Source organism: Paenibacillus sp. GCM10028914 (genome assembly GCF_042666275.1).
GTDB lineage: Bacteria > Bacillota > Bacilli > Paenibacillales > Paenibacillaceae > Paenibacillus_AQ.
Genome location: NZ_JBHTFO010000006.1, coordinates 1 through 115343, shown reverse-complemented (window position 1 = coordinate 115343; position 115343 = coordinate 1). Strand labels below are relative to the sequence as shown.

Genomic DNA, 115343 nt, shown 5'->3' with positions numbered 1-115343 from the left:
CTTACCTCCAATTCGGTTCATGGCGATCGCCAGACTTTCATGGGCTTCTTTACTAATAGAGCCGAATGACATTGCCCCGGTCTTGAAACGGCGCAGTATATTCTCAATAGGTTCGACTTCTTCAATCGAAATAGGTTCGCCTGCTGGCTTGATCTTAAGAAGTGAACGAATAGTCAAATGCTGTTCACTCTCACCTTGTACAAGCTTGGCATATTCTTTATATAATTTATAGTCGTTCGTGCGGACTGCCTGCTGGAGGAGATGAATCGTTCTTGGGTTAAATAAATGCTCTTCCCCACCATTTCTCCACTGATATTCACCAGCTGAATCAAGCACCTTATCATTCCCATCCTTGTCGGTAAAAGCACGCTCGTGATGAACCAGTGCTTCGATCGCAACTTCTTCAAGTCCTATACCGCCAATTCGAGATGGCGTCCATGTAAAATAACTGTCCACGAACTCCGATTTAAGACCAACAGCTTCAAAAATCTGTGCCCCTCGGTAAGATTGAATCGTGGAAATACCCATTTTGGATAATACTTTTACAACACCCTTACTAGCTGCCTTAATGAAGTTTTTAACCGCTTTTTCATGGGAAATGCCACGAAGCATTTTCTCTTCAATCATGTCGTCAAGCGTTTCAAATGCTAGATACGGATTCACTGCACTAACTCCATATCCAAGCAATAGCGCAAAGTGATGCACTTCACGAGGCTCGCCTGATTCCAGCAAAATACTGACCTTCGTCCGCGTACCTTGACGGATTAAATGATGATGAAGCGTTGATACAGCAAGTAGCGATGGAATTGCTGCATTCTCTTTATCCACCCCACGGTCGGATAGAATTAGAATGTTATGTCCTTTTGAGATAACGCGATCTGCAGCTTCACAGAGACCGGCTAATGCTTCTCGAAGTCCCTCTGCCCCTTTCTCAGCTGTGAAGAAAATAGGGATGGTCATCGATTTAAAGCCCGGACGATGCACATGGCGGATTTTTGCAAAATCTTCATTGGAGAGCACAGGAGAGTCCAGTCGAATATGCCTGCAGCTCTCCGGCTCCGGATTCAGCAGATTTCGCTCTGGGCCAATCGTTGTAAAAGTAGAGGTGATGAGCTCCTCACGAATCGCATCAATCGGCGGATTCGTCACTTGGGCGAACATTTGCTTGAAATAGTTAAAGAGTCGTTGTGGACGTTCCGATAACACAGCAAGCGGAGCATCATATCCCATGGACGCTAGCGCTTCCGCTCCTGTTAAAGCCATAGGCTCAATCACTTTGCGCAGTTCCTCGTACGTATAACCAAATGCCTGCTGAAGCTGACGCACGTTTTCATGTTTCGGATTGGGCAGTTCCGGCGCTTCCGGAAGATCCTCCAGGTTAACAAGATGCTCATCGAGCCAATCTCGATAAGGCAGTTCAGAAGCGATTCTCGCTTTTACTTCCTCGTCCGAAATGATGCGCCCTTCCTTAGTATCGACAAGCAACATCCGCCCCGGACGCAGACGGTCTTTATAAAGTACATTCTCTTCTGGAATATTAAGAACCCCTACTTCAGAGGACAACACAATGAGATCGTCCTTTGTGACACAGTAGCGAGATGGACGAAGGCCATTACGGTCCAGTGTAGCTGCGATCTGAATACCATCTGTAAAAGCCATTGCAGCAGGTCCGTCCCATGGCTCCATTAATGTACTGTGATATTCATAAAACGATTTTTTCGTTTCATCCATACTTTCGTGGTTATTCCAGGGCTCTGGAACCATCATCATCGCAACATGCGGTAAGGAGCGTCCGCATAAATACAAGAACTCAAATGTATTATCAAACATACCTGTGTCAGAGCCGTCCGGATTAATAACCGGCTTCACTTTTTCCAAGTCACTTCCGAATAGCTCATTCTGGAAAAGAGACTGACGGGCATGCATCCAGTTCACATTCCCTCGAAGTGTGTTAATCTCGCCGTTATGAATCATAAAGCGGTAAGGGTGAGCACGTTCCCAGCTCGGGAAAGTATTCGTACTGAATCTCGAATGAAGAAGCGCAATGGCGGTTTCAACACGTGAATCCTGAAGATCGAGATAAAACTGTCCTACCTGGACGGTTGTCAGCATGCCTTTATATACTATTTTGCGGCAAGAAAGACTGGATACATAGAAGGTATCGCCTTCCTGTGCACCACCGTAACGTATAGCTAACTCGGCTCGTCTACGGATGATATAGAGCTTACGTTCAAAGCTAAGATCGTCTTGTATATCCCCATTCCGTCCTATAAACACTTGGCGTACATACGGTTTAGCAGCTTTTGCTGATTTACCTAACATTTCATCGTTCGTTGGTACATCACGGAAGCCCAGCAAAGTCTGTCCTTCCTCAGCAATAATCGAAGCAAGCTGTGCCTCATGGTCTGCACGTACATTCGGGTCATGGGAGAGAAACAACATCCCTACTCCATAGCTGCCCTGTTCTGGCAAAGTAAAGCCTAGGCGCTCAGCCTCTTCTACAAAAAAAGCGTGCGGGATTTGTATCAAAACCCCAGCTCCATCACCAGAGTTCGGTTCACTTCCCTGACCTCCGCGATGCTCCATATTACTAAGCATCGTCAGTGCCTGACTAACAATTTCATGAGATGGCTTACCCTTGATATGAGCAACAAATCCCATCCCACATGCGTCTTTCTCGAACTGAGGGTCATAAAGTCCTTGTTTTCTTGGGAAATCGGTATGTTTCATAATATGCAACCTTTCCTATTACAGAGTGGTACTGCAAAATATCAAATCATATGATCGCAGATGAGTATTTGCTCCAGCCAACGGAGAGGATATACATGCAAATAAAATGCAGTTTAGTGCAAAAAGAATACAAAAGAATTAGCAAATGTTTACGCGATAAGTTAGATTGGTGTCATTATTTTAGCACCGCGATAATATCAGCGCAATTCAAATCTTTTTATCCATATGATAAGAATTGTTTTTATGTATAGCTGGTCAATTCTAGAAATAAAATTATGTATTATAATGCAAAAAAAAGAACAAAAAAGACATTCCGAATGAATCGGAATGTCTTTTTGTTACACGGCAGGAGTTGCTGCCACTGCTTGGTCTTCTGTTTTCACTTTCTTCTTATAACGATTCGTTAAGAAATATACTGAAGTAAGAATCAGGAACACAGCTCCAAAGGCTCCAAGCACTCCTGCATCTCTCCACATATCGCTCATGTTTCCTGTGGAAACAACCGCCTTGAATCCTGAAACGCTATACGTCATCGGTAAGAATGGATTCAATGCTTTCATCCAATTTGGAATCAGTTCCAGTGGGAACGTACCTGCACTCGTCGTCAATTGTAGAATTAGAATAACAATTGCTATGAAACGGCCAGGCAAGTCGAGCCATGTTACCAATACCTGAATCAGGAACATGTAGGACAGACTTGTGATGAATGCAAACAGATAGAACATCGGAACATTTTGCACATCAAGCTTCAGACCATACAGCATGAGCACAACAGCTAATAGTGCCTGAAGAAGTCCCATGCCCGCAAACGACAACGTGCGGCTTACAAACCGGTTAAATCCGCTTGCGCCAGGAACAGATGTATCATAAACCGGCATTACAATCGAAGTGATCAATGCACCAACAAACAATCCCAGAGACAGGAAGTATGGAGCAAATCCTGTACCATAGTTAGGAACTTCATTCACTTTATGTTCTTCCACTTGGATTGGCTCTGCAAACATGTTAACCGTCTCGTCAGATGCTTTCACTCCACTTGTCTTATCAGCTGCTTCGCTCAGCTTGTCTGCGAGTTCACTGGAACCTTCTTTCAAAGTACCCATGCCGCTTAAGAGTTCACCGGCACCAGCATCGAGCTGCTTGGAACCGTCAGCCAGTGTGCTTACACCTGCGCCTAATTTATCAGCGCCACTTGCAAGCGTCTGTATGCCTTGGTTCAAAGTAGATGCGCCGCTTGCAAGATCTTTACCACCTGCAGCAGCTTCACCAAGCTTCGTTCCAAACAATTTCATGCCCTCTGAAAGTTTACCTTGGCCGGCAGTAAGTTCTTCCGCACCTTGCAGCAGCTGCTGACTGCCTGAATTCAGCTGTTTACCACCTTGGGCAAGCTTCTCAGAACCGCTACTTAGCTTACCAGCTCCAGCGCTTAGTTCAGTAAGTCCTTGCTGTAACTGGGAAGCACCTGCAGCGAGCTGTTGTTGTCCTGCGTTTAACTCACTGCTTCCGGTAGCTACAGCCTGACTCGCTGCCAACAGCTGTTGAACTTCGGGCACAGCAGCCAGTTCAGGATTACTTGCCGCCAATTGTTTGAGGCCTTCTGCCACAGCTTTTGAACCTTGCTCAAGGGATGCTGTTCCTTCAAGCGATTGTTTCAGTCCAGCTTGCAGTTGTCCAGCTCCCTCTGCGGAACGCTCTGCACCAGCTTGCAAGGCTTCAGCGCCGCTTTTGTTCGCCTGAAGTCCATCAGACAACTCACTTATACCAGAAGCAGCGGATTCGAGACCTGCTTTAAGCTTCAGACCGCCATTATAGGCATCCTCAGCACCCGTCTGGAGTTGTTTATGTCCATCCTGCAATTGAGTAAGGCCAGAAGCAAGTGTGCCTGCTCCATCACTCAGCTTTCCTGCTCCTGTATTCAAGTCTTTAACGCCCTGCGTTAATGGTGCAATACCTGATTGCAGTTCTTCTGTACCGCTGACCAGCTTGGAAAGGTTTTGTTTCAATGTTAACGTGCCCTCATCCAGCTTTTCAGCACCTTCAGATATTTTATGAGCTCCGTCGCCTGCATCTTGCAGACCACCGGATATTACCTCTACTTGATCAAACAGCGTTTCAGTATAAGCTTCCGTTACCTTTGCCGATACTTTAGATTGAATTTCCTTCACTGCTGTTCCGCCGATTTGAGAAGCCAAGAAGTTGTAACCTTCATTCGGTTCAAACAAGAGTTTGGCTGGCTGTGGTTCATCGTCCAATACAGTTGTAGCCTGCTCCGAGAAATTTTCAGGAATTGTAATGGTCATATAATATTTATTGTTTGCCATTCCTTCTTCCGCTTCTGCACGGTCTACGAACTCCCAATTAAAATCCTTGCCCTTTTTAAGCTCGGCAACAAGGTCCTCACCTGCCGTAAGCGTTGTGCCTTCAAACACTGCCCCTTTGTCATTGTTAACAACGGCAACAGGAAGTTCATCCATCTTACCGTACGGATCCCAAAAAGCTCCGAGAAACATGCCGCTGTACATGACCGGAATGAACAACACCGCAATGATCGGAATCAGAAGCTTCGGATTCCGCGCCGCAGCGGCAATGTCTTTAAAAAATACTGATAGTGACTTCATCCAGTCTCTCTCCTTTTATTTGTAAATACAGCAACTTTGTGCCGACATTCTTGTCCTCATAGGGACTCTCTTTGTAATGACTGTCTCACCCGAAATACCGACTGACCATTTCGACCATTCGGTCATTCGCAGCGAAAAAAAAACGTCATCATGACGTTACTAACTCAAACTAGATTAAAGCTTATAAGCCCAGAATCCCGGAGACAAGATGGTATCGATCACGGAACTCCGTATTATCCATCTTGCCTCTTGTATGTGAACTCAAAAAACTCATCGTGGTAAATCTGACACTGCACATACAGTCTGCTTTACTCGCTGGATTTAGTTCCCGCTGAGGATCTTAACCCATCTGCCAAAAAAAGCATCATATATTCTTTGATTTGATCTTTATGAAGCGGTTCTCGCAAATTGTTAAAATCCGCAGTCAACGCTGCATAAAGCTTTAACATCACAAAGGCTACCACCTGGGAATCGCATGGCTTGATCTCACCCTTACGAATGAAATTGTCCACCACTTTCTGCACATACCCTACAATAACGTTCTCTACCTTAGTCAGACTATCGTTTGCCTTAGGCGTACCAAATTCGCGCTGTTCCTGCGAAAGCTTAATAAAAAGCGCATGCTCATCCCGGAATTCCAATAAAGCGTCGAGCACACGATACAAATTATCGAAGAAATCCTGGTCTTCACGAAGGATATGTTCAGCTATTCGCTTCATCTCCAATATGGCCGCGTGCAAGATCTCATCAAATAGTTCTTCCTTGTTCGTAAAAAACGTATAGATGGTCCCTTTCCCTACGTTCGCTATCTTCGCCACCTGATCCATCGTCGTCGCCTTATAGCCAAATAACGCAAACGATTTTGCGGCAGCTTCCAGCACTTGCTTCCGACGATCAACGGCTGGCATGCTTAACCCCTCCTTGAAAAATTCCAACTGTCTCACATAAAATGACCAAAATACATTTTCGGTCATTCGGTCATTGATTACTTTATCAAAATATCTTTTGCATTGCAATACATGTTTTAAAAAAATAATTATTTTTATTTGCAGGGGTAACAACAGATGGATACGTTTAAATAAGTAGAAGAAAATTGAAATGCTTCGAGATTTAGAGCGTATATTAACTTACATGCTAAATATTTTTTTGCGCCGCTCTTCAAAAAACGATTCCTGTTTTGTAAGATAGAGGGAGAAAGATGCAGGTGAAATATATGCGAAAAATTAAAGTGCTCCTATTTTCGGAGGGATTCGGCACAGGCCATACGCAAGCGGCGTACGCTTTGGCTGAAGGATTGAAGAGGAAGAACCCGAACATCCAGTGCCGCGTCATTGAGCTCGGTAATTTTTTGAATCCGACCGTCGGACCGCTAATCTTATCAGCGTACCGTAAAACGGTCAGTGTACGTCCACGTCTTGTGGGCATGCTCTACCGTTCTCAATATAAAAAGTCGCTGAATCGAATTACACGTTTGGCCCTTCACCGGATCTTTTATACTCAAGCTGCGCAGGTCATTAACCAGTTGAATCCAGATGTAATCATTTGTACACATCCATTTCCTAATGCGGTAGTATCCCGCTTGAAGCGTCAAGGAATGAACGTTCCACTATTCACACTTATAACAGACTACGATGCTCACGGCACATGGGTCAATCCTGAGGTAGACGAATATCTTGTCTCAACCCCTCAGGTTAAGGAGCTGTTGCTACGCCGTGATATTTCGCCTGAGTACATACATGTAACTGGAATACCCGTTCATCCAAAATTCTGGGACCAGGAGAACAAGGACATGATCCGTGCTGAATTAAAGCTCCGCAACATCCCCACCATTCTTATTATGGGTGGCGGATGGGGAATCGTGTTTAACAAAGACCTCCTCCGGAAGCTTGCAGCTCAAGCGAATGACATTCAGCTTGTATTCTGCATGGGGCAAAATGAAAAGCTGATTTCCAAAATGAAAGAGTCCCCACTCTTTCAGCACCCTAACATTCATATTTTAGGCTATCGACAAGATATTCATAAGCTAATGGATGTTTCAGATTTACTCATCACGAAGCCAGGAGGAATGACCTGTACCGAAGGCGCTGCGAAAGCAATCCCAATGCTCTTCTATGAGCCGATCCCCGGTCAAGAGGAAGAGAACTGTCTCTTCTTCGTAAAGGAAGGATTCGGAGAAGTGCTTGACTCTCCTGAGGTTATGGACAAATGGCTTGATCTTCTGTCGAATCGTTATGATACTGTTGTCGAATACCGGCGGCAAATATTACAGCGTAGACTTCCTCATTTAGATCCGGACAACTGTGCCATTCAGGTGCTCGGGATGTTGTCTCAAGATGAGGCGGAAGCTTACCCACCAATCGTCCAAATGCATGTATAAAATCAGAAAAAAGACTGTTCTGCCAGCATGATGATCTCAGCAGCGGAACAGTCTTTTCTATTATATAGAAGAGATCATATTTCAATACTCTCCCCAGGCTTAAGCGGATAACCCTCTACTCCTGTTTGTTTTAAACGATCACAGAATAATCCTGGGTCTTGTTCAATATCCGGGAAGGTGTCATAATGCACCGGAATCACTATCTTCGTTCGGATCCACTGAGCAGCCAGTAAAGCATCATCTGGCCCCATCGTCAGCACATCTCCAATTGGAAGTGCCGCACAATCAATACTGTTCATTTCACCAAGAAGGCGCATGTCTCCGAACAGGCACGTATCACCTGCATGATAGAATGTCTTGTCACCCATAGTTAGAAGAATACCTGCTGGCTGTCCGGCATAAATCCACGTATCCCCTACGGAAATCGAAGAAGAGTGAAAGGCTTGTGTGAATTTCACCTTGAAACCATCAAAGGATAGACTTCCGCCAATGTTCATTCCTTGGGATTTAACGCCCTGATTAGCACAGTATACTGCCAGTTCATAAACAGCAATAACAGGACAATCATTGTTCTTCGCGATTTGAATTGTATCCCCAAAATGATCGGAGTGCCCATGAGTAAGAACGACAGCATCCACCTGAATGTCTTCCGGAGAGATTCCTGAATTGGAATTGCCTGATAGAAACGGATCAATAATGATGCGCACTCCATTTTGCTCCACTAACACACATGAATGACCATAATACGTAATTTTCATAGATCGACAACACCTCCTAACTATAGTTTACCCAAATTCGGGTCTACTTGTAAAAGGAATGGTTACCTATCTTCTTCGAAAATGTTCTTGAATGGTGTACTGTAAGGTCTTCAGCCAGCTTTAAAGACAGAAAGAAATAGGTATCATCACTTACTGCTTTATGACCATTTAGCGCAGCAGTAACAGCCTTTATCGTTTCTTCATTGGGCTTCACACGATCAATACGCCCGTTTCCTACCGGACTAAATTGATATTTTTGATATATAACGTCTCTTATAGTATTGGGGAAATTAGCTGACCGCAGCCGGTTTAAGACAACATTGGCAACTGCCACTTTGCCTTCGTACGGTTCGCCTTCCGCTTCTGCCATAACAATCTTATGGAGTAGAAGCAGTTCTTCAGCCGACAGAGTATATTCCCAGGTCGCTTTTTCTTTCTGATCCTGAGTTAATGTCTCTGTTCTCGTGAAGTATAGTTTAGCGGGGGGTTGTTGGCTCTTGGCCTGAGTTTTTACGGCATTTGTCCCCTCTTGTTTCTTTGTCTTTGTCTGGCTTGCAGTTTCAGATTTCACTGCAGCTTCAGACTTATTCTCAGAAATTCGATTCGCGGTGTCAATAGCGAAATTATTCACCTTCTGCCCTGACTCCGACAAGGACAATACTACATCATTCGCCTTCCATTCCTGGAATTTTTTTGAAGTTAAAGCGTCTGTTAGTACCCTATCGCTTTGTTCTGCAGAATCTTTTTCTGCGATATGTTGATTCTCATCAGAGATCAAAACCGCACCATTTTTTTGCGGATTTGGTTGTAGGTTCTCCCCTTCTCTAGCATTGGTCTGCATCCCCAGCAGACTTATTAAAGACAAACTCACAAAAAGTACTCCAACAAGCAGAGCTACCCAGCGGTTTTGTCGTAATATTTTGCTATCCATACTCGTCCTCCTATACATCGGCACATTCCTTCACTATGTAACCAAAAATTCAGGAGTTGAAAACTTGCAGTAGTTTGAACGTCAAAAAAATTCAACTTTCAAACTTTAGTTCTCCTAGAACTTCGTACATAGGACTGGAATGCATGTTAGTGCGGAACAGCACCAGTCTGTCTGCTTTCCAGATCACTGATTCTGGCCCGGTATTTAATAAAACGGTTGATATATTACCACCAGTAAACTTCCTAGCAACGGTAATATGTGGTCTATAAGGCCTGTCCTCTGGTATAAATCCTAAAGGTTCCATAGCCATCACTACGCGTTGTTGCAGATTCTCAAGCTCCTCCCTTTCCCCTGCAATCCCTGCCCATAAAATGCGTGGAGAAGAAGAAAGACCGAATACTCCAGCACCTTGAAGGATTAATTCGATCGGCTTTTGTTCTGCAGCCACCGCTTGAAGCGACGATAAGACCGTTTCGACACTTCCCGCTTGTGTATCACCAAGAAACTGGACTGTAATATGATAATCCTGTGGATGTACCCATTTTCGAAAAGACATTTGTTCTCCAAGTTCTTTTCTCCACCGGATAATTGAATTTGATACCACTTCCGGCAAAGGAACGGCTATGAATAAACGCATAACCGGCTCAAAATCGGCAGCATTCATGATGTAACCTTCTTCCTGTTTGCGATGGATTTCAACCTACAGTCTTAAAAATACCCCACTGAGTTTAACATAATACCAATAAAATCGACAAAAGTGAATGCAAGAAAATGACATTGACTAAATTATAAATTTATGCATTAAGATATTAAATGTATGATCTACTATATTTTTCAAGTTAATACACACCGACTTTTAGCCGATTTCAGCCGACATTCCCCTAAGTTATTCAATTGTTTCTGAACATGCGTATATGGTTTTATTTTGATAAGATGATCATAACTACTTGTCATTATTTTCAAAATTACTTAGGAGGTTTGTTTCCATGCCAACGATTGTTGCCCTTCACGAACTTACGACAGAACAAAAGCAAATCATAAAAGATACCGCTCCGGATTATGAACTCATTGTAGGTAAATACAAAGAACTCCCATCTGGTACCGTCGCACAGGCGGATATCTTGCTCGGATGGTCCAGCGCTGTCAAAGAAGAAGCTTTAAATGGCAACAGCCGAGTTCGCTGGATTCAGGTCTGGTCCGCCGGTGTCGATCGGATGCCGCTTCAAGAGTTGAAACAAAATCATGTAATCCTAACCAATGCCAGTGGTGTTCATGGAATTCCAATAACAGAGCAAATATTCTCTATGCTGCTAGCTTACACACGCAATCTTCATTATGCCGTTCGATATCAAACGGAAAATCGCTGGGACAAATCCGGTACCTTTCGCGAATTGCATGGAAAAACCATTGTCATCGTAGGTGTAGGACAAATCGGCAGCACCACAGCTAAAGTGGCACAAGCCTTCGGAATGAAAACAATTGGAGTTCGAAGATCCGGAAAGTCTGACCCTCATATCGATGTGATGTATACAACGGAACAGCTGGACCAAGCTTTGGCCGAAGGTGATTTTATTATTAACATTTTGCCACTTACAGATGAAACGAAAGGATTGTATGATACCGGAAGGTTTGATGCAATGAAAGAGGGGGCTTTTTTCGTTAACGTAGGAAGAGGGCCTAGCGTGGATACAGAAGCGCTGTTAGTCGCTTTAAAATCGGGTAAACTGTCCGGTGCCGGACTCGATGTATATGAACAAGAGCCTCTGCCAAGCGATCATCCCCTCTGGGATATGGACAATGTGATTATGACACCACACACGGCTGGTGATACCGTACACTACAATGATCGTGTACTCGATATTTTCATCGAAAATTTGAAAGCTTATCGACAAGGCGTGGATTTACCGCGTAATGTGATAGATTATGAGAAATCATACTAATTTAAATAATTATAAAAAATTACGCAAAAAAACCGCTAAGCTTAATCATCCAGCGGTTTTTTTGCATTTTTTTATCCCATACATATTACGAGTTTATGAGCACAGCCATATATCACGCACGAATGTGCCTTTACTTGCTTGGATCTTTCCAAGGACTTGCCACCCCGTATCACCTAGTAAGCCTTCAAGCGGCTCCGTACTTACAATAACCGCACGATCAGCCAATCTCCGCAGACTGGTTAACATCCGCAGCTTGTCCTCATGTGGCAAAACGGAACAGACGTTATAAGGCATATCCAAAATAGCAGCATTATAATGCCCGTCTAAATCGTTCATATCCCGGAGGGAAACATGCTTATCTGAATATCCGTAGTGCTGCAGATTCACTCTTGCTCCGCGGACGGCGAGCGGATTGATGTCACAACCTTCGATGCTCAGTCCCATGGACAAAGCCTCAATCAATACATTTCCCATACCGCAGCAAGGATCCAGCAGTCGGATACCTTCTATATTCGGTGCTGCAATGTTCACAAGTGCGCGTGCAACCCGGGAGCTAAGTCCTGTCGAATAATTTTGCGGCTTTTGCTTGTGGGACAGCCACGCACGCTCTGGATAATGGCAAACCCCTAACATCCACCTGCCCTTTTGGGACAGGAGGCTAAAAGTTATATCCGGTGATTTCATATCAGCCTTGCCGATAATCTGACCACCTACCAGACGTTCTACGGCCCGCTGCTCTTCATAGCTGCGCTTGTCCCCTGCTTTCATATAGACGACTTTGAAAGTGGAATCGGCTAGCTGAATGAGAGAGGCTTGTGCCGCAAGCTCCTCGATCGTATCTTCTTCTAGTAGGACGTCCATTCTTGCGGATATAAAGGGGCTTCGATCCGGACTGATCTTCCGCTCACTCTGAACCCACGATCTTCCTGCTTCTGGTTCATGCCCAATTAGCTCGCGCAGTTCCATCATACACAACTCTTGCTCCGACTCATGGCAGGCAAATGTGTAAATATATTTCATATCCTCACTACGAGGAATGAGGGGATACTGATTAACCAGTTTATTTATGTTGTCAGATTGCATCATGCCTGTCATCATTCTTTCATTCATTAATTGGTTCTAGCATAACACCAGCCAGTAGCCGAAGGGACTCTAAGCGTTCCTCATAACTGTTGATAGGCGTAAACACCAGAAACTCATCGCATTGCACCTGCACTGAAATGTCCAGCAGCTTGTTCCGCACTTGTTCTGGTGTGCCGATGAGGAGACGATTATCGTTGTCATTCTCGAATTGGCCCTCTTGTCGCTCAGTTCCAGGCATAACCGCCTGTTCAGCAAACCTTATCGCTTCTTCCTCGGTCTGAGCACAAATAATCCCGATGGCCAGCATACTTCTTGGTTGCTTCTGAAGGGACGAAGGCTGGAACGCTTGCCGGTAGGCGGTCAGAACCTCTGCTCCGTTCGTATCACTCATGAACTGCCCAAACACATACCCCGCTCCATACTCCGCGGCCATCGCTGCGCTTTTTACATTCGTGCCAAGCAGCCATAGCTGTGGGGGAATTCGAGGAACCGGCTTGGCTGTAACCGGTACATCTTCATAAGTGTAGGAATCCTTCAATAATGCCTTGAGGGCTTGTACACGATTAGGCATATCGGCAACATTAGCCAAAAAATTACCACTCAGCGCCATCGATGTGTGTGCTGAGCCGCCGGGTGCACGACCGACACCAAGATCAATCCGATTCGGATACAGAGCCGCAAGCATGCGGAAATTCTCTGCTACCTTTAACGGACTGTAATGCGGGAGGAGAACGGCGCCGGAACCTAGCCGAATGGTACGGGTCCGGGCACCAATATGGGACAGCAGCACCTCTGGCGAGGCGCAGGCAAGGCCATCCATATCATGATGCTCAGCTGCCCAGTAACGCTTGTAGCCCCATTTTTCCGCATGAATAGCCAGGTTTGTAGCTTGCTCTAACGCTTCCTCAAAGGAATGGTCTCTCAGTCGCGGAACCAAATCAAGCACACTTAAGGTTATCCCGCTCATGCTATATCACCACCCATCCGAGATACTCTAATCGAGATCATAGATTGAGCCCACTTTAAGACCATATAGTTCATTATAGATCTTCTCTGCAAAAGCATCGGTCATCCCAGCGATATAATCGATCACCATATGCTCCCATGTCCAGATCGGATGTGCTCTCTTCTGATCTGCTTCATACCGATTAAGCCAATCGGAAGGAATAATCGATTTCGAAGCAACTGGATCATTAAAGGCATCCCACAGACGCTTAATGACCCATTCGCTGCGTTTTTGCAGACGTTGCACGCGCAGATCGCGAATCATAGTTACCCAGGCAAAGCTTTTCAGTACACTCACGGTACGCAGCATATCCTCATCCTCTACGCCATCCTTCACAAAGGTGACCTTCTTCCAGTTCCCATCGGGAATAACGCCCAAGCTGCTGACAAACAAGCTAACCCAGTACGCCTTTACTTCACGGCGAGTGCGGGAATAATCGTTCTCGCATACTGGCATTTTCTCTTTCCAAATACGTAGAAAATAATCCAGCACCTGTACCACTTTGGGCTCAATTTGCTCTTTCGTCCAGCCCTTCCACACCTCGTCCTCCAAGGTCATAATCTTATCCACAATTAGCTTATTCAAATGGCTGTCACGGAGAAAATGCTCATGCACCTCAATTTTCCCAGCCTTAATTCCGTCTTCTAGATCATGTGCAGAATATGCAATGTCATCGCAGAGATCCATCAGCTGAGCTTCTAGCGTTCTCTTGTCACCTGGAATCTCCCACGCCTTACGAATCTGAGAGATGTAATTCCATTCATGACGATACATGCCCTTCGGATTATCAAGACCGGAAAAAGGATATTTATTAATGCCCAGCAATACTGCGTCGGAAAGATTAAGCCCGTTGACGTCTTCTCTTTTTTCCAGAAACATGATCAAACGAAAGTTATGTGCATTTCCTTCAAAATGCTCATACTTCCGTCGTAAAGACTGCCGTATAAGAACCGCTTGATCCGGTGTCGGCATACCTGAAAGATTTAATAGTTCCTCTTCAGTCTGCTGGTCGATCAACCGCTCCAGAATACCTTGCAGTACTTCTTCTCCCTTATGCCCAAATGGAGGATGGCCGAAGTCATGCGCAATCGCCGCGCACTCCACCACTTCTGAATCAATGATAAGTCCCGCATTCTCAGCCGCTTCTGGCAGCACTTCCGGATATGAACGGGCAAGACTGCGAGCCGCTTCCCGGGCAATTTGGGCAACTTCAAGAGAGTGCGTCAAGCGAGTACGGTAGTAATCTCCAGTTCCAGCACCAAACACCTGAGATTTGCCTTGCAAACGCCGAAATGTTGGGGAATGAATCAGGCGGGAATAATCCCGTTCATATGCAGCCCGGGAAGCATCCCCTTTAGTCTGCTCCGGGTATTGGCGATGTTCTCTTAGCTCCTTCAGTTTGGTTGTATTCATAGCGCTCCAACTCCTGTTTATCTGTTTATCTGGTAAAATCATTTCTATTATTATATGTTATCGACGATAAGAATAAAAAAAGATGTCAGGTATTTTTTCGTGTGCCGAAGTGGTTTGAGTTATTTCGTTGAAGTTCAATCTGGAGATTTCAGTCTGAGGGTCGTGATTCTAGATTTTCGCATATCATGGATTCCTTTTCTAAGGGTTAGAGTGGTGACTCAAACTTCTCATTGAATAAGTAGTGTTTGATTGCGATGAGGGTGAGGGTACTAAGTGTTTATTACTCTTCAATTATGTTCGCTTCCATGCAGCTTCAACTTGTTTTGCTCCATTATAAGTCATGACAGCATGGAAACGAACAGAGGGTGAGTTCTTGTCGAGATTTTTTTTATTTCGAGGCATTAAACAATCCAAGACGATAAAGAACGGTCATCATCCGGTAGAAATCATAACTTCCCTGCTTGTCTTGAATAACCCCAGCTGCTATGGCTGCCTGTAGTGGCGGATCTGCCCAGGTTGGCACAGCAGGTTGGGTATGGAGTCTTTGCAATGACTGCAAAGTGTTCTGCATCAGGTTAATTTGAGACTCTTGCTTAGTTAAAAGTTGTTTCTGTACAGCTTCATTCTCAGTCAACTGGTGAACCTGCTTCTGTAGTCTCTGTACTTCCGCAGACAGCGCTTCGAGTTTCACAATATCCTCCTCCTTCACTTCTCCCTGCAAGTCGTATTGCTGGAGGTCATACGTTTCAATAATAGAAATAAGCTTTTGCGGATATTTGGGATCCGTTGCATATCCGCCCTTCCATATCGCCGTAGCCGCTGTTTTGTAATCTTCCCATAACACGCCATGGTACCGTGTAGGCTTGTCTTTCGTTCCGTTCAGAATTAGACGTGTATGATCTGCAACGGATTCACTCCAATTGTTATATTTTCGAAACTGGGCAGTCGTGGCGTAACGGTCTTGTCCCCGATACTCCGTAGTAGGCATCCATACACTCCCTGCAGGTCCGCTACCTTTGATGCCGAATAAATTGTTAGCTTTTTGTGTGAGACCACTCTCTCCCCAATTTGATTCTAGTATGGCTTGAGCAATCGTCAGTGAAGCTGGAATGCCATATCGACGCATGTCCTCTACCGCAATCGGAGCCAGCTTTCCTATGAATTCAAGAGACTTCATCCTTCTTCTCCTCCTTTCTCTTCGCTGTGTTCTCTTCCTCTGATTTGGATTGGAAGACTCTTACCACATTACGCAGCGATTGCGGGATCGGAACCCCCATTCGCCCGATGTTCTCAATAATAGACAAGAGTTCATTGGCTAAATAGAAGAAAATGACCGTATTTTGAAAATAATTCATCTCTCCAAGCACCTGATCTACGAGATGTGTGATCGCGATAATTAGAAAGATCGTCATCTTTCTAGCAATGCCAATATAGCCAATGCGGCTCCGCAGTTCGCCGTTCATCCACGCGGCCGCCCATCCAGTCAGCCAGTCTATAATGACGAAGCACAGCAGCAGGTGTAGCAGCATCGACCAACCGCCCCAGAGGCTATTAGAAACATACTTCGCAAATACGAGTATCTCTTGAATGAAAATTCCGAATGCGTCTTCCATTACTTTTCCTCCTTTGATGTGGAATTGGTAACTGATGTTAGTTGATTCCTCCTTAGGGACAGGTTACAAATCAAATAGATTTACAAATCCGTCTGTCTCCCATTTTTCAATCCAACCTTCATCTAAAGAGAACTCTTGTTCCCTTTAGATTGAAATATACCACTATTTGGTCATTTTAGTAAAAGTCCAAAATAGGTCATTTATCCGGATGAACACAAATTTATCTCGCGTTTCATTGCCTTTTGGCAACGATACCTCTTTTTTCTTTTACCTGTTGGCAAAACCATCCAACATGTTTATACTATTAAAGTGAGAAGCTACATATGGAACTAAGGTAAGGAGTGTCCGGAAAGTGGAGCAAACATTTGGTTCGTACTTAAAACAGTTAAGGGAAGAACGCGGCTGGAGCATGAATCAGTTGGCACATGCTGCAGAGATCAGCGGATCACAGATATCAAGAATCGAGAATGGTCTAAGAGGTGTTCCTAAACCCCAAACGCTTCGCAAAATTGCCGATGCATTGGATGGCTCTTATGAGGAATTGATGAAACAGGCAGGTTATCTGGAGACGGAGCAATCCCTTCAGCAACCCCCAGCGGACATGGCGATTCCAGAGTGGGCAACCTCCAAGGACAAGCGAGATTTCAAGAAAATGCTGGAGGACGACGGTGAACTGATGTTTGATGGAATTCCACTCGATCAGGAGGACAAACAGCGCATCAAGGATGTGCTAACAGGCTTGTTCTGGGAAGCGAAACAGATGAACAAACGCAACAAGAAGCGCTAGACTAAAGTGGATACATGAACAACACACACTACAATTTTGCAGGTGAAACGGCATGGATGATCTTGTACAACCTATAATCCGCAAACTAATCAAAAAACATCACACGAACTGTCCTTTTCAATTGGCCGCGGCGCTTGGAATTCATGTTAGGTATGCCGATCTTGGCCAATCGACCAAGGGGCTTTATTTCCGCAAGCTCAGAAGAAGGTTTATTGTTATACATGCTCATCTTCCTATCGAATGGCAGCGCTTTGTCTGCGCTCACGAGCTGGGACACGACCGTCTTCATAAGGGGATTAGCCGCTTGTTCTTGGAGGAACATTCGTACTTCTGCCCCGGCAAACTGGAAAGACAAGCAAACCGATTTGCGGTTGCTTTGTTAACAGCCGATATCCCCCCTGTGCCTGAAGAAAGCCTGCAGGAATATTACCTGCGAGCTGGTATTCCACAAGAAATGCTATATTTTTTTGATGTTTAATCGAACTAACGTTCTTGTTCAGGGTGTCATTTCCATCTAAATCAAAAAGGACTGGACGCTTATGCGCCCAGCCTCTATCAAGTTTATCTGGTTATTTTTCTATACGGTCTCTCTTCTGTAAAAAATAATAAAGCGGTAGTCCGATTAACGTCACCCCGATTGCCCACAAGCTGTCGACAGGTTGTTTTAGAAGCGTACTGATCACCACAAACAGCGAACCAACAATGGCTGCCAGTGGGACCAAAGGATACAGCGGCACACTATATTCCCGCTTCAATTCACCCCGACGTTTCCGCAAAATAAATACCGCGATAAAGGCCATAATGTAGAACATGTAAATCGCAAAAATCGCAAGCTCCGACAAATAATCCGGATTACTAAGCACCATCAAGAACACAGCTAGAACAACCTGCATAACAATGGCCGCTACAGGCGTCCCCCATTTCGGGTGTACTTTACAGATCAGGCGTGAGAATGGAAGCTGACGACGTTCCGCCATAGCAAAAGGCACCCGTGGAAACGTTAGAATTTTTCCGTTCAGGCAGCCGAATATGGAGATCAAAATACCTACGCTAATGATTTTGGCTCCTAATCCACCCATTAAGATCTCTGCTACCTTGCCCGCCGAAGCTGTCCCTAGTGAGACGATTTCGTCAGCAGGAAGCACCTTTAACATCGCCACATTGACGAGTAAATACACGATCGTTACAACCGTTAAACCACCAACAATCGCAAGTGGCAGATGTTTCGCCGGATTTTTCATCTCCCCAGCTACAAAACCAAGCAGCATCCATCCATCATAAGCAAATAATGTCGTAAGTATGGCTGCACCCATTCCTAACTGATCCATTACAGGACTGCCGCTGCTGAATACCTGCTCATTTCCTTTCCAGATTCCAAGCACGCCAATAAGTAAAATCGGCGCAAATTTAGCAATTGTAGTGATCGTCTGAATGGAGCCACCATATTTAGTTCCAAAACTGTTTACTACGGCCAAGAATATAACAGCACCTATGCCAAGAGGAAGATACCAGGCTTCTGACAAGGAAAATATATTAGCGAGAAGCAGTCCAAAATACAGACCCAGCGCTCCAATAATGGCTGGACCATAAATGATCGTCTGCATCCACCCGCACAGATACCCCCAGACCTTTCCATAAACCTCTTCCATATAAACGTACAATCCACCGGTTTTCGGAATCTGCACGCCGACTTCCGCAATCGTAAGACCGCCCGCAATTGTAATGATTCCGCCAAGGAGCCAAGCTATAAGCGCTAGATTGGAACTACCCGCATATTGGATAACAACCCCAGGCTTCATAAATATCCCTGAGCCTATAACGGTACCAATAACAAGAGACATGGCGACCGATAATCCGATATCTTTTTTTAATTGTCCTTCCGTTTCCATACCATTCCTCCCAGATGCACTCTCGTCGATGTAGAAGGTACATTATAACTTTTTTGCTCTAAAAACATCGTTCTTATTCTAATCAAAGAAGAAACAAAAATCCAGACGCTCAAGGCGCCCGGACTATGAATCTGATCTAAAAATCATGGGTGAAATCATCCTAATGTGGTACTTGTGAAGTGAAGTCACTCTTGCTGGATTGATCCGCATGATAGAATACCGTATCTCCATCCGTCAGTGCAAACCTGTATCCGTACGGATTCGTATAAGAATTAGTATAACCCTCAAGCTTCCATTGATTCATCAAAGGAGCGTGGATGTATTGAAGATGGGGCTGATTCAGATTGCCACCTTGAATTGTTTCAATATTAAAATTCACTACAATAAAACCTTTTTTCAGAAAAACATCCGATTTCTCATCAAGCCCCTTGGCACGTCCATATGCAGCAAGATCCGTTCCTTTTTTGACGACATAAACGTCCGACGGAATACTATATTCCCCATACCAACGCTGGACAGCCGCATTCGCCCGTTCAACATCTACCGTGGCAGGAAGTCCTGATTTGGGTCCGATGAATGTACGTATTTCGGGTGGCAATAACATCCAGTCATAACGTCCAACCCAAGTTTTATTCTTCGTAAGTTTATCGATGTAATGTGTCGTGAAAGCCTGTCTCGATACTCCACTGGATGCTCCACCATGATTGTACAAATACGATGCCGTATCCTGAAGTTCAGTCTGTGGTACATTCCGAAGTCTTTCGTTCAAAATCACATACCTTTTCTCCTGATCCTGCGGTGATCCAATTCGAATAAATTTCCGACTTCCGCTGTGGTAGTAGAGATCTACAGCCTGCCTGCCGCTTCCGTCCTTGTTTACGAAATAAAAGCTTGGAGTTATAGCGATTCCATCCTTGGAACTGAACATATTCCCTTTGGTTTTGAGATCAAATTTGAAATGATAGCCTGTTTTCACAGAAACGTTCTTATACCCTTGCTCTGGATGCTTACCGGGTGCAATAGGCAGTGTATAAGGCAGCTGATTGCCTCTAACTCCTCCGTCAATATCACGCTGGCCGATCCAATAAGAGGTACCTCGGGGTGTAGAACTTCCCTTTTGCGTACGAAACACACTCTCCCAGTTATAATCTGCAATGTCCGTAACTCGAAAATCAAATACCCGTCCAATCACTTCCACCTGCTCAATATCCGTTGCCACATGATGGCTTAAATCCCGGTTAGCGCTGGCTTGGGTTGAAAAATCCACAGGTGCATTCTCGGCGATCGTTCGGAAATACACTTCATAATCCCCTTCATCAACCCAAACGGGTAGGAAAAATTCTGTATCGATCTGATACGTAGGGATAGTAATCCAGGTGTTTTTCGGGTAAAAGATTGTCCGGTCACGATTGTATACATCGAATGGAAAATATACCTGTTTCGTTCGGATATACTTCGCATAATCCCGGTTGCCGTAGCCCGGATAACTGACATGCTGACCAGAGGTAGGAATCCGCACTGTGAATGGCCGATCCAGTATAAAGGCTGCACGATTGGCATTCGGTTTACTCTTCTGATTATGTGCCTGATCATCCGTAACGGAGGAGTAATTCACAACGGGGGTATGTACAGTTACCGTGTTAATGCCGTAGATCGAAAATTCTTGATCGCTACCTCCATTAATGTTCCCCGGTAGCAGTGCATAAGAAATCGTGCCACTACTGGTTGTGTTAGCCCGGTTGACCTTATCTCTGCTGATCAAGTTGTTAGGACTATATAGCACATCCTGTCCTATGTGGGTTGGAGCTGGAATTACGCCCGGTGTAGGTCCGGTTTCATCGACTCGTCCTCCGTTAATGATCGTCTGGTTATTAAAACTTAACGTATCATTAGTAACTTGGACTTTCCCAACGGCTTTATCGGCGTAATTTTTTAAGTTTTCGTTGTCTGGTGAGGGTCTTGTCTTCCCTCCATTCTTGCTTCCGCCTGGCGCTGTGACCGTGCCTGGACTGGAGGGCGGATAATAGTTGCCGGTTTGCGAAGCCGCATATTGGGGTTCGCGGTAGCCTTGTGGGGAGATTGAAATTTTGCCTCCCGGTAAAGCATAGTTGGATAGAGTAGCTTGGTTGATCTTATAGACTTCCAAATTATCAATCACCCAAAAAGAATACTTCCGCTCAATCGTATACGTTTGTGTTACAGTTTCTTGATCAGATTGAGGATCCGGTACCTCTGTCTCTTTCCCGTCAGCACCTGTAACCTTTTTTCCAGGGTCCCATGTAAGTGACCATGTCTTTTCAACATTCACCGTAAATTTGCAGGAACCCGCCATGTTCACAAATTTATTTTGGTAGAGATAGTTTCTAGCTAAAATATTGCCATATAAGCTTTCAGATGTCGGTATTCCCTGTAAAACATCAAACTGTTCTCCGCCCCGGCGATCGGCCAAGATTTTAGCTGTAACTACAGGATCCATATAACGACCCGAGATGGGAGCGCCACTAGGTGCTGGATCTGTACACTCTCCCTCTGTTGGAGGAGGTGGAGTTTCGTCACAACCCGGCTCTCCAGCTTTGCAGGGGGGTGGAACTTCATCACCAACAGTAATCGTTACATAATCATAAATGTAGTAAGGGCCACTCTTCCATTTAGCTGTAATTCTAGTAGTACCCTCGCCTTCAGCTTTGACTAATCCAGTCCTAGGATCTACAGAAGCAACCGATGCTTTGTCCGTGATCCATTCGGTTTGGTCTCTCCTAGAAACGTCCACATAATCAGTAAAACCATTCATGTCATATTCCTGAGTTCGCACTTCAGCTTTTAGCTGCTTGGTTTGTCCTTTTTTCAAGGTGGTATTTTCTGAGACCTTCAGTTCTTTCGTTTCGGTGACGTAGCCTTTATAATCAATTTCAAGTGGGATATGGTAATGTGCGTTGTATTTTGGTGCACCATCTGCTCTTTCACCATATTTAATCTTATGGGTGTAAGCTAACGGATGACCAGTCCATGTCCACAAATTAGCGTATATATCACCCTTAGTAAAATCTGGTTTATCCCCTTGTCTTTCATAAGATAATGCGTCAACATATCTCACATCTTCAATACCCAATTTTTTCACAAATTCTCTTTTGAAAGGATTACGACTATTATCTCTTAATGATTCAGGAGCATAATCAAGAGTATTTATTCTATTTTTCACCATAGCTCTTGTTGGTTGGGCACTTTCCCCTCTACCATATGTTCCAGTTCTTACTTCTTCTGTTCCTCCATCATCAGAATTTCTAGTGGCTACCCAAATATCTGTATCCGTTTGAGTCCAAATGATGTTACCATTTGGTTTGGCTTCTCCTTGGACATCTACTTGTATTTTTTGTGTTTTATAAGCTAAATTTTCAGGAATAACTTTAATATCACCAGTTGGATATCCATTTAAAAATTTAGCTTCAGCAATATTAGCAATAGGAAAAACATTTAAAATACTCAAAAGAAAAATAACAGCTATTAATAGTAATGAGATATGTTTTTCATTCAATAGTTCTATCCTCCTCTAACTACTTTTGACTGAAATAAACAACTGAACCATCATCCATATCAATTTGACTATTAAATTGACCATCTTTTAAATAGTGTGTCACCCAAAGAGTTACCCCTTTGGATTTATCAGCAAAAAACTCTTTAGTATCCATTCGTGGCAAAGTATTATATCCAAATTTATTCGGCAAATCATTTATAATAGGTCCACCATTTGTAAAATCAATCGTACCATTGTAGTAATGACTTACATCAAAGTTTTTGGATTTAGGATAAATAGTAATCTGCAAAAAGGATGGAAAAACCTTGCGTTGATTAATAAAATCTTTATCACTATCAGCCACAAAGAATGGAGCGTACACACTTTTCTTTGCATTCCATTTTTGTGTATCTACAGCTATGAAGCGATGAACTTCTAAGGTACCCGCCCCATTCCTAAACGTCTTTTTCTTCCCCGATATATCTGAAAAAGAAGTATTACCCGTCGTAAACGGAGTAACTAACTCCAAATTCGTTTTCTTTGTTCCCACCATACGCAGCTCATTCAGATCCGTAAAAGAATCCGCTGATTGATTATTCACCTTCTCTAATCTCAAAAGAATAGCCGAGGTTTCTGCTCTTGTTGTCGTATTCTTTAGACCGAACGATCCATCGGGATAACCACTCATGAGATTGGTTCCCATAGCCACAGCAATATAAGGAATACTAGCTTGCGATATTCCTGGCTTGAACGCCTCTTTAACCGGTATTAGCGTGGTTTTCGTGTCTTCAAGAGCCTGCTTGAATTCTTTGTCCTTAGCTGCTAACCCAGAGCTTAACCATTTGGCCATCTCTTCCCGGGTCAAGGCTGTATTCGGTTTAAAACCATTAGGATAATCTTTGGGATTAATGAAACCTAGAGATACGGCACGATCTACCTCTTTGCTACTCCAATGATTTTTCAGATCATTAAATACATTCGTCTTCTCTTCAGTAGGCGTCAATTTGGAGACGCGTGCCATTAACGCCGCAAATTCATCTCTTGTAACGGTAGCATTAGGTTTAAAAACACCTTTACCATATCCCTTGAAATATCCTTTCTTCACAGCAGCTTCAATAGAAGAGCTGGCCCAATGACTTGCCGGTACGTCCTTAAATTTTGAAGTAGCTGCCGATACAGTCTCTGCACCTGCAAATCCGAACACCGCAGTACTCATTAACACTCCCGAAAGAACCCCTTTAAAGATCGTTAACAATGTCATTTCCACACTCCTTAAAATATTGGTTTGCCTATTTATGCATCTCTCTAACGCTGCAATCTAGCTATTTCATTTACTCAAACCGCACAAATTATCCCAGCAGTAAAATCGCAACTATATTATCATAAATTTTAATAATTTGGTATTATATTCCTATCACTCCTTCTAGTAAAATAGACATATTCCCCACTATTTCGCACCATAGATACAAAAAAAAGCGGAGCCCACCGAGATCTCGGTAAGCTCCGCTTTATACGGTAGCAGGAAAGTATTTACAAGCAGTTTAGCATCATCTGTTCCTAAAATCAATCAAATCGCACATCCCCAATCCCAAACCAAGGGTATAGGATCGCAATTACATAAGCTGCAGCAGCCGCTCCTGCCAGCAGAACAACAATCAGAACATCATATATGGTGAAACGTGACTTATAATAGTAGGTTCTCGTCTTGCCAGACTCTCCATTAAACTGTTTTGCTTCCATGGCGGCCGCTACCCGGTGGGCCCTTCGGATACTCTGTGCAAGCAATGGAACAGCATACATTCCGGCACGGTTCACAACACCTTTAACGCCACGTATTGGGCGAACTCCACGAACCTTAAGGGCCTGCCGCCGAACCAGATATTCCTCCCACACCATCGGTAATAATCGAATCGAAGCCATAAAGCTGTAGGCATACTTAGGAGCAAGCTTTAGTTTTTGCATCAATCCATAGAATAGATCCACCGAGGACGTTGTGGTAACAAACAGAAGACCTTCAGCTGCAAATGTAATTCCCTTAAATCCAAGATGCAATCCTCGATAAAAACTTTCTTCCGACACACGAAACAAGCCCCATTCCCACCATATGGCCTCCCCCCGCCCAAACAGCATCATCGAAGAGGAGGATGAGATAAACGCAATCAAGAACGGAAGAGAGAATAGCAACATTCTCCACGGTTTAATACCGCTTAATACCAACAAACACACGGTGAAGATTACAGCTTGGTACATGACAAAATCAATATCATGCGTGAGGACCGTCATTAAGAATAATCCCATTAGAACCCCTAGCTTTACGACAGGATTCGCACGATGTAGCCAGGTTAACCGCTCAGGCTTCCAAAAGTTCATCGACTCACCCCCGGAAGAATCAACTGGCGTTTATCTTGTGTCTCATCACTACGATTCCCGGCAAAGCCGGTCGTCAGTCTGGATGAAGTCTGCTGCGAAACGACGCAGCCAGACCGGACTTCCCATATATGCGTAGCCGCAGCTTCCGCAATATTCATTTCATGAGTCACCATCAAGATGGCTGTCCCTGCCTGCCGCAGTTCTTCACACATTTCCAAAATCGCAAACGTATTCCGAGCATCCTGTCCAAACGTAGGCTCATCGAGTAACAGAACCTCCGGCTGACGCGCCATGGCGGTCGCTACGCTTAATCTGCGTTTTTGCCCAGTGGACAGTTGATAAGGATGACGATACTCTAGCCCACCGAGTCCAAAACGCTTAAGCGATTCACGCGCAGCCTGTTCTGCCTGCTCCTGAATTACTCCATCCACGAGAAGCGAATAGGCCACTTCATCTAATGCACGCTCTGTAACGAATTGCAGTTCAGGGTTTTGGAACACAAAACCGATTCGGCGCAGCATCTGCTCCCTAAGCTTCCGCTCTTTCCTCTTCTTCCCTGAATAGACAAGATCACCACCAAGACGGTATTCACCTTCGATCGGAAGTAATCCCATCAAGCCAAGCAGCAAAGTGCTTTTTCCCGCTCCATTTGGACCGGTTACTGCAATGAATTCCCCTGGATACACAGCAGCTTGAGCTAGCTCTACAGTAGCCCTCTGTTTTCTAAGCACGGTAACACCATTTAGTTCTATGATCGGGCCAGAACCTTCAGATTCCGGAGAAACCATTCTTTTACCTTCATTTAAAGACCCCGTTTTCCCAGCAAGATCCGCATAACTATACACTCCATTTACTTTACCGAACGCTTCTGGAGCAAGCATACGAAATGTCTCTCTTCCATTTGTTGATCTGGCATAGTCATCCCACACACCCGGATACCAAATGCCGTATTCCTTCAGTTCCCTCTGGAATGCCGTAAACACGAATTCAGGATTCCCCTCACCCAAAATCACACCATCCGGTCCGAACAGCACGACCCGATCAACATAGTCCGCCATTTCCTCAATCCGGTGCTCCACAATGATTAACGTTCGCCCATCCGATACAGACTTCACTGTCTCCCATATCTGTTCCCGTCCTTCTGGATCCAGCAGCGCCGAAGGTTCATCCAGAAACAACACCTCCGGCTGAAGAAGTAGGGCAGAAGCAAGTGCTAGTCTTTGTTTCATCCCTTGAGAAAGATGACTGATTGGCATATGTATATCCTGAAGTGCCAGCCCAACTGACTGCAACGCTTCAGTCATTCGGTCTACCATATCGGCTTGTGGAACCCCCAAGTTTTCTAACACAAAGGCCAATTCTTCATCCACATAAGGCATACAAAACTGGGTATCCGGATCTTGAAAGACATACGCCCATGACGATGGGATTCGCTGGTCTGAGCATTTCATCGGCACTTCTATAGCGTTCGGAATCATACCGCTGAGCACCTGGAGAAGGGTTGATTTACCGCATCCGCTTGGGCCGAGAAGAAGAACCTTCTCTCCTTTTTTCGCAGAAAACGATATGTCCTTGAACATCAGCTTGTCTTCTCCCGGAAATTTCAATCGTAAGTCTTCCACAAACAGTGCATATGACATCTCGCTACCGGACGCCTTATGCTGATCAGCTATATTCTCACACATGTTTAGGATCGTCCAAAGCTTCATAATCCTTAGCTGAAGCAGGACGGAGCAGTGAAGTGACCCCTGTCCGTTCTAAGGCCTTAGCCAAGGCGAACATTAAGAAACCTGCAATTACAGCACCACTCAGTACACGCATGCTATACTTTGCAACAAACAGCCACCATGCATAATCGTCCGTATAAGCTAAATAAAAATCCATCAGCATGGAACCAACCGCAGACATTGCACCAGCTAGAGCAACGATCGATACCGTATACTTTCTATACCGGAAAGCTGCAAATACGAGCTCTGCTCCAAGACCTTGAATAATTCCGTACAATAGCAGGTTCAGTCCCCATCCACTGCCGAATAATACCTCCACATGAGCCGCTGCAAGCTCTGCTATAAGCGCAACCCCCGGCTTTCGAATGAGGAGAAATGCGAGCGTAGCTGCTGCAAACCACATACCGTACAACAACTCATCTGCTTCAAAAAACAATGGCTTAAACAGGTTATATACCGATCCCCAGAAATGGTACACCACACCTAATACGAGTGAGACCAGAACCGTAACCAAAATATCACTAAGCCGCAGTCCCTTACTAACAGGTCTCTTCACCTTACCTTGAATACTTGATTCCATCATAATTTCCCCTCTCCTATCTAAAATACGATTGATAAACACGACAAAAAACCGTCTGGAAATATGCGCAGACGGAAAACAAGCCCTTAGTCAGGGTCGGATATTCTCTACGCTGGCATTACCCAGTTCAGATTAACGGTCAGCAGCGGGATGATATCTGCAGTCTCAGCCTGATTCACTCAAGCCCCCGTATTCCATATTCGGTTTTAAGCTGACTTTAAAATACACCAAGTAATCCAGAATTTGCAAGACCCTATTTTTCAATAATCCCCTTTATATTGATTTACCCCTTGTTCTATGTCAATATAATGCAGAGTGCGGATGCATTTAATTCCGCCTATTGTTAGGCAAGGCAAAGGAGAATCACATGGCTAAACAATTACTTAGATTAATGACAGAACTCTCTTCCCGCAAGTGGATATCCCATATAATGGGACGTTTTTCCCATAGCCGATTGAGCCGTTATCTCATACCAACGTTTACACGAATATATCAAATCCCTGTACATGAAGCGGAAAAAGAAATAAACGAATACCGTTCACTGAACGAATTTTTTTCCCGTCGTTTAAAGATGGGCATGCGGCCGATCGACGAAACAGCAAGTGCCATGACCAGCCCTGTTGATGGTGTTATAACCGGTATGGGGCCTATTCATGCGGGTACCATTCTGAACGTCAAGAATCAGGATTACACGATTGCTGATCTGCTCGCTAACTCCCCGCGCATGCAGAATTACATTCACGGGTATGTATTTGTACTCTATCTTAGTCCAACCGATTACCACCGGATTCATTCTCCTGTAACTGGAAAGAAAGCAGAAAGTGAGCATCTTCGTGGCAAGGTATATCCGGTAAATGATTTTGCCATGACCCATATTCGCTCCGTACTTAGCCGTAACGAAAGACTCATCACCTACATCACACATGAACATGGTGAAGTAGCCGTCGTTAAAGTTGGTGCTATGAATGTCAGCAGCATTAAATATGTTGACGAGACCGTAACTGAGTGGCGGAACGGCGATGATCTTGCTTACTTCGAGTTCGGTTCTACCGTCGTCTTGCTCACGGAGAACGGAACCTTCACTCCACGCGGTGATCTAAAGATCGGAGACAAGGTAAAGATGGGTGAACTTCTCGGACTACTGCATGAATCATCAGATCATCGCTCCTAGCATCAGGGATTCTTACTTAACGTATTTAAAACAATGCGACGAAAGAAGCGGTAAGGTAGCATCATCTTGGCTGCAATCGTCATTCGGGTGCCAAAAGGTAGTCTGTATCTGAACTTGGGGGAAGCGCTTCTAGCGATTTCCCCTACCAGTCGTGCAACTTCTCTAGGATCTCCACTTTTTTCAGCCGTTTTTTGAGAGAACCGGAGGACACGGTTTAACATCGAATAATAAGGAGATCCCTCCTTGGCTTTAATATCACTGAACCCTTTGCTCCAAATCGGCGTGCCATATGCACCTGGTTCAATGAGCACCACATCCATTCCGAGCGGCTGAAGCTCAAGCGAAAGACATTCTGCGAGACCCTCAATGGCAAACTTAGAAGAAGCGTATGGTCCGTACCCCGGAAACCCGACTACGCCGCTAATGCTGCTCATAAATATGATTTTGGATTTCGGAGTTTTACGCATGATTGGCAAGGCAAGCTGTGTGACAGCTACCGTTCCGAAAAAATTCACATCCATCTGCTTCCTCCATGCCTCAAGCGGGACCTCTTCCACGAATCCCCCCACGGCTTCACCTGCATTGTTTACAAGCAGATCCAGTCTACCCCAGCGATGATCAATCTCAAGCATGGCGTTCTTAATAAGCTCGTGCTCGCATACATCCACCTTCATAATATGAATCCGAGATTCCAATCCCGCTTCCTTGGCAGAACTCAGCAGTTCTCCCGCAGCCTCAGGTCTTCGCATTGCTGCTGCCACGTTATACCCCTTGGCCGCAAGTTCCAGACAGATCAGTAGTCCAAAACCACTTGAAGCTCCAGTCACAAGCGCTAGTTCACCTGTTAATTTCTTAAACGTTTCCAATTCTGTTCTCCCTTTCATCCCTGGATCAATCGATATGCTATATGCTAAAAAGCACCCCGCCATTTCGCCGGTTTGTTCCTTCCGGGAAATAACGAAGGTGCTGTTATGTGTATGATTTATTAGAACCACAAATTCTGTTCGGGATTGGCACTCTTAAACCGACGTAACCGATTTCTAAAAATGCCGCAACCACCACGACTGCAAATCAAGCTGCGCATTCTTCTTCTTTGGCTCATTGCCGGCACCCCCCTCTCTATTTTTATTTATCACCATCATTACCCTATCTAGTTTACCATGAATCACCTTACTAGATTACTTTAACGAACCTCAGAAGGACTCTTCCCGGTATACTGCTTGAATTGCCGGCTGAAAAAGAAAATATCTCTGTATCCGAGCGCATCAGCAACCTCCGTAACATTCATCCCTTGGTGCAGTAAAAGATGCTGTGCTCGCTCAATCCTCATCTTAATTATGTACGACTGAACCGGTGTACCGATCAGTTCCTTGAACTTGATCGAAAAATAACGAGAAGACAAGCCTGCTCTAGCAGCTAGATCCTCAACCCGATGCGGCAGCCCTGGGTGCAGGCGCACATAATTCGCAATCTCATGGATAGCCTCTGTCAGTTGGTTACTGGTCTTCTTGTTTACGGGCATATCCTTATCATCCCTGAGCAAATAAATCATCAGCTGCTTTAAAATCATCTTTCCTTCTTCTTCCGCCCCATAAGGCTGGTCCAGATACAGCCGAACGTATTTAGCAAGCAAATATTCAAAATCCATCGTCTCGTTCAGCTTCCGATAAGGAGCTGGCACCTCGCTGACAGGATCAGTCACATCAAAATGCAGGTAAGTTAGAACAAGCGGCTTTTGCGGGTTATGTGTTGCACTTGTATGATCGCCAGGAGAGAATAAAAAGCAACTTCCTTTTTCCACCTCATAAGGCACATCATTAAGCACCACAGTTCCTTCACCACTCCATACGTAAAACAGGTCATAATTTTGCATCGGTTTCTCACGCTTTTGCCATTTCCATCCTGGTTCACATACGATTTTAGCTAAAGCGGGTTTGATTACAAAAGAAGACGGCGATGCATTCAGCATCACGTCATTCCCCCTTGTCTCTCGAAAATATTAATCTATGTCTACCTCCATGATACTCTTTTTTGAGATGTTTTGCATATCCTCCCAAGCTAAAGCCATTTGAGAGATTCCCTTCTCGATTTGCTCATGATTCAGATGAGAGAATACGAAGCATGCAGCAGAAGTATTCGGCGTAAGATGATATACTTCAGCATCTCGAAACTCAACACCTCTATGTCGGCAAACCTTTTTAAAAATCTCGTACTGGTCCGGTCCATGCAGCCAATGAGCGTATACATGTAATCCAGCATCTCCCCCATTCAGACGGAATAGATGCGCTGCCTTCTCTTCCATTTGGTTAACAAAAAACGCATGCAGTCCTCTGTAAATCCGAGTCATTCGCCGGAGGTGCTTGCCATATCCACCTCTCGCCATAAAATGAGAGAGCGCACACTGCTCCAGCAGAGCGGGTGACACTGGCTCATACAAAGCCTTAGCAGCAACGACTGACTTTACCATAGATTTAGGGAGAACAGCGTATCCTAGACGAAGGCCTGGAAACATTGTCTTAGAGAAAGAACCTATGTAAATGACACGTCCTGATTCATCCAAAGCCTTAAGCGGTTCCATCGGTCGCCTGCCAAATCGGAATTCACTGTCATAATCATCCTCAACAATGATCGCTTGATGAGACTCAGCCCATCTCAGTAATTCCCTTCTCCGTTCAATCGGCATCACCGCCCCTGTTGGAAATTGGCGGCTAGGGGTGACGAATAATAATCTTGCATTCCAATTTTCCGGAATAAGACCGAATTGATCCACTTCCCCGGCAATCATCTTTCCACCGCAAGATTGCACCGCACTCCGTATTCCATGATAACCTGGGCTCTCAAGCACAACAGGATCACCCGGGTTTATTAATAATTGCGAGAGCAGAACAATACCTTGCATAGATCCGCTGAAAATGACGATATGCTCAGCCTCTGCATGGATGCCTCGGGTAAATTTTAAATGTCCAGCAATGGCCTGACGGAGTTCAAGATGCCCGGCACAAGGCAGCTGTTGTTGGTATTCTTTTCTCGCTTCGCTGGCGGCATGATTTATCGCACTTTTCCATTCCACATAAGGGAAATGGTTGGATTCTGCCTTATCACCAACAAATGAAATACACTCATCATCATACAACTGTTCAAATCCCACTCTGGAATCCTTTGAAGACATCATATCTACCACATTTTGTCCCCAAACCGATAACGCAAGATCACAATGGGTGTCATCATGGACATTCTCCTCTAGAGAAACGCCCTTTGCCACATAAGTCCCCCTGCCAATCATGGCTTCCACATACCCTTCAGCAAGAAGCATGTCATAACTTTGCGCGGCAGAGCCACGGGACATTCCATACAGACGGGCAAGCTCACGTGTCGCAGGAAGACGCGTCCCACTTGGCAGCATTCCGTTTATAATGGCATCCCGCAGCGCGTGATATAGAGCTAAATATTTATAATGGTATTTCTTCATATATGTATCAACTGATAATCCAAGCTCCACCGCATTTCCTCCTGTCTAATATTGGACCATTAAAATCAATCTAAATTGGATCTTTTTTCTTGTCAATATGAACATTATGCTGATTAAAAATGAATTGAAGGGAATGCAATCAGAATGCGAAGAAGTGAATTCATGATAGAAAATCAAGAGGAAGTGGAACAATTTTTAGCAGAAATGAGCTTCGGGTTTCTCGGAACTGTTGATGAATCTGGTTGTCCACGCGTAACCCCCTTAAATTTCGTGTTTTTAGAGAATGCTTTTTATTTTCACGGAAGCCGGTTTGGAGAAAAAATGGATCACCTGTTTCGTAATCCAAAGGTCAGCTTCACCGTAGCAGATGAATATGCTCTGATTCCGTCTTATTTTTCCGATCCTGTAATGGCCTGCCCGGCTACAGCATTTTTTAAAAGTGTAACCGCAAGCGGAGACGCTGTCATTGTTCAGGACATCGAAGAAAAGGCTAAAGTTCTCGGCGGATTTATGCTTAAGCTTCAACCGGAAGGTGGATATGATCCGATCGATGCCAATGATCCACGGTATTCCCCTCAACTGAAAGGAGTTGCACTAATTAAGCTGGTCCCGCATCATATGTCAGCAAAATTTAAATTTGGACAAAACTTAAAAAAACGAAGATTGGATAACGTACTGGATGGTCTAAAAAACCGCAACGAGAGCCGTGATGCTGTTACAGCAGAACATATATGCAAGTACCATCCATCCTCTCCCTAAACAAGGTTCATTTTCCGTGACGCTTTGACGGTCAGGTGCTATAATATTAGTCAATGAAATCGTAGATGAGAGATACAACACCTTAACCTAAAGTACTCGGAAGGATGGAATCAACTCATGAACCCATTGGCTGGTCAATTGAACGAAAACATCAAGACAGGAAGTCCTCATGTGTATGAAATGCTATCAACCCTCGGTAAAGAAATTTATTTTCCTAAAGAAGGCATTCTGAGCCAATCAGCGGAAGCAACAAGCCATGCAAAAAAATACAACGCTACCATCGGCATTGCAACTGAAGGTGGAATTCCGATGCACCTCAGCGTGATTCAAGATAAGCTTTCAGCCTATCAGCCGAAGGACCTGTACAGCTATGCACCACCAGCTGGTAAACCAGAACTTCGTTCTGCTTGGCGGAACAAGATGATCCAGGAGAACCCTTCTCTTGAAGGTAAAAGTATCAGCAATCCGATTGCTACCAACGCACTAACACACGGACTGAGCATTGTTGCGGATCTGTTTGTCGATGAAGGAGATGCTGTGGTTTATCCAGATAAGAACTGGGAGAACTATGAGCTAACTTTCGGTATCCGTCGTCATGGTGTTACCGTGAACTACCCGCTCTTTACCGATGACATGAAGTTTAATGCTGCTGGACTTCGTGAAGCACTTCTGAGCCAGAAAGATAAGGGTAAGGCCGTTGTGCTCCTGAACTTCCCGAATAATCCAACAGGTTATACACCTGGGGTAGAGGAAGGAAAAGCGATCGTAGCCGCTATCCAGGAAGCTGCTGAAGCTGGTATTAACGTCGTTGCTGTAACGGATGATGCATACTTCGGTCTGTTCTTTGAAGATTCACTTAAAGAATCCCTCTTCGGACAGTTGGCTGATCTTCATCCCCGTGTATTAGCGGTTAAAATTGATGGAGCTACAAAAGAAGAATTCGTGTGGGGATTCCGTGTCGGGTTCATCACCTACGCTTCCGAGAATAAGGATGTACTGTATGCTCTGGAACAGAAAACACTAGGTATTATCCGGGCAACAATTTCAAGCGGCGCTCATCCTTCTCAGACATTCGTACTGGATGCGCTGAAATCACCGGAATTTGAACAACAGAAATTAGAGAAGTTCAATATTATGAAAGGCCGCGCTAACAAGGTTAAGGAACTATTAGACAGCGGTAAATACGGAGATGTGTGGGAATACTACCCGTTCAACTCTGGATATTTCATGTGTCTTAAACTTAAGGGCATTTCTGCCGAAGCGCTTCGTACACATCTCATTCATGAATATGGTGTGGGAACGATCGCGCTTGGAGAATATGATCTTCGAATCGCATTCTCCTGTATTGAAGAAGAACATCTTGAGGATCTGTTCGATCTTGTATATAAAGGCATCCAAGATCTGAAGCAGGCATAACTTAATACAGAATACACTGATAAGATCGGGCTGATGTCCGATCTTATTTCTTTTAATGAATAAACACTCGCCCATACCCTTGGCCAATCGTCTACATACTATACTGTGTACTAACAAAAACAACAACGAATTGAAAGGGGAATGAACATGGGTGCAGTAGAAGAAACAAGATGTGGTGGATACGGTGGATGTGGCGGAGGATACGGAAGCGGCGTAGGAGCCATTCTGGTACTTTTCATCCTTCTCGTTATCATCACTCGTGCTTTCTGGATTTAATCGATTAATACTTTAAATAAACAACTGACTCACTAACATGATAAACCCCTCATAGATAAAACATCATAAAAGGGGCATCCCGCGCCGGTTCTTGACCTGCGGGGATGCCCCTCTATCCGTTATATAATAGTAGTTAGATTATAGATCGTCTTCGTCTTCATCTTCTTTACGTCCCCGCTTCAGAGCCGCAAACCGGAATAATATGACGAGGACAACTCCACTCGCTCCAGTACCAAGTACGAATACTGGATCATTGGCAAAAGAAGCTAGCAGCGGAAGCCACATGAGAATCGCCCATAACAGCTGCACTTGAAATACAAGTTTAACTTCATTCTCTCGCCGTGTTCCAACAGGTAACGGGTACACATGCAACCAGAACGATTCCTGATGAAGCTTACGCAGAGATGAAAGCTGCAATCCAGCGATCAGCAAGCTAACCAGGTATATTACACTTGACATGAGACTGTCTCGCGTTAACCAAACAAGGAGTGCACCAAGAACCCCTACTCGTACCAAAATGCCAAAAATGTCACTCCGGACTAGGCTTTTGACCAATAAGTAACGATAGGCCGTCTCTTTACGCCAAGGAATCCCACTTCCCCACCGGGACAGCCATCTCCGCGCATATACTCGCTGTTCTCGTTGCGGAACATTGACGAACCAACTCAGCACCATCATCACTCGGCTAGCCTGTCTTTTCTCTACCTGAATCAACCGCTCCCAAGCGACAGCATGCTTAGCGGGAATGGCCAAGGATGCAATGTAGGTAGCGCCAATGAGAACGATAAATATAAGGCTATGAAGACTTGGATACCATAACCACGATGCGATGGTTAACGCAACAACCGTCCAGCGCAGTACTCGATAAGCCGCAGCTGCACCCCGGGAGATCATTCCAAGCTCTTTCCAGCTTCCATAACTGGATAGCAACTTTAACAGGATCAATATCAGAATACTTGCGAATAGAGGCTTTGGATCCTGATCACTCCGTATGTACAACGGCCACAAAGTGATCACTACAATGATCAGACCCACAATTTTATAAATGGTACCGCCTACCCAGCCTTTTGAAAAATATTGCTTCATTCTTGATTCCTGAGGCAATAGAAATACGGTATCTGCTTGTTGAAGATAAGTCCGAACACTGCTATTTACCGTTAACGGTAAAAGAATAATTAGCATTATCCATCTTATTGGCAAATTCGGCGGGACATTCTGAACGACCGAGGTGTACCATGCCGAGAAAGCGATCAGCAGAAATAAAAAGACAACCGCTACACCGCTTTGAATCACATACCCGAGGTAAGGCAAAACCTCTCCCCAGAATTGACTTTTTCTTTTGGCAAACAACTCCCGCAGGTTCATCCGCCATTCCCACCTTGAATGAGAGCATAGAACAACTCTTCAAGAGGAAGTCCCGGTTTGCCAGCCTGCTCCGCGACCTCTTGCAGCGTGCCTTGGGCGATGATCTTTCCTTGATGAAGTACGATAAATCGGTCACAATAATTCTCAATTGTCGATAGAATATGTGAACTGAGAAGTACCGAAGAACCAGCTGCCTTCAACTCAAGCATAAAGTCCAGCAATGAGCGGATACCTAGTGGATCCAGTCCTAAAAACGGTTCATCGATAACATAAAGGGACGGTCTTGCAACAAAAGCGCACATAATCATAACCTTCTGCCGCATCCCTTTGGACAAGTGTGCGGACAGGCTGTCCATTTTATCTTCCATACGGAACATGCTGGACAGCTGTGCTGCACGACGCTCATAATCTTCACGGGAAACCCCATAAGATCTCGCCGTAAATTCGAGATGCTCTCTCACGGTCATTTCCTCATAGAGCAGTGGGGATTCCGGGACAAAAGCCAGCGCACTATGATATGCTTCCGAATTCTCATCCCGTGTCTGATTCTGAACCCGGACCTCCCCTTTTTGCGGCTTCATAAGCCCGAGTATATGCTTCATCGTGGTGCTCTTGCCCGCTCCATTTAGTCCGATTAGACCGACCATTTCTCCTGGCTGGACGCTAAAAGAGACCTCATGCAGAACAGGGCGGTTCAGACTGTATCCTCCGCTTAAGTTTTGGACGGACAATACTGGATTCTCTTTCATTCCTGTTCACCCCATTTTAGCAGTGTCCCACTCTACGAAGTGAAAGACGCTGCATGATCACAACTCATTTTTTTCTTAACCACTTAGGTGCTCCCTTATTCTTGCGGTCACGTTCCCGTTCACTTTGTCGTTCCTGTGAAACCTTACCCGAAGAGTTCCGTGTATCACCCTTCGCTGATACCTTAGCTTGTTTCCCTTGGCTCTGACCGGCAGTTATTCTAGCTGGTGATGAGGAACCGACACGAGGTGCACGTGCATTCGTAGATGTTGCTTCCCTTGGAGATCTTACTTTACCGCCGAACATCGCTTTTTCCTCAATCGAAATACCAAGCTCCCGATTGAATTTACGCATAATAAATGTCTGACGATCGGTTACGATTGAGATGACCATACCGCTGCGTCCCATACGTCCAGTTCGCCCAGCACGGTGTGTGTAAAATTCGGCATTGATCGGAGGATCATAGTTAATGACCATGCCAAGTCCCTCGATATCCAGTCCTCGTGCAGCTACATCACTTGCTACCAGCAACTGTGTTTTACCTTCGCGGAAAGCATTCAATACTTTACTACGTGTCATTTTATCCGCATCACCATATAAAGCAGCCGCGCTTAGTCCCGAATAATTAAGCTTCGCTTCAACCTCAGCCAGATCTGCTGTTGCATTCACAAATACAATCGCCCGGTCAGGCTTATAGTGACGAACAATTCGCCGTACGGTGTCAATCCGATCCCGATCCTCACTCACAAAATAGTAATGCTCGAGTGCAGATGGTGTTCTCATTTCAGGATCAATGCCGATCTCAACTGGACGATCCATCTCCCGCTTCACTAGTTCAGCTGTCTGCGGGCTAACGGTAGCCGATAAAAAGACAAGCTGACGATCACGCAGCGCACTTCGCAGAATTCTCTCCACATCGCTTGCCGCTCCCAGATTAAATACCTGATCCACTTCATCGATAACGATGGTGGTAACGGCATGCATTTTAAGCTTTTTGATTTCGATCATTTCACGTACTCGGCCAGGCGTACCAACGATCAACTGAGGATGTTGCTTCAGCTTTTCAAGCTGCCTTTTCGCCGATGCGCCACCGATAAGTCCAAGGACTCTGATTCCTTTTGCGGCGCCGTAACGCTCACCTTCACGCACAATCTGGATTGCCAGCTCTTGCGTCGGTGCTAAAATCACTTTCTGAACCGCTTTACTCTCGATATCAATCGTCTGTAATACAGGCAGTAAATACGCTAAAGTTTTGCCGGTTCCTGTCTGGGAAGTTGCTAATACATCCTTGCCTTCCAGCACTTGTGGAATTGCCTCAGCCTGTACCGGAGAAGGCGTATGTATTCCAAACTCACCCAAGCGGGTGGCTAAATCCTCGGATATACCGAGTGTCATAAATGTTGTAGTAGAAGTCATAGATTCGTCCATCCTTTATCTTTGAGTATTGTTCACTCATGTTTCATTATATGCTAAAACAGAAGTTCCCACCAAATGAAGCTTTAATGTTATTTCCTTTGTCCCATAAAACTTGAAAAAACCGGCTCTCGAGGAGCCGGCTCATTCGCTTATGTAATGATACCTCTGTTTATTTTTTGTTCATCCAACGATAAGACAGCCGGTCAGCAAGACGCGGAAACAGATGATAAAGCCTTATTCCAGCCCCAGCCAGACGTGGTAAATCGATCTCTTCCTTGCGTTTACGAATTAGTTTGACGATCCGCCCCGAAACATATTCAGGTTTCATCATAAACCAGCTTATATTCTTCACATAACCGCCTGAAGGATCTGCAAGTGAAAAGAATGGTGTATCGATGGGACCTGGATTAACCGCTGATACGGTGATACCTGTTCCACGGAGCTCCTGTCGTAATGAATTCGTCAGTCCTAAAACAGCGTGCTTCGTAGCTGAATAAGCGGTTGATTTAGCCGATCCAATCTTTCCAGCCATCGATGCTACATTGACGATTTGACCGCTCTTCCGCCGAAGCATACCAGGAAGAACTGCTTGAGTGCAGCGAACAATTCCCATGTAATTCACATTCATCATATCTTCGAATTGATCCTGCGGCATATCGATGAAAGTTTCAAATATTCCATATCCCGCATTATTCAGAAGCACATCAATTTTACCGTGCTTGCGCTCGATCTGATCAAATACTCCCTTTACCTGCTCCGCATCACGTACATCAAGCAAGACAATTTCATAAGGACCTTTCATTCGGCTACCAACCTGTTTCAAACGCTCTTCCGAACGGCCTGCAAGAATTACGTAAGCCTCTTCACTCGACAGCATCTCGGCAGTCATAGCACCGATACCGCTTGATGCCCCCGTCACAACAATCACTTTATTCTTAAGCATGATTTCTTCATCCTCTCTACAGTCCGGCGGTCTACTGCTAGCAAACGCACCTGCTCTTCGAAGGACTGCTTTACTCTCTCTATTCTAAGAAATCATGACTTGAATATCCAGTTCTCCAATTCCATCCATCGTAAGCGGAATGCTCAAAGCCTTTTTCTTTGCAAATTCAGTTATATTCACCGACCTAATGACCTTCGGCGGGGTGATATCTACGATTACCCCTTGATTAGACAAGATCGTGCTTGCATTGCCGCTGATCATATTACCAAGTTCCGATATAGCACTTTGTCCCATCTCATCCATTTCTGTCAGTACATACCCACCCATCATGATGGAAACCATACGCAGTGCTACTTGTTCTTGAATTCCAAATACGATATTACCGCACATCTGTCCCGTCATACCGATCTGTATCCATATATGGTTCTCAATTAAAGAAATCTCTTTGACCCCGAGATTGCCCGTGGAGGGTGAGACTTGTATAACTTGCTCAATGACGAGTCTTGCGGATTCTAAAAAAGGATTTATAACTTCCGCTTTCATTCCCGATTAATCCCCTTTCACTGGGTTTGTGGTCAGGGTCCCAAAGTCCCAATCATTAGTTAAAGTAATTATAATGTATACCTTATAATAAATCATTATAAATTAACGTCCACTGACCATTAGCCCACCTATAAGTCATATATATTCGTGTGTACAAACAGCATAATTATTGGGGCTTTAGTCGTAGTTCAAAAATATCGACCTTACTTATTATCGGTTATTAACCTCCATCAATTAATAATGATTTCTGAAAAATGAAATTAAATTACCTGACAAGATCTTTCAGGGAAGGTTCACATTGCCCCGATGTACTTAATCACCTATAATTTAAATAATAGATTATAGCGTATGACAGACACGGAACACATGAAATCATGTTAGGAGGAAGGCCATGAACATCAGCCAACTGGAGACGCTCATCACCATTTCCAAAACGATGAGCTTTCGCAAAGCGGGAGAATTACTAAATTTGACCCAGCCGGCCGTGTCGGCCCAAATCAAGAGCCTCGAAGATGAATTCAAAACCGTGCTTGTGGATCGAAGTCAGCCTGTAACACTAACTGACCGGGGTCAGGTATTCGTCGAACATGCTGATCACATCCTAAGAATTGTTGACGAGTTGAAACAGAGGTTATCCGATTTAGATCAGACTCCTCAGGGACATATTCGGCTCGGTACGACCACTTCGATTGCGATTCAAATTTTGCCGCGCGTGCTGTCTTATTTCCAAGATCAATTTCCACATATCAAAACGACGATCCAATCCATGGCTTCATCGCAAATTTACCACAGCGTTGAGAACAACCTCATCGATATTGGAATTGGATACTTGATTGAACGGAATCCTAACGTAAGCTCCTCTATTCTGTTCTATGACTCCTTTGAGCTTGTTGTCTCTCCACAGCATCCTCTAGCCAAAACTACAAAAGCGGGTATTGAAGTACTTGGACAGACACCGTTAATCCTGTTAACCCAGGATACCGTAGGCCGGAGATTTGCTGATGAAGTGATGAGATCACACGGTATTCAGCCCCAGGTTGTCATGGAGCTGTCTAGTAGTGAGGAGATTAAACGGATGGTGGAGATCAATCTCGGAGCAGCCATCATATCCAAGCAGTCGGTTTCTTCCGAACTTCGACACGGAACGCTGAAAATCGTTCCTCTTACCGAGCTTGAAGTAAGCCACCCTGTCGGTGTTATTTATAAAAGCGGACGTTATGTTAGTTCAGCAATGCGCCAGTTTATAAGTGATTTGAAGGGAATGCCGGAAACCCAGTTCATCAGCAGCGAATAAACATTCTTCATCTTTTTAAGGAGGACATCATGAAATTTGATCTGCACACTCATCATTTCCGCTGCGGGCATGCTGACGGAAACATCCGGGAATATGTTGAAGCCGCGATAAGAGCCGATCTTAAAGTTATTGGCATATCTGATCACACCCCTTATTTCGGGAGTCCTGAGGAACAGCCTTTTCCTTACATCGCTATGGGAAAGAGTGATCTAGCTAATTATGTGAATGAAGTTCTTCAATTAAAGAAAGAGTATGAAGGAAAGATCGATGTACTGCTTGGCATTGAATCTGATTTTTTTCCGGAACATTTTGAAGCTTACCGTCAAGCTCTTTCTCCCTACCCGTTTGACTACATCATCGGTTCCGTACATCAGGTAAGCGGAGTGAGTATTTTCAACAAAAACCGTTGGAAAGATCTTACCCCTAAGCAGAAAATAGCCGAGAAAGAGAATTACTTTTCTCTCATACGTCAATCGGCCCAGAGCGGCATGTTCCAAATCCTTGGACACATCGATGCCATGAAAGGCAACTATCCTTCTTTCTCAGACATTGCAACCGAAGATGCTCTTGAAGAGACGCTAAAAGTGATCGCGGAATGCGGTGTTGCCATAGAAATTAACACCTCAGGCAAAACAAAATTATCCGGTGGTTGGTATCCGTCCAACGCCATCTTGGAACGGGCGCATTTTTACGGTGTTGATGTTACGTTCGGATCGGATGCTCATAAACCGTCACGTGTCGGAGATGAATTCGAAGAAGTTGCTGCGGTGCTCAGAGATATAGGGTTTAAAGAGTGGGTATATTTCAAACAGAAACAAAAGGTGACCGTGCCTCTATAATTAGAGGCTGCGGTTTCTTTTTTTATATAGACAAAAAAAAGAGGACCCAGAAAATCCAGGTCCCAACAAAATATATATTCTCAAAAGGGGGTCATGTGATAAGTTTACCCTGTCGCTGTTAGAGTTTGATAACAGATATATTTCATTTGTGTTACAAAAGTACAAACCGCTGATTTATAGTATTTTCAATGATTGAATTCACTATTATATGTGATTATTACGCTTGTCTTAAAGTTAGAATCGTCAGCTCCGGCTTGCACAGAAACCGTAACGGTAATCGTGTTGTTCCGATTCCCCGATTTACATAGAGCGGCATTCCAGGGTTTCCGATCTTATATAACCCACTGATGTATTTTTTGGAGCCTGGTGGTGTAATCACAGCACCTATCCACGGTAATCGGATTTGTCCGCCATGACTATGACCAGACAGTTGAAGATCGAATGGGTACTCTGCTGCAATATCAGCATAATCGGGCTCATGCATCAGAAGCAAGGTATACATTCTCTCCGGAATCCCTTTAAGTGCTCTATTTAAATTCGGATTTCCTAGCAACAGGTCGTCCAAACCAACAACAGCTATGCCTCTTCCTTTCCGTTCCAAAAGTATGTGTTCATTACGAAGAAGCTTAAATCCAGCTTTCTCCTGCAGCGTTATCAACTCTCTTATATTATCAAAATCATGATTTCCAACGATGGAGAGTACACCCAAGGGCGCTTTTAACCCAGATAACGTTTCTACAGCTTCACTCATGGCCTCAGCAGAACTATCAACCATATCCCCAGTAAAGCAGATCAGATCAGGTTGTTCCTGATTAATTGCACCAACAATGCGCTGAACGTCCTTTACATCGGTATGAAAGCCTATATGAAGATCACTGAAATGCGCAATCTTAATTCCGTCAAAAGCTTTTGGTAGCCGTCTTTGATGAAGTGTGACCCTTGTAATCTCTAGCATGTTGGGCTCGAAAAGTGAGGCATACCCTCCAGTAACAAGTCCTGCTCCAAGCAAGGCAGAAGTGCCAAGCTTTAAAAATTGCCGCCGCGTCAAGGAAAATAGAGGCTTATCCAAAGCCTTTTGATCGGAATCTTCATTTAGGCTAGGATGGTTTTTCATTTTCTAGCAGCCTCCTTTATAATCAATAAGAGAGCAACATTGTCCTAAGTTTTATAAATCGGGCAGAGAGGAGTGTTCACCTATGATCATTAACGATTCGATTGAGGAATTAGTTTTAAACCAGCGTCGTTTTTTCAAGACCGGTGGACCCAGAGATGTGAGTTTTCGAATCGAACAGTTGAATAAATTGCGGAATGCATTGATTGCAAAAGAAGCTGAGGTTATAAATGCGCTGCGAAAAGACTTAAATAAGAGTGAACAGGAGTCTTTTACGACCGAGGTTGGAATTGTGTATAAAGAGCTGTCTTACGTTATAAAAAACATCCATAAATGGACTAAACCCCGCAAGGTTAAAACGGCAGTGACTCATTTCGGGAGCCGTGGGGAGATTCATCCGGAACCGTATGGTACCGTGCTCATTATTGCGCCTTGGAATTATCCTTGGCAGCTGGCCATTTCCCCTCTAATTGGCGCACTGGCGGCAGGGAATACGGCTATTATAAAACCGTCTGAGCTGACTCCCCATGTAGCTGGTGTCATCTCATCTCTTATTCAAGATACGTTTCCCACTCAATATGTGGCGGTGGTAGAAGGTGGCCCAGATACGAGCACACGTCTGTTGAAACAGCCCGTGGACTATATTTTTTTCACAGGAAGTACGAATATCGGAAAAGTTGTCATGCAAGCTGCGGCAAAAAATCTCATTCCAGTCACACTCGAACTTGGCGGGAAAAGCCCCTGCATCGTGCATAAGGATGCTCCAATAAAGCTGACCGCAAGACGAATTATTTTCGGTAAATTTACCAATGCAGGTCAGACGTGTGTCGCCCCAGATTACCTGCTCGTGCATCAAAGTGTTAAGGAAGAACTCATTAAACATATGAAGGAAGCCATCTCAGAGTTTTACAGCGATTCGCCTCTCTCCAACCCGGATTACGGACGGATCGTGTCTGAGAAACATTTTTTACGGTTATCTAATTTCCTAAGTAATGGCTCCATTCGGCATGGCGGCAAATGTGATGCTAGCAAGCTGCTAATCGAACCCACACTACTTGATGATATCACATGGGAAATGCCTGTTATGGAAGAGGAAATTTTCGGGCCTATTTTCCCGATTCTTACATACGATCATTTGGATGAAATTATTGACATGGTAAATGCTAAACCTAAGCCGCTTGCACTTTACTTGTTTACGAAAGATAATGATATTCAGAATAAAATACTATCGAGCATTTCATTTGGTGGCGGATGCGTCAATGATACACTCATGCATCTAGCCACCCCTCATCTTCCATTCGGAGGTGTGGGCGAGAGCGGCATGGGCGCCTATCACGGTGAACACAGTTTCGAAACCTTTTCCCATAAAAAAAGCGTCCTGCGGCAGACGAACAAGTTCGACTTCAGTTTCCGCTATCCTGGTAAAGGCGGGCTTAAACTGCTTCGCAAACTGATGAAGCCTTAAAATCATAACAATTCAGTGAAAATGCTAATACCATGGAAGCAGTCCATCCGAGAATATTCTTTCTAGGGTGGACTGCTTTTTAGTATTTGTACATCACTACGTATGCGTATCAATCTTCCGATCACTGTACTCAACAGAAGTCAGCTTGTTTAACTTGTTAGTTACATTAGCTCTTGCGGTTCGTCTCCATCCATTTCACTGCATAGTCAACCATTAGCCGCTGCGGCGCTAACACACATCTGCTATTCTGCACATTTCCTCGAATATAGCCATCCGGATAATTACGTTCATATTCGATTCCGATCTGCTCAAAATCATCCGAAGTAAAATTCACATCCTCGAACTCTTCCCAAATTGATCGGTTTCCTTCTCTCCGGGTGGGGGCATATATTGTTTCTTTCTTCTTCCCTTCCCAATCTGCTCGGTATTCTGACAAATGAAAAGATGTATTATTCTCATAACCTGTTCCGAGCATCAATACATATGCCCCCAAATCATAAAGCTTAGCGAGTGGAGATTCCTCACCTAGGCTATAAGACAACGGATGAGAACCAGTTATCCATTCAGCATGAGGACCTCTTGCCGCAAACGAAACATGTGGATGGCCACTGCGAAGAACTCCAGTCTGCCGCCGAAACACTTCAGGAATTTTCCCCACATAAGATGAGACCGTAAAATCCTTATCAAAAGGGGGCATTGAATCCCGAATCAATTGCCACCACTTAGGATCGGCCGGAGGGTTCTTCCATGTTGATGGATCAGTCAAATCGGCTGAGTGAGTCGGCATAACCAATGTCCCTTCGGCACCTAGTACATCTTCAATTGCCATAATAACCGCTTCGGCACCACCAACGATCCAGCCACCCACACTTTTCAAGGAAGAGTGAACAAGGAGTGTCATGCCTGGTTTTAGTCCAAGCTGGATTAAATCAGCACGGATATCTTCAATTGTTATTGGTTTTTCAGTAATCATGTGCTCTAATCCCCTTCATTTCCAATCAAATATTTCCAAATCAACTACTACTTACTATTCTATACGTAAAAAGAGCACTTGTCCCGTTTACACTGAGACAAATGCTCTTCATGATTTCAAAGGTTCTTACACACTTAACCAGCGTTTGAATAAATGTTTAGTCGTGTCCTTATTCATCTCAGCAATGGATGTTGTCAGCGGAATCCCTTTAGGGCAGGAGCGCACACAGTTTTGTGAGTTACCGCAGCCTTCAATTCCTCCGTCTTCCATCAATGCTTCCAAACGCTCTTCCTTATTCATCTCACCTGTTGGATGAGCGTTAAAGAGACGAACCTGGGAGATCGCCGCAGGACCGATGAAATCTGTCTTCTCGTTGACGTTCGGGCAAGCCTCAAGGCAAACACCGCAAGTCATACATTTGGACAACTCATAAGCCCACTGGCGCTTCTTCTCAGGCATCCGCGGGCCAGGACCGAGATCATAGGTGCCATCAATTGGAATCCATGCTTTAACCTTCTTCAGAGCCGTGAACATACGAGTGCGATCAATAACCAAATCGCGTACAACCGGAAAAGTCTTCATAGGCTGAATACGAATTGGCTGCTCCAGCTTATCAATCAGCGCTGCACATGCCTGACGCGGCTTACCGTTAATAACCATGGAACAGGCGCCGCAAACTTCCTCAAGGCAGTTGGAATCCCAGCAAACAGGAGTTGTAGACTGACCTTGAGCATTCTTCGGATTACGCTGAATTTCCATCAATGCGCTAATTACGTTCATGCCGGGGCGGTACGGAAGTTCGAATTCCTCATTGTAGGTTTTCGATTCCGGGCTGTCCTGGCGGGTAATTATAAATTTGACGCTCTTCGAGGCTGCTGTGGTTTGAGCCATGTCAAATCCCCCTTCTTACTTTTCTTTCGAATAGTCGCGAATACGCGGCGGGATCAAGGAAACATCCACATCATCATACGAGATCTGTGGTCCGTCCGGTGTCCAGGTCGCTTTCGTAGTCTTCAAGAACTCTTCGTCATTACGATCCGGGAACTCAGGCTTGTAGTGAGCTCCGCGGCTTTCGTTACGCAGTAGTGCTCCTAGAGTCATCGCCTCAGCGAGCTCAAGCATGTTCCAGAGCTGGCGGGTAAACGCCACGCCTTGGTTATTCCAACGTGATGTATCGGTCATATTAATGTTTTTATAACGTTGTTTCAGTTCTTTAATCTTGCCGATCGTTGCTTCAAGTTTGTCGTTATAACGAACAACGGTCATGTTGTTTGTCATCCACTCACCAAGTTCCTTATGTAGTACATAAGCATTCTCAGTGCCCTGCATCTTCAGGAGACCTTCATACTTAGCTGTATGTTCTTTCGCAGCCCGATCATAGACGCTAGACGAAATATCTTGAGACGATTTCTTCAGTCCCTTAACATATTCGATGGCTTTCGGACCCGCTACCATACCGCCATAAATGGCTGAGACCAGAGAGTTTGCACCTAAACGGTTAGCACCATGGTATTGATACTCACATTCTCCGGCAGCAAACAAACCTGGAATATTGGTCATCTGATTGTAGTCAACCCACATGCCACCCATCGAATAATGGACAGCCGGGAAAATTTTCATCGGGATTTTACGTGGATCATCTCCCATGAACTTCTCATAAATCTCGATGATACCTCCGAGTTTTACGTCGAGCTCTTTAGGGTCTTTGTGCGAGAGATCTAGGTAAACCATGTTCTCACCATTGATCCCAAGGCCTTCATCAACGCATACATGGAAAATTTCACGTGTAGCAATATCACGCGGAACCAAGTTTCCGTAAGCAGGATACTTTTCCTCTAGGAAATACCATGGTTTTCCGTCCTTGTATGTCCAGATTCGGCCACCCTCTCCACGCGCAGACTCAGACATCAGACGAAGCTTATCATCACCTGGAATCGCCGTTGGATGGATCTGAATAAATTCTCCGTTCGCATAATGCACACCTTGTTGGTATACAGCACTCGCTGCTGTCCCTGTGTTAATAACGGAGTTTGTCGTTTTACCGAAAATAATACCTGGTCCACCACTTGCCAGAATAACTGCGTCACCCGGGAATGTACGGATTTCCATGGAACGCAGATCCTGTGCGGAAATACCACGGCATATGCCTTCATCATCGATCACTGCATTCAGGAATTCCCAGTTCTCGTACTTCGTTACAAGACCCGCTGTTTCCCAGCGGCGAACCTGTTCATCCAGTGCATACAGAAGCTGCTGACCTGTTGTCGCACCTGCATATGCCGTACGGTGATGCTTCGTGCCTCCAAAACGACGGAAATCCAGCAATCCTTCCGGCGTCCGGTTGAACATAACACCCATCCGGTCCATCAGGTGAATGATGCCCGGTGCTGCGTCACACATTGCTTTAACTGGTGGCTGGTTCGCCAAAAAGTCGCCGCCGTACACTGTATCGTCAAAATGCTCCCAAGGAGAGTCGCCCTCCCCTTTCGTATTAACGGCTCCGTTAATGCCGCCCTGCGCACACACGGAGTGTGAACGTTTTACAGGTACCAGTGAGAATAGATGAACGTGAGCTCCAGCTTCAGCTGCTTTGATTGTTGCCATCAAGCCAGCTAGTCCGCCGCCCACCACAATAATGTTAGATGCCATTTCTGTTCACTCCCCTTAGCTCAAGACTGTTTTGCACACATCAATTAAAGCAGTAGCTGCAAATTCCGAATCACGGAAAGCAGTCAGTGCCAATATAAACAACACGCTCGTAAGGACGAAAAGCCCCATACAAATATAAGAAGATACACGCTGCGCACGTGGTCCTACCGTAATGCCCCAGCTTACGAGGAAAGCCCATAAACCGTTAGCAAAGTGGAATGTTGCACAGACAATTCCAATCACATACAGAATGAACAGAATCGGATTGTTCACAATTCCATGAATCGTAGCTCCTAGTTCATCATGTGTGATCTTGCCAATAGCGATCATAAAACGAGTATCGTACATATGCCAGATAATAAATACGAATGTGATGACGCCAGTTATACGCTGCAAGGTAAAGCGAATGTTGCGTTCATAATTGTAGTTGCCAACGTTGTTATTTGCTTGATATGCAATATACAAACCGTATACGCCATGGTACAGCAGCGGCAGCCAAATCAGAAACAGCTCAAGGAAAAAGATGAGCGGCAAGCCGTTAATAAACTCGACACCCTTAGCAAAGCCTTCCTTTCCACCATCGAAAGCCTTAAAGTTGGTAATCATATGAGTAAGCAAAAAGGCTCCTAGCGGTATGATACCAAGCAAAGAATGCAGCTTTCTGGAATAATACCCTTTCATCAGTCGACGTTCCCCTTTCCGATTGTACAGCGTTTTCATTTAGCCTCATCTTAATCTATTACACTAAATACTACCTATGCGTCACACGCATACAACGACAAAATATACCACAATTCGGTTATTGTGTGAACATCTTGTGTCATGTTTCATGTTACTCCTTTTTTTCTTATAATGGAATTGCAATATAATTATTAATCGTTATAATCAATACGCATAAGCAAAATATACTGAGGAAGTGAAAATGATGTTCGAGGAATTGGACGTTTTTGCCATAGTTGTAGAGCAGTCCAGCTTGAATAAAGCTTCCAAACTGCTTAACCTGTCACAACCCGCCCTATCCCGTAAAATCGCCAAGCTTGAAGACGAGCTAGGTGTACAACTATTTAATCGACGAGGAAAGCGCCTGGAACTTACTTCTATCGGGCAGCTTGCTTATACATATGCACTCGAGCAGCGTCAGCAGCAATTAAAGTTCATGCAGACCCTTGCCCATTATCGCGTGGAAGAACAAATTACAATCACGTTAGGAGCTAGCCTAACCACGCTCCAAACGACGCTCCCTCCACTCGTCAATGCATTCATGGAAAGACATCCGACTGCTGAAATCAAACTAATTACAGGCAAGACGCATGAAATTGTATCCTCCGTACGTGATAAAAAAGTCGATGTTGGTATTGTTGCTTCTTCCATTAACCAGCCCGGCTTAAATTGCATCCCTCTATTCGATGACCATCTTGAACTTGTACTGCCAACCACACATCCACTAGCTGATAGCACTGATGTCGGGATTGAACAACTCCAAGGTCTACCTATGATTATCTTCTCAACGGGTACCTGGTATAGAAAACTAACAGACGATCTTTTTCACCGCTGGGGCATCATGCCTGATATCCGCATGGAGATTGACTCATTCGAAGCGATCGTGCGCTTGATACCAACCTGTAAAGCGGCTGCCCTACTCCCTAAATCATACCTGCGTCCACAACTTCTTTCCGATAACGGGCTTATTGATATCCATATTCCCGCTTTGATAGAGACGAGAAGAACTACGAGCCTCATTTACGGAGATGCTTCTGAGCTAAGTAATGCTGCTACAAGGTGGATTGCTGAGACCGAGATGTTATTTCGAAAGCTTCAGGAGGACGGACAACAAACAACCTGACGCAAGAATACGTCAGGTTGTTTAGTTCATTTTTATAATCCAGCGGTTTCACAAGGGTTTTCGTACTTTATTGCATATTAACAACTTCACCTTCGAAGCGGTCAATGTTCTCTTTCGCTCCGATAACAACCATAATATCGCCTGCACGTAACACGTCCATTGCGGTTGGGGCTACAATAACTCCAGAACGCTGATTAAGTGCTACGACACTGATACCGTAACGAACACGGGTATTCAGCTCATTTAATGTTTTTCCGTCCATACATTCTGTCACCGTCATCTCGACTATCCGATATTCCTTGGACAATTCGATGTAATCCAGAAGGTTTGGAGTAACGAGCTGATGCGCAACACGTATTCCCATGTCTCTCTCAGGGAATATCACCCGGTCTACTCCGAGTTTCTCCAAGGCTCTACCATGAAGTACTGAAACCGCCTTGGCAACGACCGTATTAACGCCTAGCTCTTTCAGGAGAATAGCTGCGAGAATACTCGTCTGGATCTCATCTCCAATGGCCACAATCCCACAGTCAAAATTCCTGATCCCAAGCGACTTCAGCACTTCTTCATCCGTAGCATCTGCTACAACGGTATGGGTAAGGAATTCACTCATATCCTCGACCACTTCTTCATCTCGATCGATCCCGAGTACCTCATAACCTAAGTCCATCAGTTCAAGTGCAAGACTTGATCCGAATCTCCCAAGCCCAATAACCGCAAATTGCTTTGATTTCATTTCTAGCCAATCTCCTTATCCAATAATCATTTTTCCTTCTGGATGACGATACAACTCTTTACTCTTTTTAGGACCTAATGCATAAGCAAGTGTTAATGGACCAAGACGACCTGCAAACATCGTAATGCTAATGAGCAGCTTACCGAACAACGATAGTTCGGGGGTTAGTCCCATAGACAGCCCCACCGTACCAAAGGCAGACGTAGCTTCAAATATTATGGAGAGGAAGCTGCTGTCTTCTGTTGTCGAAAGAATCATCGATACTGTAATGACCAATAACAAAGCAAGCAGTGTAATAGTCAGTGCTTTTAGAATCCGTTCCTGAACCAAGCGATACCTGAACAACACAATATCATCTCGACCACGCATCATAGCGATAACAGCAGCAATCATCATCGTAAATGTCGTGGTTTTGATCCCCCCTCCTGTAGAACCTGGGGAAGCCCCGATAAACATCAGAATTACGATGAAGAACTGTGTAGCTTGACGAAGCTCGGTAATGTCTAATGTGTTAGCCCCCGCCGTTCTTGGTGTTACCGATTGAAAAAAGGAGCCCAGAACTTTACCGCCCCAGTTCAATGATCCAAGTGTCTCGGGATTCGTAAATTCAAAAATAAATATTACAATCGCCCCTATAACAATAAGAGAACCTGTCATGGACAATACCACTTTTGAATGTAACGATAATCTGCGTCTTTTCCGATAATCAACCAGATCAGCCATAACGATAAAGCCGATGCCGCCTGATACAATCAGGAACATAACCACAAAATTGACGATTGGATCATACACATATCCGGTCAAACTTCTAAAATCACCAAACAGATCAAATCCCGCATTATTGAACATGGATATCGCATGAAAAACACCGAAGTACAATGCCTTCCCGATTGGCATATCAAAAGCCCAGCGAATGGTCAGCAGCGTAGCTCCACAAGCCTCGATCACCAAAGAGTACAGCAGAACCCGGCGGATCAGACGAACGATCCCCTCCATTGAGGATTGATTCATCGCTTCTTGCAGAACCAAACGGTCTTTCAATGAAATACGTTGTTTCAGAACAAGTGCAAACAGCGTGGCCATGGTCATGAAGCCAAGTCCACCAATTTGTATCAATAACATGATGACAACCTGTCCAAAAGAACTAAAGAATGTCCCTGTATCCACTACTACAAGCCCCGTCACACAAGTTGCGGATGTTGCAGTAAATAAGGCATCCATAAAGTTCAGCGGTTCCCCTGTCGTATTGGCTATCGGAAGCATAAGAAGCATCGTTCCAATCAGAATAATAGCCCCAAATCCGAAAACAAGAATTTGAGGTGGCGACAAGCGAAGCCATTTTAATTTCGAAGTCAACATGCTCACCTCTTCAAAAAAATCAAACAAAAAAGACACTGGAAATCCAATGCCTTAAGCGTTTGGGTTCCTGTGCTACAGCCTACGAGGTTAGCTGACGGATTCGGGCATATCACAGGTCGCCCTATTCGCTACCTTTTCGGAAGCGAAATTCACCCCAATTAAATGGTTCCCCCATGTTCATTACGAAATTCGGCTGATCTATTCAATTAACATGATGTGATTATAACGCAATCCTTAAAGGATACCAAAACCGTAATTGAGTTGAATTATCTTAAAAAAGAACGGAATTGGGCATATTCCAGAGTAGTAGCACATGATTTACTGAGGTTTTCGAAATCTTTCCTGCATTTTCAGCGGATATTTCATAATTTTGAATGGGCTAAGCCGTTTGTGTCATTCATATCTATGTTATATTGACTTTATGTCTTCAGAAATAATCGAAAAGTAATAACAAATACCGGCCAAGGAGGATGACATGAATAAAGCAGGACAACCGCTTCAGCTTCAATCTAACAAAAAGAAACTCGTTGTACTCGGGATCATCGGCCTGATTCTGTTTTTAATGTTCCAAGTGTTTCCGTCTACTGCCTCCGATACCCTAGAGGTTAAAACACCCGAAATGATTACCAAGAAGGTAGCAGCCGACACTGCTATACGTTTCGCACAAGAGAACATGCAGTATAACAACATCACAGCTAAAGAACCCCTTGTTACATATCAATCCAAATCCGATGTTTACGGATATCTATCTAAAGAAAAATTACTTAAGGAATACAACAAAAAATTTGAAAGTAAATATCCCTATGACGTATATCGCGTCAGGCTTGAGCAAGCGGACGGCAACGCTCTGAATGTAGATGTCCACATGCAAAATGCTGGTATTGCCGGATTTTCATACGACTTAGCTAATTCCAACTATGAAGGGGCCATGCTCCAAAACAGTGAAGTTCGCAAGCAGATGCTTCTCTTGATTGAAGGGGATATGTCCTTAGCTCAGAAGATGTCACTTGCAGAACCTTGGCTGCAAAGAGCCGGTTATAGTGTCTCTAAGCTGAAACAGGTTACTAAAGAAGGTGAACCAGGCCTAATATATGTGGATCCGGAAGCAAAGATCGGGGCGTCACAGCTTCAGCTGAAATTCTCCTTTGAAGATGGTACGCTGCGTTCCTATGAGCCCGTCTTTTCCGTTCCGAGTGAGCATACCGCATATGTAGAGAAGCAGACAACGAATGCTACCTTGCTTACTCTTCTCGGGTACGGATTATTTACACTGATCCTGGGTATCCTAGCCATCGTGTACAGTGTAAAAACAAAAGCTCATACTTCATTTAAAAGAGGTATTTTCCTAGCTCTGCTCCTCTTTGTCATTCAAATGTTGAACACATATAACCTCGTGCCTGTGTTTCAGGCTGAAGGAATGTCAGACTCCAGCATCAAAGGCATTATGATCTTCTATGCAGGGTACTCTCTCGTGTTCTCTGCACTCCTCTACTTCTCTCTTGTTGGAGGGAGCGGACTCTGGCGTAAGGAAGACGGACTAAATCCATGGCCTCGCGCTAAGGAAGCCGGTTATGGTCCATACGTGCTAGAGAGTATGAAGTTAGGATATCTATGGGCATGTATTCTATTAGGCGTGCAGTCTTTAATCTTCATCGGCTTGAATCTCACACTCGAGACTTGGTCCACAACAGATGCATCCCAATCGCCTTATAATATGCTGTATCCATGGCTTTTCCCACTGATGGCTTGGCTTGCTGGGATATCCGAAGAAGCTGTATACCGTCTATTCGGGATAAAAATGGTCAAAAAGATCGTCAAAAGCACGTTTGTAGCAAGTCTGATTACCTCGATCATATGGGCACTCGGCCATACCTTGTATCCAATCTATCCGGTCATATCAAGACCGATTGAGCTAATCATCATCGGATTGTTATTCAGCTACATTTTCCTACGATACGGTTACCTAACCTCGGTGTTTGCTCACGTTGTGTTCAACAGTATTCTTATGGGCTTTAGCCTCATGATGATGAATGACACGTTTAACTTGTGGATGGGAATATTCTATATCATTCTTCCGGCAATTGTCGGTTATGTGATCTACAAATTCAATTCAGGTAAAAAGGAAACGGCTTTCCCGTCCTAAATGGACGGATAAGCCGTTTTTTTCTTATATCTCATAACCATAAAAAAAGAAGCCGTAAAATTACGACTCCTCATCACGAAGCGCTTTTAATATATCATTAGCGAGCTTATCGCCTATCGCCAGAGGCCGAAAATCTTCAAGACTAGCCTCTTTAATTTTCTTAATGGATCCAAAATGTTTTAAGAGCATCTTACGCCGCTTCTCCCCAACACCCGGAATGGCATCCAGCTTAGAGGTGACCATCGATTTCCCACGTTGCTCACGGTGGAAGGATATCGCGAACCGGTGAACCTCATCTTGGATGCGCTGGAGTAAATAGAACTCCTGACTATCCCGCGGTAATGACACGGGTTCAGGTGGATCACCGACCATCAACTGGGCAGTCTTGTGCTTGGCATCCTTAACTAGTCCACAGACTGGAATAAACAATCCCAGCTCGTTCTCCAATACGTCCACAGCAGCTGAGATTTGACCTTTACCACCGTCTACCACAATTAGATCAGGCATTGGCAGGTTTTCTTTAAGCACCCGCTCATATCGGCGACGGATGACTTCACGCATCGTCCCATAATCATCCGGACCTTGTACGGAACGGATTTTATATTTCCGGTATTCTTTTTTCGCCGGCTTCCCGTCAATAAATACAACCATTGCGGAGACCGGATTAGTTCCTTGAATGTTCGAGTTATCAAATGCCTCGATTCGGTGCAATGTGTCAAGACCGATGACTTCACCCAGATTAGCGGCTGCTATTGTCGTCCGTTCCTCATCCCGCTCGATGAGCCTAAACTTCTCATCCAGCGATACTTTGGCATTCTGTGCAGCCATACCAACCATTTGCCGCTTTAGCCCCCTCTGCGGCACATGCACCTTCACGCCAATCCACTCCTGGAGAGCAGCAGCTCCGCCAGCAGCATCCACCGTTCCCGCTCCTTCGCCGAGATACTCCTCTACAGCACTGGAAGCTTCGTTAGTCGGAACACGCTGTTCAAGTGGTACAGCCCCTTCCGTTGCTTCAACAGGAATATGAACCGCACTGTCCTCGTTTGATTGAGATGATGCCTCATCCACAATATCATCAGCAGAAGGTCCTGGAAGCAGTATTTCCTGTGGAAGAGCTGGGTTCTCACTGTAATACTGCGCTACGAAAGACATGAAGTCACTGTACGCTTCCCCGTAATATGGGAACACAGAGGCATTGCGCTGTACCATTTTGCCTTGGCGCATATATAGAATTTGTACACACATCCAGCCTTTATCAACAGCAAAACCAAATACATCACGATCTCTCGTATCGGTAGTCGTAATTTTCTGTTTCTCCATAATGGCATCAATGTGCATAATCTGATCCCGCAGCTCTTTAGCGCGTTCGAAGTAGAGTTCTTCAGCGGCCTCCTGCATTTTGCGCTGAAGTTCTTTTTTCACTTCTTCATGCCCACCGCTTAGAAATGAACTGATTTCTCGAGTGATTTCCTCATATGCCGTTTGCGGCACCTCTTTTACGCATGGCGCCAAACACTGCCCCATGTGGTAGTAGAGGCAAACCTCTTTCGGCATAACGCCACATTTCCGTAAGGGATACATGCGATCTAACAGCTTTTTTGTCTGTTGTGCCGCATATGCGTTAGGGTAGGGTCCAAAATATTTTGCTTTATCTTTAAGCACCCGCCGTGTCACTTCCAGCCGGGGATGCGCTTCATTTGTAATTTTCAAGTAAGGGTATGTCTTGTCATCCTTCAGCAACACATTATACCGAGGCTGGTGTGTCTTGATCAGATTACATTCTAGTATCAAGGCTTCCATGTTGCTGCCGGTAACGATATATTCAAAATCTCGGATTTCAGACACCAGCCGCTGCGTCTTTCCATCATGGCTGCCTGTAAAGTAGGAACGAACCCGATTTTTAAGAACCTTAGCCTTACCTACATAAATAATGGTGCCTTCACTATTCTTCATCAGGTAACAACCCGGCAGATCCGGCAGCAAAGCAAGCTTATTACGGATATTCTCCATCGCTTTCTCTCGTTCCTGATGCTTCTTCGCGAAATCTTCCATCCTTCTACTCCTCTCCAAGGAGATATAAAACTCAAAACCACACAAAGCGCCTCCGGTATGAAACCGAAGGCGCTATAATGGTACAAGTTCATCCTATATAAATAGATGCTTGCTTACTGGTGTTTAGCAATAATACCTTTCAATGCTTCTTTAGAGTTCAAGCCAACAACTTTATCGACAGGTTGGCCGTCTTTAAAGAAGATCAGTGTAGGGATGCTCATCACGCCGAAACGGGAAGCAGATTCAGGATTTTCATCTACATTCACCTTCGCGATTTTCACATCATCACCGAGTTCTTGGGACAATTCGTCCAAAATCGGAGCAAGCATTTTACAAGGACCGCACCAAGGCGCCCAAAAATCAACTACAACCGTTCCTTGACCTTCTACTTCGTTAGTAAAGGTTTGGTCGGATACATTGACGATAGCCATGAGTTTCTCCTCCTTATAGGAAAGTCACATTATGTCCTTAAACTATTATGTCTTAACGGACCGTTATAGTATACCACATTCCTATAGTGAAATACAGGAACCACTTTGTATGGAATGTCCAACCATTCTTTACAAATGATTTATCCTTTGGGTATACTACATATAACAAGCTGGGTGATGTTGTCAATTATTTGAGTCACACAGCAGTTCACCTTTTGAGGAGGTAGGCACCATGGATGTTAACGTCCACGCAGTAGATCCTCGGGAGCATATTAACGAAGAACCACGTAATGATTTCGGCGATTTAATGTTGGGTTTTGTGGGCATGTTTGGCTTTATGTTCGTCATTTTCTTCGCCATGGTTATTATTAAGTTCATCGTTGGTTAATGCTTCTCTGAGTTTGTCGTTCTTCTAAGAACGAAAGCGCTTTTGCGAGAAATATGAGCAGAGTGTAGATGCAAATTTATACTTCTTATATTTCAAAAAAAGTCTGATCACAACGCCGTTCCGGCGAGAGATCAGACTTTTTTAATATTCAGGTACTTACGTATAAGCAGTTTAAAATTTCCCTCGATGATTCTCACCAAATAATTGCACAGCATCGACAAAAGGTGAAATTCGGTTCATTAGACGCTGACCCTTATGTGCCTCTTCTCCATCTTTGCTCGTAAAGCTAAGATGTCTTTCCAATCCGTCCAGTGGATAGTTCGACGTATAGAAGGTCGGCTTACGGTTCATCCGATAGTTCAGAATAGCACCAAGCACGTGGTCCCTGACCCATGGGTTCAGATTCTCTGCTCCGATATCATCGAATATAAGGAGATCACAATTTTTCATCGTATCGACGGTATCCTTAAGTTTACTACTGTCTGACATCATCGACTTCAGGTCTTCTACGAAATCCGGCATATATACGATAACCCCAGTATGGCCTTCCTTCGCCAGCTCATGAAGCATATAACACATTAAATATGTCTTTCCTGTTCCGAATGAACCCGACAAATATAATCCTCGAGGGGACAATCCGTTCTCTTTCGTATCCTTAATATACCGGAACACTTGATGTACTGCCGGAGCGCGAAGGCGATCCTTGGCCATAATCTCAACTTCATTATACCCTTCACTCAAAGCCCGTTCATCCAGATAAAAGCTGCGAACCCTCTTACGGATCTGATCTTCATTGTTCTTAGCAATTTGTAGTGAACACGGAGCCTTTCGTTCATATATTTCCATTGTACCGTTCAGACTTTGAACATCTAACTTACTGAAGTGACCTTGAAAATCATTCGGACAACGATCCAGTCCCGGACAATTGGCACAGTTCTCATGATCGCCGACATATTGATACAAACGGCTTAGATTGGTTCGCAACACACGTTCATCAAGTTCCGGATATTCTGCCCGAAGGCTTATAATAAGTGGATGATGAAGCAAATTTTCAGCAATCTGCTCTGAACGACGACGGAACGCTGGACTTTTCATACTTTCCAGCAATTGACCAAGAGAATCCACATACTCACCTTCCTTTCACGAGAGCAAAGCGAACGCATTTATCCGCCTTTCTTCTTACTTGCCTGCATTTCTGCCGCAAGTCTCATCATTTCTTCATATTCCTCTTCTGTCACGGTTTCACCTTGAGCAGTTTCAAGCGCCACAGGAATATCTGGCTTCACCTTGCCACCTTTGGCATACGATCGTGTACGCGAAGAAGCAGCTGCGGCCTGTTTCCCCTTCATCTTAGCTTGGTCACGAATATATTGAACAGCCTTCTCATAGCTGTTAACCTGCTTAAGCAGCATATTGGAAGCAATGGCTTCCACAAAGTTTCGATTAATCCGTTGTTCTCCGCCAGCTGCAATCAAAGACATTAAGTAATGAATTAACACATTGATAACTTCACCTGGCAGCTTGTAACTGAGATCGATTTTTTCGAACATTTCCATGAAATGTGCAGGTACCGATCCCGGAAAAAAAGTTTGAAGCAGCTTCGTATAAGGCTCATTACGTAGCATCATATTATATTGGTGAATGTCACATTTCGATTGAAATTGTGAGGGAACCTCTACATAATACTCCATCTGCACCGCATGCTCTTCTGCGGGAACGTCCGGATCAGCATTCAGTTCTTGATGCAGCGCCACAACCTTTCCAGCTGTGATCTGCCGCTTCTCCTGAAGCTTCATACCCTGACGGAAATGAAGACTAGCTCTGTGCTGTAACTCATCAAGCATCACTTCACCTTGGCTAGAGAATATCCCATCTTCATCCAGCAGACGGCATATATCCTGTAAACTCAGGTCATATTTACGTACGACATAATTCACGATGCCCATCTGCTCGTGATCATACCTAAGACGCTCAACAAATACCCGGTTTTTGGATTCACGTGGAAAACGCAAAATAATATCCGAATAGTTCAGACCCTCTCCATGAGGTAAAACATATGGCACTACAGGATTTCGCGGAGGTTCCACCTCGGTTAAGGCTTGCTCCAGTTCATAATCAATCACGTGAGTATTCAGTTCAAAAATATCGTAAAATGGCACAGAAATATTCTCTTTATTCAGTGATATTCCTGACCATTCCTGCGGTTCCTTGCTCCACAGCTGTTCACGTAGAGACATGACGGCAAATTTGCCAACCTTGTCACGAAGAAGAAGTGTCAAATGCTGTGTATTGAAAAATTCCGATGGAGACAGCGGTGTCTGAAGTTCATATTCGTAGATATAATCATCGGTCTCTGGAACATACATCCGGCTCGTCTGAAGGAGACCTACTGCTTCCAGTTTTGATGTCTGCTCTATTAAATACTTACGCCCTTTCTCGCTTGGTTCAAGTCCTAAAGTTAGAAAGAGACGGCGCTGCTGTTCGATCGCCGAATACCCTACCTTCTCTATGGGTACATGCATGACGAGAAGACGGTACAAACTAACGGCGAAAGCGCCAACCATCGGCTGATATATGGAACTGAGCATCTTATCATCCAAGCTGCTCAGGCAGAAGTCGCGGTATACGCAGTAACGGTGATTTTCTGTAAAATGTAAGAAGTTTGTCATGCGCATCGTTTATTGCTCCTCCCTTGTCGCCTCTAATAGACTGCCTCTATTCTATCATAAAAAGAGATGCCTTAAATCTGTTTAATAGATCAAAATTTCTGGAATTAGAAGATAAGTATGAAAGGCAACAAAAACGACCCACCCTGAAATCGGGAGAGTCGCCAATGCTAAGAAACAAGTGCTAATCAAGTGTTTTCAGAACATTTTAAATCCTCTTACACGCAAAGTATGAATCGTCCAGCCGCTTAAAAATGCTCCTGCCAAGCCAGCTACACCCGTCAAGTAATCCACCAGTTGGAATGAGCTGATATGGGCCCAAAGTGTCGCTTCATCTCGGTTCCACAAGCTATAAACCACAGCTGGTAAAATGACGATTACAAATAAGTAGCATGGAAACCAGGTCGTCTTCATCAGCATATTGAGAATAAAACCGATACCAAACATCATGACAAAAAATAAAATCATCAATACTAGCACAGGAATAAACTGCAGCATTGGCCCTATTCACCTCTTCTTCATCACCATCAACAATTGCGTCAATTTCTAAGACTATGAAAAATTGCACACAATAGGCTGGCTAGTAGATAGTGTACTAAAAAAAATGTCACATATCAACGAACATTCCGTGAATAGATTGTGTCAGCGTTTGCCCTTATCCCGTTGGTTAGATACAATGTAGGGAGGTTAAGCAAGCGGTTCATCTGCTTTAACACTTGCATATACGAGAATATATTTAGGGGTGATCCTATGAACGAAGCCGCCATGACGCTTGAAGGATGGTATGCACTGCATGATTTCCGCTCGATCAATTGGCCAGCTTGGAAAGCTGCAGATGATGAAGAGCGTGCATTTGCATTGGACGAACTGCACGAATTTCTGGAAGAGTGGAACCAAGTTGAAGAATCCAAACAGGGAAGTACAGCAGTATATACCATTGTTGGACAAAAAGCAGACATTGTGTTCATGCATTTGCGCGAGACACTTGAAGAACTGAATGCTATCGAGAACGCTTTTAATAAAACAACATTTGCTCAATATACTACCAAGGCATACTCCTATGTCAGCATTGTCGAACTTAGTAACTATTTAGCTGGTTCATCAGAAGGCGATCCGATGGAGAATCCGCATGTTATTGCACGCCTTAAGCCATCTCTACCAAAGGCTAAGCACATTTGCTTCTATCCCATGAACAAAAAACGCGACCTGAATGACAATTGGTACATGCTTAGTATGGAAGAAAGACGTTCCATGATGAAAAGCCACGGCATGATTGGACGCAGTTATGCAGGTAAAGTAAAGCAAATTATAACTGGATCTGTTGGTTTTGACGATTGGGAGTGGGGTGTAACCCTATTTGCTGACGATGCTCTTCAGTTCAAAAAGCTGGTATACGAAATGCGCTTTGATGAAGTTAGCGCCCGCTTCGGTGAGTTCGGTTCATTTTATGTCGGCAATCTGCTTGACGAAGAAACCTTTGTTCAAATGATGAAGATCTAATAATATAAATAAAAGGGACAGCCCCTGGGGGATGTCCCTTTTTTATTACAAACTAGCTTTCATATAGCCTATCTCATCTGTTTTGGACGGGTTACTCGTCCTCTTCCTTGCCTAAGGACTCCAAATATTCTGCAGTTGCCCGGTCGCGGGCTCTGCTCTTATCTTTCAGACGCTCGATCGCCGGTAAAATCAATAGATCAACCTCTTGCTGAATGGTATATGCGAGATCATATTTCTCCTCTGATTCCAGGAACGAACCGACTTCCATCAAAGCGTTGTATCGATCCAGCTCGTCTCGAGTCAACAGCCCACGAACTTGAACACTGCAGTGTCTCATATTATAAGAACCTTCCCTTTTTCAGGACGAGCGGGATCCCTCCAATAATAAAGAGGTACCGCAGGTCAACCAGTTTTTTAAGCTGAGCTGCTTTCCAACCCTTATATTTCTTATCGCCTACAACAGCGATTCCTTCCCCTCTACCGAGAGAAGCAACGGTTCCCTTGTTATGGAACTGAAACTTTTTCATTTCCTTGCCACGGATTGTGGATACAATATTCTGCGCACAGCAAACTCCTTGCTGCATCGCCATTTGTGCTGTTGGCGGATATGGACGCTCACCATTGAATATAAGCGAGTTATCTCCAATAATATAAATGTTCTCATAACCAGGAGCACGTAAGTACTCGTCCACTTTAACGCGTCCGCGCATCGTTTCAAAACCAGCGGACTCAATTAGGCGATTCCCTCGGATTCCTCCTGTCCAGACAACCGTAGCCGACCTGATTTCCTCACCTGTACTGAGGATAACACCGCCAGGCATACATTCCTTGATGGCAACTCCCAATTTGAAAGTGACGCCCTTCTTCTTCAGCACTTCAATCGCATAATCTACTAATTCAGGCGCAAAGCCAGGCAATGCAGATGGCGCAGCCTCAACATTATATATATTGACAAGTGCAGGGTCGACGTCATATTCTTTACACAGTTTAGGAATACGATCGGCAAGTTCAGCCACAAATTCAATACCACTAAAGCCTGCTCCCCCAACAACAAAATTGATCCGCTCTTGAGGTCTGCGTTCATTCTTATACAGCGCAAATTGATATTCGATATGTTCACGAATCAAACGGACGGAGTTAATACTGCGAATAGACATTGCATGTTCCGCAAGGCCTGGTATTCCGAAGTTTTCTGGCTCACCGCCTAAAGCGATAATTAAATAATCATAGGACAATGTACCATCTTCAAGAATGACCTTCTTGTCATGGAGACGTATTTCCTGTACAGAAGATTTCACCAGATCAATTTTAAATTCATCAATTAATTTCGATATAAAGACACGAGTATTCTCAATACTGTCCGTACCAGCTGCTGGCATATGCAAATGAGTTGTTATATAGTGATAATCATGTCTGTTCACCAATGTTACGTCAGCTTCATTATAGTTGAGTTCTTTCTGCAGCCGCTGCGCTGTTAATATCCCACCGTAACCTGCACCAAGGATTACGATTTTCGGTATGCTGCTCATTCTCCTGCTCCTCCCGCCGTACTTCTATATATAGTAAGTATAAACTAGCTTTATAAAACACTTTAAAAAAAGAGAAGAGCTCTATATTAGAGCCCATTGAATTTTTCATCTTGAACGACTTTCAACCAGGGTTTCAGCCCTATCTTTCCATATTCAAAAAATGTCGAAACAATGCTTTTTAACGCAAGTTATCACGTTAATCATATGCATAATCAGATCAAAGATCAAGGATTATTTTGCCCTTAAAAAAGTTAAGTTCTTTCGGATTATGAGCTATGCATATAAGAAAGCGCAAACATGTTTATAATAGGTATTTTGATGGAAATCACGACTTTCAATGCTGGTTCCATACGATTATAATAGTATAGAAATCAAAGAATTAGAAATTCAGACAAGAACTTGTCTGATTCGGAAATATATACTACGGAGGTGCTTCCCCATGACGACAACATCACAAGAACATTCGATGACCGACCTTCTTATTATCGGTGGTGGACCTGCCGGTATGTTTGCTGCTTTCTACGGCGGCATGCGCCAAGCTACTGTTAAGCTCATCGAAAGTATGCCCCAACTCGGAGGACAACTGGCTGCTCTTTACCCAGAAAAATATATATACGACGTGGCCGGATTCCCCAAGGTTACAGCTCAGGAATTGGTCAACAATCTTTCTAAGCAAATGGAGCTGTTTGACACAGACATAAGACTTGAAGAAAAAGTTCAATCTGTCGAAAAATTAGATGAACAGCACTTTGTCGTTACAACAGATAAGGAAGTACACCACGCCAAGGCAATCATTATAACTGCAGGTGTTGGTGCGTTTGAACCTCGCCGACTCGAAGTCGATAACGCAGATAAGTTTGAAGAGACTAATCTGCATTACTTTGTTAGTGATCTTAGTCGCTTCCAAGGTAAGAAGGTGCTCATTAGTGGCGGAGGCGATTCTGCTGTAGACTGGGCTCTTATGCTCGAACCAATAGCTGAACAAGTGACTCTCGTTCATCGACGTGATAAGTTCCGTGCTCACGAGCACAGTGTCGAGAAACTGCTCGCATCTAAGGTAAATATTATTACCCCAACGGAGATCAGTGAGCTTCACGGTGATCGTGAAATTACCAAAGTAACTCTTTCTCATATTAAATCAAAAGAAACTCAGGAAATTGAAGTTGATGATGTTATTGTCAATTTTGGATTCGTTTCCACGCTCGGCCCTATTTCTGAATGGGGTATTGCCATCGAGAACAACTCGATTGTTGTTGACTCCCGTATGGAGACAAGTATCCCGGGTATTTTCGCAGCCGGCGATATCACGACTTATCCAGGTAAAGTAAAGCTCATTGCTGTCGGCTTTGGCGAAGCGCCTACCGCGATCAACAATGCTAAGGTATATTTTGACCCAGAGGCTCGTCTGGCTCCGGGACATAGTAGTAATATGAAAATCTAAACCATATCAATGAACAAAAAAGGTATCTTCTATCCACGAACGTAATCATCTGTGGATACGAGATACCTTTTCTATAGGTTGTACGACAAATATATGTATGTTTGAATCTGGATGAATTTCAGAAGTCGTATCAATACGTTTCTTTTATCTATAGAAGATAAAACTAGTGTAGGATACTGATGGAATCGGTGTCTAAGTTCCGTTTATGAATTTCGGCCAGCAATAAAGTGATAAACTCCCGTTCTAGTTTTAGTTCAATAGCCATATGATAGGAATCTAATAACATTTCGTCCGTCAACATAGCCATCCCCTCACACCCTTTCCTCATTTTTCCTGAATCTATCATAACAAACATCCCAAAACAGAACAACCGTTCGCTTATCCACAATGCATTGTGGAGATCCTGTGTATAATATGTTGGTAAGTACTGTAAATACAGCGTTATCAAGGTGGATTATGGGGATAAATGTTATACACAGGAAATGTAGTAAGAAGAACACCAAAAAAATAATTTAATATATTTATCGGAATGTTCATATTATTTTTTAATTACCCTATTTTATTTTGATATAAACCTATATTTTGGTATTTTTTGGGAACGAAATTAACTAGGCCGAGTATTCACTTCCAAGATCCATATGGCTCCTGTATGATCGATGCCGTAATCAAATCCTAGTTCTCCGATCCCCGGAAAACGTTTCTCTAATACGGCTATACAATTTCGAGTCAGCTGCCTCATCTCCTTCCGTTTTTCAAGGGAATTAATATGTGGGAGTGAACGCTTAATCGCGAGTCTGCATCTTAACTGCACGCCTCCTTTGCACAAGTTGGTCACGAACAAACCCGGTCTTGCAAGTCGGCCGACCATCGCTCTAAATTCCCATTTTCGCATTACTTTAACCACTTTCACACGATAATCGAGAGGGCGGCCGTTAATCGTTGCCAAATGAATACCCTGTTGCATCAAATATCTCCGCTTCATCTTTAGAATGGATAGTACCGAAAACAATTCAGGGAACGTGTCTACAAACTTAGACTGTCCTTTATGGCTAACGTTATATCCTTCATCTTGTTTCTGTATACGTATGACGCCGTTTCCACCCGTTCCCACAACCGGCTTAATCACAACCATGTCGTATTGTGAGAGCATCGACATCAGATCATCCCTGCCGTAAGCCTTTGTTTCCGGGATATAAGGGATTATCTGAGGATCGGTCAGCAGCGCTTCCGTTTTTAGCCACTTACTGGCCAATTGCCTTCCCGCCATGCTGCCTACGCCTCCTTCTAATCAAGACATACGATATAGTACTCCCGAGCACCTGTTGACTCTTGGATGATTGTCCGGGTTATAATGCCTATTCCTTGAAACATTCGCTCCCGGTCCTTTCTCAGGAAGGTTTTCCCTTTCCAATGGAAGTAATCTATCGTATAGTAAAGTACAGATATTGAACTCGCTCGGAGTGGTTGATTCCGTGTTTGAATAAAGGAGGCTTTAAACTTGGCAGCACTGTTCGAGGTATTATATTGGATTGCTATGGTGGGGATGTCGATCTCGCTCGTGGCTATTACGGTCTTGATATTTGTTATCGGTTTCAAGTTTATAAAAGACAAACGCAGAGGGCTGGGTGCTGGTTGTATCGCCTTCTCGCTTGTAGCCGCCAGCATGATCGTGCTTATGCTTAATAAACAGTTCTTCTTTGCTTGACCCATATAATGGTGATACTAAAAACCCTATTCGTAATAGAATAGGGTTTTTTAGTATGATAAAGCCCCTGTTTTTGGTATTATTTATTTATCTAACTATTTCAGTTTCATCGTTAATAAAGTTATAAACGTATTTGGAGGTGATTATAATGAACATTGAGTTTGGTGAATTAGATCAACTTGAGAAAAAACTGAAGAACATTCAAGAGAATGCTGAGAAACTTTCAGATTTGCAACAAGAAGTTCATACTGACGATCTGTTTCCGGATTCATTCGTACAAATGTACACCTCTTCATCTTCTTTTAACGACTTATTAAGAGCAGCTGGTTACAAAGGACATAGCCAAGAGGAATTTGAGGATTTTGTTAATACTCATCTCGACAACTATTTAGAGACACATTCCAAGATTACTACCTGGAAAGAGTTTCAAGATAAAGCCGTTACTTCATATGTTGCCAAACGACTAGGCTTTTAAATATGAAAATAAAAAAGGGAGCTGTCCCTCAGTAGAATAACTACTGATGGACAGCTCCTTTTCCGCTCAGCGCCAATTAGCAAGGCTCTGCATTCGGTTTCCCTGCATCCGTAGCAGTACGGAAGCTGGAACCACAACCGCAAGTTACCGTTGCGTTCGGATTGTGGATGGTGAATCCACCTGTCATACCGGATTCCTCGAAATCGATCTCAAGACCGTTCAAGTATTTCATACTATCCTTGTCGACAACAATCTTCATGTCGGCAACATTCATATATACATCATTTTCCGTCTCGTCATCGTCAAAGCCCATAGCATAAGAAAATCCGCTACATCCGCCGGAAGTGACGCCCAAACGAAGGAACATATTCGGTGTTTCCTGTTCAGCAAGCATGTCTTTCAAACGTTCTGCTGCAGTATCACTAATTGTAATCATAGGTCACCCTCCTTTTCGTACACTTTTCAGTATACTCCACATCTTCTCATCCCTCAAGCGGCGCAAATACAAGTGCTTCCTCTTTTATAGCATCTCCTTTTCACTCTGTTTGTATTGCCCCGCCGTTAGGTGAGGTTTATAATAGGGAAGGATTGTGCGTAATTGTTTAATTTCTGTCACATCCAGCAGCCTATGCTGCTTTTTCGTTGTGTTCGGGTTCATAGTTGTATATAATTTCACAATTTTCATTAATTAATGAATTACCTCGTGTTGCAACAATCTGTAAATGGTATCACTCACCAAGACGGATAATTTATGCAGCTTTGTATCTATTGATACAGCGAGCGTGAAGAGGAGGAAAATTTATGACTACCTACTTAAATCCTTTTATGGATAAAAGAATGGCTGAAATTGTAGAAAAAGTTCAAAACGGAATCCGTTTAGATCTCGAAGACGGTGTCTATTTGTACCAAACCGATGACCTTCTGACCCTGGGACAGCTTGCGAATGAAGCAAACTTACGCAAAAACGGGAAAAAGGTCTATTTTATTGAAAATATGAGTTTATATTTCACAAACGTATGCGAATCACGCTGTGCTTTCTGTAATTTCCGTAAGGACCAAGGCGAAGAAGGAGCCTATACTCTCTCTGGACCAGAAATGATTGAATATGTGGAAGAACACTTCCATCCCGGCATTCGAGAATTCCACATTGTTGGTGGTCATAATCAACATGTTCCTTTCCAATATTATGTGGATTCACTTAAAGCCCTTAATGAACGTTTTCCCGATGTGACACTAAAAGCTTATACAGCAGCTGAAATCGACTTCTTCACACGAATCAGCGGTCTTAGTATAAAAGAAGTGCTCCAAGAGCTGCAAAAAGCGGGACTCAAGTCGTTAACTGGTGGCGGTGCTGAAATATTGTCAGACCATTATCGCCAGAAAATGAAAGTCGATAAGGCCAACGTCGATGAGTATCTTGAAGTGCATCGCACTGCACATAAGCTTGGTATGAAAACACATACCACAATGCTGTATGGCTCAATCGAGAGTCACGAGGATCGTATCCGTCATATGCTGCAAATTCGAGATTTGCAGGATGAGACGAACGGCTTTATGGTATTCATTCCACTATCCATGCAACCAAAGAACAAGAATGCAGGCATCATGCGTCGTAATTCGGCTTACGAAGATCTGAAGACAATTGCAATTAGCAGGCTTATGCTAGATAACATCGACCATGTAAAAGCATATTTCATCAATATTGGTGCTCAATTAACTCAAGTCGCTCTGAGCTTTGGGGCATCGGATGTTCACGGTACGATATTGAAAGAACGAATCAGTCATGCAGCTGGTGCATTAACACCGGAAGGCTTAACACGTAAGGAACTGATCTGGCTCATCCAAGGAGCAGGCAGAATTCCGGTTGAACGCGATACATTCTATAACGAAATTAAGGTATACGAATAAGAGGTTCCAAATAAAGGTTATACGGTTAATGAGGTATTATAAACAGCTCGGTTTTCTATTTCTATAGAAAGGAAGACACTTATATGAGAAAACTCGTCATACTCGGCGGAGGATACGGTGGTCTTGCCTTAATTCAAGAATTATTCAGCAGTTATCTACCTCCCGATCTGGAAGTGGTACTCATTGATCGGATGCCATATCAAGGTCTTAAAACGGAATACTACGCATTAGCAGCAGGAACCGTTGCTGATACAGAGTTGCGTGTTAAATTTCCAACATACGATAAACTGAGTATTCATTATGGGGAAGTTACTTCTATCGATCTGAATTCAAAGCTTGTGCATTTATTCAATGATGACCCAGTCGAATACGACCAACTTGCCATTGCACTAGGATGTACAGACCGATATCATGGAGTTCCGGGCGCTGAAGAATTCACCTGCAGTCTGCAGTCGTTTTCCGGAGCAAGGGAAACCTATTTACGTTTAAATAACCTTAAACCGTACAGCCAGGTTCACATCGTCGGCGGGGGCCTAAGCGGAATTGAGCTTGCTTCCGACCTGCGAGAGAGCCGGCCTGACCTTAATATAGCGATTCTTGACCGCGGAGCTCGTGTCCTATCTTCATTTCCAAACCGTCTTTCAGCTTATATTCAAAGATGGTTTCAAGAGCATAATGTGGAGATCCTAAGCGGAGTTTCTGTATCTAAAGTAGAGCAAGATGTTGTCTACAATATGGATCAAGCGATTCCAACCGATTTGACCGTTTGGACAGCAGGAATTCAGCCTGTTTCTGTTGTTCAAAACTTGGATTTGCCCAAAGACCGCAGTGGACGAATTCTGCTTAATGAGCTGTATCAAGTACCCTCCCACCCGGAGGTATCTGTTATAGGTGACTGTGCCAGTCTTCCATTTATGCCAAGCGCCCAAGCAGCTGGTGCCCAAGCTGAACAGATTGGGCATGTACTTAAGGCAATATGGAGAGACGATACTCCGAAAGTTCACCCGCTTAAATTGAAAGGCACGCTTGGTTCGCTCGGGAAGCATGCGGGTTTTGGTTTGATGGGGAACACTTCTGTTATGGGACGCGTCCCAAGACTTCTTAAGAGTGGTGTACTGTGGAAATCAAAGCGTCACTTCTAATAATAGGATCTGTGATCATAGCTCCTCGATCTCCTTAAGCTTCTGGAGAATGGCATGATACAGCTCTTCAGCTGTAGCGGCCTCAACGATTTCGTCATTTACCAAAGCAAACGGTGCTAAATAACATTGCCCGCAATTGGTAAGGCAGCCATATTCGACAATATCATACTTATCCATAAGCGGTTTTAAAGCTTTATCTGTACCGAAATGTGCATTTCCTGCACAAAATTCAATAATGGGTCGCATAATGATGTCCCTACCTTTAGATTGGCGTTTTATTTTAAGCGTTTATGTACTATAATAAAGGGAGGAAAGGAGTTGAACAAGATGAGCGAAAACGCACAAAGCACCACATATGATGAAGTGGCTGAAGTGCTCGATAAGCTTCGTCCGTTCCTGCAGCGCGACGGCGGTGACGTGGAGTTGGTCGACGTTGAAGACGGCATCGTAAAGTTGAAATTGGTAGGTGCCTGTGGTAGCTGCCCAAGCTCCACCATTACTTTGAAAGCCGGGATTGAGCGTGCCCTGGTTGAAGAGGTAGAAGGCATTCAAGAAGTAGTACAAGTGTTCTAAAACCTATATACACAAGTAGAGATTACTCCGTCGTCCTGCTAGCAGGCAGACGGAGTTTCTGCAAAAAGAGTCTTGGTTCCTATGGAAACCAAGACTCTTTTTTTGATTAGGTATAAGAATAACCCTCGTTCTATTCAGGCAAAATCCGAGGACGAATAGGATCTAACCCTCCAGAAATATCCATAATATTCCCTGTAATAAAATCTGATTTCTCTATGCAGAGAAACTCAATGACCCTGGCAATATCCTCACCGCTTCCAGAACGCCCACGAGGGGTAAATCCGTCTGCTATGCCAGCCACCTCATCAATGGTCTTCTCTTTATTAGCTCCTCGAATATCTCCGGGACATACCATATTTACCGTGATCCCATACGGTGCTTCTTCTACAGCTAGTGTCTTAGTAAAGGAGACAAGCCCCACCTTCGCAGCTGCATATACGGAACGGTGTGGCCACGACCTCGCTTCACCGGCATGACCGAAACCAAAGTGAATAATTCGTCCCCATTTTTTGTCTCTCATGGAGGGTAGAACAAGGTGATCAAGCAGCATCACACTGGTCAGATTCCCATTAATCAGATGAACGATTTCGTTCCGTTCATATTGGGAAAACAAACGTCGTTCCCGGATAAAAGGTCCCGCATTGTTGACCAGAATATCAATAGCTCCCAATTCATTTTCCGTTTGGTCTACAAGGCTGTATAATTGCTCTTCTACGGCGATATCTGCCTTAACCGCAATGGCCCTAACACCCATTTCTTCAATTTCTTTCTTAAGAGCATATGCTTCTTCTCTGCTGTTAACAAAATTCAGCGCAATATCGCATCCCTGACGAGCCAGTGTCAAGGCAGTCATTTTGCCCAGTCCTGTTGCACTGCCAGTAATTAGTGCCACTTTTCTATCCAAGATCTTCCCTCCCCCGTACATACATATCTGTCTTCAGTATAAAAGATTTAACCTCTCCCTACAACTTGATGAGTTCATCGATCCTATGCATAAAAAAAGCCCTTGAACATCAAAGTTCAAGGGCTAAACAGCGTTATTCAATTTAAAATGCTGGGAAAACCGCACCTTTAAATTCTTCATCAAGATATTTTTTCACGTCATCGGAAGTCAGAGCTTTAGCTAATTTCTGAATCGCTTCGGAATCTTTATTATCTGAACGTGCTACGAGATAATTCGCATATGGGTTTTCTTTATCCTCAATAAAGAGCGCATCCTTAGTAGGATCAAGATCAGCCTCGAGCGCATAATTCGTATTGATGATCGCCATATCCATTTCGTCGAGCATGCGAGGTAGCATTGCCGCTTCCACTTCTTTAATCTCTAGATTTTTCGGATTTTCAGTAATATCTCTTACTGTAGCTTCCAGTTTGCTCTCATCCTCCAGCTTGATCAGGCCATTCTGAGCCAACAATGAAAGCGCACGTCCCGCATTGGAAGGATCGTTAGGAATAGCAACTACAGCTCCATCTTTTAACTCTTCAATGGAGTTAATCTTTTTAGAGTAAGCACCCAATGGTTCTATATGAACGGCTACAACAGCAGCAAGATCCATCCCCCGCTCTTTCACTGCACTATCCATATGTGGTTTGTGCTGAAAAAAGTTAGCGTCAATTTGCTTTTGTTCTAACTGCTGGTTCGGAAGCACATAATCCGTAAATTCGACGATTTCAAGCTTAACGCCTTCTTTCTCAAGTGCCGGCTTAATATGTTCAAGAATCTGAGAATGCGGTTCAGGAGAAGCGCCTACACGCAGTGTTACACTCCCGTCACTTCCATTCGAATCTGTTGCAGGCTTCTCTCCACATGCAGCTAACACGGCTACGAGTGACAAACTAAGAAACGCTAATACCCATTTTTTCATAATATTTCTCTCCCTCCAGATCGTGAATATTTCTATCTCGCCTTTCTTAATGCCATAACATCCATGCCTTTTCGCTACTTCCTTGTAAAATGTCGCACCATTCGATCGCCTGCCATCTGCAGCAGTTGCACTAGAAGTATCATCAAGACAACGGCGATGATCATCACTTCGGTTTCATAGCGGTGATAACCATACTTAATCGCCAAATCACCAAGACCGCCTCCACCTACCATACCCGACATTGCCGTGTAGGAAACAAGGGTAACAATTGTGATGGTCATTCCCGCCAGTAAACCTGGTCTTGCTTCGGGAAGCAGTACCCGCCAGATGACTTGACGTGTGGACGACCCCATAGCATGCGCAGCTTCAATGACACCTTTATCTACCTCATGAAGTGATGTTTCAACTAATCTTGCAAAGAATGGCGCTGCTCCGACAACAAGTGGCGGGATCGTACCGAGAACACCATAAGATACACCCACAATGGACTTCGTAATCGGAATCATAGCTACAATCAAAATGATAAACGGTACGGAACGAAGAATATTTACGACAAATGACAGAATAGAATATCCGAAACGCACCCATTTGGATGAAGAGCGCGCTGCCAGATATAACAACACGCCTATTGGAAGACCGATCAAAAATGTAAACAGTGCGGATGATGCCAACATCTTTAGAGTATCCAGTGTCGCAGTGACAAACTCATCCCAATTCACTTCGGAAAAATCAAGTCCGAACATCAGTCCATCACCTCCACATCAAGTCCTTGCTCCAATAGCTTCTGTATTGTCAAATCAATCGCCTGCATATCCCCTTCAAACCGGACAATCAATTGACCGTATGGCGTATGCTTGATCGTAGAAATTGTACCTTGCAAAATAGCAAAGTTTACACCCGTTTCACGCACCGTGTGGGACAGCGTTGATTCATAAGTTTTGGAACCTAAAAATGTAATCTTCGCTGCTCGGAAAGATTCAGCGTGAGGTGCGTGAATAGCTAATCTCAGTGCTTCTCCGCTATCCGTTTCATTACGAACGAACTCCTGAGTTACTTCGTGTTTAGGTTTCAAGAACACTTCCGTAACCGGACCTTCTTCAACAATTCCACCCTGATGAATCACTGCAACCCGATCACAAATTGTCTGAATAACATGCATCTCGTGGGTAATCAGAACAATCGTCAGATTGAAACGCTGGTTAATGTCGAGCAGCAATCGAAGAATTGAATCCGTAGTCTGCGGATCCAATGCGGATGTCGCTTCATCACAGAGCAGCACTTCCGGATCGCTTGCCAGTGCTCTTGCGATACCTACACGTTGCTTCTGTCCACCAGATAATTGGGATGGATATTTATTACGATGAGCTTGCAGCCCAACCAATTCCAGCAGTTCACTCACTTTGCGTTCGATCTCTTCCTTCGGTGTCTTAATTAAGCGAAGTGGAAATGCAATATTATCAAAGACCGTTGCCGAAGATAACAAATTAAAATGTTGGAAAATCATACTGATCTTTCGGCGTTCAGCCTGAAGCTGTTTTTTATTAAGGGATGTCAAATTGACCCCATTCACCCATACCTCACCGGAGGTCGGGCGTTCCAGCAGATTAATACACCGGATCAATGTACTTTTTCCAGCACCGGAGTGTCCAATCACTCCGAATATTTCACCTTTTTCAATCGACAAGTTCAATTCGGATAATGCTGTCGTTAACGTTCCGGCTTTTCCGTACTGTTTTGTCAATCGTTTAAGTTCGATCAATTCCCAGTTCCTCCTATTCCCATTACATACGTAGAAATAAATAAAAGAGCCCTTTCTTTGCAGAATCAAAAAGGGCCCTCTTTACGTAAAGACGAATGCCTTTTCTCATCTGTCAAAACTGCATAACATTCGCAGTTTTGAAGGAATTAGCACCATGACACTACATCTGTTCAGACAAAATTGTCTGTACACTGCAGCCGGTTGCTGGGCTTCATCGGGCCTGTCCCTCCACCTCTCTCGATAAGAAAACATCGATATGAAATTAATATTGATATATTTCCAAAAAACAATTCAAGAATGCAATTAGTATAGAGTCTTTTCAGATGTTTGTCAAAAGGAATTTATAGGCTTATCGTCTTAAGAACTTACACCTTTCTTCGCCCAAAGATCATTCGTGTAGTGAAATGAAGCGGATAATGTTTTACACACCATATCTAGACCTTGCTTAAGGTCATCTAAATGTTTATCGAGATCCTCAAGCTCCACTTTATCATTGAGCCCCTGATGCCGCTGCCATAAATCATCCTGCATCTCAGAGTTCATATAGTGAACCTCAGCGTTTCTCCGTTTACGTAATGCATTCACTGCTGAATTATATTGTTCTTTAATGGACTCCAGCTTGTCCACCAGCTCTTCATGTGTCTTAGCATAACTAAACTGACGAAGCACCGTGAAATAGGAGTAATGAGTTTTAACTTTTGATGTATTAAGATCAAACAGTTCATTCAGAACTGTGCCAAGCTTATCCAGGATGGAGAATACACGAATAAATCCGTCTTTATAGAAGTACACATAACGTGCATACTCCCCTTGTTCCTGGATAGACATATCATCGACATACCCCGCCTTAACAGATTTACGGAAATGACATGCGGCAAACCAGCTTTGCTCCAATTCGTCCAGCGATCCAATCAATCCACGAGTCCAAATTTCTAGCTTGCGGAAGTCATGAGTCGGATCTTGATTTTTCTCGATCTCTTTTTGCAAAAGCTGCGTAGTCTTAACCATGGTTTCAATCGCGTCTTCAAGCAGACCCTCATTAATTCGGGGCGGCTCCCCGAGTAAAATCCGAAGCATGGCGTTCCCCCCTCAAGATTAAAGTTCTAAATTTCATGAATGTATACTATATAAGATTTTCAAATTACTCATTATTAAATATAAACAAGTAAGTGGCTTGGTTAAACGCTCTAGTGTTCACATTTAGAGTACTTGAGTTACCCGAGGTATCGATTTTTTCATGTATTTAAAATGCCCTTAACTAGCCCCTCTTCATTCTCTCTCCCCCATAATGCAACAAAATCCGCGACAAATGTCGTGGATTTTGTGAATTGAAATTATGTTGTATGAAATGATTCATATTGGGTTTATTTCGATACAGGCTTACTCAACTGCCATACTCTCACACTTAAATAACATAACACTCCGAACAAGCCGGATATGAGCAGCGTATGTCCTAAGGCTGCAAAAATATACAATTCGTCGTTATGGAGCGTTGCCATCAGCAATGGACCACTTAAGACTTGCATCAGACAGAGAATGACTGCTGTGATACCGAGCATCTGTATTTCACGATTATTTCGATTTCTCCAGAAAGCAAAATGCCCCATGATTGCTACCAGCAGTAGTAGAAGGGCTGCTGCCACCCTATGCATAAATGCAATCCCTACTCCACCTGAAAGCTCAGGTATAATTTCGCCATTGCATAGAGGCCAACCTGAACACCCTTCTCGTGAATCGGTATGACTGACAAATGCACCTATGTATACAACGATATATGAATAAATGGTTGTGCCCCAAACCAAGTTACGGAACGACTTACTCACCCGCGGCAAGTTTTCAAGTTTTGAGAGGTCTTTGGCCTGCTCAATTCTGCGCATCGCCAGCGCAAGCATGACAGAGCTCGCAAACGCAATGAGAGAAAATCCAAAATGTAATGCCATTACAGCAGCGGATTGTGGCACAAGAACTGCCATTGCTCCCATAATAGCCTGAAGAACGACAAATATCGCAGTCAAGACTGCATATGTAACAAGATCGCGCCGTGTACGTTTAAACATCCAGAAGGCTATCAATGAGGCTAATGCGGCTAAACCAGCCAATCCGCTCACAGCTCGGTGAGAATATTCGATCATCGATGACAACGTGTATGCAGGAATAAATTTTCCGTTACACAGTGGCCACTCCTGCCCACAACCCATACCAGAATCGGTCTTAGTTACAACCATGCCACCAAAGGTTGCACAGAACATGATTAAACATGTGAGGTAACTAAGCCATTTTAATTGTTTATCATTCACCATTTTCACCTGCTGCCCGTATTCATAATATATCAATCTTTGTCACAACTTATTACTAATAATATACAGTTCAATATGTATTATAACTGATTCATCCCCTCCGGTCATAGACCGATTGTGACAAAATGTTCAAAAATTAAAACACCGCTGACCTTGATCAAGGCGAGCGGTGTGATATTTTTACTTGTGGATCGAGTTATATACCTCTAAAGCGCGATCAAGAAAAGACTCAATCTCTTCCCGTGACTTGCGAAGTTTATTTACAAAACGGACCAGTTCACGACCATCTGTGTATGCTACGAAACTTGGTATACCCAGAATGTTTTGCTGCTGGCTTACGTCGCCTACCTGTTCAACATCGACTTCAACCAATGTTAATCGATCGGAATATTTAGTCTCTACTTCTGGCATAAACGGATCGATGAATCTACAATCAACGCACCAATCTGCCTTAAATACAGCTATCGTCAATCTTGGAGATTGAATAGATACCTGAAACTCTGCTTCTGAAGTAATCTTTTCCAAGAGAATCTCCCCTTCCGTCTGAATTCGTTCATCCTAAGTAGAGCAAAATGTTGAGTGGAAGTCAAATTTTAAAGGCATACTGACTTTAGGTTCACTGACATTTAGGAAAGAAGGTGCCTTATGAGCCATTCCGAAGATTGTAATACTCGCCAGCGATCCATCTGGTCGTTGCTGCGTTCTATTCCTCGGGCAGCTTCCGAAGCTATCAGCGGCTTTACTGCTTCTTGGACAGCATCCAGTGAGCTCAGGCGACGCCGAAAAACTCTAACTTGGAATGAAGGTGCAACAAGAAGTATCTCGCGTCTGCTTGATAAGACAGCCGAGGGCTGCCAGCGGGAACGCTACGGTCAAACCATGAAATTAGAACCTATACCTAAGGATCCTTCGGATGGAAACGAATTAGATTTATCCGAACCTGAACTTCAACTTGTGAAACAAATTCATGAAGCCGTAGCCGATGCTAATCTAAGTAATATAACACGAACACGTGCATATCTAGATCTTTACAGGGAATATCCCGAAATACACTGGGCATTTCTTGCTCACATGGTGTCAAGAAATGGTGGCTGGAATATGTCAGACATTAAGAGTGGGCTCATGTCTGACTTAACCGACAACGACTTTAAATATCACTTGTACCGTTTTCTTGAGCGCTGCAATGCTCTTATATTTCAGGATGCTTACCCACAATTGCTTCTATATAAACACAGCAAGCAAATGGAACGGAGCTATTTTCATCTGCTTCCCTATTTTCATGTCTCGGCATTTATGACTCCGTTCTGGGATCGATTTTGGATCGATCGGAACAGCAGCCTGTTGTCTGTCGCCTTAATTATTAATGAACAAAATTATATAGAAGATCGTGTCGTACAACATCCTTATTTTCGTAAACATGTTCTAGATCATCCTTCTTTTCGACTACATGAGCTTATGCGATTGAATCAAATTATCTTCCCACTGGGTGAAGTTCAGTGTAAAGGTAATCTATTCAAAGACCGAATTCTCCCTCTTCGGCCCTTAGTTGGTATGAGCTTAAGTCATTTTAACAGTCTATCGAGTCGAATTAAGATCGGTAAATCGCTGTATGCCATGTTATTCGGTTATGAGGATATTTATCAAGGTGTTCTTCAGTTTGCTCTGAGCACTCCCCATTTGGGGTCCCGTGCAGAATACTGGCCAGCATTATTTACCACCAAACCTGATCAAGCTATGAACTCTCTTGAAGAAAGCAATGAATTATTGCAATCTGAATGGCTACCAGTCAATCACCGTCTGTACAGCCCTTTACTCGAGAGCGTATGGCATGATACCGAATATGAGCCTATTCCCCGCTTTGATTGGTTCCAGGAGCCCACAATGCTGCGCCATTTAAGTAAGCCTATCCGGCCATTCCTTGTTGATATGACCCATGCACATCGGTCTGGGCTCGAACGAATCGCTTTTACTCACGATATGGACATACGTCTAAGCTAAGAATTTATTAGATACGTTCTGAAATGATGAAAGCTTACCCATACAATAAAACGGTTCTCCTTTAAAGGAGAACCGTTTTATTGTCATTATAATGAGATCCTAACCACGTTCGCGTAAGCGTGATGGCTGAAGACGCATGAGTGGGCGGAACAGCTTTTGCAACAACCGTGGATAGCTCGAAAGCTCTGACTGTCGCAGTACACCGAGCATGATAAGAAGAACTAAATAGATAACCACAACGACTGCCCCAACCAATAAACAAGTAATAAAGAAGGCAATCCGAGCCGGTATATAGTCTACCAGTTGGTTTCCTAATTGATTCACTACATATCCCGTACCTACAGACACCAGCACCGTAATAATAAAGCCTGTCCAGCGTGAACCCAGGATAGAGAACGGAACAATCGCTTTAATCGCACGTAAGTTAAGTGCCGTAATGACAAGGAAACAAAGTGACGTTGCACCGATAATCCCGTATATCCCGAATAACGGAGCAAGCAGCACACTTGCAACCAGCTTGATAATAATACCAATCATAACGTGAACCATAGAAATCTTAGCTTTTCCGATCCCAAGCAAGATAGATCCAGATGTCATCATAGTAATTTGGAATATTGTCCCGAAGGTGAGCATCGCAATAATCCCGCTGCCATTAAGAGAGCTAAACAGCAGACCATTAACGGAGTATGATGCAGATACCAAAGCGAGAACAATAGGCATCCCTGTCAAAATAGATATTTTGAGCGCAAGCGTTACTTGGCGCTGTAAATGATCCTGATCTTTTCTGGCAAAGGCAGCAGAAATAATAGGTATCAAAGATTGACTAAGTGCAATGGCTAGGATTGGAGGGATACCTGCTATACTTTGAGCTCGTGTACCCAACACCGCAAGAGCTGCTGTAGCCTCTTCAGCACCTATTTCACCGGTTAATAGCGGCTTAACGATCGAACCATCAATAAAATTGATAGCAGGAACGGCAAGAGATGATAGCACGATTGGAATCGACAAAGTAAAGATGGCTTTGTAAATTCCGCCAAGTGGTATCGACTTATCAGGTCCAGGCAGCTTTAGTTCACGATCTTGACGACGTAGCTTCATCGCAAAAAAGATCATTACACCAAATGCAGCTACACTTCCCAGCACTCCACCGAAAGAAGCACCCGCTGCTACCCAGGTATCATCATAGCCCATGCGCACGAGAATATATGCAAGCCCAATCCCCGTTAAGACACGAGCAATTTGCTCAACGATTTGCGATACTCCACCTGCGGTCATAAAGTTTCTTCCCTGAAAATAACCGCGCATCATTGCAATTGTTGGGAAGAGTAACAATGCTGGTGCCAAAGCCTGAATAGCCGCTGCTGATTCAGGCACCTCTGCGACATAGGTAGCGTAATACGGCGCTACGAAATACAGCAAGAGCGTCATGACAACCCCAGCACCAGCGGAAAAGAAGAGTGCCGCCTGGTAAATTCGTTTTGCTTCTGATGGTTTATTCAATGCATACCGTTCAGACACCATTTTACTAAGTGTGCTTGGTATACCTGCCGTTGCCAGAGCCAACAGCATTAAATACACATTATTGGCAATCGTAAAGGAAGCATCCCCTACGTTATTAAGCAAATGCTCCAGCGGTATCCGCTGAGCCAATCCCAATACTCTGGCCACCAATGCAGCTGCGGCAAGTATGATTGTACCTCTGATGAAAGTCTCTTTCTTTGACAAGTAAGTACCCTTCTTTCTTCCAATAGGCGACCACTAATGCAGTTTACGCCTTAAAAAATCCAAATAAAGAATATAATAATCATGGCAAGCTGCAGAACGATTTTAACGACGATGCTACTAAACAGACCGAGCACCGATCCCAATCCTACTTTAACCGATTTTCCAGGATTAGATCCAGCCAAGATCTCACCAATAAATGCTCCGATGAATGGCCCGATAATCAGACCAAAGGCCGGAATAACAAATGGACCCACAATCAAACCAATGGTACTTCCCCAGATGGAAGCTTTGGATCCACCTAGTTTCTTAACTCCCCAAGCATTTACTGCGTAATCGGCAATAAACAGAACGATCAAGATCAATGTCTGAATAATCCAGAACATGGTGCTATAATGCTCAAACGTAAAGAACCAGCCATAAACGAACAATGCTAAATAAATGGCTACTACACCCGGTAGAATCGGATAAATAGCCCCGGCCATTCCGACCACGAATAGTGCAATAACGATAATCCAACCTAGTATATCCACGCTAAACGATCACTCCCCGCACAAAATATAATCGCGAATAACCTGGACAATACCGTCATCGTTGTTGCTTGCTACGACTACATCTGCCTCATCCTTGACGGTCTGCTGTGCATTTCCCATAGCAACACCCAAACCAGCCTGTTGAATAGCCGCTAAATCATTAAGGCTATCACCTACAGCGACTACCTGAGACATTTGAAGTCCAAGAAGCTCACAAACTTGCTTAATCCCCTCTGCCTTGTTGATACCCTTTGGATTAATCTCGAAATTATATGGTGATGAATTGGTAATCTCAAGACCATCCAGTTCTTGAAGTTTCATTAGAATATGATGACGCACATCATCATTATCATTATGATAACCAAACTTCAACCATTCTTGATTTTCGATATCGCCCGTCCATGTTTCCCTGTTATATAACGTATCCACCGTATACGCCCAAAACCACGAGTCAGTTTCTTCTGCAATAGCATGCATTTTTCGAACGAGTTCTACATCAAGCAATGCCCGGCGGTATAAATCATATGGTGCACGCCATACTTCACTACCATTCACCGTAATCATCGGGGTTGTAAGTTCCAGTTGCTGAGCGTAAGGATATGCACTCGAAAATGCACGACCTGTAGACAAGCATACATGAACTCCATGACGAACTGCCTCTTTAATCCATTTCACAGTTTCCGAAGAAATTTCGTTATCATCCTGAAGCAATGTCCCGTCCATATCCAATGCCAGTAGCTTATATTTATGATTCATGACTTTATCCCCCTCTAGGTCTGATCTCTTGTTTAAACATAACGCCATTTTACCACAAACCTTTTCACCCTTACACTCGGACCTATCAGAAACGATTACTTTGCCTTTTACCAACTGATAAAGGAGTGATTACTGTCCGATAAAAACCTGTTTATCTCAAAATAAAAGCAGGCCAGGATCAAGTCCCAACCTGCTTTTTAGTTTTTGTAACCTAGAGATTTATTCTGTACTTCCAGCATCACTTGCATTCTCATCGCTAGTTTCAGTGTTTTTAGGATGCGGCGTGCCGTCTAAACCGTATACTTCATCGTACGCATCAAAGATTTTACGAGCTACAGGTGCAGCACTATAAGCACCAAATCCACCTTCTGGGATAATAACAGCTACTGCGAGTTTCGGATTTTCCCTTGGAGCGAACCCGATAAATACCCCGTTATCGGTTTGGATTCTCTTGCCGTTGATGTATACATCCTGCTGGGATGTACCTGTCTTACGAGCAAAATCATAACCGAAGTCAGCAAATGAAGGCACTTGTGTGTTCATCCCCTTGATAACTTCATCCCAGTACTCATCAGGGAACGTCACTTCATTTAGAACTTCACGTTCAAATTTCTTAACGACGTTACCTTCCTGATCCTTGATTTCGCTAACCAACTGCGGTTTGATACGGACTCCACGATTAGCGAGTGTTGTGGCATACTGTGCCAATTGCATCGTGGAATATTTACCTGATTGGCCAAACGAAGCAAAGGCCAATGCAGCGAGCGGACTACCCGCTTGCTCAATATTGGTGTATTCGATCGTACCTAGAAATTCACCTGGAAGCCCAACTTCCGTAGAAACGCCAAGTCCGAATTCCTTCATGTATTTATCCCATACATTTATACCCTCGGCACCGTATTTATTGAACAGCTGTTTACCCACCATATCAATCATAAAGGCGTTAGAGGAGTTTTGAAGCGCAAGTGCTGGGTCAATCAATCCAAAAGCTTTCGACTGTGAGTTACGAACTTTCGTTTTATCTCCACCAAATTCCGCATACCCTTTGTCATAATAATAACTATTCACACCGAAAAATCCTTCGTTCAGTCCAATCAGAACGCTTAAAGGCTTTACCGTAGAACCAAGCAGCAGAACGGACTCCAAATTGTTAGCAGAACGGCCCGAGCTATAAGGACTGATTGTACCATTTCCCATGGAGGAAGTGACCTTATCCCATTCCTCTTGATCAGCCCCATCCTTCCATACGTTCGGGTCATAGTCAGGAATACTTACCATAGCAACAATGTTACCAGTATCTACTTCCATCGCAACGGCATAACCCGTTTTTGCATCTTGGTGAGTTCGACCCGAGAATGGAGTGGTACGTAGCCATTCCAGCTGATCCACTACCGCTTGCTCTGCTTTCATTTGAATTTCTTTATGAATGGTAGTGTATACATCATTCCCCTTCTCAGGTGCAACAAGGGTTGGCGTACCATCAATCATATTTTGCGGATTGATCGGAATACTCATGTACCCATTCTTCCCACGAAGTTCATCCTGGAACATCATTTCCAAACCATCGTACCCAACCCATTCAGTTTCCGTATATTTCAGACCCGGGTCCTTCTGGTCCTTATTCGCTTCGTCAATTTCCTTATATTTCTCTTTAGTCTTAGCACCTTTAAACTCTTTCAAGTACCCAATCGTTTGCACGGCCACAGTATCCTCATCATAATACCGCACATTCTCTTCAACGATCTCTACACCTGGAAAATCATCTTTATTCTCAATAAAGTAAGCAACTTCATCATCCGTGAGTTCTCCCTTGATTCTCCGTGGTTCATACCCACCCTGTTTCTTAGAATCAAGATCCAGTCTCTCGATAATATCTTCCACAGTCAGCTCTTCAGCATCTGCAGCGCCATGCTTCTCAAACACCTCATACATTTTCTCGGCAAATGCTTCAATCTCAGGAAGATTCTCTCTCCCTTTCTCCGTCTGACTGTTATAGTTCTTGAGCAGCGTAACATAAAGCGCGTTGGAAGGCTTAGAGTAAGCCAGCGGTGTACCCGATGCATCAATGATGCTTCCACGGATCGGCTGCAGCGGAAAGTTCTTCGTCCGCCCACCCGTTTCCTGCTCCGTCAGTTCAGGACCTTCCACGAACTGCAAGAACGCAAGTCGGACAATGATGACACAAAATATAATAAACGTACTGAAAAAGAACAAGTTAATCCTTAGATTAAATTGACTCCCGGCATCTCCTTCATCCTGCTTCCGTTTGTCCGATTTAAAACCTTTCAAAGTTGTCTTCTCTCCTTTGTTCACTTTCACATAAAATCATCTTAACATAAACCTTATTCATGATTCATCTTTCCACAAAGTGACATAGCTAATTTACGGGTTTCTAGCCTCATCGCTAAAAACTCAGTACATGCTCTTTGATATGTGTTTCATTAAATCGAGGTGAGTTAAACCAGTTCCCGCTTTGCGCCCACGTTGGGTCAAGCGGTATCCACTGCTGTTTCTCACGCAAGTAAACCTCATTCCAAGCATGAGGTCCGTAACTGCCCTGGCCGTCGTATCCCCGTCCTGTAACGACACGAACCTTTAAATCTTGGGATCGAGCCATCATAGCATAAAGTCTAGCATAATCGATGCACACACCGGATCTTGTATCATAGGTATCCTGAGGGGTTTGTTCACGCCAAATCCTCTGCTCTTCGTACAATTTAACTTTATCATAATCATAAGAGACCCTTGTTCCAACCCAATCATAAAGTTTACGAGCCTTTTCCTCGTCTGTTTCTGCTCCCTTTACAACATGAGCAGCAGTCTGCTCAATTCCTTCTGGAATCGCGTGATCCACAACCTCATACTTCTGTTGCATAATTCCATTTAGTTCTTCTTGAACAGACTGAGTAAATACAGGCAATTTTTCTCGAATCAGAGAACCGGATAGAGGCTCGATAACCGCCTGTGCTCCTTGTTTATATACTGGAGATGACTCTACATAACGACTGAATGAATGATCAGGATAAAGACTAACCCATATAAAAAGGATCGCAATAACGATAATTCCTCGTACAGCCCCCATCACCACACCAATTCCTGCTCCGGCCATACGACTAGCAACTGTTGCTGGCTTCTCATCTCTAGAACCAAACAATCCCAGTCGCCCTCCTATCGTCAACGACACCAACAGACGAAGGATAAATATAATCAGACTATAACTGATCATAAAGAGAACCCCAAAGCGAAGTAGTGGAAAATCCGCCATGGAATTCACAAATGTATAGTATATTTGCTCCCCTAATTTAAGTTCTCGATCGGGAATCCGACTACCTAACGATTCAAGCCACACAGATACTTTTGGAGACAGCCAAAGCGTAAATGGAACAGACATAGCTATACTGACTATCCGAAGTATAGCTCCCCCAATAAAAAAGGTAAGCTTCCCTACAGAACGAGAAGCTCCGCGATTCCAGCCTTGTATTAAAGAAAAGGCTACTATACACAGTAGCAGGATGGTAACACCGTTACCTTCCCGCAGACTGTCGTTCCATGCTGATATCATAGGAACCCCTCCTTCCTGCTGACTAGCTTCTTAGCTGTTATTATTTTTCTTTGCTTGTCCAATGAACTCCTGAATGGTTTCGTTCATATCCCATTTACCTACCGGTAAACCTTTGAAATTCACTTCCACTTCGGTTGATCCACTCTTTCCCTTGAGTTCAAGATTCGGAGTTTTGACCGTAAATGTCCCATCACCGTTTGATGTATATTTTGCTTCTTTTGCTTCTTTCATCATGATGTTCATAGCTTCGGATTTAACGGTGTCAACTGCTTCGTTCTTCACTGTGGTCACTACATCACCAATCTGGTCCAAGGAGATACCACTGTAGATGATCAATCCCCCGACTATAAGAACTACTAGCGCCCACTTAATAACTGTTTTGACTAAGTTAATCACAATAAACAGCACGATCAAAGCAACAACAATTACCAGCCAATTTTGCTTTAGAAATTCCAACCATACCTGTGCATCCATAATCCTTCGCCCCTATCCATTTCACTGTCTGCGACAAACTTAAACCGTTCCTTTAGATTATACATGATTCCCCTTCTCAGTGTCAGCAAGACCTCTTTCCAAGAAATTAAGGTATAAGCTTGGCATCTTAGGCGTACAAGTAGAACATAACCTGTCTTAAATACGGGGTAGGAGGTGCTTATTTGAAAACAGCGATTTGGTTGTACATGTTCTTGTTTCTTGCCTTCTTTGATCTGCATGCCCAGTATCCGGTTCTCACACCGTTCGCCATTTCGCTCGGTGCCGCTCCAACATTCATCGGATGGATGATGGGCATTTACGCCTTAACTCATCTTCCAGGCAATTTGCTTGCCGGAAGATTAATTGATAAAAAAGGGAGCCGGCGTTATATCATCTTCAGTTTGACTGCCGCTGGTGTGATACTGTTGCTGCAAGCACATGTGCAGATGCCCTGGCAGTTGCTTGTTCTCCGTTCGATCAGTGGCTTTGTACTAGCCTTTCTATCACCTGCTTGTCTTGCTCTTCTCGCTTCACTTTCTAAGGATCCCGTAACTCAGGGAAAATATATGTCGGGGCATGGCGTTATTCATACACTTGCTTCTGTGTTATCTCCAGCTGCGGGCGCGTTTATCGTGGCAAAAGTGGGGTTTTCAGGTACCTTTACAAGTTTGGGATGGGTGTTGATTTTCACGGGGATTATGGCTTATTTGACTATTCCCAAGCCTTCCACCCAGTCTTATTCACAACGTGCCGAAGAAGTTAAGCATGAAACAAGCGATCCATTTCCTTTCAGTCTACGTCTCTATCTTATTCCTTTTGCCATCGCATGTTCACAGGGTATTCTGTTCTTTGAAATCCCACTTCGGGCAAACGGGCAGGCGAGTATCATGTCTACGGGTCTTCTGTTTTCCTGTGTTAGTCTTGGCGCTTTAGTCACACTCAGTATGCTTTTCCTAAATCATTATTCTCCTGGCAAGAGAGTAGCAGCTGGCGTTCTCGGACTTGCACTTAGCTTTTACGCTCTGGCAGCGGTAGATCAACTTCCACTTGTCGTGATTTTATTTATGCTGGGCATAGCAAAAGGTCTTCTATTCCCTGCTCTTTCTTCCTTGTTCATTGAGCTTAGCGGAGGTGGGAGACTGGGGAGAGTGTTCTCTTATCAATCCATTGCTATGTCGATTGGCTCCTTTGTCGGCCCCATAACTGCAGGACAATTAAGAAATGTGATCTCGCCCTACTTCATTGCTTTTATCATGCTAATGATCATTCTTTTGCTTTTGCCACGTCCGAATAAAACTCAACCTATCGATACCCCAGCAGGGGTGAACCTTTAACAGCATCACAACTCTTCTTTCAGCCCAAAAAGTTCCAAGATAGGCCAAAACACAGTCCACCTGGGTATTTTCACATAGTATACAATGTGGCAAATGACCACTACGATTAAATAAGGAGTGAAGACAAATGAGTCACGTCCATAAACAATGTTGTAAACCAATGGTTAATCCTTGTTCTTCTGTAGGTCTGATTCTGGTACTCTACATTTTGTTGGTTATCATCCTCTCCACCTTCTGCTAAAATAATCACCCTATACGGCGGCCTTCCTCAGAAGGCCGTTTTCTTTTTTGCATGAAGTCCAGCTTACAAGTTAAACTATATATAACTCAGATCCACATAACTCAACTTAAACATTTCCCGGGGAATTTCGATGTTGCATGCCGTATTATGACAGAGGTGACACATATGTCGATATTCATTATCGTAGAAGGCAAAAACGACCGAAGCAGGCTTCGTCGATTGGTAACTCCTGATATTACAATTCTTTGCACGTTCGGAACACTAAACACACTTAAGCTGGATTCTTTATATAAGCAGGTTAAAGATCAAGAAGTGTATCTGTTTATGGATAATGATAGTTCCGGCAAAAAAATCCGTGGAGCATTGCGCGATGTTTTTCCAGATGCCACACATATTTACACACGACGGGGATATGCTGGAGTTGAGGGCACACCGGATGAATATCTGATCGCTCAACTCGAAAAGGCGGGTCTCGAGGAATTTATTATTTATCCTCCTCCAGTCCCTTACTAAAATATTGACAGAATAAAAAAGCGTTTGAACCATCAACAAAACGGTTCAAACGCTTTTTATTCTATTCTTTCGCCAAAGCTTTGGCATCTTTCACAATCTCTTCGATCTGTACAGTATCAGGATCCCCAGCATTGTACATTTTTCGGATATTGTTCTCCCGGTCGACCAAAGCTATATAATTGCCGTGGGTAAAATTAGTCGAATCCTTGCCCAGTAGCGGAATTTTAAATGAACCTTGCATCAGATCACGAGTTTTTTCCTGATCACCACGAAGGAAATACCATCCGCTGTAATCAGCAAAGAAGCGATCACCGAATTCCTTTATTTTCTCACGTGTATCTGTGACGGGATCAAATGAGATGGAGACAAAACTTACATCTTTACCGAATGTACCATCCTTCTTCAGCTCATTCTGAACCTGGGATAGTAGAAATGTCGTTACAGGACAAACATCCGGGCAACTAGTAAAGTAAAAGTACATCAACCGCACTTTCCCCTTGGTATCATCCCTGCTTACTTTTTCCCCATCCACATTTTCCATCGTAAAGTCAGCAACCTGTCCAACAACAGGGAACTTACTTTTGCCTATTCCTAATGCATTATACACAAGAACCACTGCAGTGATTACACACACGATTAGCAGCAGCCAAGTCCATTTATACCGCTTGAACGACGTCATCGAAACTCGTTCTCCCTTCATCACCTATATTATATATATGGGATAGAACAGTCTATTAATGAACTGTGTCGAGAACGAGAACAATCAAACTCAACGTCAGATAGTTAATGGAGAACAAGAATACTTTTCTCGACCAAACTTCATCATCTTTTGCACGAAAACCTTTAATGGAAATGTACAACCAGGTGACAGATAGCAGCAGTGAGATAATAAGAAAGAAGATTCCGGTATATCCGTACACATACATCAAAATAGGCAACGGAACCAGCAATGCAACATAAGGAATCATTTGAATCTTAGTTCTTTTAATACCTTTCACTACCGGAAGCAACGGAAATCCAGCAGCACGGTAATCTTCAACTCGGCGAATACCTAGCGCCCAGAAATGAGGTGGCTGCCACAGGAACAGCAAAGCAAACAGCAACCAAGCGCCCATATCCACCGTTTGTGTAACAGCTACATATCCTATAACCGGTGGCATTGCTCCAGATATTGCACCTACAGACGTACTCCATGTTGAGCTGCGTTTAAGCCAAAGGGTGTAGATAACAACATATACGAACATACCAACGATACCAAATATACCAGCAAGTACACCGGAGAAAATAAACAGCATTGCTAGGCCAACAACACCTAAGATGATGGCGTACCACAATACCACTTTCGGTGTTAGGCGTCCTGTAGGAAGCGAGCGCTTGCGTGTCCGTTCCATCTTCATGTCTAGATCTCGGTCAAAATAATTGTTAAAAACACAAGACGAAGCCATAACTAATACGGTTCCGAGAAGTGTCATGATCATTAAACCAATTTGTATGTCCCACTGGGACGCAAGCCAAAATCCGGCAAAAGCCGCTATTAAGTTAGACCGGATGATCCCGGGTTTCGTCACAGCTATAAATTCTTTCCAGGTTCCCGTTTTTTCGGGCGGCTTAGATCTTGCGGAAGCAAGTGTAGCAGAATCTGAAGGAGCCTGGTAACTCATATGATTTTCCACGTTTCAACGTTCCTCCTTGTACTTTCGTTATGGAGGAAGTTTGCCTCCGCTATAAAGTTTATCATATCGGCATGAAAAAGTGTTGCCAAATCCTTCGTAATTCATTCTTTCAATATGACAATTCGGTGACATTCCATGTCGGTTTTTCGGCTTGACGTTTCCCCTTCCAGTAAGGCACAATTTGTCTAAGAATTACTGTTGACGTTTTAGGGTGTTTACATATCAAAAAGCCCGAAGCATCTCTGCTTCGAGCTAGACAAGACTTTATGAAAACGTAATTACGAGTTGCGTCCAGAAAGGGACTGTTCAGCGATTTGTACCAGACGTTTTGTGATATAACCACCAAGTGAGCCATTTTCACGGGAAGTATAATGACCCATGTATCCATCCTGTGGAATGGTAACGCCCAACTCTTGAGCAGCCTCCATTTTAAGCTGTTGCAGAGCTGCATTTGCTTGTGGTACTACCAGGTTATTACTGCGGGAACCTCTTTGTGCCATGTTAATCTAATCTCCCTTCACTGAATAGGTCTGTGTTCCAGTGCAAGCTTGCAAACTTATTATGTCTCGTTCTCGTAACCTTATACTATTTATTAAATTACAAAATACTGGAGGTTTTTTACATGAGCAAGGGGTTGTCACTTTGGTTTTCTATTTCATCCATCATATTGTTAACTGCCGCAGCCATTTCAATTAGTTATAATGCATTTATAGCAATTGCGTTCGCTATTTTATCCGTATTCAATATAGGCTGGGGCTTTATGATAAAAGCCAAAAAAAGACGCTCCTGACTTTGAATTTTTTTGAATACATTGTTTCGATTCAAGCATTTTTTTTACGTCTGTTCGTAAAATCTGTTATGATGGGGTTAATCATCTACTATTGATTATTGTGGTAAAGGAGCTTCGATATGAATCAAGTGACCAAAGGACAATGGAATGGTTACGACACCTATATCTTAAACACTGGACGTTTAGAGGTGACACTCCTTCCGCGTCTCGGTAACAATGTCATCGAAATAAAAGACCTACAAGAAAAGCGCGACGTGCTCCGGAAACCTGATGAAAGTGAGCTGGCTTTCTATTTACAGAAACCATATCATTTCGGCATGCCGATTCTAATTCCGCCTGGACGAATTGCTAAGGGCCGTTTTGAATATGATGGTGCCAGCTATCAATTTGATCAAAATACAGCAAACGAAAATCATATCCACGGACTTCACCGCACCCAAGCATGGTGTGTAAGCGACATTGAGGAAGATGATGAAGGCTGCGCAGTAACCACGGAGTTCTCTTCTTCTGATGACCCACGCTGGAGTGCTCAAATGCCAGAACCATTAAAACTGCAAATGACTTTCCGATTACAGGGTTCGGAGTTACACCAGCATCTGCATGTTACTAACAAGGGTAAGCGTTCCATTCCGTTTGGAATGGGTTACCATACGTGGTTTCTGTTAGACGGCCAGCCCGATCAATGGACTCTAAAACTACCGGTCGAAGGCATTTACACGCTAGATGATCAGCTTCTCCCCACCGGAGAGTTCTCTTCTCTCGGTGATCTAGACACATTGAATACGGGATTCAATTTGAAACATTCTGATCTGGATACAATATTTAAAATCCCTGAAGGTCAACCAGCCGAGGCATTTCTCACTAGAAATGACGGATATGCAATCCAATACTCAGCAGATCGCTCCTACTTTAAAAATTGGGTGCTATATACTAAAGGAATAGCTGATCAATTCTTATGTATCGAACCTTATACTTGGCTTCCTAACGCACCAAACCTAGACTTACCGAATGAGGTGACAGGCCTGATCAACTTGGAGCCAGGACAAACGGTCGAACTTCATACAAAATTACAAATCCACTATCCAGTCATTACGGACTGATTATATGGCATATCATTAAGGAGCTGTCCCACAAGATCTAGTATCTTGCGGGATGGCTCCTTTTTCTTATTGTCCGCCCTCTTTTTATCTATTATTTACCAATAATCATGTTTGAATCTATACGCATGAGATTCTCTTCTTTCAACCATAATAACTTCATACAACGCGAAAAGGAGGTGACAAACATGGGTATGGGTCAAGGAGGACAAAACCGCAGAAGCGGAAGCCGTTCTAACAATCTGGTCGTTCCCCAAGCAAATGCTGCACTTCAACAATTGAAGTATGAAGCAGCACAAGAATTGGGCGTATCTATTCCACAAGACGGTTATATGGGTAACTACACTTCCCGTGAGACTGGTTCTTTGGGAGGATACATCACTAAACGTCTGGTACAAATCGCAGAGCAACAATTATCAGGTCGTTCGAACCTGTAGTTGATCTGTTCTTCTGATAAAGAAAGAGGCGATCTTCTCCCCAAAGATCGCCTCTTTTCTGTTATGTATTTTTACAGTCACACAAAAAAGAAACAGTACATATCAGGACTCCGAAGCAGCTTCGGAAACACTCATTCTAGAGTATCGGATCATTAAGTTCGCCATATTATAGTTCGATTCAAGCACGGCATCTACAATTATGAGTCCTTGTCTCACCGTAAAATCATAGCTTATTTCTCCATGTGTCCAATGCCTTTTATGCTTCAGACTCTCAAGTGCCATGGCTCGGAAGGATGATAGTTGATCTTTGTTCAATCCATCTACAACTGGAGCCATCACACCATTACGTCCGGTAAGCGGGTTATGACGGATACCAAATTTACCGATCGTATTATTTCGTATTTGCACGAATACAGTACCCGAAGATAGTCCTGATAATTCATTTTCTAACTCCTTAAATACTAAATCTAATTGCCTTACCAGCGATAGTTGATCTAATTTAATCATTTCATACCCCCTTAATTTTTCATTGCACTCCCTTTATATAGGGCTTATGACTCATTATAAGCCAAAAAATTGGACTCATCAACAACATTCAACATAATTGGGTATTTATTACTATTTTTTCATATTTTCCATATCAATTATTTCAGAATTTCGATAATATTTTATTTTTTGCGACAAAAAAAGAAGTCCCTAAGGACTTCTTTTACCAGATATATATTCAATGTTCTGCAAGTTATGCCAAATGATTCGTCATCTGCAAAAATTGTTGAATATCCGAAATACACATATCAGCCGCACTTTGCCAGAATTCACGCCCAGTTAGGTCTACATCAAGATGTTTTTTTGCAAGTTCTTCTACGGTCATAATACCCGTATCCCGCAAAAGCGCATCATATTTATCCGCAAATGTACTACCTTCCTCTAGTGCCCGTACATAGAGCCCCGTACTAAACATATAGCCAAATGTATACGGGAAGTTATAGAAAGGTACGCCTGTGCTATAGAAATGCAGCTTGGAAGCCCAAAAATGAGGATGGTATGTAGAGAGCGCTCCGCAGTAAGCTTCCTTCTGAGCTTCTTCCATCAGTTCTGAAATTTCACCTGCACTCAGCAGTCCTTCTTTTCGCTTGTCATAGAAGCGTGTTTCAAACAAGAAACGAGCATGAATATTCATAAAGAATGCGACGCTATTCTGAATTTTCTCTTCAAGTAATGCAAGCTTCTCTTCTTTATCCTTAGCTGCTTTTACAAGGGCATCCGCTACAATCATCTCAGCGAAGGTTGATGCCGTTTCTGCAACGTTCATCGCATAATCCTGATTCAGTACAGGTATCCCTCTCATTAGGTATTGGTGATAAGCATGACCTAGTTCATGTGCCAATGTGGATACATTTGATGCTGTGCCGCCAAAGGTCATGAAAATTCTAGTCTGATCACTCTCTTGAAAAGAGGTACAAAAGCCTCCTGGACGCTTTCCTTGTCGATCCTCTACTTCAATCCAGTTTTTGTCGAATGCCATTTCTGAGAACTCAGCCAATTTAGGACTGAATTTTCGGAATTGTTCCACAATCGTCTCAGCAGCTTCATCATAGGTCACTTTTGAAACGGATGTCCGGATCGGCGCTTCAACATCTGTCCAGCTTAAACCATCCAAGCCAAGAAGCTTCGCTTTGCGGTTCAAATACTCAACAAGTACGGGCTTTGTATCTTGAATAACTGCCCACATCATATCTAAGGTTTCACGAGACATACGGTTAATCGCAAGCGGTTCTTTAAGCACATCATCCCATCCACGATTACGATACAGATTCAAACGGAAGCCCGCAAGGTGATTCAATGTATCAGCACAGTAGTCTTCTGCCTCTGTCCAAGCCTGTTCCCATTTCTCGAACATTTCTTGTCTCACTTCACGATTCGGGTTATGCAATTTATTAAATGCTTGGCCTGCTGACAGCATTTCAGTCTTTCCGTTCTCTTCAAAAGGAATTTGAATTTTACTTACAATCGTATCGTAAAATTCTCCCCACCCATGATATCCATCAATCGCGAGCTCAAGCGCCAAGCTCTCTAGCTCCGGATTCATTTTTTCGCGGGCCAGATTCCGACTTTCATTTAAAATAAATTTCAACGGCTCAACCTTGGAAGTTGAGGTCCACTCTTCCCACAGCGTATCGTCAATTTCGCGAAGCAAATTATTGAATTTAGCTAATACACCTTGAAGGTCAGCAGACAACGTTGTAATTCGTCCTGATAACTGGATCGCTTTTTTGTCATTCTGATCCTGAGCTGCCAGACAACCGACAAATGAACCTGCTTCGCTAATCTTAGCCGCACAACGATCTAATAAAGATAGAATGTGCTCAAGCGGTTCTGCTTCCTTCAAATTAGTTGGAACTATAGCTGCTGTAACAGCTGCTCGCAGTTCCTTCGCTTCTTTCTCAAGAGCCGTCAAAAACGCTGCAAATTCAGGAGAATGCGATCCTCCAGGAAATATGGATTCCAAATCCCATGTTTGCTGTAATGGCTTATTCATCGTCTTCACCTTTCTTCTGTTTAAATTTGTGTGGTATCGTGTTAAAGTGTATAACTATATTTATATCCTTTAAAAAATAAAGGTTGGAGGGAGACTTCTATGCGACCATTACAAATATCGCCCGAAACAGCAATAACCTTATCCAAACAGCTTGGCGTTCCATTGGAACAGCTTATGCATATGCCGCAGCACATTCTGATGCAAAAAATCGCCGAACTGGCTGCCAAAGAACAGGAATCTTCGTCTGAAAAGTCAGACCAGTCAAGTGATTCTCCGGAGAAACCATGATTCCATTTTCAAACGCCTGGCCTTATGACATTATTACTGGAGATGTGTATGTACAGAACTGCCCCTTCTGTGGCAGCGACAATGTTCTGCTTCCTATGAAGCCGAAAGAACTGATCAGCGTACGAGAAGGCAAGAAAAAGTTGCTCATCTTTCCCTGCTGTCATAACAAAGTTACTGTCCTAGACAGTGATGGTGACTATATTCTTACCGATCAAAAACTTCGCTGACAAAGGGCAGTTCATATGCAATCACATGCTTATATCGCTTCAAGGGTCCTTTTTAAAGGGCCTTTTTAGTGTTATTTGCCGCTCGTATTCATTTCTTCTGGTAAGGCCATCTTCTCCGCAAGCATTTGTTCACGCAAAACAGTCCATTGCTCACGCGAAGCTCGAATCATGGCTGCATCGATTATTTTTTTATCGTGAATAACACGTGAAAACCACTGAGCTGCATCCGTGTATTTACCTAATCGTCTGTTGATCTCGCCAATCAAATACAATAACCGCGCATCATTCGCGCCTGCCCCTTCCACCTCATAAACCCGAATATAGGATTCCATGCTGTGCGCCAAAAAGCGTTGTTCCTGCTCTTCATTGCCTTGATAGCGGTACAACCAAGCTATATGATGCAAAAGACTCGCAATAATTCTCTCCCTCTCCCCAATGCATTGAGCACATAAGAGAGCCAGTTTATATACTTCAAGGGCATCCTCTAGACTCCGACGTCCACCAAAATCCCGCTGGATCCACCGGCTTGCGATCTTTGAGCGGAAGTCTTGTTTCTGGCGTTCATTCAAGCTATGCGCTGAATTTTCAGTAGAAGCAAGCCCGCATTCAGGACAGACTCGTACTACATAATAGTCGGGATTTTCATTCTTGTAATAACCGCAAAAGTCCGTATCGGTTCTTACAGCTTTTTTGAAGCTTGGTCGTACTCTTGAAGTCTTAAATGAGTTCTCGCAGTTCCCGCATGTAACCGTAATTGTATACAGAGGTTCTAAAGCTAAAGTCATACTGATGACATCCCTTCACATGGTGTTGTCTTCAACTTAAGCGGTATTTAAGGTGTTTAAGGCGTATTCACAAAATGTCGGGCTGGTCCAGACAAGCGTTTCAATACCTCTTCACGCATGAGATCCTCTACGCCAATATCTTCAAGGGCTCCAGCCATACAGGCAAGCCATTCATCTGCATGACGATTTGTAATTGGAAAATGAAGATGTCTTGCTCTCATCATCGGATGTCCATATGCTTCCGAGAAAAGGGCCGGTCCACCAAAAAATTGACTTAAAAACATATACTGCTTTTCCATCACCGGCATAATATCTTCCGGAAATAAAGGTGCCAGCAGTTCATTCTGTTGAACTCTCGGGTAAAAAGCCTCGACTAATGAACGAATTCCTTCTGCGCCGCCTAGATTTTCGTAAATGCTTAGGCTAGGGTTCATTGATATATCTCCTATCTGAAAATATGTAATCTTGTGTCATTTTTATTATATCAGAGATACCTAATATTTCTATGACGAAGCCTTCATGGTTTCATATTCGCATAAAATAAAAAAAACAAACAAAAAAAGGCGCTAAACAAAGTTTAGCACCCTGAACTTATTAATAACTGCGCCAATCCTCTTCACCCTGATGGATGAGAGAGGCTCGTATTACATAAACGAAGGCGCAAACCAGTATACCTGCGACTATGCTCATGATCATCACTCCATCCAAATAATTCGAAAGATGTGCTTTGATGGTTTTATTATAGCACAATGTTCTCAAAAATAAAGCATTTTTGTAACCGCTTTCCAACTCTTTTTTGTACTGTTTGTCCTACTTTCAGCATACAGATTGAACAAGAACATGAAGTAAAATCTACACAACTATCTATTTTCCCAGGGGGCGTTCATTTATATTATGACCATGAAAAAGCTCAGCTGGATCCTTCTAATAACCGGATTATTCAGCGTTATTATTCTGATGGCTGTTTATCCTGAAGCTGTGCTTCAATCGGCACTTCGGGGTCTCGAGATCTGGTGGGAAGTGCTCTTTCCGTCACTCTTCCCCTTCTTTGTCATTTCAGAAGTATTACTCGGCTTCGGGGTCGTTCACCTAATAGGAACGCTCTTAGACCCCTTAATGAAACCCTTATTTCGTATCCCAGGAAGTGGCGGCTTTGTAGCAGCCATGGGATATGTTTCTGGTTATCCCGTTGGTGCCAAACTAACAGCTAAATTATGGGAGCAAAAGATGGTCAATCGAGATGAAGGAGAGCGTCTGGTTGCCTTTACAACCTCTTCCGATCCCATTTTTCTAATAGGTGCCGTTTCGATCGGCTTTTTTCATAACCCGCGAATCGGGTTAATTCTTGCTTTAGCACACTACGGCAGTGGGCTTATTGTAGGACTGTTAATGCGGTTCCACGGTCAAAAAAACAGTTCAGCGCTTGATCAATCTATTGAGTTGCCCAAAGGTAATCGGATCAAGACAGCACTTCGCAATATGCATAAAGCGAGAGAAGAAGATGGACGTGATCTCGGAACGCTTATAAAACACGCAGTGCAGTCCTCCCTTCAGCTTATTATTGTCGTAGGAGGGCTAGTTGTATTCTTTTCCGTTTTTCTAGAGCTATGGACACGTGCAGGAGTCATTCCTGTTATAAACCAAATCGTAAATGCTCTCCTGTCTCTTGTTGGCATACCTGAACAACTCTCAACTGCATTGGTCGGAGGACTCTTTGAGGTTACTCTAGGTGCCCGCTATGCTGGCGAAGCTGGAGAAATGATTCCCCTTGCATACAAGGCAGCCGCTGCAGCCTTTATATTGTCCTGGGGAGGACTCTCCGTTCATGCCCAGATCGCCAGTATACTAAATGCAACCAACCTTCGTTATATACCGTTCATGGTTGCCCGCTTGATTCATGGTGTATTAGCTGTAGTTGCGGTTCTTATATTCTGGACTCCCATTATGGGGAAGACGTCAACGACCCTCTTGATCCCGGATGGTGTTTCTGATATATCTTACAACGGGTATAGCCATGTTATGGTTGTATTTTGCACATTGCTTGGAAGTATCATCGGCTTCCTTCTATTCATGGAAGTTCTTCGACTACTAAAGGGAAAGTTCCGTAATTTCCCAAGGTGATCATTGTTTTATTCTCCATTATTGATTATCATCGATATATATAACCTTATAAAAGGAGCTTATCAACTTGAGATACTATGTTCTAGACCGCGGAGACCCATTGTCTGTAGAATTGAGTCAACAATTTCACAAGCTGGCGGAACAGCGGGGCTTTGAACTGGATGCTGAATCTCCTGAGATCGTCGTCTCCATTGGCGGAGATGGCACGATGCTGCATGCTTTTCACACATTTATTGACCGTATTCCTGACCTTGCTTTTGTCGGTGTCCATACAGGTCACCTCGGTTTTTATGCCGATTGGAAAGCAGACGAGTTGCCAAAGCTAATTGATCTCATGAGCGGAATCGGAGATCCCAATATTCTTAAACCGCGCATTGTTCAATATCCGCTGGTACAACTAGAAATTCATAAAAAATCGGGCACTGCCTCTTATATTGCTCTTAATGAGTTCACGCTTAAAGGTGTGGATGGTACTGTCGTTGCCCAGGTTGATATTAATGACGTTACTTTTGAAATGTTTAGAGGTGACGGTATTTGCATTTCAACCCCCTCTGGCAGCACCGCATATAACAAAAGTGTCGGGGGCGCTATGGTTCATCCATCAATTGATGCACTACAAATCGCGGAGATTGCTTCAATCAACAATCGAATATTCCGAACACTGGGCTCCCCCCTTCTTCTTCCGAAACATCATCATTGTGATATTTTCTCGTGCAAAGACCAACGCTTATTACTCACGGTCGATCACAACAATTTTCAAATCGATGATCTGATTTCGGTCCGTTGCCAGGTGGCCGAGCAAAAGGTTAGCTTTGCGAGGTATCGCCCTTTTCCATTTTGGAATCGTGTAAGGGACGCTTTCTTGGGGTAATTTTATCGTTCAGTATTTTTTTAATGTCCCTTAATAATACAAAGAAAAACAGCAGTTCCTTTATGGAGCTGCTGTTTTCTTTCTAAACATTATTCAACTTCTTGTTGATTCTTTTCTTTTGGACGCATGTCCCGATGTTCACGAATCTCATTATTTTCCCGATGCTCTCGGTGTTTAGATTCTTTCCAAGGTTTGTTTGATTTGTTCGGACGTGAGTCCTTGCCTTCTCTTCCTTCTTTAAACTCACGTTTTCCACGGAATTCTTTTGTTTCTTTCCCAGTAGGGGACTCATGCGTACGGACGCTTGGTTTATGCTCTTTAGGTTCTTTTCTTTCCTGATTTTCCGAGAATTCAGAATTATCGGAATCTTCAGCTGGACTATCTTCTTCACCGTTTTCCAAAGCTTCGCGCGCTGCCCTTAGTTCCTGTTCCTTAACTTCCATCTCTTTTAATTCCTTAAGCTCTTTAGGATCCTTGATCTCCTTGCTCTTCTGGAGCACAAAATAGGCACATCCAAAATTACAATATTCATTTATATAATCAGACATCGTTGAGTATAGGACATCTTTCGCTGCTTTTGGATGATTATCCCGATAAAATCCTTTCAGCCTCAGTTGGTTGTATCCCCAATCCCCCACGATATAATCATATCGCTCAAGAACTTCACTATATCTGTCACGGAAAGCTTCAGGATTCCAACCATTTCTATGGTCTTCAAGCACTTCATAACTTCTATTACCGATAACGATCAAACAAGATTCCCCTGCCTTTCCCGGCTAAGACCGTACAATTTCTTCCTTTCGGCGTTCAGCCGATTTCACCTGCTCATGTGCATGATAAGAACTGCGTACGAGTGGACCAGATTCCACATGGCTAAATCCACGTTTAAGCCCTTCTTCTTTTAATACCGCAAATTCATCAGGTGTATAATACTTCTCAACATTTAAATGTTTTGGAGATGGCTGTAAATACTGACCGATTGTCATAATATCACAATTCACAGCTCTCAGATCATCCATTGCCTGCAAAATTTCATGCCACTCCTCGCCCACGCCCAGCATAACACTAGACTTGGTAGGAATATCAGGTTGCATTTGTTTGGCTCTCTTCAACAATTCTAAGGACCTTTCATACTTCGCTTTTGCACGGACCCGATCAGACATGCGCTCAACTGTTTCAATATTATGGTTCAAAATATCTGGCTTTACATCCATAACAATCTGAAGCGCATCTGCACTTCCCATAAAATCCGGAATCAGCACTTCAACCGTACATAACGGTAACCGTTTACGAATGGCTTTAACCGTCTCCGCAAATATGTAAGCTCCTCCGTCTTTCAGATCATCCCGTGCAACACTTGTCACAACACAGTGACGCAGATTCATCTGTTCAGCTGCTTCAGCCACACGTTCAGGCTCTTGCATGTCGAGCTCTGTCGGCAGACCAGTATTAACTGCACAAAAGCGACATGCCCTTGTGCATATATCTCCTAAAATCATAAACGTAGCAGTACGATTAGCCCAACACTCATAAATATTCGGGCAACGCGCTTCTTCACAAACGGTATGAAGTGTTTTGGAACGCATCATACTTTTAATTTCATTATAATTATCGCCCGTTGTAAGCTTGATCTTAATCCAGTCCGGCTTGGATTGTTTATTCGAAGTTTTGGACAAGAAGAAAACCTTCTTTCAATTTAATTGGATAGTCCATTTAACTGTTCCATATTATATCATGAAAATCTAAGGATTACCTATCCTCATCGATATCGAATTCATCTTTGTGCGGCATGGATAAAAAACAACATTTCGATTCAACCTAAAGGTAGGCACCAACGTCCGTGCATTTTTGAAAACAAAGATCTGGAGGACAGGACACCATGACAAAATCAAGACAACAATGGAGCCTATTGGCGAATAAGACCCGCTGGGCTACTGTGGCAATAACAACCGTTACAGTCGCCTCTCTTATGGCGCCCAGTTATGCTGCGGCTGAGGGAGAAGCTGTCCTAACCGAGAAAGCTACACCAAGTACAAATATATCCGACAAGACGAACGATGTCTTTGCATCTCGAAAAGCACTTTACGATCGCATCTCAACATTGACGCAGATTCCCTGGCATCGCCTTGCAGCTATTGATCAATATGAGCGGACTTTAACCAAAGTACATCCTAAAGATCGAAAACATCCTGAGCGACTTATTGGCATCTATGTTCCATCTACAGCTTGGACAGGTCCACTAAATCCAAACCAAGAAGATACTTATCCAGCAACCATAGAACTATATTCTGGACTGGGAAGAGATGGAGATGGAGATGGTAAAGCTGACCCTAACAATAATATGGACCTACTATATAGTATATCATCAAAACTCCAGCCCTTCGGACATTCTTCCGATGATTTTGCGATTGGATTATGGTCCTACTATCAGAACAGCAGAGCAGTTCAACGGATCATGCAATATTCCAAAATGTACGAAAAATTTGGCAAGCTCGATTTGTTTGATCACTCATTCCCGCTTCCAGTAGGCAACAATTACTCCTATCGCAGCACCTTCGGAATGGGACGCAGCTGGGGAGGATATAGGATCCATGAAGGAACGGATTTGTTCGCCGGTTATGGTGTAACTGTACGCAGCACATGCTACGGTGTAGTAGAGCTTAAAGGATGGAATAAATATGGTGGTTGGCGTATTGGTATACGCGATTTGAACAATCACTATCATTATTACGCACATCTGCAGGGCTTCGACAAAAGCATTAAATCAGGTGATGTTGTCAGTCCTGGTCAGACCATTGGCTGGGTTGGAAGCTCTGGATATGGGAAACCCGGAACCCAAGGTAAATTCCCGCCTCATTTACACTACGGCATCTATCGTGATACCGGCTTATCCGAATGGTCGTTTGACCCTTACCCGCTCCTCAAGCATTGGGAGAATGAAGAACGACAAGCCATACGCAGAAGCAAAAGCAAAAAAACGCATCCTAATGACTAAGGATGCGTTTTTTTATCAATTATGAATTAAGGCTGAATGCTTGTATCCTCATTGGTAGAGGTACCATTCTCTTCAGGAGTAGTTGCCCCTCCATGACCGTCCGGAGCTGGTATAGAAACCCCCGGATTAGGAGTGTTCTGATTACCTGTTGCAGCATTGTCTTCCGACTTACTCAAAGGAGGGAGAGCAATGCTCGGAGCATTGGAGCTGTTTTCTCCTACCGGCCTGCCTTGATTATCATAATAATACATAGGCACGTCCCCGACGACAAGGAGATAGGATATCGGAATATCGGTTTCCACAACCTGAGGCTCCATATCAAACGGAACGACAACAGCCACTTCTGTCACGATATGAACGTACACCTCGACGAGAATCATATTGATGCCCGCTCCTTGCTGTCTCGTATCTAATTGTACCTTTACAGCTCCCTGTGGTTCAATTTTAACCGGGATCTGAGGACCAAAGGATGCAATGATCGGACTTTTCAATACTTGCCCTAGCGGGATATGCTCTTTCCTTTGGTGCATAGCTTCCAGCGTTTCCTGCACGAGTTGAGTGGTAAATGATGTGATCTTTAAATGCTCTGCATAATTCAACATAAATCCGGTCACTTTCCCAGAGCTATCCGTTTTCCAGTTCACTAAGTTATCAAACTGCTTTCCTTCAGTAACCTGACTTGTAATCGCCTTGTTAATGGCTTCTGTGGCAATTTGCTTCACACGAATTTGGGCCAAATGCATAATTGGTGGTTTTAAATTTCTCTCCACATACAGAAATAATTGAATCATCCCGAATAAAAAAAGCAGCGATGCAATAAGCCACCACTTTCGTCTGCTCCGCGGCTTGGGATTTTGTGTACGCGTTCGGCTCCATGATGCTTTAGCAGGTGTGTAGTGGTTTCTGAACGGCTTAGACTTTTTATACACACGCCGCATTCTTGGCCTTGGCCAAGACGACAAGGATGGAAATGATATCCGCCGACTCCCCCACTTTTTTCTTCTCACACATTCGACCTCCCTCACCCTGGTACGAAGGCGTGACCCTTCTTCTTGGCAAGCTTCCCTAGAGGATATGCGGACAAAGTATAAAAAAGAAGAGCAAGAGAAGCGGTTATCCGGTTCCCTTGCTCTGAATTTATTAATAAACAAGATGATCTTGCCATAAATCATGAATTACATTTCTTTTTCCATGATGTAACACTCTTCCCGAATGTCGAATGGATTTAGTATTTTCACCACTTTAAACCCACATTTGTTGATATAAAAATGATGATTTCTTTTCGAATACCCTGGGGTTTCTGTCGTCCATTTTTTCGTCAGTGGATACCTTTCCTCAACTTTCTGCCATATCTTCAGTCCAATCCCTTTACTATGTAGCTCTGGGTCTATAAACAAACAACCTAACCGGTTCTCGTGATTATCATGAATCCATACAATGACAGCACCGATGACATGGCCGTCCTGCCGTATTTTGAAAGACTCTGTAGGAGATTCAATAGCCCACTTTCGAATAAACACTCCAGTATCGTATCCAGGAGGCCCACCTTTTTCATCCCCTAAAAATTGCTGTGTGTCTTTGTCAAAAGCCCTCGTCATAATATCCGTTAATTGTGTAATGTCTTCTTCGATAATCGGTTCGAAAATAATCGACTTGCTTGCGCCCATGATTTGTCTCTCCTCTATTATGCTTTACCACATAAACAAAAAGGCAGAAAACCTTTATCGTAAGATTTTTCTGCCTTTTTATTCTCTAATCAATTGTTAAATTCCCGCTGACGCAGCGCCTCAAACATCAATATCGTCGCAGCCATAGCCGCATTGAGGGACTCCGCTTTACCAGGCATCGGGATAACGATAGCATCATCAACCAGTGCCGACACCTCAGGAGATACACCACTTCCCTCGCTGCCTATAACAATCCAGCAAGAGCCAGTGAAATCATATTGAAATGCCGTTGTCTTCCCCTCCAGAGAAGTTGTAACCAAGCGTGCGCCCTTTTCTCTGGCCTGTGGAAGGATTTCTGTTAAATCTCCCTCTATAACGGGAATGTGGAACAGAGAGCCCATTGTTGAGCGGAGTGTTTTCGGGTTATATAGATCTGCACAGCCCTTGCCGAGTATCACACCGCCTGCTCCCGAAGCATCTGCACTTCGTATGATCGTTCCCACATTGCCGGGATCCTGTAATTTATCCAGCACAACAACAAGTTTTTCCTGCTTAGCAAAGAGATGATCCCATGACTTCTTCTCCTTACGTACAACCGCGAATACCGGCTGGGGTGTCGATGTATGACTGACTTTCGATATGATGGCATCCGTCACACCGATCCACTCCACACCGCTCGTATCCGGTAAGTCCCTAAGTTCAATAGGTATACCTTGTTCATAATCATAAGCAATACATTCAATATCCGCTCTGGATATCAGTGCCTCCTGAACTAAATGAATGCCTTCAATGACATACTTGTTTTGCTTGTCCCTGTGTTTCTTCTCCTGTAATTGGGCCCAGCCTTTTACTCTGGCATTTTGCAGTGATAAAATTTCCATATAGGTTCCATCCATTCTGACATATATCTATCTAACTTTGGAATATCCCGAGATATCCCTTATTTTGAGTATGCTAGCTCTAACTTCGTTAAATCATTCTTGTGTCCGACAATGACCAAAATATCACCCTCGGTAAGCCGATCCTCTGGATCCGGAGAGATATTCATCTTGCCATCATTGCGAATACCCATAACGTTACATCCAAATCGTGCCCGGATATCAAGCTCCTTTAAATTTTGCCCCATCATTTCGGCCGCAGCTTTCAATTCCATAATGCTGTAATCATCCGATATTTCGATATAATCCAAAATATTAGGTGATACCAAATGATGCGCTACACGCAAACCCATATCACGTTCAGGGAAGATTACTTTATCGGCGCCGATTTTTTGCAGAACCTTGCCATGAAGCTCATTTTTAGCTTTCACAATAATAACCGACACACCTAGATCCTTAAGAATTAGTGTCGTTAAAATGCTCGATTGTATATCCTCCCCAATCGCAACGACAACTACATCAAAATTGCGGATTCCAAGTGCACGAAGTGCTTCTTCATCCGTTGAATCTGACGAAACCGCATGCGTAACCATACCCGAGACTTCCTGTATGCGTTGCTCGCTTGCATCAATAGCAAGGACATCAAAGCCCATCTCGCTAAGTTCCTTAGCTACACTCGTTCCAAAGCGTCCCATGCCGATAACAGCGTACTGTTTCTTTGCCATTATATTTCCTCCCCTGAACACTAGGTTATCTTTGTTTAGTATATCATAACGGACATGCAACGTTTGAATTTATCCATCCTTTCGCGGGCACATTAAACAATGACCCTTTCATAACAAGGAGGAACATTTCGATGTCCATATTGTTAGATCTGAGGCAGGCCGTCATTCACAAAGTCCATAATCAGGATAAAGATCAGCTTCGCTCTATGATCGAAGGTTCTGTAGATGGGCCCGAAGCCGCTCTTCCCGGTCTTGGTGTCATGTTCGAGATGATGTGGAAAGGCATGGACTCAGCGGCTCAAACCGACCTTGTCACTTCACTTCATAACCATCTGAAGACCGTAACTCCCGGCAAACTGGTCTAAGTTAAAACGGAGTACGGAACAGACAACAAATCCCCCAACCATTAATTTGGAAGGGGGATTGTTGTATTAAATCAGCCTTATGGTGCCATTTCAAGAAACTGGGCTGTTGGATTTTTGTCGATTGCAGTTCGCATTGCATATTCATTTTCGAATAGGACAACATAATTATCCTTCTTATCTTTAACCAGCGTTGAATTAATCCGGAATTTGGATGGATCAATCTTATCGTCAATGATCCAACGAGCAAATTGATAAGGCATACGTTGAAGTTGAACATCAACACCGTATTCACCCTTCATCCGATACTCAAACACCTCAAATTGAAGCTGTCCGACAACGCCGAGAATCATCTCATCAAAGCTAACCGTACGGAACACCTGAATCGTGCCCTCTTCCGTTAACTGATCGATCCCCTTCTGATACTGCTTGTGTTTTAATGCATTTTTCACCGTAACTTTGGCAAATATTTCAGGCGAGAAGGTTGGGAGTTCATCAAATATGATGTTACCGCTCTGACTTAGAGAGTCACCTATTCTAAAAATCCCTGGGTCAAACAGACCGATGATGTCACCCGGATATGCCTCTTGCACAATATCCCGATCCTGCGCAAGGAACTGCTGTGGCTGAGACAGTTTAATATCCTTACCCATGCGGACATGCTTTACGCTCATACCACGCTCAAACTTACCTGATACGATACGAAGAAACGCAATACGATCACGGTGAGCCGGATTCATATTAGCCTGAATTTTAAATACATAGCCCGAGAACTTCTCGTCTGTCGGCTCGACCATGCCTTCTGTACTACGACGTGGCTCGGGTTTAGGTGCAAGCTGCAAGAAGTTTTCCAAGAACGTCTGTACACCAAAGTTATTGACCGCACTACCAAAGAATACAGGTGTCAGTTCACCCTTCAATACCTTGTCAAAATCAAATGGGTCTCCTGCAACGTCCAGCAATTCAAGGTCTTGGCACAATTGATCATGCAAGAATTCTCCTGCCATTTCTTTAATTACAGGGTCATTATAATCCTCGACTTTTTGAACTTTAATGGATGAATGATCATCCCCTTGAAACAGCTCTACCTGGTTCTTCATTCGATCATACACACCACACAGATCACGACCAGATCCGATAGGCCAATTCATTGGGACGGAACGAATACCTAGCACCTGCTCGATTTCTTCCATCAGATCAAAAGGACTCCGTCCCTCGCGGTCCAACTTATTAATAAACGTAAAGATTGGTATTCCACGTTTGGCACAAACTTGAAACAGCTTAATGGTCTGGGCTTCAACACCCTTCGCCACGTCAATCAACATGACTGCACTGTCCGCTGCCGTTAAAGTTCGGTATGTGTCCTCACTAAAGTCCTGGTGACCAGGCGTATCCAGTATATTAATCCGGTGACCTTTATAGTCAAACTGCATTACGGAAGAAGTTACCGAGATCCCCCGCTGCTTCTCAATTTCCATCCAGTCACTTGTCGCGTGTTTACTTGCTTTTCTAGCCTTAACCGAGCCCGCCAAACGAATAGCGCCTCCGAACAGCAGCAGCTTCTCAGTCAGTGTTGTTTTACCGGCGTCCGGGTGGGAAATAATCGCAAACGTTCTGCGCTTATCCACTTCGCTTTGCAGCTCATTTATTGTTTTGCCCATTTCACTGTTCCCTTCGTACTAAAGTCATGTATATTATTGTACCACAATCCATACGCAAACCAACCCCATACGCAGAGCGTATGAGGATGATTTTGAATAACAGGATCAATTTTTTAATTAGAGCCCTTTAGCCATACTACATTATCTTCATCTTGACCATTTACAGGCCACCAATGGAATCCATCTTTCTCAAGCAGTTCATCTGCTTGCTTAGGACCCCATGATGCTGCAGGATATAATTCAAGCTCGCCCTGATTCTCTTTCCATGCTTGCGCAATGCGATCAACGAAGGCCCAAGCCGAGGCAACCTCATCCCACCGAGTGAAGTAGGTCGAATCACCGCGTACTGCATCGTGCAACAAGCGCTCATATGCTTCAGGTGAGTTAATGCCCACCATACAGCTCTGACAGAAGTCCATAGCTACCGGTTCAATTTCGGATTCGGAACCTGGCTTCTTGGCATTAATCTTCACATAGAGCCCTTCCATCGGGTTAACCCGAATAACAAGCAAATTCGGCTCCAAAGTATGCTTTTGTCCAAGATATACATTTCCCGGCATCCGTTTGAATTCCACAACTACTTCTGTAGTCTTCACTGGCAGACGCTTCCCTGTACGGATGTAGAATGGCACGCCAGCCCAACGGAAGTTATCCACGAATACACGAGCTGCAAAATACGTCTCTGTTGTTGATTCAGGATTTACTTTGTCCTCTTCACGATAAGCAGGCAACTCTTTGCTGCCAACTGCACCATTTGTATACTGACCTCGAACAACGTTCTCCTTCACATCTTCACTCGTCGCATATGGACGAAGTGAGCGAAGTACTTTAACCTTCTCATCACGGATATCTTCCGGAAGAAGACGGCTAGGTGGTTCCATAGCAATCATCGTGAGCATTTGAAGCATATGGTTTTGACCCATATCCCTCAGTGCACCTGCATGATCATAGTACCCTCCACGTTCTTCAACACCTACAGTTTCACCAAGCGTAATTTGTACGTTAGCAATATGCTTGTTGTTCCACAACGGTTCAAAGAATGCATTGGCAAAACGAATAACTTCAATATTCTGTACCATTTCTTTGCCCAAATAGTGGTCAATACGATATATTTCTTCTTCTTTAAACACCTGTCTTATTTCTTCATTAAGCTTACCGGCTGACTCTAGGTCATAACCGAATGGCTTCTCAATTACAAGACGATTCCAACCTGCTCCATCCAACATGCCACCCTTCAACAAATTGAAAGAGACACTACCAAACAGTTCTGGAGCTAGAGCAAGATAGAATAACCGGTTACCGGCTATATTAAACTTCGCTTCCAGGTTCTCCGTTTGCTCTCGTAGCTCACGGAAGCCATCAATATTGTTAATATCTAAAGATTTATATTCAAAATGCTGCGCAAATCCATTCCATTCCTCATTGTCTTCGGAACGGTAACGGCAAAATTCCTGTATCGAACGATGCACGTCCTCACGGAACTCATCTTGAGTGCGCGGACGCCGTGCCACGCCGATTACTGCAAAATCCTCAGCTAACTTTCCTTCGCGATAAAGACTATAGATCGCCGGAAACAATTTGCGTCTTGCCAAATCGCCAGTCGCTCCAAAGATGAAGAATACCGCTCCCGGTGTCTTCAATAAATCTAGATTTTGATTTTCAGCCATGGCTCCTCATTCTTTCTATGTAATATAGTGTATTTTTATGCATCGCTTGTTATCACGACGTGATGACATTTTAGCATATTCGTATAAAGTATGCTATCTCATTTCATACATTTTCATCGTTATTTCAGAAAGATCGTCTAATATTCGGTAGTAATGACAGGGAATCCAATGGTTACTCTATTGTTTTTATGCATAGAGTCTTCATGCACAGCGACCTGCATATGGATTGGATTTTTACCGCTCATAACATAATTAGTCAGTGAAGGGACCTCATATGCTCTACTTTCCGTACCCATATCTTGGTAGAATTCAACCGGATTAAAAGAAAGGTGAGTAGCCAATTGTTCTTCAACATTTTGTATTGTTTCACCCGCTGATAACCCATTGTCTACATTTCCCTGAACAGATGCATTCCACGCAGGGTTCATACCTGCTTCTTCCAAAATGCTCAAGGATTTATTCTGTATATCTAATAGACTCGTAAAACCATCTGTTCCCTCAGTATCTAACTGAATTTTCACATAGACTTGATCCCCAGATTGAACCCAATCCATACGTATATCGATACCTAAAATCACATCTCTGGCACGATAAGCCTGATTCTCATTCTCTATCTCCACTATAACTTCATTAAATCCGATCTCATAAGTTAGAGCTTGTATGACTTCTTCTTTTGTCTTACTATTCAATAATCCACTCTCACCTTGCAACTTGGCCGTTACATGCAGTGGAGAAACGATCTGAGTCTCACCCAAGGAATACAGGAGTTCTAATTGCTCTCGAAGATTCTCTTTCTTATGTTCGGAACCTCTTTGGTTTACGGTATTCCCATTGAAACCAGCTAGGATCCCCGTGATCCCACATAGTAATATCATCACTACTATAAATTTCGTTCCGAACCGCTGCATGTATACCGCCCCTTTATACCGAAATCTATCAATCTAGTAAAAGGATACCCTCTTTTCACAGAATTATTCTTTGGCACATAAAAAAGCCCGAACCACCATCTGGTAGCCGGGTTCTTTAAATGTTGAGTTTTTTTCTTTCATAATCACTCAGCAAGGCCATTTTTATAAGCATATATAGCAGCTTGTGTGCGATCCTCAACCCCGAGTTTCGCCAGAATGTTCGTTACATGAAACTTCACCGTTTTAATACCGATAATCAAATCATCGGCAATGTCTTGATTGGATTTACCTTGCGCGAGCAGACACAGCACTTCCATTTCACGGTCTGTTAGCTCACTGTGAGCAGGCGCCTCAGCTTGCGGATGACGGAATCGATTCATCATCTTGGATGCAACCTGGGATTCCAGAACCGACTGTCCACGTGCAGCAGCTCGGATTGCATCAGCGACTTCTGATGCTCTAGAGGTCTTTAGCAAATAACTAAATGCTCCTGCTTCGATAACAGGATACATTTTTTCGTCATCTAAATAACTGGTAAGCACAATAACCTTACAATCTGGATACAAACTAAGCAGCTGCCTCGTAGTTTCAATTCCATCCATTCCATCCATCACCAGATCCATCAATACCACATCTGGGCGGTACTCCTGCGCTAACCGTATACCTTCCTCTCCACTACCGGCTTCTCCAACCACTTCAATCCCATCCTCCGTACCAAGTACGGCAGCAAGGCCAATACGAACCATCTCATGATCATCGACAAGCAACACTTTAATTGATGTTTCCAACTCCATCTACTTCACCCCGATTTCGTTCTTCGTCCATCAGTGGGACAGATATCTCAATACGCGTGCCCTTTCCAGGTGCCGTAATAAACTGTATAGAGCCACCAAGCTCGGTCACCCGTTCCTGCATGGTCGAAAGACCGTAGGAGGCTTGCTTCTTCTCATCAGCCTCAAACCCGATCCCATCATCCCGTAATGTAACACGCACCGTATTTTGCTTTCGCTGAATTCGAATATCCATTCGATCTGCTTTGGCATGTCTTAATGTATTAGACATCGCTTCCTGAATGATACGGAACAGATGATTCTCGATCCCTTTTACAAGGGATAGTCCTTCATCCATCTCAAGTGTAATCTCCATTGGTACTTTGATCTGCAGCTCTCGGATTAACTCCCTCAGTCCCTGCTCAAGTGCCTTCCCCTCTAGATAGACAGGCCGCAAATGTAACAGTAACGCTCGCATCTCCGACTGTGCTACCGCAGACATTTCCTCAATCAGCGCTACCTGACGCTGCGCTTTGCCAAAATCTTTATCAAGCGTTCGTCCAACCGCTGTTGCTGTCATCGATATGGCGAAAAGCTGCTGTGATACAGCATCATGGAGTTCTCTCGCAAGACGCTGCCTCTCCTCTACAATGGCTGTTACACGCGCTTGTTCAGCGAGCTGGGCATTATTCGTGGACAAACGTTGCAATGATGTTACTTGTTCTTCCCAACGTTTACTGATTCGACCCAGTTGTTCGCCTAGACGTCCAACCTCGTCATTACCCATGTCAGGCATAACTGCTGAAGTTACCCCGCCTTTTTCCCAAGTGACAAGTGTTTCCCTTACCGTATCTAATCTTCGCTTTACGCGATACCCTTGGAAAAAACCGTACACAGCTCCCAGACTAATCGGCAATAATACAATTGTAATTCCAGCTTGTACCGCATTCCTCCAGGAATCAAAAGGCTCTAAATAGTCATATGTATATAAAATGTACAACACAACCAGCATAATCACAAAGCCCAGAAGGGTGCCTTCACGTATGCTTCGAGTAATGATATTGGCTTTCTTTTCAGACTTCATTAGGCAGCCCTCCTGTTTTTACTTTGCCGTATTATGCTTCAGACAAGACGAATACTTAAATCTCCACCAAGATAAGAAACGATAAATTTCACTTTATACTCACTAGACTCATAATTCGGCGATTTCCAGTTCAGACGATTCATAACTCCCGTCTCCTTCTTTCTGCCGATATCAATGGACCCAAATAGAACAAATGCCTCAATCTCTACACCGTAGTAATCAGGTATAGCTAAATCGATATCCCCTAACATACCGTGGAACATCATCAGTGTATGTTGTTCCTCCGGCAGTGCCAGTGACAAATCGACATCCGCTTCCCCAAGGACATGCCATACGCTCATACTCCTCATAACCCACGGGGCATTATCCCAGTCAAAGTTTGACATGAAATTCTGCTTCTGAATATATCGATCTGTGCCATGTTCCCGGCGTGCCTTCCCATAAAATATTCCCAATGAGATCAAACTGATACCAATGACTAGCATCAAATGGTCAAGTAGAAGCAAAACTACGCCAACACCCAGAATGATATATCCCTTTCGGGCTAAGCCGCTTCGTATCTGCTGAATTCCTGCAACCATTAATAGAAGAGCGACGATGGTAAAGAAACCAAACCATCTACCGAAAAGCATAAATACACCGATGCCGATCAATCCAAACGCTATCCAGCGGTTTCTATCCATGCCGCACCTCCCTTAGATGATATATGCCCTGAAAAAGCCAAAACAGTGCGGGAACCCGCACCGTATGGCTTACTGTTATATACTGAGCGGTTTGTCCTGAAGTTATCATTTATTCTTAAAATTCATTTAACCAGGTCCATTCAGTAGTTTATCATATTTAATGACTCTTCAATACGTTTATCTTCTGCTATTTACTCTTCTTTAGAAGAAGCATTCATTTTGTTCTTAAGTGCATTCAGTTGCGCATCTACTTTCAACTGTTTTTCAGCATCGATTGGGTTAGTGTAAGCTGCATTGTTTGGACGGTATGGTGCACGCATTACATCTGCTTCAGCTTCCATCTGCATGATTTTTTCTTCCATACGGTGGAATCCCATCGAGGCACTTCCGCTTTCGATCGTGTGTAGGCTGCTTACTTGACTCATTTGTTTTTTAGCTTTAGCCATTTGAGCACGAGTTACAAGCTCATTGCGCTTATTGCGCATTTTGTAAAACTCATCTTTCATTTCATGAAGCTGAGCAACCAATTCTTTCGCTTGAGTTTCGGATTGCAGATGCAACTCCTGATATTCAGTTTCTTTTTGATCAAAGTAGATTTTTTCTTCCAGTAGCTTACGTGCAACTTCCTCTTGACCATTTTTCAGTGCTAGTTCTGCTTGAGCTTCACGCTGAGCAGCCATTTTCACAGCTTCATCCACACGCTGCTTCATGCGGCGTTCATTAGCCATTTGCTTAGCTACCGTTACTTCTGCCTCGTGAATTTCTGCCTCCATATCCCGCAAATATTGATTCAACATTACAATTGGATCTTCAACCTTATCAAGCATTTCGTTCACCGATGCTTTTGTCATATCTTTAATTCTTTTAAATACTCCCATTTTATAAATCTCCCTTCTCATATTTAGCTAGTTTTTTCTTAAGCTCTTCAATTTCTTTCTTCATAGCCTTCTTCTCTATGTCTTTCATCATGGCATCCAGATCGCCTTCAGGTGCGGCATCCTCTTGTCTGGAAGCATAACGTCCATCATTAAATGATCGTCCTGCATTTCTCGGTTCGTAACGGTCATCCCGGTAGGATCCTCTACCAGCACCGCCGTTGTAACTATCGTAAGTACCGTTTCTTCCATAATCATTGCGATTATGTCCATAACCAGGGTTATTTGGACCGTAAGGATCGTGATAATAAGGTTCCTTGGAAATGACTAATGAAGCAACCAAATAAATGAATAACGTCGTACCGCCAGTAAAGAAAATACTGATGAAGAATATTATACGAAGCAGGGTTGATTCCACACCAAATGTTTCAGATAGTCCGCCAATCAACCCGGTAAACTTTCTATCTCTTGTAGAACGGTACAATCTTGTCATAATTACTCCTTCCCGCTGTTATTCAGCTTCTCTTTCAACCGGGCAAGTTCACGATCTAACACGGTAGATACACTTTCTCCGGCCTGCACCAGATACTCCTGCCCCATTTTGCGTAAATCCCGGAGACTTCGTGCTTCAAGCTCCCAATCACTTATCCGATCTTCCAATCGGTTAAACATTTTGGGTACATCTTGACCACCATAAGATCCTGTACGCTCATTCATTTTTTGCTGCAGACGCAATGTTTCCATTCTAGCTACGTAGTACTGACGCTTACTATAGACCGTCTGATATTCCATACGGAGCTCTCCGAGCTGTTCTTCCACTTCCTTAAGTGATTCGCGACTTGTAGTCAGAAGGCCCTCGTACTGCTCAATCTTTTCTTCATAGATCAACTTTTCTTGCAATGCCAGTTTTGCAAGGTGGTCCTCACCTGCTTTTAGAGCTAGAAGAGCCTGCTCTTCCCGTTTGACTTTCATCGTCTCTGCCTGATTTACCTGCTGCATTAGCTGTCTCGTATGAGATTCACACTGCTGCAAAAGCTTCTCAGCTTCGCTAATGTCCTGCCGGGTGGAGTGGAGAAACTGATCAATCAGTCGGACCGGGTCCTGACTTTGTTCCAGCTTTTCATTTAGAGTTGCAGCTGTTATATCCCTTATGCGCCGAAAAACACTCATAATTTCTTTATCCTCCTCTTCTTTCAAGTTAATCCCTTCTTAGTAACGTCTCTGTCCGTTTTTAAGACGAGAAACGCCGTAGACAATCAAGACGATACCTAGAATCGGACCAATGATCCAAGAAAGCTTACCGATCAGCGATAATACACCGATACCTAATACGATCCATCCAAAAAACGTATTACCACGTCGGATTCCGTAATACCCAAGTGCAATCATTGCTACTGGTATTAATAAACTAAATAACCAGCCAAGCAAAGGACCTAATACACCGAGTAATACTAATGCCCCCAAAGCAATGAGCAGAATTCCAATTCCATTTCCTTTTGAACTTCTCATTTATACACCGCCTTTCCATTCAACTCATCCATTTATGACTTGTTCAACCTTATGACTTTATTTTAGGTTAATTCAATATAATCTAAAACGGACCACGGACGGTTTTTCATACTCGACCAAAGTCGGGGAAGCTTTACGACCTCAGTCTATCCTGGCTAACAAAAAAACGAATACCAGATTTCATACCAGCATTCGCTACAGATCAAGATTAGTATTAATTTATCTGAACATACAAAAAAAGAACGTGGATATCATCCACGTTCTTTTCGAGATGCCGGTGAAGGGACTCGAACCCCCACGGTTTCCCTCACGATTTTGAGTCGCGCGCGTCTGCCAATTCCGCCACACCGGCTTACTAAATGGCGTGCCCTAAGAGATTCGAACTCCTGACCTTTTGATTCGTAGTCAAACGCTCTATCCAGCTGAGCTAAGGGCACATATATAAAATGGAGGCGCCACCCAGATTCGAACTGGGGATAAAGCTTTTGCAGAGCTGTGCCTTACCACTTGGCTATGGCGCCAGAGAATAAAAATGGAGCGGACGACGGGAATCGAACCCGCGACCCTCGCCTTGGCAAGGCGATGCTCTACCGCTGAGCCACGTCCGCAAAATCAATGGCTGGGGATATAGGATTCGAACCTATGCATGACGGAGTCAAAGTCCGTTGCCTTACCGCTTGGCTAATCCCCAATATGATTTTTTTGAATTATGGGGCGATCGATGGGACTTGAACCCACGAATGCCGGAGCCACAGACCGGTGCGTTAACCCCTTCGCCACGACCGCCACATTCAAAAAATATTCTATTGGCAGGGGCAGCAGGAATTGAACCCACACCAACGGTTTTGGAGACCGTTGTTCTACCTTTAAACTATGCCCCTATAAAACTGGTGGAGGATGATGGATTCGAACCACCGAACCCGTAAGGGAGCAGATTTACAGTCTGATGCGTTTGGCCACTTCGCTAATCCTCCAAATGGTGCCGGCGAGAGGACTTGAACCCCCAACCTACTGATTACAAGTCAGTTGCTCTACCAGTTGAGCTACACCGGCGTATACAGTTTTAATTAAAAGGTGGCTCGGGACGGAATCGAACCGCCGACACGAGGATTTTCAGTCCTCTGCTCTACCGACTGAGCTACCGAGCCATAAAAGCTCTTTCGGTTATGAAACAATAATGGCGGAACTGACGGGATTCGAACCCGCGATCTCCTGCGTGACAGGCAGGCATGTTAGGCCTCTACACCACAGTTCCATATTCAATAAGTTAATTGGTTGCGGGGACAGGATTTGAACCTGTGACCTTCGGGTTATGAGCCCGACGAGCTACCGAACTGCTCCACCCCGCGTCATTAAAAGGTGTATATATGGTGGAGGCTGAGGGGTTCGAACCCCCGACCCTCTGCTTGTAAGGCAGATGCTCTCCCAGCTGAGCTAAGCCTCCATACTCAAGCCGAACTTTATCTTAACAAATGAGACTGAATTAATCAAGTGTAAAATAATGGTGACCCGTAGGGGATACTCTCTCTTCGTTCGAGACTGCGAAGTATTCCTAACGATCTTGATGCTCCGACGAACCTTTGGGATTCTCATCCCCGAAGCAGATAAAGTAAGTGGTGACCCGTAGGGGATTCGAACCCCTGTTACCTCCGTGAAAGGGAGGTGTCTTAACCCCTTGACCAACGGGCCTTACTATAAATAATTAGTGGCGGAGAGAGAGGGATTCGAACCCTCGAGACGCTTTTGGCGCCTACACGATTTCCAATCGTGCTCCTTCGGCCAACTCGGACACCTCTCCATATGGCTCCCCGAACAGGACTCGAACCTGTGACAACTCGATTAACAGTCGAGTGCTCTACCAACTGAGCTATCAGGGAACATTATTCATTTCAAGTGTTTGATCACTTGAAAACTAGATACGAAACAAACTTTGCGAATTTAGATTGTTTCTGAAGTACTCCTTCGATGCAAAGCGTAACGCTTCCGAAGTGAGTTTTCTTTCAGAAAACTTTTA

113 protein-coding genes, 16 tRNA genes and 3 riboswitches (1 of these 132 running past the window's edge) are annotated in these 115343 nt (G+C 43.8%); of the genes, 33 read left to right on the top strand and 96 right to left on the bottom strand.

The features are described 5' to 3' along the window. From gltB to ACFQV5_RS05185, 3 genes are all read right to left on the bottom strand, one after another. A protein-coding gene (gene gltB / locus ACFQV5_RS05195) for a glutamate synthase large subunit (RefSeq protein WP_379244325.1) crosses the window boundary here: on the bottom strand, positions 1–2730 show its 5' portion. The gene continues 1869 nt to the left of window position 1, outside the view; 2730 of the gene's 4599 nt are visible here — the first part of the coding sequence; the start codon lies at positions 2728–2730; its stop codon lies beyond the left edge, outside the window. A 338-nt stretch (positions 2731–3068) separates the two neighbouring features. After that, positions 3069–5348 (bottom strand): YhgE/Pip family protein, encoded by a 2280-nt coding sequence (locus ACFQV5_RS05190; protein ID WP_379244323.1) that lies wholly within the window; start codon positions 5346–5348, stop codon positions 3069–3071. 308 nt (positions 5349–5656) lie between these two features. Then, positions 5657–6256 (bottom strand): TetR/AcrR family transcriptional regulator, encoded by a 600-nt coding sequence (locus ACFQV5_RS05185; RefSeq protein WP_379244321.1) that lies wholly within the window; start codon positions 6254–6256, stop codon positions 5657–5659. Positions 6257–6561: 305 nt separating this feature from the next. Between ACFQV5_RS05185 and ACFQV5_RS05180 the strand changes: the two genes are divergently transcribed. Next, complete coding sequence (locus tag ACFQV5_RS05180) at positions 6562–7725, top strand: MGDG synthase family glycosyltransferase (RefSeq protein ID WP_379244319.1); 1164 nt, start codon at positions 6562–6564, stop codon at positions 7723–7725. A 74-nt stretch (positions 7726–7799) separates the two neighbouring features. Here the strand turns inward: ACFQV5_RS05180 and ACFQV5_RS05175 are convergent, their stop codons facing one another. The 3 genes from ACFQV5_RS05175 to thpR form a co-directional block, all read right to left on the bottom strand. After that, the gene (locus ACFQV5_RS05175; RefSeq protein ID WP_379244316.1) at positions 7800–8483 is read right to left on the bottom strand and encodes a metal-dependent hydrolase; all 684 of its coding nucleotides are present in this window, start codon (positions 8481–8483) and stop codon (positions 7800–7802) included. Between the two features lie 43 nt (positions 8484–8526). Continuing rightward, on the bottom strand, positions 8527–9414 hold the full coding sequence (locus ACFQV5_RS05170) for a cell wall hydrolase (RefSeq protein WP_379244314.1): 888 nt from the start codon (positions 9412–9414) through the stop codon (positions 8527–8529). A gap of 91 nt (positions 9415–9505) precedes the next feature. Next, positions 9506–10078, bottom strand: coding sequence for an RNA 2',3'-cyclic phosphodiesterase (thpR, locus tag ACFQV5_RS05165; RefSeq protein ID WP_379244312.1), 573 nt, complete (start codon positions 10076–10078; stop codon positions 9506–9508). Positions 10079–10400: 322 nt separating this feature from the next. On the opposite strand from thpR, the gene ACFQV5_RS05160 reads away from it, so the two are divergent. Then, the gene (locus ACFQV5_RS05160; protein ID WP_379244310.1) at positions 10401–11354 is read left to right on the top strand and encodes a D-2-hydroxyacid dehydrogenase; all 954 of its coding nucleotides are present in this window, start codon (positions 10401–10403) and stop codon (positions 11352–11354) included. A gap of 93 nt (positions 11355–11447) precedes the next feature. On the opposite strand, the gene ACFQV5_RS05155 is transcribed toward ACFQV5_RS05160, so the two are convergent. The 5 genes from ACFQV5_RS05155 to ACFQV5_RS05135 all read right to left on the bottom strand — a co-directional run bounded on the left by ACFQV5_RS05155 (position 11448) and on the right by ACFQV5_RS05135 (position 16469). Beyond that, on the bottom strand, positions 11448–12374 hold the full coding sequence (locus ACFQV5_RS05155; RefSeq protein WP_379244515.1) for a TRM11 family SAM-dependent methyltransferase: 927 nt from the start codon (positions 12372–12374) through the stop codon (positions 11448–11450). A gap of 82 nt (positions 12375–12456) precedes the next feature. Then, positions 12457–13404, bottom strand: coding sequence for an LLM class flavin-dependent oxidoreductase (locus tag ACFQV5_RS05150; protein WP_379244308.1), 948 nt, complete (start codon positions 13402–13404; stop codon positions 12457–12459). A gap of 27 nt (positions 13405–13431) precedes the next feature. Further along, complete coding sequence (locus ACFQV5_RS05145; RefSeq protein WP_379244306.1) at positions 13432–14856, bottom strand: deoxyguanosinetriphosphate triphosphohydrolase family protein; 1425 nt, start codon at positions 14854–14856, stop codon at positions 13432–13434. Between the two features lie 388 nt (positions 14857–15244). After that, positions 15245–16033, bottom strand: a complete 789-nt coding sequence (locus tag ACFQV5_RS05140) for a glucosaminidase domain-containing protein (protein ID WP_379244304.1) — start codon at positions 16031–16033, stop codon at positions 15245–15247. Further along, positions 16020–16469, bottom strand: a complete 450-nt coding sequence (locus tag ACFQV5_RS05135) for a phage holin family protein (protein WP_379244302.1) — start codon at positions 16467–16469, stop codon at positions 16020–16022. The genes ACFQV5_RS05140 and ACFQV5_RS05135 overlap by 14 nt, the downstream gene beginning before the upstream one ends. Before the next feature lie 352 nt (positions 16470–16821). Here ACFQV5_RS05135 and ACFQV5_RS05130 point away from each other — a divergent pair, with 352 nt between their 5' ends. Next, positions 16822–17256 carry a helix-turn-helix domain-containing protein gene (locus ACFQV5_RS05130; protein ID WP_379244300.1) on the top strand — a complete coding sequence of 145 codons (435 nt, stop codon included), beginning with the start codon at positions 16822–16824 and terminating at the stop codon, positions 17254–17256. Between the two features lie 52 nt (positions 17257–17308). Beyond that, positions 17309–17734, top strand: coding sequence for an ImmA/IrrE family metallo-endopeptidase (locus tag ACFQV5_RS05125; RefSeq protein WP_379244298.1), 426 nt, complete (start codon positions 17309–17311; stop codon positions 17732–17734). A 91-nt stretch (positions 17735–17825) separates the two neighbouring features. Here ACFQV5_RS05125 and ACFQV5_RS05120 read toward each other — a convergent pair whose 3' ends face one another. From ACFQV5_RS05120 to ACFQV5_RS05095, 6 genes are all read right to left on the bottom strand, one after another. After that, complete coding sequence (locus tag ACFQV5_RS05120; protein ID WP_379244296.1) at positions 17826–19145, bottom strand: APC family permease; 1320 nt, start codon at positions 19143–19145, stop codon at positions 17826–17828. Between the two features lie 160 nt (positions 19146–19305). Further along, positions 19306–22677: a DUF5704 domain-containing protein gene (locus ACFQV5_RS05115; RefSeq protein ID WP_379244294.1), complete on the bottom strand. Its 3372-nt coding sequence runs from the start codon at positions 22675–22677 to the stop codon at positions 19306–19308. Positions 22678–22696: 19 nt separating this feature from the next. Next, on the bottom strand, positions 22697–23917 hold the full coding sequence (locus ACFQV5_RS05110; protein WP_379244292.1) for an S-layer homology domain-containing protein: 1221 nt from the start codon (positions 23915–23917) through the stop codon (positions 22697–22699). 302 nt (positions 23918–24219) lie between these two features. Beyond that, complete coding sequence (locus ACFQV5_RS05105; RefSeq protein ID WP_379244289.1) at positions 24220–25026, bottom strand: energy-coupling factor transporter transmembrane component T family protein; 807 nt, start codon at positions 25024–25026, stop codon at positions 24220–24222. Continuing rightward, entirely contained in the window at positions 25023–26666 is a 1644-nt protein-coding gene (locus tag ACFQV5_RS05100; RefSeq protein WP_483874792.1) for an ABC transporter ATP-binding protein, read from the bottom strand. Before ACFQV5_RS05100 ends, ACFQV5_RS05105 begins: the two co-directional genes overlap by 4 nt. 37 nt (positions 26667–26703) lie before the next feature. Then, positions 26704–27333 (bottom strand): ECF transporter S component, encoded by a 630-nt coding sequence (locus ACFQV5_RS05095; RefSeq protein ID WP_379244513.1) that lies wholly within the window; start codon positions 27331–27333, stop codon positions 26704–26706. Between the two features lie 87 nt (positions 27334–27420). Next, positions 27421–27534, bottom strand: a riboswitch (TPP riboswitch). A gap of 166 nt (positions 27535–27700) precedes the next feature. Between ACFQV5_RS05095 and asd the strand changes: the two genes are divergently transcribed. Continuing rightward, positions 27701–28504, top strand: a complete 804-nt coding sequence (asd, locus tag ACFQV5_RS05090) for an archaetidylserine decarboxylase (RefSeq protein WP_379244285.1) — start codon at positions 27701–27703, stop codon at positions 28502–28504. Positions 28505–28506: 2 nt separating this feature from the next. Here asd and ACFQV5_RS05085 read toward each other — a convergent pair whose 3' ends face one another. The 3 genes from ACFQV5_RS05085 to pdxR form a co-directional block, all read right to left on the bottom strand. Next, positions 28507–29388, bottom strand: a complete 882-nt coding sequence (locus ACFQV5_RS05085) for an SDR family oxidoreductase (protein WP_379244283.1) — start codon at positions 29386–29388, stop codon at positions 28507–28509. A gap of 299 nt (positions 29389–29687) precedes the next feature. Further along, positions 29688–30473, bottom strand: a complete 786-nt coding sequence (locus ACFQV5_RS05080) for an AraC family transcriptional regulator (RefSeq protein WP_379244281.1) — start codon at positions 30471–30473, stop codon at positions 29688–29690. A 30-nt stretch (positions 30474–30503) separates the two neighbouring features. After that, entirely contained in the window at positions 30504–32003 is a 1500-nt protein-coding gene (gene pdxR / locus ACFQV5_RS05075; protein ID WP_379244279.1) for a MocR-like pyridoxine biosynthesis transcription factor PdxR, read from the bottom strand. A gap of 114 nt (positions 32004–32117) precedes the next feature. Between pdxR and ACFQV5_RS05070 the strand changes: the two genes are divergently transcribed. The 3 genes from ACFQV5_RS05070 to ACFQV5_RS05060 all read left to right on the top strand — a co-directional run bounded on the left by ACFQV5_RS05070 (position 32118) and on the right by ACFQV5_RS05060 (position 34424). Continuing rightward, positions 32118–32732 carry a pyridoxamine 5'-phosphate oxidase family protein gene (locus ACFQV5_RS05070; RefSeq protein WP_379244277.1) on the top strand — a complete coding sequence of 205 codons (615 nt, stop codon included), beginning with the start codon at positions 32118–32120 and terminating at the stop codon, positions 32730–32732. Between the two features lie 117 nt (positions 32733–32849). After that, positions 32850–34148 (top strand): aminotransferase class I/II-fold pyridoxal phosphate-dependent enzyme, encoded by a 1299-nt coding sequence (locus tag ACFQV5_RS05065; protein ID WP_379244275.1) that lies wholly within the window; start codon positions 32850–32852, stop codon positions 34146–34148. Between the two features lie 147 nt (positions 34149–34295). Further along, complete coding sequence (locus tag ACFQV5_RS05060; RefSeq protein WP_379244273.1) at positions 34296–34424, top strand: YjcZ family sporulation protein; 129 nt, start codon at positions 34296–34298, stop codon at positions 34422–34424. Positions 34425–34562: 138 nt separating this feature from the next. On the opposite strand, the gene ACFQV5_RS05055 is transcribed toward ACFQV5_RS05060, so the two are convergent. The 5 genes from ACFQV5_RS05055 to ACFQV5_RS05035 form a co-directional block, all read right to left on the bottom strand. Then, positions 34563–35789: an ABC transporter permease gene (locus tag ACFQV5_RS05055; RefSeq protein ID WP_379244271.1), complete on the bottom strand. Its 1227-nt coding sequence runs from the start codon at positions 35787–35789 to the stop codon at positions 34563–34565. After that, the gene (locus ACFQV5_RS05050) at positions 35786–36538 is read right to left on the bottom strand and encodes an ABC transporter ATP-binding protein (protein WP_379244269.1); all 753 of its coding nucleotides are present in this window, start codon (positions 36536–36538) and stop codon (positions 35786–35788) included. Before ACFQV5_RS05050 ends, ACFQV5_RS05055 begins: the two co-directional genes overlap by 4 nt. A gap of 64 nt (positions 36539–36602) precedes the next feature. Continuing rightward, positions 36603–37952, bottom strand: coding sequence for a DEAD/DEAH box helicase (locus ACFQV5_RS05045; RefSeq protein WP_379244267.1), 1350 nt, complete (start codon positions 37950–37952; stop codon positions 36603–36605). A gap of 169 nt (positions 37953–38121) precedes the next feature. Next, positions 38122–38895: an SDR family NAD(P)-dependent oxidoreductase gene (locus ACFQV5_RS05040; protein WP_379244265.1), complete on the bottom strand. Its 774-nt coding sequence runs from the start codon at positions 38893–38895 to the stop codon at positions 38122–38124. A gap of 84 nt (positions 38896–38979) precedes the next feature. Further along, the gene (locus ACFQV5_RS05035; RefSeq protein WP_379244263.1) at positions 38980–39438 is read right to left on the bottom strand and encodes a chemotaxis protein CheX; all 459 of its coding nucleotides are present in this window, start codon (positions 39436–39438) and stop codon (positions 38980–38982) included. Between the two features lie 391 nt (positions 39439–39829). On the opposite strand from ACFQV5_RS05035, the gene ACFQV5_RS05030 reads away from it, so the two are divergent. Both ACFQV5_RS05030 and ACFQV5_RS05025 read left to right on the top strand, forming a co-directional pair. Further along, entirely contained in the window at positions 39830–40732 is a 903-nt protein-coding gene (locus ACFQV5_RS05030) for a LysR family transcriptional regulator (RefSeq protein ID WP_379244261.1), read from the top strand. A 29-nt stretch (positions 40733–40761) separates the two neighbouring features. Continuing rightward, positions 40762–41571, top strand: coding sequence for a histidinol-phosphatase (locus tag ACFQV5_RS05025; RefSeq protein ID WP_379244259.1), 810 nt, complete (start codon positions 40762–40764; stop codon positions 41569–41571). Positions 41572–41788: 217 nt separating this feature from the next. Here the strand turns inward: ACFQV5_RS05025 and ACFQV5_RS05020 are convergent, their stop codons facing one another. After that, positions 41789–42685, bottom strand: a complete 897-nt coding sequence (locus tag ACFQV5_RS05020) for a metallophosphoesterase (protein WP_379244257.1) — start codon at positions 42683–42685, stop codon at positions 41789–41791. An 82-nt stretch (positions 42686–42767) separates the two neighbouring features. Here ACFQV5_RS05020 and ACFQV5_RS05015 point away from each other — a divergent pair, with 82 nt between their 5' ends. Next, positions 42768–44147: an aldehyde dehydrogenase gene (locus ACFQV5_RS05015; protein WP_379244255.1), complete on the top strand. Its 1380-nt coding sequence runs from the start codon at positions 42768–42770 to the stop codon at positions 44145–44147. 166 nt (positions 44148–44313) lie between these two features. On the opposite strand, the gene ACFQV5_RS05010 is transcribed toward ACFQV5_RS05015, so the two are convergent. The 4 genes from ACFQV5_RS05010 to ACFQV5_RS04995 all read right to left on the bottom strand — a co-directional run bounded on the left by ACFQV5_RS05010 (position 44314) and on the right by ACFQV5_RS04995 (position 48450). Beyond that, positions 44314–45120: an AAC(3) family N-acetyltransferase gene (locus tag ACFQV5_RS05010; protein WP_379244253.1), complete on the bottom strand. Its 807-nt coding sequence runs from the start codon at positions 45118–45120 to the stop codon at positions 44314–44316. Positions 45121–45246: 126 nt separating this feature from the next. Continuing rightward, the gene (sdhB, locus tag ACFQV5_RS05005; RefSeq protein ID WP_379244251.1) at positions 45247–46011 is read right to left on the bottom strand and encodes a succinate dehydrogenase iron-sulfur subunit; all 765 of its coding nucleotides are present in this window, start codon (positions 46009–46011) and stop codon (positions 45247–45249) included. A gap of 15 nt (positions 46012–46026) precedes the next feature. Next, on the bottom strand, positions 46027–47769 hold the full coding sequence (gene sdhA / locus ACFQV5_RS05000; RefSeq protein ID WP_379244249.1) for a succinate dehydrogenase flavoprotein subunit: 1743 nt from the start codon (positions 47767–47769) through the stop codon (positions 46027–46029). 15 nt (positions 47770–47784) lie between these two features. Next, positions 47785–48450 carry a succinate dehydrogenase cytochrome b558 subunit gene (locus ACFQV5_RS04995; protein ID WP_379244511.1) on the bottom strand — a complete coding sequence of 222 codons (666 nt, stop codon included), beginning with the start codon at positions 48448–48450 and terminating at the stop codon, positions 47785–47787. 244 nt (positions 48451–48694) lie between these two features. Between ACFQV5_RS04995 and ACFQV5_RS04990 the strand changes: the two genes are divergently transcribed. Further along, the gene (locus tag ACFQV5_RS04990) at positions 48695–49612 is read left to right on the top strand and encodes a LysR family transcriptional regulator (protein WP_379244509.1); all 918 of its coding nucleotides are present in this window, start codon (positions 48695–48697) and stop codon (positions 49610–49612) included. 67 nt (positions 49613–49679) lie between these two features. Here ACFQV5_RS04990 and ACFQV5_RS04985 read toward each other — a convergent pair whose 3' ends face one another. Both ACFQV5_RS04985 and ACFQV5_RS04980 read right to left on the bottom strand, forming a co-directional pair. Continuing rightward, positions 49680–50348 (bottom strand): potassium channel family protein, encoded by a 669-nt coding sequence (locus ACFQV5_RS04985; protein ID WP_379244247.1) that lies wholly within the window; start codon positions 50346–50348, stop codon positions 49680–49682. Between the two features lie 15 nt (positions 50349–50363). Further along, on the bottom strand, positions 50364–51707 hold the full coding sequence (locus ACFQV5_RS04980; RefSeq protein WP_379244245.1) for a TrkH family potassium uptake protein: 1344 nt from the start codon (positions 51705–51707) through the stop codon (positions 50364–50366). A gap of 61 nt (positions 51708–51768) precedes the next feature. Continuing rightward, positions 51769–51912: riboswitch (cyclic di-AMP (ydaO/yuaA leader) on the bottom strand. Positions 51913–52182: 270 nt separating this feature from the next. Between ACFQV5_RS04980 and ACFQV5_RS04975 the strand changes: the two genes are divergently transcribed. Further along, entirely contained in the window at positions 52183–53850 is a 1668-nt protein-coding gene (locus tag ACFQV5_RS04975; protein ID WP_379244243.1) for a CPBP family intramembrane glutamic endopeptidase, read from the top strand. Positions 53851–53910: 60 nt separating this feature from the next. On the opposite strand, the gene uvrC is transcribed toward ACFQV5_RS04975, so the two are convergent. Beyond that, positions 53911–55905, bottom strand: coding sequence for an excinuclease ABC subunit UvrC (gene uvrC, locus ACFQV5_RS04970; RefSeq protein WP_379244241.1), 1995 nt, complete (start codon positions 55903–55905; stop codon positions 53911–53913). A 113-nt stretch (positions 55906–56018) separates the two neighbouring features. Next, positions 56019–56336 carry a thioredoxin gene (gene trxA, locus ACFQV5_RS04965; RefSeq protein WP_208917865.1) on the bottom strand — a complete coding sequence of 106 codons (318 nt, stop codon included), beginning with the start codon at positions 56334–56336 and terminating at the stop codon, positions 56019–56021. A 232-nt stretch (positions 56337–56568) separates the two neighbouring features. On the opposite strand from trxA, the gene ACFQV5_RS04960 reads away from it, so the two are divergent. After that, entirely contained in the window at positions 56569–56724 is a 156-nt protein-coding gene (locus ACFQV5_RS04960; RefSeq protein ID WP_379244238.1) for a YqzM family protein, read from the top strand. A gap of 171 nt (positions 56725–56895) precedes the next feature. Here ACFQV5_RS04960 and dnaI read toward each other — a convergent pair whose 3' ends face one another. From dnaI to ACFQV5_RS04945, 3 genes are all read right to left on the bottom strand, one after another. Further along, positions 56896–57849 (bottom strand): primosomal protein DnaI, encoded by a 954-nt coding sequence (dnaI, locus tag ACFQV5_RS04955; protein WP_379244236.1) that lies wholly within the window; start codon positions 57847–57849, stop codon positions 56896–56898. A gap of 38 nt (positions 57850–57887) precedes the next feature. Further along, a complete protein-coding gene (locus ACFQV5_RS04950) occupies positions 57888–59399 on the bottom strand; it encodes a replication initiation and membrane attachment family protein (protein WP_379244234.1) in 1512 nt (503 codons plus the stop codon). Between the two features lie 189 nt (positions 59400–59588). Then, a complete protein-coding gene (locus tag ACFQV5_RS04945) occupies positions 59589–59888 on the bottom strand; it encodes a YuiB family protein (protein WP_379244232.1) in 300 nt (99 codons plus the stop codon). A 252-nt stretch (positions 59889–60140) separates the two neighbouring features. Here ACFQV5_RS04945 and hemQ point away from each other — a divergent pair, with 252 nt between their 5' ends. Beyond that, positions 60141–60890 (top strand): hydrogen peroxide-dependent heme synthase, encoded by a 750-nt coding sequence (gene hemQ, locus ACFQV5_RS04940; RefSeq protein WP_379244230.1) that lies wholly within the window; start codon positions 60141–60143, stop codon positions 60888–60890. 91 nt (positions 60891–60981) lie between these two features. Here the strand turns inward: hemQ and ACFQV5_RS04935 are convergent, their stop codons facing one another. Then, positions 60982–61227 (bottom strand): hypothetical protein, encoded by a 246-nt coding sequence (locus tag ACFQV5_RS04935; protein ID WP_379244228.1) that lies wholly within the window; start codon positions 61225–61227, stop codon positions 60982–60984. A gap of 1 nt (position 61228) precedes the next feature. After that, positions 61229–62419 carry an NAD(P)/FAD-dependent oxidoreductase gene (locus tag ACFQV5_RS04930; RefSeq protein WP_379244226.1) on the bottom strand — a complete coding sequence of 397 codons (1191 nt, stop codon included), beginning with the start codon at positions 62417–62419 and terminating at the stop codon, positions 61229–61231. A gap of 439 nt (positions 62420–62858) precedes the next feature. On the opposite strand from ACFQV5_RS04930, the gene ACFQV5_RS04925 reads away from it, so the two are divergent. Continuing rightward, on the top strand, positions 62859–63860 hold the full coding sequence (locus tag ACFQV5_RS04925; protein WP_379244224.1) for an NAD(P)/FAD-dependent oxidoreductase: 1002 nt from the start codon (positions 62859–62861) through the stop codon (positions 63858–63860). Between the two features lie 163 nt (positions 63861–64023). On the opposite strand, the gene sda is transcribed toward ACFQV5_RS04925, so the two are convergent. Then, positions 64024–64167, bottom strand: a complete 144-nt coding sequence (gene sda / locus ACFQV5_RS04920) for a sporulation histidine kinase inhibitor Sda (RefSeq protein WP_106766872.1) — start codon at positions 64165–64167, stop codon at positions 64024–64026. Between the two features lie 297 nt (positions 64168–64464). Beyond that, complete coding sequence (locus ACFQV5_RS04915; protein ID WP_379244222.1) at positions 64465–65127, bottom strand: YheC/YheD family protein; 663 nt, start codon at positions 65125–65127, stop codon at positions 64465–64467. A gap of 231 nt (positions 65128–65358) precedes the next feature. On the opposite strand from ACFQV5_RS04915, the gene ACFQV5_RS04910 reads away from it, so the two are divergent. After that, positions 65359–65565, top strand: a complete 207-nt coding sequence (locus ACFQV5_RS04910; RefSeq protein WP_379244220.1) for a hypothetical protein — start codon at positions 65359–65361, stop codon at positions 65563–65565. Between the two features lie 148 nt (positions 65566–65713). Next, complete coding sequence (locus ACFQV5_RS04905; RefSeq protein WP_379244217.1) at positions 65714–66040, top strand: hypothetical protein; 327 nt, start codon at positions 65714–65716, stop codon at positions 66038–66040. A gap of 76 nt (positions 66041–66116) precedes the next feature. Here the strand turns inward: ACFQV5_RS04905 and ACFQV5_RS04900 are convergent, their stop codons facing one another. After that, on the bottom strand, positions 66117–66476 hold the full coding sequence (locus ACFQV5_RS04900; protein ID WP_379244215.1) for a HesB/IscA family protein: 360 nt from the start codon (positions 66474–66476) through the stop codon (positions 66117–66119). 365 nt (positions 66477–66841) lie between these two features. On the opposite strand from ACFQV5_RS04900, the gene mqnE reads away from it, so the two are divergent. Then, a complete protein-coding gene (gene mqnE, locus ACFQV5_RS04895; RefSeq protein WP_379244213.1) occupies positions 66842–67948 on the top strand; it encodes an aminofutalosine synthase MqnE in 1107 nt (368 codons plus the stop codon). An 83-nt stretch (positions 67949–68031) separates the two neighbouring features. Further along, the gene (locus ACFQV5_RS04890; protein WP_379244211.1) at positions 68032–69090 is read left to right on the top strand and encodes an NAD(P)/FAD-dependent oxidoreductase; all 1059 of its coding nucleotides are present in this window, start codon (positions 68032–68034) and stop codon (positions 69088–69090) included. 15 nt (positions 69091–69105) lie between these two features. Here ACFQV5_RS04890 and ACFQV5_RS04885 read toward each other — a convergent pair whose 3' ends face one another. Next, positions 69106–69336, bottom strand: a complete 231-nt coding sequence (locus tag ACFQV5_RS04885; protein ID WP_379244209.1) for a YuzB family protein — start codon at positions 69334–69336, stop codon at positions 69106–69108. 81 nt (positions 69337–69417) lie between these two features. On the opposite strand from ACFQV5_RS04885, the gene ACFQV5_RS04880 reads away from it, so the two are divergent. After that, positions 69418–69663 (top strand): NifU family protein, encoded by a 246-nt coding sequence (locus ACFQV5_RS04880; protein WP_208917847.1) that lies wholly within the window; start codon positions 69418–69420, stop codon positions 69661–69663. Positions 69664–69793: 130 nt separating this feature from the next. Here the strand turns inward: ACFQV5_RS04880 and ACFQV5_RS04875 are convergent, their stop codons facing one another. From ACFQV5_RS04875 to ACFQV5_RS04845, 7 genes are all read right to left on the bottom strand, one after another. Continuing rightward, the gene (locus ACFQV5_RS04875) at positions 69794–70567 is read right to left on the bottom strand and encodes an SDR family oxidoreductase (RefSeq protein ID WP_379244207.1); all 774 of its coding nucleotides are present in this window, start codon (positions 70565–70567) and stop codon (positions 69794–69796) included. Positions 70568–70709: 142 nt separating this feature from the next. Further along, complete coding sequence (locus tag ACFQV5_RS04870) at positions 70710–71528, bottom strand: MetQ/NlpA family ABC transporter substrate-binding protein (RefSeq protein WP_379244205.1); 819 nt, start codon at positions 71526–71528, stop codon at positions 70710–70712. 74 nt (positions 71529–71602) lie between these two features. After that, entirely contained in the window at positions 71603–72271 is a 669-nt protein-coding gene (locus tag ACFQV5_RS04865) for a methionine ABC transporter permease (protein WP_379244203.1), read from the bottom strand. After that, a complete protein-coding gene (locus ACFQV5_RS04860; protein ID WP_379244201.1) occupies positions 72271–73287 on the bottom strand; it encodes a methionine ABC transporter ATP-binding protein in 1017 nt (338 codons plus the stop codon). Before ACFQV5_RS04860 ends, ACFQV5_RS04865 begins: the two co-directional genes overlap by 1 nt. 102 nt (positions 73288–73389) lie before the next feature. After that, positions 73390–73534, bottom strand: a riboswitch (SAM riboswitch). Between the two features lie 110 nt (positions 73535–73644). Beyond that, the gene (locus ACFQV5_RS04855) at positions 73645–74364 is read right to left on the bottom strand and encodes a Cthe_2314 family HEPN domain-containing protein (protein ID WP_379244199.1); all 720 of its coding nucleotides are present in this window, start codon (positions 74362–74364) and stop codon (positions 73645–73647) included. Between the two features lie 287 nt (positions 74365–74651). After that, positions 74652–75584, bottom strand: coding sequence for a COX15/CtaA family protein (locus ACFQV5_RS04850; protein ID WP_379244506.1), 933 nt, complete (start codon positions 75582–75584; stop codon positions 74652–74654). 180 nt (positions 75585–75764) lie between these two features. After that, entirely contained in the window at positions 75765–76109 is a 345-nt protein-coding gene (locus ACFQV5_RS04845; RefSeq protein ID WP_379244197.1) for a thioredoxin family protein, read from the bottom strand. Positions 76110–76229: 120 nt separating this feature from the next. On the opposite strand from ACFQV5_RS04845, the gene ACFQV5_RS04840 reads away from it, so the two are divergent. Beyond that, the gene (locus ACFQV5_RS04840; protein WP_379244195.1) at positions 76230–77582 is read left to right on the top strand and encodes a DUF2515 family protein; all 1353 of its coding nucleotides are present in this window, start codon (positions 76230–76232) and stop codon (positions 77580–77582) included. 99 nt (positions 77583–77681) lie between these two features. On the opposite strand, the gene ACFQV5_RS04835 is transcribed toward ACFQV5_RS04840, so the two are convergent. The 6 genes from ACFQV5_RS04835 to ACFQV5_RS04810 form a co-directional block, all read right to left on the bottom strand. Next, the gene (locus ACFQV5_RS04835; protein WP_379244193.1) at positions 77682–79307 is read right to left on the bottom strand and encodes a putative polysaccharide biosynthesis protein; all 1626 of its coding nucleotides are present in this window, start codon (positions 79305–79307) and stop codon (positions 77682–77684) included. A 50-nt stretch (positions 79308–79357) separates the two neighbouring features. After that, positions 79358–79837 carry a DUF456 domain-containing protein gene (locus ACFQV5_RS04830; RefSeq protein ID WP_379244191.1) on the bottom strand — a complete coding sequence of 160 codons (480 nt, stop codon included), beginning with the start codon at positions 79835–79837 and terminating at the stop codon, positions 79358–79360. 9 nt (positions 79838–79846) lie between these two features. Then, complete coding sequence (locus ACFQV5_RS04825) at positions 79847–80593, bottom strand: Cof-type HAD-IIB family hydrolase (RefSeq protein WP_379244189.1); 747 nt, start codon at positions 80591–80593, stop codon at positions 79847–79849. Between the two features lie 219 nt (positions 80594–80812). Beyond that, positions 80813–82882 (bottom strand): peptidoglycan D,D-transpeptidase FtsI family protein, encoded by a 2070-nt coding sequence (locus ACFQV5_RS04820; RefSeq protein ID WP_379244187.1) that lies wholly within the window; start codon positions 82880–82882, stop codon positions 80813–80815. 115 nt (positions 82883–82997) lie between these two features. Continuing rightward, positions 82998–84155 (bottom strand): transglutaminase domain-containing protein, encoded by a 1158-nt coding sequence (locus ACFQV5_RS04815; RefSeq protein ID WP_379244185.1) that lies wholly within the window; start codon positions 84153–84155, stop codon positions 82998–83000. 30 nt (positions 84156–84185) lie between these two features. Next, complete coding sequence (locus tag ACFQV5_RS04810) at positions 84186–84629, bottom strand: hypothetical protein (protein ID WP_379244183.1); 444 nt, start codon at positions 84627–84629, stop codon at positions 84186–84188. Between the two features lie 182 nt (positions 84630–84811). Here ACFQV5_RS04810 and ACFQV5_RS04805 point away from each other — a divergent pair, with 182 nt between their 5' ends. Then, positions 84812–85963 (top strand): MFS transporter, encoded by a 1152-nt coding sequence (locus tag ACFQV5_RS04805; RefSeq protein WP_379244181.1) that lies wholly within the window; start codon positions 84812–84814, stop codon positions 85961–85963. A 106-nt stretch (positions 85964–86069) separates the two neighbouring features. On the opposite strand, the gene ACFQV5_RS04800 is transcribed toward ACFQV5_RS04805, so the two are convergent. Further along, entirely contained in the window at positions 86070–86213 is a 144-nt protein-coding gene (locus ACFQV5_RS04800) for a hypothetical protein (RefSeq protein ID WP_379244179.1), read from the bottom strand. A gap of 156 nt (positions 86214–86369) precedes the next feature. Between ACFQV5_RS04800 and ACFQV5_RS04795 the strand changes: the two genes are divergently transcribed. After that, complete coding sequence (locus ACFQV5_RS04795) at positions 86370–86717, top strand: toprim domain-containing protein (RefSeq protein WP_379244177.1); 348 nt, start codon at positions 86370–86372, stop codon at positions 86715–86717. Positions 86718–86778: 61 nt separating this feature from the next. On the opposite strand, the gene ACFQV5_RS04790 is transcribed toward ACFQV5_RS04795, so the two are convergent. From ACFQV5_RS04790 to ACFQV5_RS04780, 3 genes are all read right to left on the bottom strand, one after another. After that, positions 86779–87396, bottom strand: coding sequence for an SCO family protein (locus tag ACFQV5_RS04790; protein WP_379244175.1), 618 nt, complete (start codon positions 87394–87396; stop codon positions 86779–86781). A gap of 55 nt (positions 87397–87451) precedes the next feature. Further along, complete coding sequence (gene cyoE, locus ACFQV5_RS04785; RefSeq protein ID WP_379244173.1) at positions 87452–88390, bottom strand: heme o synthase; 939 nt, start codon at positions 88388–88390, stop codon at positions 87452–87454. A 278-nt stretch (positions 88391–88668) separates the two neighbouring features. Further along, positions 88669–88890: an alpha/beta-type small acid-soluble spore protein gene (locus ACFQV5_RS04780; RefSeq protein ID WP_208917820.1), complete on the bottom strand. Its 222-nt coding sequence runs from the start codon at positions 88888–88890 to the stop codon at positions 88669–88671. A 122-nt stretch (positions 88891–89012) separates the two neighbouring features. Here ACFQV5_RS04780 and ACFQV5_RS04775 point away from each other — a divergent pair, with 122 nt between their 5' ends. The 3 genes from ACFQV5_RS04775 (at position 89013) to ACFQV5_RS04765 (ending at position 90714) form a co-directional block, all read left to right on the top strand. After that, positions 89013–89180 carry a hypothetical protein gene (locus tag ACFQV5_RS04775; protein ID WP_379244171.1) on the top strand — a complete coding sequence of 56 codons (168 nt, stop codon included), beginning with the start codon at positions 89013–89015 and terminating at the stop codon, positions 89178–89180. A 119-nt stretch (positions 89181–89299) separates the two neighbouring features. After that, positions 89300–90280, top strand: a complete 981-nt coding sequence (locus ACFQV5_RS04770) for an aldose 1-epimerase (RefSeq protein WP_379244169.1) — start codon at positions 89300–89302, stop codon at positions 90278–90280. Between the two features lie 191 nt (positions 90281–90471). Further along, the gene (locus ACFQV5_RS04765) at positions 90472–90714 is read left to right on the top strand and encodes an alpha/beta-type small acid-soluble spore protein (protein ID WP_379244504.1); all 243 of its coding nucleotides are present in this window, start codon (positions 90472–90474) and stop codon (positions 90712–90714) included. A 102-nt stretch (positions 90715–90816) separates the two neighbouring features. On the opposite strand, the gene ACFQV5_RS04760 is transcribed toward ACFQV5_RS04765, so the two are convergent. Next, positions 90817–91221, bottom strand: a complete 405-nt coding sequence (locus tag ACFQV5_RS04760) for an O-methyltransferase (RefSeq protein ID WP_379244167.1) — start codon at positions 91219–91221, stop codon at positions 90817–90819. Between the two features lie 232 nt (positions 91222–91453). Beyond that, a complete protein-coding gene (locus ACFQV5_RS04755; protein WP_379244165.1) occupies positions 91454–93253 on the bottom strand; it encodes a M3 family oligoendopeptidase in 1800 nt (599 codons plus the stop codon). 99 nt (positions 93254–93352) lie between these two features. Here ACFQV5_RS04755 and ACFQV5_RS04750 point away from each other — a divergent pair, with 99 nt between their 5' ends. Together ACFQV5_RS04750 and ACFQV5_RS04745 are read left to right on the top strand one after the other, a co-directional pair. Further along, complete coding sequence (locus ACFQV5_RS04750; RefSeq protein ID WP_379244163.1) at positions 93353–93541, top strand: YycC family protein; 189 nt, start codon at positions 93353–93355, stop codon at positions 93539–93541. Next, complete coding sequence (locus tag ACFQV5_RS04745) at positions 93538–93768, top strand: hypothetical protein (RefSeq protein ID WP_379244161.1); 231 nt, start codon at positions 93538–93540, stop codon at positions 93766–93768. The genes ACFQV5_RS04750 and ACFQV5_RS04745 overlap by 4 nt, the downstream gene beginning before the upstream one ends. Before the next feature lie 71 nt (positions 93769–93839). Here ACFQV5_RS04745 and ACFQV5_RS04740 read toward each other — a convergent pair whose 3' ends face one another. Both ACFQV5_RS04740 and ACFQV5_RS04735 read right to left on the bottom strand, forming a co-directional pair. After that, positions 93840–94553 (bottom strand): DUF2225 domain-containing protein, encoded by a 714-nt coding sequence (locus tag ACFQV5_RS04740; RefSeq protein ID WP_379244159.1) that lies wholly within the window; start codon positions 94551–94553, stop codon positions 93840–93842. A gap of 56 nt (positions 94554–94609) precedes the next feature. Further along, a complete protein-coding gene (locus ACFQV5_RS04735) occupies positions 94610–94987 on the bottom strand; it encodes a globin domain-containing protein (RefSeq protein ID WP_379244157.1) in 378 nt (125 codons plus the stop codon). Between the two features lie 460 nt (positions 94988–95447). On the opposite strand from ACFQV5_RS04735, the gene ylbJ reads away from it, so the two are divergent. Both ylbJ and ACFQV5_RS04725 read left to right on the top strand, forming a co-directional pair. Next, a complete protein-coding gene (ylbJ, locus tag ACFQV5_RS04730; RefSeq protein ID WP_379244155.1) occupies positions 95448–96674 on the top strand; it encodes a sporulation integral membrane protein YlbJ in 1227 nt (408 codons plus the stop codon). 67 nt (positions 96675–96741) lie between these two features. Further along, positions 96742–97545 carry an NAD kinase gene (locus ACFQV5_RS04725; RefSeq protein WP_379244152.1) on the top strand — a complete coding sequence of 268 codons (804 nt, stop codon included), beginning with the start codon at positions 96742–96744 and terminating at the stop codon, positions 97543–97545. 89 nt (positions 97546–97634) lie between these two features. On the opposite strand, the gene ACFQV5_RS04720 is transcribed toward ACFQV5_RS04725, so the two are convergent. Both ACFQV5_RS04720 and lipA read right to left on the bottom strand, forming a co-directional pair. Then, positions 97635–98297, bottom strand: a complete 663-nt coding sequence (locus ACFQV5_RS04720) for a YutD family protein (RefSeq protein WP_379244150.1) — start codon at positions 98295–98297, stop codon at positions 97635–97637. A 24-nt stretch (positions 98298–98321) separates the two neighbouring features. Next, complete coding sequence (lipA, locus tag ACFQV5_RS04715; RefSeq protein WP_379244148.1) at positions 98322–99221, bottom strand: lipoyl synthase; 900 nt, start codon at positions 99219–99221, stop codon at positions 98322–98324. A 203-nt stretch (positions 99222–99424) separates the two neighbouring features. On the opposite strand from lipA, the gene ACFQV5_RS04710 reads away from it, so the two are divergent. Beyond that, the gene (locus ACFQV5_RS04710; RefSeq protein ID WP_379244146.1) at positions 99425–100540 is read left to right on the top strand and encodes a M23 family metallopeptidase; all 1116 of its coding nucleotides are present in this window, start codon (positions 99425–99427) and stop codon (positions 100538–100540) included. Between the two features lie 26 nt (positions 100541–100566). Here ACFQV5_RS04710 and yunB read toward each other — a convergent pair whose 3' ends face one another. From yunB to ACFQV5_RS04690, 4 genes are all read right to left on the bottom strand, one after another. Beyond that, entirely contained in the window at positions 100567–101547 is a 981-nt protein-coding gene (yunB, locus tag ACFQV5_RS04705) for a sporulation protein YunB (RefSeq protein WP_379244144.1), read from the bottom strand. A 168-nt stretch (positions 101548–101715) separates the two neighbouring features. After that, positions 101716–102207 carry a GNAT family N-acetyltransferase gene (locus tag ACFQV5_RS04700; RefSeq protein ID WP_379244142.1) on the bottom strand — a complete coding sequence of 164 codons (492 nt, stop codon included), beginning with the start codon at positions 102205–102207 and terminating at the stop codon, positions 101716–101718. 89 nt (positions 102208–102296) lie between these two features. Beyond that, on the bottom strand, positions 102297–103088 hold the full coding sequence (locus ACFQV5_RS04695) for a TrmH family RNA methyltransferase (RefSeq protein ID WP_379244139.1): 792 nt from the start codon (positions 103086–103088) through the stop codon (positions 102297–102299). 59 nt (positions 103089–103147) lie between these two features. Further along, positions 103148–103810 carry a potassium channel family protein gene (locus tag ACFQV5_RS04690; protein ID WP_379244137.1) on the bottom strand — a complete coding sequence of 221 codons (663 nt, stop codon included), beginning with the start codon at positions 103808–103810 and terminating at the stop codon, positions 103148–103150. A 131-nt stretch (positions 103811–103941) separates the two neighbouring features. Here ACFQV5_RS04690 and sspI point away from each other — a divergent pair, with 131 nt between their 5' ends. Further along, positions 103942–104175 (top strand): small acid-soluble spore protein SspI, encoded by a 234-nt coding sequence (gene sspI, locus ACFQV5_RS04685; RefSeq protein ID WP_379244135.1) that lies wholly within the window; start codon positions 103942–103944, stop codon positions 104173–104175. 77 nt (positions 104176–104252) lie between these two features. Here sspI and ACFQV5_RS04680 read toward each other — a convergent pair whose 3' ends face one another. From ACFQV5_RS04680 to ACFQV5_RS04555, 26 genes are all read right to left on the bottom strand, one after another. Next, positions 104253–105833, bottom strand: coding sequence for a peptide chain release factor 3 (locus ACFQV5_RS04680; RefSeq protein WP_379244133.1), 1581 nt, complete (start codon positions 105831–105833; stop codon positions 104253–104255). 113 nt (positions 105834–105946) lie between these two features. Continuing rightward, positions 105947–107500, bottom strand: coding sequence for a glucose-6-phosphate dehydrogenase (gene zwf / locus ACFQV5_RS04675; protein WP_379244131.1), 1554 nt, complete (start codon positions 107498–107500; stop codon positions 105947–105949). Positions 107501–107637: 137 nt separating this feature from the next. After that, complete coding sequence (locus ACFQV5_RS04670) at positions 107638–108408, bottom strand: YwmB family TATA-box binding protein (RefSeq protein ID WP_379244129.1); 771 nt, start codon at positions 108406–108408, stop codon at positions 107638–107640. 143 nt (positions 108409–108551) lie between these two features. Next, on the bottom strand, positions 108552–109202 hold the full coding sequence (locus tag ACFQV5_RS04665; RefSeq protein ID WP_379244127.1) for a response regulator: 651 nt from the start codon (positions 109200–109202) through the stop codon (positions 108552–108554). Beyond that, positions 109180–110262, bottom strand: coding sequence for a sensor histidine kinase (locus ACFQV5_RS04660; protein ID WP_379244125.1), 1083 nt, complete (start codon positions 110260–110262; stop codon positions 109180–109182). The genes ACFQV5_RS04665 and ACFQV5_RS04660 overlap by 23 nt, the downstream gene beginning before the upstream one ends. 38 nt (positions 110263–110300) lie before the next feature. After that, a complete protein-coding gene (liaF, locus tag ACFQV5_RS04655) occupies positions 110301–110945 on the bottom strand; it encodes a cell wall-active antibiotics response protein LiaF (RefSeq protein ID WP_379244123.1) in 645 nt (214 codons plus the stop codon). A gap of 191 nt (positions 110946–111136) precedes the next feature. Next, positions 111137–111823 (bottom strand): PspA/IM30 family protein, encoded by a 687-nt coding sequence (locus tag ACFQV5_RS04650; RefSeq protein ID WP_379244121.1) that lies wholly within the window; start codon positions 111821–111823, stop codon positions 111137–111139. A gap of 1 nt (position 111824) precedes the next feature. Further along, positions 111825–112313 carry a PspC domain-containing protein gene (locus ACFQV5_RS04645; RefSeq protein ID WP_379244119.1) on the bottom strand — a complete coding sequence of 163 codons (489 nt, stop codon included), beginning with the start codon at positions 112311–112313 and terminating at the stop codon, positions 111825–111827. Positions 112314–112315: 2 nt separating this feature from the next. Continuing rightward, positions 112316–112990: a PspA/IM30 family protein gene (locus tag ACFQV5_RS04640; protein ID WP_379244117.1), complete on the bottom strand. Its 675-nt coding sequence runs from the start codon at positions 112988–112990 to the stop codon at positions 112316–112318. 39 nt (positions 112991–113029) lie between these two features. Beyond that, entirely contained in the window at positions 113030–113329 is a 300-nt protein-coding gene (locus ACFQV5_RS04635; RefSeq protein WP_379244115.1) for a LiaF transmembrane domain-containing protein, read from the bottom strand. Between the two features lie 272 nt (positions 113330–113601). Continuing rightward, positions 113602–113681, bottom strand: a tRNA-Leu gene (locus ACFQV5_RS04630). An 8-nt stretch (positions 113682–113689) separates the two neighbouring features. Further along, a tRNA-Arg gene (locus tag ACFQV5_RS04625) sits at positions 113690–113766 on the bottom strand. A gap of 10 nt (positions 113767–113776) precedes the next feature. Then, positions 113777–113850: transfer RNA gene (locus ACFQV5_RS04620), tRNA-Cys, on the bottom strand. A gap of 12 nt (positions 113851–113862) precedes the next feature. Continuing rightward, positions 113863–113937, bottom strand: a tRNA-Gly gene (locus ACFQV5_RS04615). An 8-nt stretch (positions 113938–113945) separates the two neighbouring features. Beyond that, a tRNA-Gln gene (locus tag ACFQV5_RS04610) sits at positions 113946–114020 on the bottom strand. A gap of 19 nt (positions 114021–114039) precedes the next feature. Then, positions 114040–114115 (bottom strand) — tRNA-His (locus ACFQV5_RS04605). A gap of 21 nt (positions 114116–114136) precedes the next feature. Then, positions 114137–114210 (bottom strand) — tRNA-Trp (locus tag ACFQV5_RS04600). 7 nt (positions 114211–114217) lie between these two features. After that, positions 114218–114303 (bottom strand) — tRNA-Tyr (locus ACFQV5_RS04595). Positions 114304–114306: 3 nt separating this feature from the next. Next, positions 114307–114382: transfer RNA gene (locus tag ACFQV5_RS04590), tRNA-Thr, on the bottom strand. 22 nt (positions 114383–114404) lie between these two features. Continuing rightward, positions 114405–114477, bottom strand: a tRNA-Phe gene (locus ACFQV5_RS04585). A gap of 30 nt (positions 114478–114507) precedes the next feature. After that, positions 114508–114584: transfer RNA gene (locus ACFQV5_RS04580), tRNA-Asp, on the bottom strand. Positions 114585–114601: 17 nt separating this feature from the next. After that, positions 114602–114678: transfer RNA gene (locus ACFQV5_RS04575), tRNA-Met, on the bottom strand. A 19-nt stretch (positions 114679–114697) separates the two neighbouring features. After that, a tRNA-Val gene (locus tag ACFQV5_RS04570) sits at positions 114698–114773 on the bottom strand. A 170-nt stretch (positions 114774–114943) separates the two neighbouring features. After that, positions 114944–115018: transfer RNA gene (locus ACFQV5_RS04565), tRNA-Glu, on the bottom strand. Positions 115019–115035: 17 nt separating this feature from the next. After that, a tRNA-Ser gene (locus ACFQV5_RS04560) sits at positions 115036–115127 on the bottom strand. A 3-nt stretch (positions 115128–115130) separates the two neighbouring features. Continuing rightward, positions 115131–115206 (bottom strand) — tRNA-Asn (locus ACFQV5_RS04555). Positions 115207–115343 lie beyond the last annotated feature (137 nt).

What these genes read in the sequence shown, in the direction of transcription:
- ACFQV5_RS05190 (WP_379244323.1), bottom strand. Translation starts at nt 5,348, where the DNA reads ATGAAGTCACTATCAGTATTTTTTAAAGACATTGCCGCTGCGGCGCGG.
- ACFQV5_RS05185 (WP_379244321.1), bottom strand. Translation starts at nt 6,256, where the DNA reads ATGCCAGCCGTTGATCGTCGGAAGCAAGTGCTGGAAGCTGCCGCAAAA.
- ACFQV5_RS05180 (WP_379244319.1), top strand. Translation starts at nt 6,562, where the DNA reads ATGCGAAAAATTAAAGTGCTCCTATTTTCGGAGGGATTCGGCACAGGC.
- ACFQV5_RS05175 (WP_379244316.1), bottom strand. Translation starts at nt 8,483, where the DNA reads ATGAAAATTACGTATTATGGTCATTCATGTGTGTTAGTGGAGCAAAAT.
- ACFQV5_RS05170 (WP_379244314.1), bottom strand. Translation starts at nt 9,414, where the DNA reads ATGGATAGCAAAATATTACGACAAAACCGCTGGGTAGCTCTGCTTGTT.
- thpR (WP_379244312.1), bottom strand. Translation starts at nt 10,078, where the DNA reads ATGAATGCTGCCGATTTTGAGCCGGTTATGCGTTTATTCATAGCCGTT.
- ACFQV5_RS05160 (WP_379244310.1), top strand. Translation starts at nt 10,401, where the DNA reads ATGCCAACGATTGTTGCCCTTCACGAACTTACGACAGAACAAAAGCAA.
- ACFQV5_RS05155 (WP_379244515.1), bottom strand. Translation starts at nt 12,374, where the DNA reads ATGAAATATATTTACACATTTGCCTGCCATGAGTCGGAGCAAGAGTTG.
- ACFQV5_RS05150 (WP_379244308.1), bottom strand. Translation starts at nt 13,404, where the DNA reads ATGAGCGGGATAACCTTAAGTGTGCTTGATTTGGTTCCGCGACTGAGA.
- ACFQV5_RS05145 (WP_379244306.1), bottom strand. Translation starts at nt 14,856, where the DNA reads ATGAATACAACCAAACTGAAGGAGCTAAGAGAACATCGCCAATACCCG.
- ACFQV5_RS05140 (WP_379244304.1), bottom strand. Translation starts at nt 16,033, where the DNA reads ATGAAGTCTCTTGAATTCATAGGAAAGCTGGCTCCGATTGCGGTAGAG.
- ACFQV5_RS05135 (WP_379244302.1), bottom strand. Translation starts at nt 16,469, where the DNA reads ATGGAAGACGCATTCGGAATTTTCATTCAAGAGATACTCGTATTTGCG.
- ACFQV5_RS05125 (WP_379244298.1), top strand. Translation starts at nt 17,309, where the DNA reads ATGGATGATCTTGTACAACCTATAATCCGCAAACTAATCAAAAAACAT.
- ACFQV5_RS05120 (WP_379244296.1), bottom strand. Translation starts at nt 19,145, where the DNA reads ATGGAAACGGAAGGACAATTAAAAAAAGATATCGGATTATCGGTCGCC.
- ACFQV5_RS05110 (WP_379244292.1), bottom strand. Translation starts at nt 23,917, where the DNA reads ATGACATTGTTAACGATCTTTAAAGGGGTTCTTTCGGGAGTGTTAATG.
- ACFQV5_RS05105 (WP_379244289.1), bottom strand. Translation starts at nt 25,026, where the DNA reads ATGAACTTTTGGAAGCCTGAGCGGTTAACCTGGCTACATCGTGCGAAT.
- ACFQV5_RS05100 (WP_483874792.1), bottom strand. Translation starts at nt 26,666, where the DNA reads ATGTCATATGCACTGTTTGTGGAAGACTTACGATTGAAATTTCCGGGA.
- ACFQV5_RS05095 (WP_379244513.1), bottom strand. Translation starts at nt 27,333, where the DNA reads ATGGAATCAAGTATTCAAGGTAAGGTGAAGAGACCTGTTAGTAAGGGA.
- asd (WP_379244285.1), top strand. Translation starts at nt 27,701, where the DNA reads ATGGCTAAACAATTACTTAGATTAATGACAGAACTCTCTTCCCGCAAG.
- ACFQV5_RS05085 (WP_379244283.1), bottom strand. Translation starts at nt 29,388, where the DNA reads ATGAAAGGGAGAACAGAATTGGAAACGTTTAAGAAATTAACAGGTGAA.
- ACFQV5_RS05080 (WP_379244281.1), bottom strand. Translation starts at nt 30,473, where the DNA reads ATGCTGAATGCATCGCCGTCTTCTTTTGTAATCAAACCCGCTTTAGCT.
- ACFQV5_RS05070 (WP_379244277.1), top strand. Translation starts at nt 32,118, where the DNA reads ATGCGAAGAAGTGAATTCATGATAGAAAATCAAGAGGAAGTGGAACAA.
- ACFQV5_RS05065 (WP_379244275.1), top strand. Translation starts at nt 32,850, where the DNA reads ATGAACCCATTGGCTGGTCAATTGAACGAAAACATCAAGACAGGAAGT.
- ACFQV5_RS05060 (WP_379244273.1), top strand. Translation starts at nt 34,296, where the DNA reads ATGGGTGCAGTAGAAGAAACAAGATGTGGTGGATACGGTGGATGTGGC.
- ACFQV5_RS05055 (WP_379244271.1), bottom strand. Translation starts at nt 35,789, where the DNA reads ATGAACCTGCGGGAGTTGTTTGCCAAAAGAAAAAGTCAATTCTGGGGA.
- ACFQV5_RS05050 (WP_379244269.1), bottom strand. Translation starts at nt 36,538, where the DNA reads ATGAAAGAGAATCCAGTATTGTCCGTCCAAAACTTAAGCGGAGGATAC.
- ACFQV5_RS05045 (WP_379244267.1), bottom strand. Translation starts at nt 37,952, where the DNA reads ATGACTTCTACTACAACATTTATGACACTCGGTATATCCGAGGATTTA.
- ACFQV5_RS05040 (WP_379244265.1), bottom strand. Translation starts at nt 38,895, where the DNA reads ATGCTTAAGAATAAAGTGATTGTTGTGACGGGGGCATCAAGCGGTATC.
- ACFQV5_RS05035 (WP_379244263.1), bottom strand. Translation starts at nt 39,438, where the DNA reads ATGAAAGCGGAAGTTATAAATCCTTTTTTAGAATCCGCAAGACTCGTC.
- ACFQV5_RS05030 (WP_379244261.1), top strand. Translation starts at nt 39,830, where the DNA reads ATGAACATCAGCCAACTGGAGACGCTCATCACCATTTCCAAAACGATG.
- ACFQV5_RS05025 (WP_379244259.1), top strand. Translation starts at nt 40,762, where the DNA reads ATGAAATTTGATCTGCACACTCATCATTTCCGCTGCGGGCATGCTGAC.
- ACFQV5_RS05020 (WP_379244257.1), bottom strand. Translation starts at nt 42,685, where the DNA reads ATGAAAAACCATCCTAGCCTAAATGAAGATTCCGATCAAAAGGCTTTG.
- ACFQV5_RS05015 (WP_379244255.1), top strand. Translation starts at nt 42,768, where the DNA reads ATGATCATTAACGATTCGATTGAGGAATTAGTTTTAAACCAGCGTCGT.
- ACFQV5_RS05010 (WP_379244253.1), bottom strand. Translation starts at nt 45,120, where the DNA reads ATGATTACTGAAAAACCAATAACAATTGAAGATATCCGTGCTGATTTA.
- sdhB (WP_379244251.1), bottom strand. Translation starts at nt 46,011, where the DNA reads ATGGCTCAAACCACAGCAGCCTCGAAGAGCGTCAAATTTATAATTACC.
- sdhA (WP_379244249.1), bottom strand. Translation starts at nt 47,769, where the DNA reads ATGGCATCTAACATTATTGTGGTGGGCGGCGGACTAGCTGGCTTGATG.
- ACFQV5_RS04995 (WP_379244511.1), bottom strand. Translation starts at nt 48,450, where the DNA reads ATGAAAGGGTATTATTCCAGAAAGCTGCATTCTTTGCTTGGTATCATA.
- ACFQV5_RS04990 (WP_379244509.1), top strand. Translation starts at nt 48,695, where the DNA reads ATGTTCGAGGAATTGGACGTTTTTGCCATAGTTGTAGAGCAGTCCAGC.
- ACFQV5_RS04985 (WP_379244247.1), bottom strand. Translation starts at nt 50,348, where the DNA reads ATGAAATCAAAGCAATTTGCGGTTATTGGGCTTGGGAGATTCGGATCA.
- ACFQV5_RS04980 (WP_379244245.1), bottom strand. Translation starts at nt 51,707, where the DNA reads ATGTTGACTTCGAAATTAAAATGGCTTCGCTTGTCGCCACCTCAAATT.
- ACFQV5_RS04975 (WP_379244243.1), top strand. Translation starts at nt 52,183, where the DNA reads ATGAATAAAGCAGGACAACCGCTTCAGCTTCAATCTAACAAAAAGAAA.
- uvrC (WP_379244241.1), bottom strand. Translation starts at nt 55,905, where the DNA reads ATGGAAGATTTCGCGAAGAAGCATCAGGAACGAGAGAAAGCGATGGAG.
- trxA (WP_208917865.1), bottom strand. Translation starts at nt 56,336, where the DNA reads ATGGCTATCGTCAATGTATCCGACCAAACCTTTACTAACGAAGTAGAA.
- ACFQV5_RS04960 (WP_379244238.1), top strand. Translation starts at nt 56,569, where the DNA reads ATGGATGTTAACGTCCACGCAGTAGATCCTCGGGAGCATATTAACGAA.
- ACFQV5_RS04950 (WP_379244234.1), bottom strand. Translation starts at nt 59,399, where the DNA reads ATGCGCATGACAAACTTCTTACATTTTACAGAAAATCACCGTTACTGC.
- ACFQV5_RS04945 (WP_379244232.1), bottom strand. Translation starts at nt 59,888, where the DNA reads ATGCTGCAGTTTATTCCTGTGCTAGTATTGATGATTTTATTTTTTGTC.
- hemQ (WP_379244230.1), top strand. Translation starts at nt 60,141, where the DNA reads ATGAACGAAGCCGCCATGACGCTTGAAGGATGGTATGCACTGCATGAT.
- ACFQV5_RS04935 (WP_379244228.1), bottom strand. Translation starts at nt 61,227, where the DNA reads ATGAGACACTGCAGTGTTCAAGTTCGTGGGCTGTTGACTCGAGACGAG.
- ACFQV5_RS04930 (WP_379244226.1), bottom strand. Translation starts at nt 62,419, where the DNA reads ATGAGCAGCATACCGAAAATCGTAATCCTTGGTGCAGGTTACGGTGGG.
- ACFQV5_RS04925 (WP_379244224.1), top strand. Translation starts at nt 62,859, where the DNA reads ATGACGACAACATCACAAGAACATTCGATGACCGACCTTCTTATTATC.
- sda (WP_106766872.1), bottom strand. Translation starts at nt 64,167, where the DNA reads ATGGCTATGTTGACGGACGAAATGTTATTAGATTCCTATCATATGGCT.
- ACFQV5_RS04915 (WP_379244222.1), bottom strand. Translation starts at nt 65,127, where the DNA reads ATGGCGGGAAGGCAATTGGCCAGTAAGTGGCTAAAAACGGAAGCGCTG.
- ACFQV5_RS04905 (WP_379244217.1), top strand. Translation starts at nt 65,714, where the DNA reads ATGAACATTGAGTTTGGTGAATTAGATCAACTTGAGAAAAAACTGAAG.
- ACFQV5_RS04900 (WP_379244215.1), bottom strand. Translation starts at nt 66,476, where the DNA reads ATGATTACAATTAGTGATACTGCAGCAGAACGTTTGAAAGACATGCTT.
- mqnE (WP_379244213.1), top strand. Translation starts at nt 66,842, where the DNA reads ATGACTACCTACTTAAATCCTTTTATGGATAAAAGAATGGCTGAAATT.
- ACFQV5_RS04890 (WP_379244211.1), top strand. Translation starts at nt 68,032, where the DNA reads ATGAGAAAACTCGTCATACTCGGCGGAGGATACGGTGGTCTTGCCTTA.
- ACFQV5_RS04885 (WP_379244209.1), bottom strand. Translation starts at nt 69,336, where the DNA reads ATGCGACCCATTATTGAATTTTGTGCAGGAAATGCACATTTCGGTACA.
- ACFQV5_RS04880 (WP_208917847.1), top strand. Translation starts at nt 69,418, where the DNA reads ATGAGCGAAAACGCACAAAGCACCACATATGATGAAGTGGCTGAAGTG.
- ACFQV5_RS04870 (WP_379244205.1), bottom strand. Translation starts at nt 71,528, where the DNA reads ATGAAAAAATGGGTATTAGCGTTTCTTAGTTTGTCACTCGTAGCCGTG.
- ACFQV5_RS04865 (WP_379244203.1), bottom strand. Translation starts at nt 72,271, where the DNA reads ATGTTCGGACTTGATTTTTCCGAAGTGAATTGGGATGAGTTTGTCACT.
- ACFQV5_RS04855 (WP_379244199.1), bottom strand. Translation starts at nt 74,364, where the DNA reads ATGCTTCGGATTTTACTCGGGGAGCCGCCCCGAATTAATGAGGGTCTG.
- ACFQV5_RS04840 (WP_379244195.1), top strand. Translation starts at nt 76,230, where the DNA reads ATGAGCCATTCCGAAGATTGTAATACTCGCCAGCGATCCATCTGGTCG.
- ACFQV5_RS04825 (WP_379244189.1), bottom strand. Translation starts at nt 80,593, where the DNA reads ATGAATCATAAATATAAGCTACTGGCATTGGATATGGACGGGACATTG.
- ACFQV5_RS04815 (WP_379244185.1), bottom strand. Translation starts at nt 84,155, where the DNA reads ATGATATCAGCATGGAACGACAGTCTGCGGGAAGGTAACGGTGTTACC.
- ACFQV5_RS04810 (WP_379244183.1), bottom strand. Translation starts at nt 84,629, where the DNA reads ATGGATGCACAGGTATGGTTGGAATTTCTAAAGCAAAATTGGCTGGTA.
- ACFQV5_RS04795 (WP_379244177.1), top strand. Translation starts at nt 86,370, where the DNA reads ATGTCGATATTCATTATCGTAGAAGGCAAAAACGACCGAAGCAGGCTT.
- ACFQV5_RS04790 (WP_379244175.1), bottom strand. Translation starts at nt 87,396, where the DNA reads ATGACGTCGTTCAAGCGGTATAAATGGACTTGGCTGCTGCTAATCGTG.
- ACFQV5_RS04780 (WP_208917820.1), bottom strand. Translation starts at nt 88,890, where the DNA reads ATGGCACAAAGAGGTTCCCGCAGTAATAACCTGGTAGTACCACAAGCA.
- ACFQV5_RS04775 (WP_379244171.1), top strand. Translation starts at nt 89,013, where the DNA reads ATGAGCAAGGGGTTGTCACTTTGGTTTTCTATTTCATCCATCATATTG.
- ACFQV5_RS04770 (WP_379244169.1), top strand. Translation starts at nt 89,300, where the DNA reads ATGAATCAAGTGACCAAAGGACAATGGAATGGTTACGACACCTATATC.
- ACFQV5_RS04765 (WP_379244504.1), top strand. Translation starts at nt 90,472, where the DNA reads ATGGGTCAAGGAGGACAAAACCGCAGAAGCGGAAGCCGTTCTAACAAT.
- ACFQV5_RS04760 (WP_379244167.1), bottom strand. Translation starts at nt 91,221, where the DNA reads ATGATTAAATTAGATCAACTATCGCTGGTAAGGCAATTAGATTTAGTA.
- ACFQV5_RS04755 (WP_379244165.1), bottom strand. Translation starts at nt 93,253, where the DNA reads ATGAATAAGCCATTACAGCAAACATGGGATTTGGAATCCATATTTCCT.
- ACFQV5_RS04750 (WP_379244163.1), top strand. Translation starts at nt 93,353, where the DNA reads ATGCGACCATTACAAATATCGCCCGAAACAGCAATAACCTTATCCAAA.
- ACFQV5_RS04745 (WP_379244161.1), top strand. Translation starts at nt 93,538, where the DNA reads ATGATTCCATTTTCAAACGCCTGGCCTTATGACATTATTACTGGAGAT.
- ACFQV5_RS04740 (WP_379244159.1), bottom strand. Translation starts at nt 94,553, where the DNA reads ATGACTTTAGCTTTAGAACCTCTGTATACAATTACGGTTACATGCGGG.
- ACFQV5_RS04735 (WP_379244157.1), bottom strand. Translation starts at nt 94,987, where the DNA reads ATGAACCCTAGCCTAAGCATTTACGAAAATCTAGGCGGCGCAGAAGGA.
- ylbJ (WP_379244155.1), top strand. Translation starts at nt 95,448, where the DNA reads ATGACCATGAAAAAGCTCAGCTGGATCCTTCTAATAACCGGATTATTC.
- ACFQV5_RS04710 (WP_379244146.1), top strand. Translation starts at nt 99,425, where the DNA reads ATGACAAAATCAAGACAACAATGGAGCCTATTGGCGAATAAGACCCGC.
- ACFQV5_RS04700 (WP_379244142.1), bottom strand. Translation starts at nt 102,207, where the DNA reads ATGGGCGCAAGCAAGTCGATTATTTTCGAACCGATTATCGAAGAAGAC.
- ACFQV5_RS04695 (WP_379244139.1), bottom strand. Translation starts at nt 103,088, where the DNA reads ATGGAAATTTTATCACTGCAAAATGCCAGAGTAAAAGGCTGGGCCCAA.
- ACFQV5_RS04690 (WP_379244137.1), bottom strand. Translation starts at nt 103,810, where the DNA reads ATGGCAAAGAAACAGTACGCTGTTATCGGCATGGGACGCTTTGGAACG.
- sspI (WP_379244135.1), top strand. Translation starts at nt 103,942, where the DNA reads ATGTCCATATTGTTAGATCTGAGGCAGGCCGTCATTCACAAAGTCCAT.
- ACFQV5_RS04680 (WP_379244133.1), bottom strand. Translation starts at nt 105,833, where the DNA reads ATGGGCAAAACAATAAATGAGCTGCAAAGCGAAGTGGATAAGCGCAGA.
- zwf (WP_379244131.1), bottom strand. Translation starts at nt 107,500, where the DNA reads ATGGCTGAAAATCAAAATCTAGATTTATTGAAGACACCGGGAGCGGTA.
- ACFQV5_RS04670 (WP_379244129.1), bottom strand. Translation starts at nt 108,408, where the DNA reads ATGCAGCGGTTCGGAACGAAATTTATAGTAGTGATGATATTACTATGT.
- ACFQV5_RS04665 (WP_379244127.1), bottom strand. Translation starts at nt 109,202, where the DNA reads ATGGAGTTGGAAACATCAATTAAAGTGTTGCTTGTCGATGATCATGAG.
- ACFQV5_RS04660 (WP_379244125.1), bottom strand. Translation starts at nt 110,262, where the DNA reads ATGAAGTCTGAAAAGAAAGCCAATATCATTACTCGAAGCATACGTGAA.
- liaF (WP_379244123.1), bottom strand. Translation starts at nt 110,945, where the DNA reads ATGGATAGAAACCGCTGGATAGCGTTTGGATTGATCGGCATCGGTGTA.
- ACFQV5_RS04650 (WP_379244121.1), bottom strand. Translation starts at nt 111,823, where the DNA reads ATGGGAGTATTTAAAAGAATTAAAGATATGACAAAAGCATCGGTGAAC.
- ACFQV5_RS04645 (WP_379244119.1), bottom strand. Translation starts at nt 112,313, where the DNA reads ATGACAAGATTGTACCGTTCTACAAGAGATAGAAAGTTTACCGGGTTG.
- ACFQV5_RS04640 (WP_379244117.1), bottom strand. Translation starts at nt 112,990, where the DNA reads ATGAGTGTTTTTCGGCGCATAAGGGATATAACAGCTGCAACTCTAAAT.
- ACFQV5_RS04635 (WP_379244115.1), bottom strand. Translation starts at nt 113,329, where the DNA reads ATGAGAAGTTCAAAAGGAAATGGAATTGGAATTCTGCTCATTGCTTTG.